This window comes from Micromonospora sp. SH-82, assembly GCF_051132485.1.
Classification (GTDB): Bacteria; Actinomycetota; Actinomycetes; order Mycobacteriales; family Micromonosporaceae; genus Micromonospora.
The window spans coordinates 4818705-4934047 of the sequence record NZ_CP148049.1 but is presented as its reverse complement, the minus strand read 5'-3'; the positions used below and the strand labels follow the sequence as shown (position 1 = coordinate 4934047).

Annotated in this window: 83 protein-coding genes (1 of these 83 only partly in view); 43 read left to right on the top strand and 40 right to left on the bottom strand. The window is 72.9% G+C overall.

The window, feature by feature from the left end; translation table 11 throughout:
• The 5 genes from WHN02_RS21640 to WHN02_RS21620 all read left to right on the top strand — a co-directional run.
• Positions 1–139, top strand: partial view of an HAD family hydrolase gene (locus WHN02_RS21640; protein WP_434740528.1) — the 3' portion only. It extends 584 nt beyond the left edge of the window; 139 of the gene's 723 nt are visible here — the last part of the coding sequence; its start codon lies off the left edge, out of view; it ends in the stop codon at positions 137–139.
• Positions 132–1307, top strand: coding sequence for a hypothetical protein (locus tag WHN02_RS21635; RefSeq protein WP_434740527.1), 1176 nt, complete (start codon positions 132–134; stop codon positions 1305–1307). The genes WHN02_RS21640 and WHN02_RS21635 overlap by 8 nt, the downstream gene beginning before the upstream one ends.
• Complete coding sequence (locus tag WHN02_RS21630; RefSeq protein ID WP_434740526.1) at positions 1304–2305, top strand: NAD-dependent epimerase/dehydratase family protein; 1002 nt, start codon at positions 1304–1306, stop codon at positions 2303–2305. Before WHN02_RS21635 ends, WHN02_RS21630 begins: the two co-directional genes overlap by 4 nt.
• A gap of 109 nt (positions 2306–2414) precedes the next feature.
• Positions 2415–3014 carry a flavin reductase family protein gene (locus WHN02_RS21625; protein WP_434740525.1) on the top strand — a complete coding sequence of 200 codons (600 nt, stop codon included), beginning with the start codon at positions 2415–2417 and terminating at the stop codon, positions 3012–3014.
• A gap of 151 nt (positions 3015–3165) precedes the next feature.
• The gene (locus tag WHN02_RS21620; protein WP_434740524.1) at positions 3166–4356 is read left to right on the top strand and encodes a spore photoproduct lyase family protein; all 1191 of its coding nucleotides are present in this window, start codon (positions 3166–3168) and stop codon (positions 4354–4356) included.
• A 63-nt stretch (positions 4357–4419) separates the two neighbouring features.
• Here WHN02_RS21620 and WHN02_RS21615 read toward each other — a convergent pair whose 3' ends face one another.
• The 6 genes from WHN02_RS21615 to WHN02_RS21590 form a co-directional block, all read right to left on the bottom strand.
• On the bottom strand, positions 4420–5157 hold the full coding sequence (locus tag WHN02_RS21615; RefSeq protein ID WP_434740523.1) for a GOLPH3/VPS74 family protein: 738 nt from the start codon (positions 5155–5157) through the stop codon (positions 4420–4422).
• A 351-nt stretch (positions 5158–5508) separates the two neighbouring features.
• Positions 5509–7038: a non-reducing end alpha-L-arabinofuranosidase family hydrolase gene (locus WHN02_RS21610; protein WP_434740522.1), complete on the bottom strand. Its 1530-nt coding sequence runs from the start codon at positions 7036–7038 to the stop codon at positions 5509–5511.
• Between the two features lie 340 nt (positions 7039–7378).
• Entirely contained in the window at positions 7379–8170 is a 792-nt protein-coding gene (locus WHN02_RS21605) for an ABC transporter ATP-binding protein (protein WP_434740521.1), read from the bottom strand.
• A 2-nt stretch (positions 8171–8172) separates the two neighbouring features.
• Positions 8173–8961 (bottom strand): ABC transporter permease, encoded by a 789-nt coding sequence (locus WHN02_RS21600; RefSeq protein ID WP_434740520.1) that lies wholly within the window; start codon positions 8959–8961, stop codon positions 8173–8175.
• 3 nt (positions 8962–8964) lie between these two features.
• Complete coding sequence (locus WHN02_RS21595; protein ID WP_350899186.1) at positions 8965–9750, bottom strand: ABC transporter permease; 786 nt, start codon at positions 9748–9750, stop codon at positions 8965–8967.
• Positions 9750–10709: an ABC transporter substrate-binding protein gene (locus tag WHN02_RS21590; protein ID WP_434740519.1), complete on the bottom strand. Its 960-nt coding sequence runs from the start codon at positions 10707–10709 to the stop codon at positions 9750–9752. Before WHN02_RS21590 ends, WHN02_RS21595 begins: the two co-directional genes overlap by 1 nt.
• 819 nt (positions 10710–11528) lie before the next feature.
• On the opposite strand from WHN02_RS21590, the gene aceB reads away from it, so the two are divergent.
• The 4 genes from aceB (at position 11529) to WHN02_RS21570 (ending at position 16621) form a co-directional block, all read left to right on the top strand.
• Positions 11529–13130: a malate synthase A gene (gene aceB, locus WHN02_RS21585; RefSeq protein WP_434740518.1), complete on the top strand. Its 1602-nt coding sequence runs from the start codon at positions 11529–11531 to the stop codon at positions 13128–13130.
• Positions 13131–13244: 114 nt separating this feature from the next.
• Positions 13245–14237: a TauD/TfdA family dioxygenase gene (locus tag WHN02_RS21580; RefSeq protein ID WP_434740517.1), complete on the top strand. Its 993-nt coding sequence runs from the start codon at positions 13245–13247 to the stop codon at positions 14235–14237.
• A gap of 270 nt (positions 14238–14507) precedes the next feature.
• Positions 14508–15065 (top strand): TetR/AcrR family transcriptional regulator, encoded by a 558-nt coding sequence (locus WHN02_RS21575; RefSeq protein ID WP_434740516.1) that lies wholly within the window; start codon positions 14508–14510, stop codon positions 15063–15065.
• 44 nt (positions 15066–15109) lie between these two features.
• Complete coding sequence (locus tag WHN02_RS21570; RefSeq protein WP_434744025.1) at positions 15110–16621, top strand: MFS transporter; 1512 nt, start codon at positions 15110–15112, stop codon at positions 16619–16621.
• On the opposite strand, the gene WHN02_RS21565 is transcribed toward WHN02_RS21570, so the two are convergent.
• Positions 16584–17180, bottom strand: a complete 597-nt coding sequence (locus WHN02_RS21565) for a cation transporter (protein ID WP_434740515.1) — start codon at positions 17178–17180, stop codon at positions 16584–16586. The genes WHN02_RS21570 and WHN02_RS21565 overlap by 38 nt on opposite strands.
• 29 nt (positions 17181–17209) lie before the next feature.
• On the opposite strand from WHN02_RS21565, the gene WHN02_RS21560 reads away from it, so the two are divergent.
• From WHN02_RS21560 to WHN02_RS21550, 3 genes are all read left to right on the top strand, one after another.
• Complete coding sequence (locus WHN02_RS21560) at positions 17210–17887, top strand: HEAT repeat domain-containing protein (protein WP_434744024.1); 678 nt, start codon at positions 17210–17212, stop codon at positions 17885–17887.
• Complete coding sequence (locus tag WHN02_RS21555; protein WP_434740514.1) at positions 17881–18912, top strand: MerR family transcriptional regulator; 1032 nt, start codon at positions 17881–17883, stop codon at positions 18910–18912. Before WHN02_RS21560 ends, WHN02_RS21555 begins: the two co-directional genes overlap by 7 nt.
• Before the next feature lie 204 nt (positions 18913–19116).
• Complete coding sequence (locus WHN02_RS21550) at positions 19117–21849, top strand: discoidin domain-containing protein (protein WP_434740513.1); 2733 nt, start codon at positions 19117–19119, stop codon at positions 21847–21849.
• Positions 21850–21915: 66 nt separating this feature from the next.
• Here WHN02_RS21550 and WHN02_RS21545 read toward each other — a convergent pair whose 3' ends face one another.
• Positions 21916–22923 carry a lysylphosphatidylglycerol synthase domain-containing protein gene (locus tag WHN02_RS21545; RefSeq protein WP_434740512.1) on the bottom strand — a complete coding sequence of 336 codons (1008 nt, stop codon included), beginning with the start codon at positions 22921–22923 and terminating at the stop codon, positions 21916–21918.
• Positions 22924–23313: 390 nt separating this feature from the next.
• Between WHN02_RS21545 and WHN02_RS21540 the strand changes: the two genes are divergently transcribed.
• The 6 genes from WHN02_RS21540 (at position 23314) to WHN02_RS21515 (ending at position 34526) form a co-directional block, all read left to right on the top strand.
• Entirely contained in the window at positions 23314–24414 is a 1101-nt protein-coding gene (locus WHN02_RS21540; RefSeq protein WP_434740511.1) for a putative sugar O-methyltransferase, read from the top strand.
• A 282-nt stretch (positions 24415–24696) separates the two neighbouring features.
• Positions 24697–26484 (top strand): hypothetical protein, encoded by a 1788-nt coding sequence (locus WHN02_RS21535; protein WP_434740510.1) that lies wholly within the window; start codon positions 24697–24699, stop codon positions 26482–26484.
• Positions 26481–29843, top strand: coding sequence for an AMP-binding protein (locus tag WHN02_RS21530; RefSeq protein WP_434740509.1), 3363 nt, complete (start codon positions 26481–26483; stop codon positions 29841–29843). The genes WHN02_RS21535 and WHN02_RS21530 overlap by 4 nt, the downstream gene beginning before the upstream one ends.
• A 24-nt stretch (positions 29844–29867) precedes the next feature.
• A complete protein-coding gene (locus tag WHN02_RS21525; RefSeq protein ID WP_434740508.1) occupies positions 29868–30842 on the top strand; it encodes a hypothetical protein in 975 nt (324 codons plus the stop codon).
• 5 nt (positions 30843–30847) lie between these two features.
• A complete protein-coding gene (locus tag WHN02_RS21520; protein ID WP_434740507.1) occupies positions 30848–32734 on the top strand; it encodes an ABC transporter ATP-binding protein in 1887 nt (628 codons plus the stop codon).
• Between the two features lie 7 nt (positions 32735–32741).
• A complete protein-coding gene (locus WHN02_RS21515) occupies positions 32742–34526 on the top strand; it encodes an ABC transporter ATP-binding protein (RefSeq protein WP_434740506.1) in 1785 nt (594 codons plus the stop codon).
• Between the two features lie 57 nt (positions 34527–34583).
• Here the strand turns inward: WHN02_RS21515 and WHN02_RS21510 are convergent, their stop codons facing one another.
• Positions 34584–35432, bottom strand: coding sequence for a hypothetical protein (locus WHN02_RS21510; protein ID WP_434740505.1), 849 nt, complete (start codon positions 35430–35432; stop codon positions 34584–34586).
• Positions 35429–36220 (bottom strand): hypothetical protein, encoded by a 792-nt coding sequence (locus WHN02_RS21505; RefSeq protein ID WP_434740504.1) that lies wholly within the window; start codon positions 36218–36220, stop codon positions 35429–35431. Before WHN02_RS21505 ends, WHN02_RS21510 begins: the two co-directional genes overlap by 4 nt.
• 363 nt (positions 36221–36583) lie before the next feature.
• Here WHN02_RS21505 and rph point away from each other — a divergent pair, with 363 nt between their 5' ends.
• Positions 36584–39208 carry a rifamycin-inactivating phosphotransferase gene (rph, locus tag WHN02_RS21500; RefSeq protein ID WP_434740503.1) on the top strand — a complete coding sequence of 875 codons (2625 nt, stop codon included), beginning with the start codon at positions 36584–36586 and terminating at the stop codon, positions 39206–39208.
• A gap of 203 nt (positions 39209–39411) precedes the next feature.
• Here rph and wecB read toward each other — a convergent pair whose 3' ends face one another.
• From wecB to rfbA, 7 genes are all read right to left on the bottom strand, one after another.
• A complete protein-coding gene (wecB, locus tag WHN02_RS21495; RefSeq protein WP_434740502.1) occupies positions 39412–40713 on the bottom strand; it encodes a non-hydrolyzing UDP-N-acetylglucosamine 2-epimerase in 1302 nt (433 codons plus the stop codon).
• Between the two features lie 3 nt (positions 40714–40716).
• Positions 40717–41580: a choice-of-anchor P family protein gene (locus WHN02_RS21490; protein ID WP_434740501.1), complete on the bottom strand. Its 864-nt coding sequence runs from the start codon at positions 41578–41580 to the stop codon at positions 40717–40719.
• Positions 41568–43196 carry a glycosyltransferase gene (locus WHN02_RS21485; protein WP_434740500.1) on the bottom strand — a complete coding sequence of 543 codons (1629 nt, stop codon included), beginning with the start codon at positions 43194–43196 and terminating at the stop codon, positions 41568–41570. The genes WHN02_RS21490 and WHN02_RS21485 overlap by 13 nt, the downstream gene beginning before the upstream one ends.
• Positions 43186–43725, bottom strand: a complete 540-nt coding sequence (locus tag WHN02_RS21480; RefSeq protein ID WP_434740499.1) for a hypothetical protein — start codon at positions 43723–43725, stop codon at positions 43186–43188. The genes WHN02_RS21485 and WHN02_RS21480 overlap by 11 nt, the downstream gene beginning before the upstream one ends.
• The gene (locus tag WHN02_RS21475; protein WP_350897231.1) at positions 43722–43871 is read right to left on the bottom strand and encodes a hypothetical protein; all 150 of its coding nucleotides are present in this window, start codon (positions 43869–43871) and stop codon (positions 43722–43724) included. Before WHN02_RS21475 ends, WHN02_RS21480 begins: the two co-directional genes overlap by 4 nt.
• Before the next feature lie 173 nt (positions 43872–44044).
• Positions 44045–44665: a dTDP-4-dehydrorhamnose 3,5-epimerase gene (rfbC, locus tag WHN02_RS21470; RefSeq protein WP_434740498.1), complete on the bottom strand. Its 621-nt coding sequence runs from the start codon at positions 44663–44665 to the stop codon at positions 44045–44047.
• Complete coding sequence (gene rfbA / locus WHN02_RS21465) at positions 44662–45561, bottom strand: glucose-1-phosphate thymidylyltransferase RfbA (RefSeq protein ID WP_434740497.1); 900 nt, start codon at positions 45559–45561, stop codon at positions 44662–44664. The genes rfbC and rfbA overlap by 4 nt, the downstream gene beginning before the upstream one ends.
• A 103-nt stretch (positions 45562–45664) precedes the next feature.
• On the opposite strand from rfbA, the gene rfbB reads away from it, so the two are divergent.
• Positions 45665–46711 carry a dTDP-glucose 4,6-dehydratase gene (rfbB, locus tag WHN02_RS21460; RefSeq protein WP_434740496.1) on the top strand — a complete coding sequence of 349 codons (1047 nt, stop codon included), beginning with the start codon at positions 45665–45667 and terminating at the stop codon, positions 46709–46711.
• Complete coding sequence (rfbD, locus tag WHN02_RS21455) at positions 46708–47637, top strand: dTDP-4-dehydrorhamnose reductase (RefSeq protein WP_434740495.1); 930 nt, start codon at positions 46708–46710, stop codon at positions 47635–47637. Before rfbB ends, rfbD begins: the two co-directional genes overlap by 4 nt.
• A gap of 133 nt (positions 47638–47770) precedes the next feature.
• Here rfbD and WHN02_RS21450 read toward each other — a convergent pair whose 3' ends face one another.
• Positions 47771–48823, bottom strand: a complete 1053-nt coding sequence (locus tag WHN02_RS21450; protein ID WP_434740494.1) for an NAD-dependent epimerase/dehydratase family protein — start codon at positions 48821–48823, stop codon at positions 47771–47773.
• Between the two features lie 229 nt (positions 48824–49052).
• On the opposite strand from WHN02_RS21450, the gene WHN02_RS21445 reads away from it, so the two are divergent.
• The 11 genes from WHN02_RS21445 (at position 49053) to WHN02_RS21395 (ending at position 62122) form a co-directional block, all read left to right on the top strand.
• Positions 49053–50093: a sugar transferase gene (locus WHN02_RS21445; protein ID WP_434740493.1), complete on the top strand. Its 1041-nt coding sequence runs from the start codon at positions 49053–49055 to the stop codon at positions 50091–50093.
• Entirely contained in the window at positions 50086–51645 is a 1560-nt protein-coding gene (locus WHN02_RS21440) for a lipopolysaccharide biosynthesis protein (RefSeq protein WP_434740492.1), read from the top strand. The genes WHN02_RS21445 and WHN02_RS21440 overlap by 8 nt, the downstream gene beginning before the upstream one ends.
• Positions 51642–52490 carry a class I SAM-dependent methyltransferase gene (locus WHN02_RS21435; protein WP_434740491.1) on the top strand — a complete coding sequence of 283 codons (849 nt, stop codon included), beginning with the start codon at positions 51642–51644 and terminating at the stop codon, positions 52488–52490. Before WHN02_RS21440 ends, WHN02_RS21435 begins: the two co-directional genes overlap by 4 nt.
• Positions 52490–53344, top strand: a complete 855-nt coding sequence (locus WHN02_RS21430; protein ID WP_434740490.1) for a class I SAM-dependent methyltransferase — start codon at positions 52490–52492, stop codon at positions 53342–53344. The genes WHN02_RS21435 and WHN02_RS21430 overlap by 1 nt, the downstream gene beginning before the upstream one ends.
• A complete protein-coding gene (locus WHN02_RS21425) occupies positions 53341–54660 on the top strand; it encodes a glycosyltransferase family 2 protein (protein WP_434740489.1) in 1320 nt (439 codons plus the stop codon). The genes WHN02_RS21430 and WHN02_RS21425 overlap by 4 nt, the downstream gene beginning before the upstream one ends.
• The gene (locus tag WHN02_RS21420) at positions 54653–55810 is read left to right on the top strand and encodes a glycosyltransferase (protein WP_434740488.1); all 1158 of its coding nucleotides are present in this window, start codon (positions 54653–54655) and stop codon (positions 55808–55810) included. Before WHN02_RS21425 ends, WHN02_RS21420 begins: the two co-directional genes overlap by 8 nt.
• A complete protein-coding gene (locus WHN02_RS21415; protein ID WP_434740487.1) occupies positions 55807–57117 on the top strand; it encodes an O-antigen ligase family protein in 1311 nt (436 codons plus the stop codon). The genes WHN02_RS21420 and WHN02_RS21415 overlap by 4 nt, the downstream gene beginning before the upstream one ends.
• Positions 57108–58055 carry a glycosyltransferase family 2 protein gene (locus WHN02_RS21410; RefSeq protein WP_434740486.1) on the top strand — a complete coding sequence of 316 codons (948 nt, stop codon included), beginning with the start codon at positions 57108–57110 and terminating at the stop codon, positions 58053–58055. Before WHN02_RS21415 ends, WHN02_RS21410 begins: the two co-directional genes overlap by 10 nt.
• Positions 58055–59254: a glycosyltransferase family 4 protein gene (locus tag WHN02_RS21405; protein WP_434740485.1), complete on the top strand. Its 1200-nt coding sequence runs from the start codon at positions 58055–58057 to the stop codon at positions 59252–59254. The genes WHN02_RS21410 and WHN02_RS21405 overlap by 1 nt, the downstream gene beginning before the upstream one ends.
• The gene (locus WHN02_RS21400; protein ID WP_434740484.1) at positions 59254–61173 is read left to right on the top strand and encodes a hypothetical protein; all 1920 of its coding nucleotides are present in this window, start codon (positions 59254–59256) and stop codon (positions 61171–61173) included. The genes WHN02_RS21405 and WHN02_RS21400 overlap by 1 nt, the downstream gene beginning before the upstream one ends.
• A gap of 94 nt (positions 61174–61267) precedes the next feature.
• On the top strand, positions 61268–62122 hold the full coding sequence (locus WHN02_RS21395; protein ID WP_434740483.1) for a TylF/MycF/NovP-related O-methyltransferase: 855 nt from the start codon (positions 61268–61270) through the stop codon (positions 62120–62122).
• Positions 62123–62183: 61 nt separating this feature from the next.
• Here WHN02_RS21395 and WHN02_RS21390 read toward each other — a convergent pair whose 3' ends face one another.
• Positions 62184–63227 (bottom strand): LCP family protein, encoded by a 1044-nt coding sequence (locus WHN02_RS21390; protein ID WP_434740482.1) that lies wholly within the window; start codon positions 63225–63227, stop codon positions 62184–62186.
• The gene (locus WHN02_RS21385; RefSeq protein ID WP_434740481.1) at positions 63224–64456 is read right to left on the bottom strand and encodes an acyltransferase family protein; all 1233 of its coding nucleotides are present in this window, start codon (positions 64454–64456) and stop codon (positions 63224–63226) included. Before WHN02_RS21385 ends, WHN02_RS21390 begins: the two co-directional genes overlap by 4 nt.
• 261 nt (positions 64457–64717) lie before the next feature.
• Between WHN02_RS21385 and WHN02_RS21380 the strand changes: the two genes are divergently transcribed.
• Positions 64718–65269, top strand: a complete 552-nt coding sequence (locus tag WHN02_RS21380) for a GAF domain-containing protein (protein WP_434740480.1) — start codon at positions 64718–64720, stop codon at positions 65267–65269.
• A gap of 22 nt (positions 65270–65291) precedes the next feature.
• Here the strand turns inward: WHN02_RS21380 and WHN02_RS21375 are convergent, their stop codons facing one another.
• The gene (locus tag WHN02_RS21375; protein ID WP_434740479.1) at positions 65292–66020 is read right to left on the bottom strand and encodes a helix-turn-helix domain-containing protein; all 729 of its coding nucleotides are present in this window, start codon (positions 66018–66020) and stop codon (positions 65292–65294) included.
• Positions 66021–66202: 182 nt separating this feature from the next.
• The gene (locus tag WHN02_RS21370) at positions 66203–67021 is read right to left on the bottom strand and encodes an IclR family transcriptional regulator (protein ID WP_434740478.1); all 819 of its coding nucleotides are present in this window, start codon (positions 67019–67021) and stop codon (positions 66203–66205) included.
• A gap of 438 nt (positions 67022–67459) precedes the next feature.
• Between WHN02_RS21370 and WHN02_RS21365 the strand changes: the two genes are divergently transcribed.
• On the top strand, positions 67460–68119 hold the full coding sequence (locus WHN02_RS21365) for a hypothetical protein (protein WP_434740477.1): 660 nt from the start codon (positions 67460–67462) through the stop codon (positions 68117–68119).
• Between the two features lie 48 nt (positions 68120–68167).
• Here the strand turns inward: WHN02_RS21365 and WHN02_RS21360 are convergent, their stop codons facing one another.
• The 10 genes from WHN02_RS21360 to WHN02_RS21315 form a co-directional block, all read right to left on the bottom strand.
• Positions 68168–70009 (bottom strand): hypothetical protein, encoded by a 1842-nt coding sequence (locus tag WHN02_RS21360; protein ID WP_434740476.1) that lies wholly within the window; start codon positions 70007–70009, stop codon positions 68168–68170.
• Complete coding sequence (locus tag WHN02_RS21355; RefSeq protein ID WP_434740475.1) at positions 70002–74465, bottom strand: DUF6603 domain-containing protein; 4464 nt, start codon at positions 74463–74465, stop codon at positions 70002–70004. The genes WHN02_RS21360 and WHN02_RS21355 overlap by 8 nt, the downstream gene beginning before the upstream one ends.
• Positions 74462–75673: a ComEC/Rec2 family competence protein gene (locus WHN02_RS21350; RefSeq protein WP_434740474.1), complete on the bottom strand. Its 1212-nt coding sequence runs from the start codon at positions 75671–75673 to the stop codon at positions 74462–74464. Before WHN02_RS21350 ends, WHN02_RS21355 begins: the two co-directional genes overlap by 4 nt.
• 27 nt (positions 75674–75700) lie before the next feature.
• Positions 75701–78280: a LamG-like jellyroll fold domain-containing protein gene (locus WHN02_RS21345; RefSeq protein WP_434740473.1), complete on the bottom strand. Its 2580-nt coding sequence runs from the start codon at positions 78278–78280 to the stop codon at positions 75701–75703.
• 67 nt (positions 78281–78347) lie between these two features.
• The gene (locus WHN02_RS21340) at positions 78348–78548 is read right to left on the bottom strand and encodes a hypothetical protein (RefSeq protein WP_434740472.1); all 201 of its coding nucleotides are present in this window, start codon (positions 78546–78548) and stop codon (positions 78348–78350) included.
• A 41-nt stretch (positions 78549–78589) separates the two neighbouring features.
• Entirely contained in the window at positions 78590–82111 is a 3522-nt protein-coding gene (locus WHN02_RS21335) for a hypothetical protein (protein WP_434740471.1), read from the bottom strand.
• Positions 82112–82278: 167 nt separating this feature from the next.
• On the bottom strand, positions 82279–86547 hold the full coding sequence (locus WHN02_RS21330; RefSeq protein WP_434740470.1) for an amino acid adenylation domain-containing protein: 4269 nt from the start codon (positions 86545–86547) through the stop codon (positions 82279–82281).
• Positions 86548–86576: 29 nt separating this feature from the next.
• Positions 86577–94094: an SDR family NAD(P)-dependent oxidoreductase gene (locus tag WHN02_RS21325; RefSeq protein WP_434740469.1), complete on the bottom strand. Its 7518-nt coding sequence runs from the start codon at positions 94092–94094 to the stop codon at positions 86577–86579.
• 95 nt (positions 94095–94189) lie between these two features.
• On the bottom strand, positions 94190–95827 hold the full coding sequence (locus WHN02_RS21320) for an ABC-F family ATP-binding cassette domain-containing protein (protein WP_434740468.1): 1638 nt from the start codon (positions 95825–95827) through the stop codon (positions 94190–94192).
• A gap of 254 nt (positions 95828–96081) precedes the next feature.
• The gene (locus tag WHN02_RS21315; RefSeq protein WP_434740467.1) at positions 96082–97971 is read right to left on the bottom strand and encodes a glycoside hydrolase family 15 protein; all 1890 of its coding nucleotides are present in this window, start codon (positions 97969–97971) and stop codon (positions 96082–96084) included.
• A 191-nt stretch (positions 97972–98162) separates the two neighbouring features.
• Between WHN02_RS21315 and WHN02_RS21310 the strand changes: the two genes are divergently transcribed.
• The 3 genes from WHN02_RS21310 (at position 98163) to WHN02_RS21300 (ending at position 100940) form a co-directional block, all read left to right on the top strand.
• Positions 98163–99374, top strand: coding sequence for a D-arabinono-1,4-lactone oxidase (locus WHN02_RS21310; RefSeq protein ID WP_434740466.1), 1212 nt, complete (start codon positions 98163–98165; stop codon positions 99372–99374).
• Positions 99374–99748, top strand: a complete 375-nt coding sequence (locus tag WHN02_RS21305; protein ID WP_434740465.1) for a sensory rhodopsin transducer — start codon at positions 99374–99376, stop codon at positions 99746–99748. Before WHN02_RS21310 ends, WHN02_RS21305 begins: the two co-directional genes overlap by 1 nt.
• Before the next feature lie 61 nt (positions 99749–99809).
• A complete protein-coding gene (locus WHN02_RS21300; RefSeq protein WP_434740464.1) occupies positions 99810–100940 on the top strand; it encodes an FUSC family protein in 1131 nt (376 codons plus the stop codon).
• A gap of 2 nt (positions 100941–100942) precedes the next feature.
• Here the strand turns inward: WHN02_RS21300 and WHN02_RS21295 are convergent, their stop codons facing one another.
• Positions 100943–101563 carry an L-threonylcarbamoyladenylate synthase gene (locus WHN02_RS21295; protein ID WP_434740463.1) on the bottom strand — a complete coding sequence of 207 codons (621 nt, stop codon included), beginning with the start codon at positions 101561–101563 and terminating at the stop codon, positions 100943–100945.
• 136 nt (positions 101564–101699) lie between these two features.
• On the opposite strand from WHN02_RS21295, the gene WHN02_RS21290 reads away from it, so the two are divergent.
• On the top strand, positions 101700–104420 hold the full coding sequence (locus WHN02_RS21290; protein ID WP_434740462.1) for a discoidin domain-containing protein: 2721 nt from the start codon (positions 101700–101702) through the stop codon (positions 104418–104420).
• 103 nt (positions 104421–104523) lie between these two features.
• Here WHN02_RS21290 and WHN02_RS21285 read toward each other — a convergent pair whose 3' ends face one another.
• Positions 104524–105609 carry a glycoside hydrolase family protein gene (locus WHN02_RS21285; protein ID WP_434740461.1) on the bottom strand — a complete coding sequence of 362 codons (1086 nt, stop codon included), beginning with the start codon at positions 105607–105609 and terminating at the stop codon, positions 104524–104526.
• Positions 105610–105768: 159 nt separating this feature from the next.
• Here WHN02_RS21285 and WHN02_RS21280 point away from each other — a divergent pair, with 159 nt between their 5' ends.
• Positions 105769–106335 (top strand): sigma-70 family RNA polymerase sigma factor, encoded by a 567-nt coding sequence (locus WHN02_RS21280; RefSeq protein WP_434740460.1) that lies wholly within the window; start codon positions 105769–105771, stop codon positions 106333–106335.
• Positions 106336–106359: 24 nt separating this feature from the next.
• On the opposite strand, the gene WHN02_RS21275 is transcribed toward WHN02_RS21280, so the two are convergent.
• The 4 genes from WHN02_RS21275 to WHN02_RS21260 form a co-directional block, all read right to left on the bottom strand.
• Positions 106360–106839 carry a hypothetical protein gene (locus WHN02_RS21275; protein ID WP_434740459.1) on the bottom strand — a complete coding sequence of 160 codons (480 nt, stop codon included), beginning with the start codon at positions 106837–106839 and terminating at the stop codon, positions 106360–106362.
• A gap of 142 nt (positions 106840–106981) precedes the next feature.
• Entirely contained in the window at positions 106982–107641 is a 660-nt protein-coding gene (locus WHN02_RS21270) for a response regulator (protein WP_434740458.1), read from the bottom strand.
• Positions 107638–108849: a sensor histidine kinase gene (locus WHN02_RS21265; RefSeq protein WP_434740457.1), complete on the bottom strand. Its 1212-nt coding sequence runs from the start codon at positions 108847–108849 to the stop codon at positions 107638–107640. Before WHN02_RS21265 ends, WHN02_RS21270 begins: the two co-directional genes overlap by 4 nt.
• 10 nt (positions 108850–108859) lie before the next feature.
• Entirely contained in the window at positions 108860–109618 is a 759-nt protein-coding gene (locus WHN02_RS21260) for a hypothetical protein (protein WP_434740456.1), read from the bottom strand.
• A gap of 334 nt (positions 109619–109952) precedes the next feature.
• On the opposite strand from WHN02_RS21260, the gene WHN02_RS21255 reads away from it, so the two are divergent.
• Positions 109953–111539, top strand: a complete 1587-nt coding sequence (locus WHN02_RS21255) for a DUF1996 domain-containing protein (protein ID WP_434740455.1) — start codon at positions 109953–109955, stop codon at positions 111537–111539.
• 147 nt (positions 111540–111686) lie between these two features.
• Complete coding sequence (locus WHN02_RS21250) at positions 111687–112085, top strand: hypothetical protein (RefSeq protein ID WP_434740454.1); 399 nt, start codon at positions 111687–111689, stop codon at positions 112083–112085.
• A 72-nt stretch (positions 112086–112157) separates the two neighbouring features.
• On the opposite strand, the gene WHN02_RS21245 is transcribed toward WHN02_RS21250, so the two are convergent.
• Positions 112158–112448: a DUF1540 domain-containing protein gene (locus WHN02_RS21245; protein ID WP_350896044.1), complete on the bottom strand. Its 291-nt coding sequence runs from the start codon at positions 112446–112448 to the stop codon at positions 112158–112160.
• A 246-nt stretch (positions 112449–112694) separates the two neighbouring features.
• On the opposite strand from WHN02_RS21245, the gene WHN02_RS21240 reads away from it, so the two are divergent.
• Entirely contained in the window at positions 112695–114119 is a 1425-nt protein-coding gene (locus WHN02_RS21240) for a PepSY-associated TM helix domain-containing protein (protein WP_434740453.1), read from the top strand.
• 105 nt (positions 114120–114224) lie between these two features.
• Here the strand turns inward: WHN02_RS21240 and rpsD are convergent, their stop codons facing one another.
• Complete coding sequence (rpsD, locus tag WHN02_RS21235) at positions 114225–114836, bottom strand: 30S ribosomal protein S4 (protein ID WP_434744023.1); 612 nt, start codon at positions 114834–114836, stop codon at positions 114225–114227.
• 39 nt (positions 114837–114875) lie between these two features.
• Here rpsD and WHN02_RS21230 point away from each other — a divergent pair, with 39 nt between their 5' ends.
• Positions 114876–115337, top strand: coding sequence for a hypothetical protein (locus WHN02_RS21230; protein ID WP_434740452.1), 462 nt, complete (start codon positions 114876–114878; stop codon positions 115335–115337).
• Positions 115338–115343: the final 6 nt, after the last annotated feature.

Here is a 115343-nt window from a genome sequence, read left to right as displayed (position 1 = left end):
GATCAGTCCGTACCTGCCGCCCGGCACCGCGGTCGACGGTCTGACCTCCTTCGCGAAGATGGCCGACCTCCCGGCCCTGATCTCGCATGTCCCCAGTCCTCGTGCCGGTACGCGTCAGGAGATCTCACACGATGGTTGACACCCGTAGGGCGATGGTGATCGGCGCCGGTGACCTGGGCAGCCGGGTCCTGCAGGGCCTGGCGTCGAGCGGTTCGGGACGCGAACTCCGGCTGGTCGGGCGGGACGGTGAGGCGACGCTACGCGCGGCGAACCTGGCCGCCCTGAGCTCCCTGCAGACCGGCCACCGCAACGTGGTCTCCCACGCCGTCGGTGACCTGTCCGACGTCGACCGGACCGCCGCGACGATCAGCGCGTTCCAGCCGGACGTCATCTTCCTGACCGCCAGTCTGCAGTCGTGGTGGGTGATCTCCACCCTCCCGCAGCCCGCCTTCGAGCGGCTCTACCAGGCCAACTTCGGTCCCTGGCTGCCGATGCACCTGGTCCCGGTGCTGTGGGCGATGCGCGCCGTCCGGGCCGCCCGCAGCGACGCCGTGGTGGTCAACGCCGCGTTCCCCGACGCGGTTCACCCCGCGCTGGCGGGCGTCGGCCTGTCGCCGCACGTCGGCATCGGCAACGTCGCGAACAACGTGCCGGGGATCCGGAGCGCCGCCGCCGACCTGTTGGGCGTGCAGGTCCGCCGGGTGGAGGTCAGGCTCGTCGCGCACCACTACGTCTCGCACCGGCTGTCCCGTACCGGCGACAGCGGCCCCGCCGGGATGATCCTGCGGGTCCTCCTCGACGGCAGTGACGTCACCGACCGGTTGGACCTGACCGAGGTGCTCGGTGCCCTGCCCGGCCGGTACCGACGCACCGGGGGCCGCGACGGGCAGGTGATGACGGCGGCGTCCGCCCTCAGCGTCCTCGCCCCGCTGCTCGACGGGCGGGAGGCGACAGTGCACGCCCCGGGTCCGCTGGGGCGGGTCGGCGGATATCCGGTGGCGCTGTCGCCCTCCGGCGTCGACGTGGTGCTGCCGCCCGGTGTCGGCGAGGCGGAGGCCGTGGCGGTCAACCTCAGCGGGCAGCGCTGCGACGGCATCACCGGGATCGACGACGCCGGTACCGTCGACTTCGAACCGGAGGCGGCCGACGTCCTCGCCCGGGAACTCGGCTACCACTGCACCCGGATGCGGTTGGCGGAGGCGGAGGGCCGGGCCCGGGAGATCGCCGAACGGTTCGCCGCCTACCGCGAGCGGGTGCTGATCGACCCGGCCTACCAGGCCCGGCCCCGGTCGGCGGTGACGGTGTGACGACGCTGTTGGTGCTCGGCGGGACCCAGTTCCTGGGACGGGCGGTGGCCGAGGAGGGGATCCGTCGGGGTGCCCGGGTGACAGTCGCCCACCGTGGCGACCACGAGCCGCCGCCGGGCGTGACCGCCCTCCGTGGCGACCGGACGGATCCGGGCTCCTGGGCCGAGGTCGAGGAGCTGTTGACCGACCGGCGGTGGGACGTCGTCGTCGACACCTGGTCCGGCGGCCCGGCCGAGGTCCGCCGGTCCGCCGCCGCACTGCGCGACCGGGCCGACAGGTACGTCTACGTGTCAAGCCGTTCGGTCTACGCCTGGCCGGCGGCGGACGGTGCCGACGAGGACGCCCCGGTGGTCGACCTGCCCACCGGCGACGACCCGGAGGACGTCGGCTACGCCGAGAGCAAGCTGCTCTCGGAACTCGCCGTCGAGCAGGCCTTCGGCGCACGGGCGCTGCTCCTGCGCGTCGGGATGCTGGTCGGGCCGCGCGAGAACACCCGCCGCCTGCCCCGGTGGCTGGCCCGGCTGGCCGCCGGGGGCCCCGTACCGGTGCCCGGGCCCGCGGACCTGGACTGGCAGTACGTCGACGCCCGGGACCTGGCGGCGTGGACGTGGCGGGCTGCGGCGGAGGGACTCGGCGGGGTCTTCGACGCCGTCGGCCCACCGGACGGGACGACGACCGGTGAGCTGCTGGGGCTGGGTGTGGAGATCACCGGTGGCCGGAGCACCCTGCAGTGGCGTGAACCGGCGGCCTTCGCCGCAGCGGGGGTAGAACCCTGGACCGACCTGCCCGGTTGGTTCCCGCCCGGCCCGGAGCACGCCGGGGTGCACCGTGGCGCGGCGGCGAAGGCGGCCCGGCACGGGCTCGTGCAGCGCCCGCTGCGCGACACGGTGGCCGACACGTGGGCCTGGATGTGCACCGACGAGGGTGTCGCGGCGTGCCGGGACCTGGATCCGCTCTGGTCCCCGGAGGCCGAACGGCGACTCCTGGACGCGGGCTGAGCAGCATCCGTCCGGTTCCCTGACGGACGCCCCGGCGCCGTCCTGCCCGGCGGGGACCCGTCCGGCGTCGCCGCCCCGTCCGACAGTCGGTTCGACGAAGGGAAGTCATGTGTCCAGCACCGGGCGGTCGCCCCGTCCTCCGGTCCACCTGGCGGCCCCGGAGCCGTCGGGTGCTGTGCCGGCGTCGCTGCGCGAGGTGATGGCTCGGTTCGCCACCGGCGTCGTCGTGCTCACCGTCGGCGGGTCCCACGTGCACGGCATGACGGCGAACGCGTTCAGCGCCGTGTCGCTCGACCCGCCCCAGGTCCTCTGCTGCGTCGCGCACACGGCCGTGATGCACCGGGCGCTCACCGCCGAGGGCCGGTTCGGCGTCTCGATCATGTCGGCCGGTCAGGTGGACACGGCGCGACACTTCGCTGACAAGAACCGGAGGTTGGGTTCCGCCCAGTTCGACGCCGTCGACTGCCGTCCGGGTCCGGCCACCCGCGCCCCGCTGCTCGTCGGCGCGCTGGCCTGGCTGGAGTGCGAGGTGGTCGACGCCTACGTCAGCGGTGACCATTCGATCTTCGTCGGTGAGGTGCTGACGTCGGCGCGTACCGGAGGGGACGCCGCGCTGCTCTTCTTCGACGGCGCCTTCCAGTCCGTGACCAGCACCTCCGGCAGGGTCGGGCGGGAGGTGGCGGGTCGGCTCGGTCCCTCGAACGGGTGACGGTCGGGGCGCGACGGCCGCGAGGCCACCGGACGGACGGACCCCGAGGCCACCGGACGGACGGACGCCGAGGCCATGGAACGGAAGCACGAGGCCACGGGACGGACGGCCGCCGAGGTGCGGTCGGCGTCCCAGCGGGTACCCGGGCCGGGTGAGGCGGGACGACGACGCGGTGGAGGTCGACGAGCCGCTGGCGGTGGACGCGCCTGCTGCGCCACACGACGCCAGCGGCGAGCAGGTGACGATCCGTGACCTGGCCGGACTGGCACCGCCCGCCCGACCGGCGCGGCGGTGGACGCCGCGCAGGGTGGTGGCCGTACCGGCGGCGTTCGACCACCCGCACGGGCGTCGGATCGTGGACCGGGTCGAGGGGCTCGGTTTCGAGGTGGAGCGGCTGCGCGCCAACCGGGTGACCGGCGTCCGGGGTGACACCGACCGGGAGACCTACGCGCGGGCGAAGTCGACCCTGGCGATCGTGGTCAGCCCTGCGTCGCGGCGGGCGTTGCGACCCATCGCGCCGAGCGCGGACTGGCGGGTGGACCTGGCCGAGGGCTGTCCGGCGCACTGCCAGTACTGCTACCTCGCCGGATCCCTCTCCGGCCCGCCGGTGACCCGCGTCTACGCCGACCTCGACGACATCCTCGCGGGGCTGGCCGACTACGTCGGCCGGGGAACGGTGACCAGTCGCAGCGCGGTGCGGGCGGGGGAGGGCACCACCTTCGAGGCCTCCTGTTACACCGACCCGCTCGCCGTCGAGTATCTCACCGGCAGCTGGCTGCGGACCGTCGAACACTTCGGGCAGTGGGACGCGCCGGTGCAGTTGCGGTGGACCACCAAGTACGCCGACGTGGGCTCGTTCGTCGGGGTGCCGCACCGGGGGCGTACGCGGGTGCGGTTCAGCGTCAACGCCGAGGCGGTCAGCGGACGTCTGGAGGGCGGCACCGCACCGGTGGCCGACCGTCTCGAAGCCCTCCGTCGGCTGGCCCTCGACGGATACCCCGTCGGGCTGACCGTCGCCCCGATCATGCCGGTCCCCGACTGGCGGGGGGAGTACGGCGCGCTGCTCGACCGGGTACGGGCTGCCGTCGTCGGGGTCGACGGGCTGGACCTGACCGTCGAGTTGATCACCCACCGGTTCACCCCGGGGAGCAAGGAGGTGCTGCTCGGCTGGTATCCCCGAACCCGCCTGGAGATGGACGAGGAGTCCCGTCGTCGCAAGTTCGGCCGGTTCGGGGCGGTGAAGTACGTCTACCCGCCCGCCCTGACGGCCGAGCTGCGTACCTGGTTCGAGCGGGAGCTGGCGCAGACGGTGCCCGCCGCCCGGGTCCTCTACTGGACCTGACCCGCCGGCGTCGGGGCGCCTGCGGTCTCCCGGGTGGACTGTGGAACGGGCGGCCGGTGTGGGTCAGGGGCGGGGGACGGTGGCGGTCACGACGGTGGTGGCGATGGCGGCAGCCATGGTGAGCGCGACGGCGTCGGCGGCTGCTCCGGCTCCCCAGTTGCCCTGCTCGAACTCCTTGGCGCGGGCGATCACCGGCGAGGTCCAGGGGATCTCCGGGTCGAACTGGGGGAGGGTGCCGCTGCCCGAGAGCAGGGCGGCGAGCGCGGCGACGCGGGGTCGGGCGGGTGCGCCGTCGACGAGGACCGCGCGGACGTCGGCCACGAGGCGGTCCCGGCGTCCGGTGCCGCCGTCTTCGAGGGCCTCGGTCTTGAACAGGCCGAGCATCTTGCGGTGGGTGCGGTGGATGTCGCCGCGTTCGACGAGCCTGTCCAGCAGGGGGCCGCGAAGCTTCGGCCCGATCGTCGCCAGGACGGTCTGGACGGCTCGGGGTTTGGGGGAGAGGTACTCCCAGGCGGATCGGAGGATGGTGTCCGCCGGTGGGCGGTGTGCGACGGCCTCCACCCGCGTCGTCCCCCAACTGGTCTCGGTCTGGACGTGGTCGCCGAGGGTGAGGTCGGCGAGGACGGCTCCCGCGAGGGTGTAGAAGAGGGTGTTCTCGCCCGCGATGGCACCGGTGCCGGAGCGCAGGCCGGCGTCCGGCTGGAAGAGCAGGAGCAGGAGGTTCTCCGCGAGGGTCGGGGACCGGTGCGCCCCGGGCGGGGTCTCGGTGCCGCCAGGCGGGTGGTGGGGGTCCTGGGTCATCGGGTCGTTCCCTTCGGTCGCCGGTCGGTGCCTGTGCTCGATCGGAGTCGCGCCGCCGGCGGAGGGCTGCCTTCGTCGGGGTGGCTGCGGGTTCTGTCCCCCGGTGGGGGACCGGTTCAAACACCGCCGTCGGCGACCTCGGCTCGGACGCCGACGACACGCAGGCAGTAGGGACGGGTGGCGGGCCGGGCGGCGGTGTGCCCGACCCCGCCGGACACCCGTGGCGGCGGTGGGCTCGGTCGTGCACCGAGCCCACCGCCGCCGGGCTGCCACCCGGTCCGACCGGGAGCGGAGGGGAGGTTCACCGGGTCCGGCCCTGGACGGTCGGGGGCTGCCGGACCCGGTCGGGCGTCAGCGGCGCAGGGTCAGCACACCCGGCCGGTACGGCAGGCGGCCGTAGTCGCCGCCGGAGTTGGGGTCACGTCCCTGGTAGAGCAGCTGCAGGTTGCAGGGGTCGACGGTCATGGTCTGGTCGGCGTTGGTGCGGATGAGTTCGCCGTGGCTGATGTCGTTGGTCCAGGTGGCACCGCTGTTGGCCTTGCCGGCGAAGGGGTTGCTCTCGGAGGCGGCCTGCGGGGTCCACGTGCCGCCCAGGCTGGTGGCGGTGAAGGAGCGGAAGTAGCGGCCCTGCGCACCGATGGCCTCGACGAGCATGAGGTACCGGTTCTCGCCCTGGAGCTTGTAGACCTGGACGCCTTCGAACAGGTTGTTCGTGGTGTCGGTCATGATCGTGGTGTAGTTCGACCCGAAGCTGCCCGGGAAGTTGCCGATGGGCATGCTGGCCCGGTAGATCCGGCCGTTGTCCCCGGCGAAGAACAGGTACATGTTCGTGCCGTCACCGATGAGGGCCTGGTCGATCGGCCCGGTGCCGGAGTTGGAGATGCTTCCGGTGAAGAGGGTCTGCGCCGACGACCACGAGTTGACGTTCGTGGGGTCGCTCGACGTCCGGTAGGAGAAGGCGGGACCACCCCACTGGTACGCGAGCACCCACGTGTTCTTCGGGGCGAAGTAGAAGAGGCTGGGCGCGACGGCGGAGAACGGCATCTGGTTCTGGCCGGCCGAGCCCATGTCGGACCAGTTGGTGAAGAGGCCGAAGTTCATCGACCCCCACGTGGTGCCGGTGTCGTGGGTGGTGGCGTAGACCAGGTGCCTGCCGTTGTACGGGGCGTGGGTGAAGTCCTTCAGCGAGACCCATCCGGATCTCGGCTGGGCCAGCGGACCCGTCGAGTTCCACCGGTACGTCGAGGGCAGCCCGCAGGTGCCGCCGGGTGGGGTCGTCGGCGGCGTGGTGGGGGTGGTCCCACCGTCGACCCGGACGAGTTGCCACTGCTGGTTGGTGCCGTCCCAGTCGTCGTACTGCACGACGTTGGCACCGTCGGCGGTGGAGGCGCCCTGGACCTCGACGGCCCTGTTGCTGTTGCGGTTGATCAGCCGGACGTGGCCACCGGCCGAGTCCGCGAGGCGGAACTGCTGGTTGGCCCCGTTGCTGTCGGACCACTGGACGATTCCCGCGCCGTTGGCCGTCGACCAGTTGTAGACGTCGAGCACCTTGCCGGACAGGCGTGACTTCAGCCGGTAGTAGCCGCCCCCGGAGTCGACGAACTGCCACTGCTGCTGGTTGCCGTTGTTGCGGGTCCACTGGGTGATCCGCGCCCCGTCGGAGGTGGCGAGGTTGTACACGTCCAGTGCCTTGCCGCTGTTGCGGTTGACCAGCACGTACCAGGCGCTGGTGTCGACGGTCGCCGCGGAGGCGGGCGTCGACACCACCGCGACGGCGACCCCACCGGTCAGGACCGTCGCTGCGCCGACGGCCAGGACCCGCGGCAGCCACCGCCGCCGCGATCGCGGTGCGAGTGACGAGAACATCCCTGTGACAGGCATATCTCCTCTTTCCCGATCGAGATTCGAGCGGTGCGCCCGATGCGGGGCGTGCCGCGAGGGGAGGGTCGGGCGTGAGGGGGGTTCTGTTACCGATCACACGGCGTACGTTTGCCCCGCCGCACGCCCGACCCGAGGTCCGACGACATCGGCTTGCCCGGAAAGCCGTAGGAATCGACGTCCTTGAGTATCGACTGTGAGCGATAACAATCCGTTCGTCAAGTCGTGACCGCAGCGACATCTGCCCGGAACACATCAGCGCCGTCCCCGTACGCGACGACGCCGAAGGCCGGGCGACACGAGGTGTCACCCGGCCTTCGGCGCGGTGGTGGTGCAGGGTCGGTCACTGACCCATGACGAGGTCCATCACCTCACTGCGGAGCTTGCCGAACAGCGGTTCCTGCTTGGTCAGGATCTGGTCGCGGTCGCGGGGCAGCGCCACGTCGACGTTCGCCTTCACCGTCGACGGCCCCTTGCTGAGCACCACCACCCGGTCCGAGAGGTAGACGGCCTCGTCGATGTCGTGCGTGATGAACAGGACGGACTTGTTCCACTCCCGCCACACCCGGAGGGTGAGGTCCTCCAGGCTGATCCGGGTCTGCGCGTCGACGGAGGCGAACGGCTCGTCCATCAACAGGATCTTCGGCTTGTTGATCAGCGCCCGCGCGATGGCCACCCGCTGCTGCATGCCGCCAGAGAGCTGCCACGGGTACTTGCCGATCACCGACCGGGGCAGCCCGACCGCCTCCAGCAGGCTGTCCACCGCGCTGGCCACACTGGCGCGGCTCGCCCCGGTCCGCCGCATCGGCAGTCCGATGTTCCGTTCGACGGTGAGCCACGGGAACAGCGACCTGCTGTAGTCCTGGAACACGATCGCCATGTCCTCGGACGGGCCGTCACCGATGGGCGTGCCGAACGTGCGGACCTGGCCGCCGCTGGGCCGTAGCAGTCCGGAGATGCAGTTGAGCAGCGTGGTCTTGCCACTGCCCGACGGCCCCACGATGGACACGAACTCACCGGCGTCGACGTGCAGATCCACCTTCTCGATGGCCAGATGGTCGACGCCGTTGGTGGTGTACGTCTTGGTGAGCCCCTCCACGACCAGCGCGGCCGAATCCGTACCCGCGTCGCTCATGTCTATCTCCCTACCGTCGGCCGCCCGCGGAGCGCCCATCGCTCGTACAGGCCGAAGAGTGCGTTGAAAAGGATGCCGATCGCGCACGCCATCACCACGCCGGCGAACATCTTGGGGGTGTCGAACCGGTACTGCTGGAGCAGGATCTGGTAGCCGACCCCGGAGGTGGAGGCGTACAGCTCGGAGCTGACCATCAGGACGACGGCGATGCCCAGGCTGACCCGCGCGCCGGTCAGGATGCGCGGCAGCGCCGCGGGGAGCACGACGAACCGGTACCTGTCCACGCGCCGCAGCCCGATCGCCCGCGCGCTGTTGAGGGCCAGTCGGTCGACCCCGGCCACCCCGTCCATCGCGTTGAAGATGACCGGCCAGATCGAACCGAACGCGATGACGAAGATCGGCATCCGGTCGTTGATCCCGAGCAGCACGATCGCGATCGGGATGAGCACCACCGCCGGTGTGGCGACGCCGAGCCGGACGATCGGTGCGAACAACCACTCCAGGCGTCGACTCCGCCCCAACGCCACCCCGACGACGACACCCACCACCACCGCGAGGGCGTAGCCGATCGCGAGCCGGAACATGCTCGAGCCGACGTCCGCGACGAACTCGTCGGAGGCGAAGAGCCGGTGTGCCGGTCCGCTCCACCACAGGTCGAGGAAGGCGCCCGCGACCCGGCTCGGCGGTGGGGTGAACGAGGAGTCCCGCCACCGCAGCAGCACCTCGGCCACGAGCACCAACGCGACCACGAGCCATACGTAGGAGACAACTCTGACGATGATCCTGCGCACTGTCTACTCCTGTGTCGACGGGCGCCAGCGGATGAGGCGTCGCTCGGTCAGTTGGGCAGCGATGTTGAGCACCATGCCGGTGATGCTCACCGCCAACACCCCTGCGTAGACGGAGTCGGCCCGTTGCGCCTCCTGGTAGCTGACCAGCACCGTGCCGACGCCGGTGGTGGCCCCGAGCAGTTCCGCGCTCAGGGTCACGACGAACGCGATGCCGGTGGCGACCCGGATGCCGGTCACCACGTACGGCAGGGTGGTCGGCAGCAGCACCCGGCGCATCGTCTCCAGGCGGCCGAACTTCAGCGCCTGGGCGACCTTCAGGGCGAGGGGTTCGACGCTGCGTACGCCGTAGATGGTGTTGACCAGGATGATCCAGAAGACCGAGAAGGTCACCACCGAGATCTTCATCTGCGGACCGAGGCCGATGAGCACGATCGCCACCGGGATCAGGGTCACGACGGGCATCGCCCGTCCGATGTCGATCACCAGGGAACTCGCCCGGGCCAACGGCTCGACGTACCCGATCAGGAGTCCCAACGGGATGCTGATGGCGGCCGCGAGACCGAGGCTGACCGCCCAGGTGGCGAGGGTGTCGAGGTATTCACGGACGAAGTCGGCGTCGTTGAGCAGGCCCCAGAACGCCTGGGCGACCGCGGCCGGGCTCGGCAGCCCGGACGCGGGTACCACCTCGGCCCACACGACGGCGGCCCAGCCGGTGACCAGGAGACCGAGGCCTGCCGCTCCCCAGATCACCGGCTGTCCGCGACGAAGCCCGTTGCGGAGGGCGCCCATCACGCTCGCTCGTAGATCAGGCCGGACGTGTCCACCTTCTGGCTGATCGCACCGAACTCGTACGCGATGTCGGCCATGGTCTGCAGCGCCGAGGCGTCCACCTCGCTGGACAGCTCCTCGAACTGGCTGGCCCGGATCGCCTCCACGGTGGTCTTACCGAACTCGGCGGCCATGGTCTGCCACTCCGCCTCGTTGGCCGGGTCCTTGATCTGGCTGATCGACTCGTCCATGGCGGCCCGGAACTTCTCGATCCGGTCGCCGTTCTCGGCGACGAACTTCTCCGACCCGACGTAGTTGGCGTAGTTGATCCGCCCCTGGACGTCGGCGTACGGCTCACCGAGCCAGACGGCCCCACCGTTGCGCACGAGGGTCTGTCCGATCGCCCCGCTGGCGTTGATCGCGTCCACCGCGCCGCCCTCCAGGGAGGTGGCCATCTGGGCGCTCGGGATGTTCACGTACTTGATCTTCGTGTCGTCGCAGCCGGCCTTGCGGACGGCGGCACTGGTGTAGACCTGGCCGGGGCCGTTGAGCTCGGTCACCCCGACGGTCTTGCCCACCAGGTCGCAGTAGGCCTTCGCCCCGCTCTTGGTGGAGGCGAACACCCCTCGGCTGCGCTCCGGGTCCGGCGGCGTGGGGTTGAAGTACGCCCCCATCACGATCTTGACCTTCACGCCCTGCGAGGCGGCCACGATGGCACCCCAGCCGCCGGAGAAGGCCAGGTCGACCTGGCCGGAGTCGGCTGCGGCGACAGCCGAGGCGGCGGAGGCGAGGGTGACCGGCTCGACGGCGATGCCGTGCTTGGCGAAGATCCCCTTGTTCAGCGCCCAGACCAGGGCGATCTCGTTGGGGAAGCCGATCTGGGTGACCTTGAGGGGCGGTCCCAGCGAGTCGTCGGTGGCCCCAGCCGACCCTCCGTCGGAGAAACAGCCGGAGAGCACGAGCACGCTCGCGGTGGCCATGGCGATCGCCAGGCGTCCCCGCCTGATCAGTCCGCCGCCGCGACGGCGGCGGTACGGGGCACGGTCCCGCCTTCGGTGAGTTCCTTCGGCAGCCCGATCTCCCGATGCTGTGTTCGCCTCGGAGTCCACAATGAAAACCATGGGGATGTCCTCCATTGAGTTGACAGGCATCCCGAGCAGGCGGCAGATCCAGCCCGCGCGGAAGTCGTCGACGACGCGGAGGTCGGCCGGGCTACCGGCTGACGGTGATCCGCGTGTGGTGACGAGTCACCTGATGGGTGGTGAGAAGGGTGCGGCGGTGCCCGGTCGGGTCGGCCCGATCGGACCTTCTGGGGGACACGGGTCAGTGGCGCCAGGACATTTCGACGGGCAGGGGGTGCCTGCGCCTCGGTCACGGGCACAAGGGGGATTGGCGGCCGTGCCGACGGTTGATCAACGCTTAACAGGTTGGTCGAAATCCTCTGTGCGAGATGCCATCTTGTCAAGTGATGCAGGGGCGGGGTTCTCGTCGTGCTGACCGGTGGCCGGCGACTCGGCTGACCAGCGCAACACCTGCCTCCGCGCGGTCGGGCGTGGAGCCTCGTCGCGCTGGCGTAGCCAGGCTCCGAACGACACTTCCCGCCGGTCTTCCGGCGTCGAATTTCGTCCCCCGGCGGCTCGCGGCGGAAGGGTTGACAGCACATCAAGGATCGGTAACTCTGTCGCTATCCGAGATGGCGTCTCTCGTGTTGAAACTGGGCGGCTGGGTCGACGACCCGCACGAGCACCACCGCGACCCGGGACGCAGGAGACTGGCGAACGAACAGTGAGGTTCAGCCCGTGACCAACCCGCAGGACGTTGACGTGAAGATCACCGGCGAGTTCGAGCCGGGGTTCGACCAGATCCTCACCCCGGAGGCGGTGGCGTTCGTCGCCGAACTGCACCGCCGTTTCGGTGCTCGCCGCGACGAACTCATGGCGCTGCGCGTCGCCCGGCAGGCCGAGATCGACGCCGGCAACGGTCTCGACTTCCTGCCCGAGACCGCGCACGTGCGTGAGGGTGACTGGCGTGTCGCGCCCCCGGCGCCGGGCCTGGTCGACAGGCGGGCCGAGATCACCGGCCCGACCGACCGGAAGATGACGATCAACGCGCTGAACTCCGGTGCCAAGGTCTGGCTGGCCGACTTCGAGGACGCCATCACGCCGACCTGGAGCAACGTCGTCTCCGGACAGATCAATCTCAGGGACGCACTCGACCGCAACATCGACTTCAGCACCCCCGACGGGAAGTCGTACGCCCTCGGCGAGGAGCTGGCCACCATCGTCGTACGGCCTCGAGGCTGGCACCTGGTCGAGAAGCACTTCCTCGTCGACGGTCAGCCCGTCGCCGGTGCCCTCGTCGACTTCGGGCTCTACTTTTTCCACTGCGCCCAGCGGCAGATCGACGCGGGCAGGGGACCGTACTTCTACCTGCCCAAGCTCGAGAGCCACCTGGAAGCCCGGCTCTGGAACGACATCTTCGTCTGGGCCCAGCAGGAACGCGGCATCCCGCAGGGAACGATCCGGGCCACGGTGCTGATCGAGACCTACCCGGCGGCCTTCGAGATGGAGGAGATCCTTTACGAGCTGCGGGAGCACTCCGCCGGGTTGAACGCAGGCCGGTGGGACTACCTGTTCAGCATCATCAAGAAGTACCGCAACCACGGGGCGGACTTCGTCCTGCCCGACCGCAACTCGGTCACCATGACCGCGCCGTTCATGCAGGCGTACTGCGACCTGCTGGTGCGGACCTGCCACTCGCGCGGTGCCCACGCCATCGGCGGCATGGCGGCCTTCATCCCCAGCCGCCGCGACGAACAGGTCAACGCCACCGCGTTCGCGAAGGTCCGGGAGGACAAGACCCGCGAGGCGACGATCGGGTTCGACGGATCCTGGGTGGCGCACCCGGACCTCGTCCCGCTCTGCCGGGAGGTCTTCGACGGCTTCCTGACCGACAAGCCCAACCAGCTCGACCGCACCCGCGACGACGTCAAGGTCGACGCCGCGGCGCTGCTCGACGTGCGGTCCGCCGGCGGTGAGGTCACCGAGGCGGGGCTGCGCAACAACGTCAGCGCCGCACTCCAGTACCTGGCGGCCTGGACCGGTGGGCTCGGCGCGGTCGCGATCTTCAACCTCATGGAGGACGCCGCCACCGCCGAGATCGCCCGGTCGCAGGTGTGGCAGTGGGTCCACAACGACATCAACCTCGCCGACGGGCGCCGGATCACCCGGGACCTGGTCGAGCAGGTCATCGACGAGGAGATCGACAAGGTCTCGGCGGCCCAGGGGTCGGCGTTCGACGCCGACAGCTACGCCACCGCCAGGGCCCTCTTCGTCGAGGTGAGCCTGGCGGACGAGTTCGTCGAGTTCCTCACCCTGCCCGCGTACGAACGGATGCCGTGACGGTTCGCGGCGCACGACGCCCGGGCTCCCCGGCGTCGGGACGGAGAAGCACCCCAGGAAACGGAAACGTCTTCACCGGACTGTCCTGAACAGTCACCGAGGAAAGGATCTGGCGTGGTCGAGGTTGTGGGTGGCCCAGCGGCATGGCGTGGGCCGGAGATCGTGGACAGTCCGGACTGGAAGATCGAACTGACCGACGCGCACGTGGCCGAGCTGATGGCGGCGCTGGCGGCGGTGGACCGGCCCGAGGTCGGGTTGCGGGACGTCACGAAGGAGAACTTCGTGCTGCCCACGCTCGCCGCCGTCCTGGAGGGGGTCGTCGACGAGCTGGTCGACGGTCGTGGCTTCGTCCTGGTGCGCGGGGTGCCGGTCGAGCGGCTGACCGAGCGGCAGGCCGAGCTGATGTACTGGGGGATCGGGCTCTACGTCGGCATCCCGATCCACCAGAAGAACGAGGACGACCTGCTCATCCACATCCGGGACCAGGGGGTCGACCGCAACGACCCGCTGGTGCGCGGATTCCAGACCAGCGCACGGCTCGACTACCACGCCGACTCCTCGGACGTGGTGGGGTTGCTGTGCATCCGTCCGGCCATGTCCGGCGGGGTGAGCACGATCGTCAGCGCGGTCGCCGTCCACGACGAGATCGTGCGTCGCCGTCCCGACCTCGCCGAGGTGCTGTACGAGGACTGGTGGCACGACCGTAAGACCGGCAACGGCCCGGACAGCTTCTTCCAGTGCCCGATCTTCGGGCGCAACGAGGACGGCAGGATGTTCGCCCACTACGGTCGGGCCTACATCGAGTCGGCACCCCGGGGCGAGGGGGTACCCGACCTCACCCCGGCCCAGGTCGAGGCGATGGACCTGCTCGACGAACTGGACAACTCCGACCAGTTCGTGCTGAACATGAACTTCGCCCCCGGCGACATCCAGTTCCTCAACAACTACACGATCATGCACGCGCGGACCGACTACCAGGACTACCCGGAGCCGGAGCGCAAGCGCGACCTGATCCGGCTGTGGCTGGTCATCGACCGTGACCTCGGCCTTCCGCCGGCCTTCGACGCCGGCGGCATCGTCCCCAGGGCGGTCGCCCTGGCGAAGTGACACCAGGCGCACCACCACCGCAGCAGGGGTAGGGACTTCGAAGAGAGTCCCTACCCCTGCTGCGTGTCGGTAGGTCCGGCCCTCGGCGAGCGGTGGGCGAGGTGTCGCTGACTCCTCGGCGTGACCGATTCCGCACATCGGTGAAGTGATGGGGATCATGGTGCGGGGTCGGGCCACTCTTGTTGTACGTTTGTACTTGTACAGACGTACAGGAGAGGGTGGCGGCATGACGTCACGGACCGACCGGCGACCCGCGAACGGGGACCACCGGTGACCGCCCGGCGAGACCCCGAGGGGCGTCGTCGGGCCATCGTCGAGGTCGCCGCGCGGGAGATGATCGCCAACGGCTACTCGGCGTTGACCCACCGACGGGTGGCCGCAGCGGCGAACGTGCCGCTGGGCGCCACCACCTACTACTTCGACTCCCTGGACGATCTGCGCGCCGCCGCCCTCCAGGTCGTCGCCGAGCAGACCGAGCAGGAACTGCGCGAGCTGGCCCGGGACGTCCACGACCGGGGTGGGCGGCCGGAGGGGATCGCCGCGATGTTCGCCGAGTACCTGAGCGACCGCGAGCGACTCCAGGCCGACAACCTGATCTACTACGCCGGGGTGTACCAGCCCGAGCTGCGCCCGCTCGCCCGACGCTGGGTGCGGGGGGTGGCCGAGATCCTCGGCGCCTACACCTCACCCGAGGCCGCCCTGGCCACGGCCGTCTACATGGACGGCGTCATCCTGCACGCCATGCTCAACGACCAGCCCATCGACGAGCCGGCGTTGCGGATGGCCATCGCCGCGCTGATGGGCGCCTCCCCGAAGGACGACCAGTGAGTACGCCGCACACCTCCGACGCGCCGGGCGCCGTCGCCGCCGGACTGTCCGCCCGCCGCCGGTGGGCCGCCCTGTCCGTCCTGGCGGCGAGCCTGCTGGTGGTGGTCATGGACATGACCATCCTCAACGTCGCCCTGCCCGACATCGCCGCGGCGACGTCGCCGACCGCCGCCCAGCAGCTGTGGATCGTCGACGTCTACTCCCTGGTCCTGGCCGGGCTCCTGGTGACCATGAGCACGCTGGGTGACCGGTGGGGCCGCAAGAGGATGCTCCTGCTCGGGTTCTCGATCTTCGGCGGGGCCTCCCTGCTCATCCTGGTGGCCGAGTCGGCGTCGGCGGTGATCGCCGTACGGGCCCTGCTCGGCGTCGGCGGAGCGATGATCATGCCGGCCACCCTGTCGATGATCCGTAGCCTCTTCACCGACCCCGCCGAACGCGCCAAGGCCCTGGGCATCTGGGCGGCGGTGGCGTCGCTGGGCGCGGCGGTGGGACCCATCGTGGGCGGCGTACTGCTGGAGAACTTCTCCTGGCACGCGGCGTTCCTGCTGAACGTCCCGTTGATGGCCGCCGCCGTCGTGGCGAGCGTCCTCCTGCTGCCCGAGGCGCGCAACCCGTTCCCCGGCCGATGGGACGCACCGGCCACGGTGCTGTCGATCGCCGGGATGGCCGCCCTGGTGTGGAGCATCAAACGGATCACCAAGGAGGGGCCGACCGACGTCCTGGGGCTGGTGGCGTTGGCGGCGGGCCTGGTCCTGCTGGTCTGGTTCGTGCGACGGTGCCTGCGCAGCGACTCGCCGCTGCTGCGGGTACGCCTGTTCACCGTGCCCTCGTTCACCGCCGGGACGCTGGCGGCGCTGTTCACCATGCTGGCCATGGGGTCGGCCCTGCTCCTCGCGGCGCAGTGGCTCCAACTGGTGCAGGGGATGTCGCCCCTGCGCGCCGGGATCGGGTTGCTGCCGCTGGCCGTCGCCGCTGCCGTGGTCTCCCCGTTGGCGCCGGTGCTGGCGCAGCGGATCGGTGCCCGTACCGTCCTGGTCGGCGGGCTGGCGCTCGCGGCCCTGGGGTTCGCGGTCCTGATCATCGCCCCGGAGCCGCTCACCTATCTGCCGGTCGCGATCTTCCTGGCCCTGCTCGGCGCGGGCATGGGCTCCCTGGCCATCGCCTCGGCGATCATCATGTCCGGGACACCGGCCGAGCACGCGGGAAGCGCCGCCGCGATCGAGGAGACCGCCTACGAGTTGGGTGCCGTCCTGGGGGTGGCGGTCCTGGGCAGCGCGGCGGCGGCCCTCTACCGTGCCGAACTTCCGGCCGCCGACCTCGCCGCCGCCGGTCTGGGTCCCGGCGAGGTGGTGACCGCGCAGGACTCGCTGGGCGGGGCGCTGCACGTCCTGGCCGACCTGGGTCCGGCAGGTGCGGCCGCCGCCGCCCAGGCCCAGGCGGCCTTCACCGACGGTCTGGTGCTGGTCGGTGCGCTGGGCGCGGCGATCATGTCGGTCTCGGTGGTCGTGGTCTTCGCCCTCACCCCGAGGAACCTGGACGTGACGAAGGGCCACTGATGCCGCAGCAGCCGTCGGTGCAGCCCGGGGCCGAGCCGCCGTCACCCCGGGTGGCGGTCAGGGCGACGTTCGGGGCGCAGCACTGCTCGCCACGCCATGCGTCGCGGCCCTCCCGGACCGCGACGGCGGCGATGACCAGGGCGGCGAGCGGATCCGCCCACGACCAGCCGAACAGGCTGTTGATCGCCAGGCCGAGGAGCAGCACCGCCGACAGGTAGGCACGGAGCAGGGTCTGCTTGGACTCGACCACCGCCGACCGGGAGCCGAGTTCCCGGCCGGTGCGACGCTGGGCGTACGACAGTCCCGGCATGACGGCGAGGGAGAGTGCGGCCAGGGCCAGTCCGACTGTGGAGTGGGTGGCCTCGACGCCGCCGGCCAGCGCCCGCACCGACTCGACGGTGACGTACCCGGCGAGGGCGAAGAACGAGACGGCGATGACCCGCAGGGCGGTCTTCTCCCGGGCAGCGGGGACGACCCGCGAGGTTGACGCCGAACCGTCGACGCGCCCGGTGTCGTCGCCTCCGGGCCACCGAGCCGTTTGACATTGACACCGTGACAAGGTCTTCACTGGGTGCGGAGGTGGTTCCCATCGACACGGCCCCTGGCGACCCGCCAGACCCCCGACTCGTCCAGGCGTTGCGCGCCGACGAGTCCTCGACGCGACTGAAAGCCGCCCTGGCAGCCGGTACGCACCCACACCCCGACCTGCTGGAGGCGCTCGTTGCGCGGTGTGCGGTGGAGCCGGACTTCTTCGTCCGCGACATGCTCACCTGGGCGTTGACCCGCCTCCCGGCGGCGCTCACCGTGCCCCGGCTGCGGGCCGAACTCGACCGCGAGCCCGCCCAGGCCCGTAGTCAGGCGTTGCACACCCTGTCCAAGATCAGGGACGGGAGCGCGTACCCGGCGATCACCCGTGCCCTGTTGCGCGACCCCGACGACGAGGTGGCCCGGGCCGCCTGGCGGGCCGCCGTCACCCTCGTCCCGGACGGGGAACGGGAGCGGCTGGCGGTCGAGCTGGCCTCGCAGCTCGGTCGGGGCGGGCGTGCCGTGCAGCTGAGCCTGAGCAGGGCCCTCGTCGACCTCGGGGAGGTGATCGAGCCGGTCCTGCGGGGACGACTCGACGCCGGTGACCCGACGGTGCGTGCCCACGCTCGCGCCACGGAGCTGCTGCTCGGTGACCCGGAGGTCGGGTTCGACGCAGCCGTGGCGGAGGCGACGCGGATCGTCGCGCTCGGGCCGGGTCGGGGTGGGGCGCAGGCGTGCTGATCGGTGAGGTGGCGCGACGGTCGGGGGTGAGCACCCGGATGCTGCGGCACTACGACGCGCTCGGGCTGGTGCGCCCGACCGGGCGTACGACGGGTGGTTACCGGGAGTACTCCACCGAGGACATCCGCCGGATCTTCCACGTGGAGAGTCTGCGGTCCCTGGGGCTGTCGCTGCGTCAGATCGGGCGTGCCCTCGCCGATCCCGGGTTCACCCCGTCGGACCTGCTGGGTGACCTCATCCGGTGGGCCGAGGACCGGCTGGAGCGGGAGCGGGAGCTGCTCGACCGGCTCCGGACCGTCGACGCCTCGGCCCCCTCGGGCTGGCAGGACGTCCTGCGCATCGTCGAACTGATGCACGGGCTCACCGCACCCAGTGCCGGGTCCCGCCAGCGCAGCGTCCTGACCTCGGCCGAGGAGGGGGTTCCCGCCGGACTGCTGGCCGGGCAGGTCCTCGCCGAGTCCGACCCGCACGTCGCCGGGGCGCTGCGGTGGGCCCTGGCCCGGGCGGGGGACGAGGCGGTGGCGATCGTGGCGTCCGGTGTGTACGCCGAGGACGTCGAGGTCCGTCGTCGTGCCGTGCTGGCGGTCGCCGAGGTGCCCGGCGACGGGGTGACCCCGGCGCTGGTGGACGCCCTCGACGACGCGGACCCGACGGTGCGCCGGTACGCCGCCGTCGCGGTGGGCGCCCGGGGCGGGGCCGCCGCCGTGCCGATTCTCGTCGCCATGGTGGTCGAGGGTACGAACGACGTGGAGGCGGCCGAGACCCTCGGGACGTTGGCGTGGGAATCCCATGATGCGGACCTGGTGATGACCGCGTTGGTCGACGCGCTCGAAGCCCACGCCACCGACGTCGAGGTCCGCAGACGGCTGACCCAGGCGCTCGTCGAGATGCCGGGCACCGTCGCCCGGGACGTCCTGCTCAGATCGGCCGACGACGATGACCGGGTGGTCGCCCTCATCGCGTCGACCCAGGTGGCGACGCTCGACGACCGGTCCCACCGAGACCCCGGTGACGCGGTCCTGTGAGCGTTCCCACCCGCCCGGGCGTCGGCACCGCGAGGTTGCCGACCGACCGCAGCCCGCCGGGCGGGACCCGCACCGGTCAGCCATCGGTCGGTCACTCGGACACGTCTGTCCACCTTGTGGTGGACCGGCCTGTCATGTCCTGGCCGACAGGAGATACCTTTCCATCCTGCGCCCCACGGCAGCGGTCTCCACGGAAGGAATCCGATGGCTCCTGATCATCGACGCCCGGCCCGCGCCGACGAGGACCAGACGGGTGAGCCGGTCCGGTCCACGCCATCGCGTCCCCGGCTTCGGCACGCCGACCCCGCCTGGCATCGTCGGCTCGGCTCCGCCCTGAACTGGGTGGGGGACCGGGTCGCCGTCGTCGGTGCGGATCCGGCCGGTGCGGTGGCCGCCGGTGCGGCCGGACTGCCGGCCGAGCCGGGCGTCGTCACGGTGGTCAGCCCTCTCACCCGTGACGACGACTGGTCGGTGGTGGAGATGGTCCTGCCGATCGCGGTGCCCCCGGGCAGTCGGGCCCGTCTCGCGGTGGCCGACGCGGCGGGGAGGAAGCTCGCCGGCCGGCTCGCGCGGGAGTTGACGGCCACCGTCGACGCCCCGCAGGGGGATCTGCTGCTGGTGCCCGGCGGGTCGCTGTTCGCAGTGGACGGGTGGTGGCGACACACTGTCGACGGTGCGACGGCCGAGGTCGGCCGCCGGTGCCCACTACCGGACTGGGAGGGTGACCTCGACGCGCTCTGCGCCGACCCGGGCGACTCCCCGGAACTGACCCTCGTCCCGCTGCCGGCGGGGATCTGGGCCTACCCCTCGCAGGGTGAGGCGTCGGCTCCGGCGTTGGACGATCCGGCGTACGACATCCCGATGGACGTCACCGGCCCGGTGCTGGTGGTCGGTCGGCCCGGTCACCCCGAACCGACGGTGGCGGCGGTCACCGCGCTGTTGGACCGGATCCCGCCGTCGGTGCGTCAGCGTCTGGTCCTGGTGCCGTACGGCGCCGCCACCGCGATGGTGGAGGCGGGGGCGGCGCTGGCCCGGGAGGCGGGGCACGAGGTGCACCTGCGTACCGGGCTGCCCGCGCTCACCCCCGACGGGCGGGCGGCCAGCCGGGTGGTCGACGGCACCGGGGTGGGGGCGGGTCTCGGGACCGGTCTGGTCCTGCCGCCGGTCGGACCGGCCAGCCCGACCGGACCGGTACGCGGCCTGGACGGGTATCCCGTCGTCGAGGAGTACGTCTTCCGGCTCTCCGAGCACTGGGTCGCCGAGGTGACGCAGTCCGGGCTGTGGGTGCGCCGGGCCGGACAGGAGACCGGGGCGCGGGTGGTACGCGGACACCGGTGGACCTTCGGTCGGGTGCGGATCTTCGTCGGCGTACCCGGGCAGCCCCCCGGCCACGACGTGCTGCCGGTCCTCGGGGCGCTGCTGGCCCGGATGCCGGCCGAGACCCGGCGGCTGGTCGACCTCGTACCCGACGAGGTGGCAGTCGCCGCTCCGACGGGTGACGACGCGTCGTCGGGGTCGACGGCGGACGAGGCGGGGCCGGTGGTCCAGCTGTCGACGGTGCTGGGTCGGGTCTCCGCCGGTGCGGCGCGGACCCGGTCGGTCCCGAGTTCGCTGCTGTCGCAGCCGGTGTCGGCGCCCTCCGACGACGCACCGGTGGTGCACCGGCCGGCACGCGTGGCCGCACCCGTCGTGGCGACCGTACCTGCGGTCCAGACCGACGAACCCGGGGTGGCGGCACAGGGTGCGCTTCCGGAGGACGCCCACGACCCGCAGCCGACCGGCGCCGAGTCCACCGGGGCCACGCTCCCGGACGACGCCACGGCACCGCTGCAGACCATCACCGCCGTCCCCGGCGTTGCGATCCCGCCCGCTCCGGCACCGGCCCCCGCTGCGGCGTCGACGTCCCCGTCCGTCGCCCCGACTCCGGTGCCTGCGAAGCGTCCGCGCCGGGAGCTTGCCGAGGCGCCCGCCGCGCGCCGCGCGGGGCGTCGCCGGGCTGCTCCGGCCCTGGCCGCCACCGCCGTCCTGGCGGTCGCCACCGCCAGCGGGTACGGCCTGAGTTCGGTGGTGCCCCGGTCGGGCGCGGAGACTCCGGCACAGCAGTCGCCCCAGCCCGTCGAAGCGGGGGGACCTGCGCCGCACGTGCTGCCGGAGGTGCCCGACTCGCCCGTCGGCCCGAACGGCGAGACGCCCGTCCTGGCCGCCGCCACCCCGGAGGCCGACCCCGCCGTCAGCCCCGGTGCCACCCTCGGCACCGACCCCCTGGCCGTCCCCGGTGCTCCTGTGGGAGTCGGTCCGGTCGTCGGCCCCGCGCCCCAGGCCGGTCCCGGTGGCGGCGTGGTCGCCGCTCCCCAGGCGCCCCCCGCACCCGGTGCCACCCGTAGCACCGCCGCCCGTCCTCCGGCGGCGGCACCGACGACCAAGTCCAGCCCGGCGGCGGGCGGCGGCACCGTCCGCCCCACCACCCGTCCGCCGGCCGACACGGCCACCCAGAAGCCGGCACCGCCGAAGCCGTCGGTGATGCCCGGTCTAGTGAACAGCTCGGGCCGGAACCTGGCGCTCAACGGCACCGCGAGTGCCTCCAGCGTCGAGGTCAACGCCGTGTGGGACGCCCGGTACGCCATCGACGGCGACTCGGACAGCCGGTGGAGCAGCAGCTTCAACTCGGATCCGCAGTGGCTCTCCGTCGACCTGGGTGCGGTCTGGCAGGTCACCGAGGTCCGGCTGATGTGGGAGCGGGCGTACGCGACGGCGTACCGGGTCGAGGTGTCCACCGACGGGCGTAACTGGAAGGTCGTCTACCGGACCACTGTCGGTTCCGGCGGTACGGTCACGATCGACGTGCCCCGGACGCCGGCCCGGTACGTGCGGATGGTCGGCACGGCCCGGGTGATGCAGGGCTACGGGTACTCGCTGCACGAGGTCGAGATCCGCTGACGGGGTGGGGCGGGGCCGTCCGGTGGTGACCGGCACCGGCTCCGCCGCCCGGTCGGGGCGGGTCCGTCACGACCGGGCGAGGTGGTCGGCGGGGTCGACCCCGGGCTCCACCGGGGTCACGTCCCGTCCGGAGCGGCGGCGGTGCAGGAACTCCGCCGTCCCGAGCGCGACCACACCGAACACCGCGTCGGCGAAGGTGACCACCAACCTGCTGGCCACCGCCACCGCCACCGCCGACGGGACCGGCAGGACCAGCGCCAGCGCGCCGGTCAGTGCGACCTCCCGTACTCCGAGTCCGTCGGGTGTGACGACGGTCAGCACGCCGATCACCGAGGCGAGGGTGAACGCGCCGAGGCACAGCGGCAGCGCGGCGGCGGCGTCGGCTCCCATCAGGACCGCGAGCAGCCACACGTGGAGGGCGCCGACGAGCCAGGAGCTGATCTGCCAGAGCACCGCGACGCGGACCGCCCGTCGGGACAACGACCGGATCTGTTGCGGTCGGCGCAGCACCCGCAGGGCCAGGGTGGCGGCGCGGTCCAGCAGGCTCGGCCAGATCAGCACCGCCGCCACGAGCAGTGCCGGTGGCACCAGCCAGAGGGCCTGACCACCGAGGATCCGTACGCCGGTGAGCAGCCCGATCGTCAGCCCGGTGAGGTGGATGACGACCATGTGCAGGGTCCCGGACACCAGCATCCGGGGCATCGGCACGTCGTTGGCGCTCGCCACCTTCACCGTGGCGATCAGGCCCGGCACCTTGCCCGGCACGTACTTGGCGAGGAACCCGACGTAGTAGATCCGGACGATGCCGACCAACGGCACCGGGGGGCCGAGTTCGGCCAGGATGCCGCGCCAGGAGAACATCCCGAGCAGCGGCCCCGCCATCGCCGTCAGGACGGCGACAGTCATCAGCGCGACGGTCTCCTCCGGGTCACGCCGGCGGAGCACCTCGGTGAGCACCGACCAGTCCTGGTCCAGCAGGGTACGGCCGACAGCGACCACCACGACCAGGCCGAACACCAGGGCGGCGAGGCGCCACAGCGTACGGGAACGGGATGTCGTCGGCCGTCTGGTCATCGTCGATGTGGGCCTTCCTGCTCAGGCCGCGCTGGTGCTGCCGGTCGTCGTCGGGTCCGAACTCCTCGGGGCACCGCCCGTGCGGCAGGTCCGGCCCGAGCAGGGGCGACAGAACTGCTCTGCATTGATCGGCGCACATATCCTGGCCGATCGTCGTGGGTCCGTCAAGGATGTGTCGTATCGCCGGTGGGGCGCTTTCTCCCGGCTGGTTTCCTTGCCTGTGATTGGACCATCAATTGTCCTGTTTTCGGGCGGGGTGGGCGATCCGTCAGACGGGGCCGGCGGTGGCTGTCGCATTTTGGGTCGAATTCGGAATGGGTGGCCTGCGCGCATTCGGGCAGATCTGGGATCTGATAGACGTGCGTCGCTGGAGTCTGTAAGAATGCGGGCATGACGCAGTCTGTTCGCGGTGGTTCCCTGCTGCTCTCGTCCGCGCGCCACGCGCTCCGGGCGCTCGACCTCACCGTCGCTCGTAGCTCGTCCTCGATAACCGGTTACCGCCTGCAAAAATGGACGGGAACCCATGACGACTCCCGGCCGGTGCCCGCCGAGATGGCGCGTGTTCTGCGGGACGACAACGTCGAGTTGGCGGACCTGCGTCGGCGCTACGCGGCGGCCCGGTCCCCGATGCGACCCGGCCGGTTCTGGCGGAACAACACCCGGCAGCGCGATTTCAATCTGCGATACTTCCGGGGCGACAACGCCTATGTCTGGCAACTGCGGCAGCTCGGTGAGAATCCGAAACTGAAGGCGTACCTCTACGCGCGCTACGTCGCCGAGATGGACGAGCGTGACCTGCTCGGCCGGCTGACCGAGGACGGCGCCTTCGGTTGCTGGACCTTCGGCTTCCGCAACCTGCCCCTGGTGAGCCGGGACCTGCTCGACTCCGTCAACGAGATCTACTTCCTCGACCGGCACTGGGATCTGCTCGCCCGGGAGGGCCACACCGTCCTCGACGTGGGGGCCGGTTACGGTCGGCTGGCCCACCGGACGGTCACGGCCTGCCCCGGGCTGGGCAGGTACCTCTGCCTCGACGCCCTTCCCGAGTCGACGTTCCTGAGCCGGCAGTACCTCCGCTTCCGCCGGGTCGACCACAAGGCGGTCGTGGTCGACCTCGACACCATGCAGGAGGACCTGGCCTCGGTGCGGCCCGACCTCGCGGTCAACGTCCACTCCTTCTCGGAGATGCCGTTGAGCGCGATCGACGCCTGGATCGGGATGCTCGCCCGCATGGAGGTCCCCGCGCTGATGATCGTGCCCAACGACGGGGCCGAGCTGCTCAGCCACGAGGACGACTTCCGGCGGCTGGACTTCGCACCGGTGCTCGCCAGGTACGGGTACACCCTGACCGCGAGCGAACCGGTCATCCGGGACGAGGACGTCAGGGAGCTGACGGGGGTCCGGGACCACTTCATGTTCTTCCGTCGGGAGGGGGTGGGCCGGGAGGGTTCTACTATGGATGGACGGGGTGGTGTGTCCCCGGTCCGGTAGGGGATTCTCAGGCCCCTGGGCAGTATCGATCGTCCATACAGGCAGATCGTTGTTAACGATATTGACACATCTATCGGTGTCGGTGAGACTTCCGAGTCGGGAGCGCTCCCACACCGGTGTGGACGTCGTCTCCCACCACACCGTGGCACCGCCACGGCCCCCTCCCTCTCCAGGTCGGCTACCGGTCGCTGCGTCACCTGTCGATCACCGCGTGGCGGTGGCCGGGGTCGGAGCCGTGGCCCGCGTACGCCGAAGCCTGCCCGGTTCACGAAAGGCGGGAACGTGCGACGGACGAAGGTCGACAGGTGGGGCCAGGAACTGCGGGACGTGCGCGACCCCGTCGCACTGTTCGGCGACAGCGCCCAGACGGCGATGCTGCGGCTGCTCACCATGGCGGGGAAGGTGCCCTTCCGCTCCGCCTTCGACGGGCTGACAGTGCGCGAGCAGGCGATCGTCCGACACGTCCTCGGTCGGCAGGAGTTGAGGCTGACCGAGCCGGGGGTCGACGCCCCGCCCGCCCGGTTCGTGCTCTGCCACTCCGCTCAGGGCAAGCTGACGGTCCACGAACCGGCCCGTGGGGACCTGCCCACCGAACAGGTGGTGGCGGAACTCGCGCTCCCCGAGTGGATGATCGAGATGATCGACGAGGAGTGCCTGCCGGCCGAGGTCGAGGAGGAGCACCAGCGCCACGAACTCGACCAGCTGCTGCACACCTGGCACGCCGAGGGCACCCTCCCCGACCGTCTGGAAGAGGTCGTCGACTGGGTCGAACGCGTCGAGACCGTCCTGATCCACGTCCAGCGGCGGGTCTTCTCCCGCTCCGACTCCGGCTCCAGCACCCTCATCCGTGACGGGGTGCTCCCGGCGCTGCGGGACCGGCCCCCGGCCGACTGGAGCCCGGAGGAGCGACTCTTCGTCGCCACGATCCAGCTGCTGTTCCGTACCGGCCGAGCGGTCCGGTTCGAGGAGTTCAACGGTCGTCAACTCACCGCCGTCGGTCTGCGCCGGGTGCTGACCGCCCGGTGCGCGACGTACCTGCACGCCCTCGGTGAACCGGCCACCGGACGCCTGAGCACCGCCACCCTGACCGACCTGGCCGCGCTCGCCGGTGACCTCGTCGAACGCGTCGACGGCAGCGGGCAGATCCGGTACCGGCGCATCAACGGCCTGACCTACGCCAAGGACGAGTACCTCCTGTCGTGGGAGCGGGGCGGACGCCGCCCCGTCGAACTGCCCCCGACGCTGCGGACGCTCACCGGTGTCCTGCCCGGCCCGGTCGACGGCGCGGACGCCGCCGCGTGGGTACGCGGTGCCACCACCGCCGCCCTGCGTACCGCACAGACCGACGGCGACGAGCGCGACCTGGTCCGGATCCTGGAGGGGATCGTCCTCGGCGCGGTGGTCGAGGCCCGAGCCGACTACGGCATGTCCAGCGGTGTCCGGGACCTGTCCCGGCTCGACGGCCCGGCCGGACGGTACGGCGACGACGTGGCGGGGCTGAAGAAGCCGGACTTCTTCTGCTGCGTTCTGCCCAGCCCCCGGATGGCCGCCGACCTGGCCCCCGCCGCCGTCACCGACGTCCTGTGGCAGGTCGCCCAGCGGATGATGTACAACCGGTGGCACTTCGTCCCCGGCAACTTCGACCGCGCCGAGGTCCCCCGACAGCGGCACTACTTCTTCCCGCCGCTGGTGCCCGACATCGGCGAGTGGGGCGACCTGCGCCACGGGGGTCACAGCACCTCCCGGGTCCGCTACACCCTGCGGGCACCCGGGGCGGCGATGTGGCAGCCCCCGTTCACCGTCGGCGGGCGGCAGTACCGGGGCGCGTACGACATCCGGCTGGTCCGGATGGACGGACCGCCCTTCACCCTGGACGACCTGCGCGTCGCCTGCCGGTACTCGGCCCTGGTGGACGTCCTCTGGCGGGAGGTGGCAGCCTACGCCGACGCCCACGACGGGTGGAGCCCGACGATCACCTCGTTCACCGGAGACTGGTACGCCACCAAGGCCTGGCACGAGCCCGTCGAGCGGTTGGCCGCCGCTGCGGAGACCGTCGGTGGGCTCGCGTGAGTCCGGACCCGCGTCTCGTCGTCGTCAACGACGAGGAGCAGTACTCCCTCTGGCCGGCCGACCGGCCCGTACCGGATGGTTGGACGACGGTGTTCACCGGAGCGGTGGAGGCGTGTCTGGAACACGTCGCCGAGCACTGGACCGACCTGCGGCCCGCGTCCCTGCGTACCCCCGGGGGTGCCCCTGACGACCGGGACGTGGCGGCCGGACCCGCCACGGTGGACCCGGTGTGGTCGGTCGCCACCGGAGCACGACGCCCGATCGACCGGGCGCCGCTGCACGTCCTCGTCGACAGGGCGTTGGCGGCCGACCCCGACCGGGTCGCCCTGCGCTGTGCGGGCGTCGAGGTCACGGCGGGGGACCTGCGGACCCGGGTCCGGCACACCGCCCGGGTGCTGCGGGCGTACGGCGCCGGACCGGAGACACCCGTCGCGGTGCTGCTGCCCCGGTCGGTGGACGCGGTGGTGGCGATCCTGGCGGTGCTGACGGCCGGATCGGCGTACCTGCCGCTGTCGGTCCACGACCCGGCGCACCGGCGGGGCCGGATCCTGGCCGACGCGGGTGACCCGGTGCTGGTGACCGGGCCGGGTCAGCGCGGGCTCGTGCCCGAGGGCTACCCGGCGGCCGTGCTCGACGTGACCGACCTGCCGGACACCCTCGGCGACGACGGCGACGGCGGGTGCCGGGGGGAGAACCTGGCGTTCGTCATGTACACCTCCGGCACCAGCGGCGAACCCAAGGGGGTGCTCGGCACCCACCGGCAGTTGGTCAACTACGTGCGGTGGTGCGCCGAGGAGTTCGCGTTCCAGCCGGGGGAGCGGGCCGTCCTGCACGCCCCGCTGTATTTCGTCGGGTCGGTGATGACGCTGTTCACCGCGTTGGTCGCCGACTGGGAACTGGAGGTAGCCCCGGAGCCGGTGGCGTTCGACGACCTGATCGCGGTGACCGCCGCCGCGCCGTGCGGGTTCCTGAAACTCACCCCGTCGCACGTGCGGGCGATGACCGCCCTCGGGGGCGTCGAGGACGCCGCCCGCCAGGTGATGATCGGCAGTGAGCCGCTCCACCTGACCCCCGAGTTCGACGCGTGGATCACCGGTAGTCCGAAGTCCGGCTTCGGCAACCACTACGGGATGAGCGAGACCGTCGGCGCGACCTGGTACTGGATCGGGGCGGACCGCACTGTCGGGTGCCGGCTGCCGGTCGGCGCCCCCATCCCCAACGCCGAGGTGCACGTCCTCGACGAGGAGGGTCGGCCCGTGGAGCTGGGCCGGACCGGGGAGATCTGCCTCGGCGGGGCCGTCGTCGGCCGGGGCTACCACGGTCAGCCGGGGCTGACCGCCCAGCGGTGGATCCCGCACCCGGCGGGCGGGGGAGACCGCCTCCTGCGCACCGGTGACCTCGGCCGGATGGGACCCGACGGGGTCCTGGACGTCCTCGGTCGGGCCGACCGGCAGGTGAAGATCCGGGGCCAACGCGTCGAGCCGCCCGCCGTCGAGGACGCGCTGCGCCGGTGCCCCGGCGTCGCCGAGGCGGTGGTGATCGCCGAACCCGACGGCCACGACCTGCACCTCGTCGCGTACCTGCGCTCCGAGGCGGACCCGCGACCGACCGAGGCGCAGCTGCGCGCCCACCTCGCCGCCGTGCTGCCGGAGGCGTCCATCCCGAGCCGGTTACGGTACGTGGCGCAGTATCCCCTCACCCCCAACGGCAAGGTCGACACCCGCCGCCTGCCAGCCACCCCGACGGAACGACCCGCACTGAGCACCGGCTACGCCGCGCCCAGCGGTGACCTGGAGACGGCTGTGGCGACGGTGGTCGCCGAGGTGCTGCGGGTGGACCGCCTCGGCGTCGACGACGACTTCTTCGAACTCGGTGGCGACTCCATGCAGGTGGTCGAGGTGGTCACCCGGCTCGACGAGGAGCTGGGCCTACCGGTGGGGATCGCCGACGTGTTCGACGGGCGGACCGTCCGCGCCGTGGCCGCCGCGATGAGCGGCCACCAGCCGCGCCCCGGCCAGGCCCAGTCCCGCGGCGCCACCGCCGTCTCCGCGCCGTTGACCTGGGGGCAGACGGCCATGTACCAGCCGATGCGGTGGTTCGGCGAGGCCAGCCGGGACTTCAACATCAGGCGGGTGGTGTGGCTGACCGCCCCGGTCCCGGTCGAACGGGTCACCGGGGCCTGGTCGGAGCTGGTGGCCCGCCACCAGGTGTTGCGGACAGTGATCAGCGACGGCGTCGACGGACCCCGACAGACGTCGTACGCCGACGGGGCGTACACGCCGCTGTTGCGCGACACCACCGCCGCCGCACTGCCCGAGGAGGCCGCCGCCGTCGCCGCCGAGCTGGCCGCCGACGCGTTCCGGCTGGACCGGGAGTGGCCGCTGCGGTTGGCGCTGCTGCGCGTCGACGGACTCGTCGAGGCGGTGGCCCTGGCGGCCTCGCACGTGTCGCTGGACGGCTGGTCGTTGGAACTGCTGTCGGCACAGTTGCGCACCCTCGTCGAGGGCGACCGGACCCTGCCCCCGCCGGGGTGGCAGCCGGTGGACCAGGCCGCCTACGAGTCCTCACCGGCCGGGCAGCGTCGGGGTCGCCGGTCACTGGCGTACTGGCGGGAACGGCTGCCGGCGGTCCCACACCGGATCTTCGACGGGCCGGAGCACGACGGCGGCCCGCTGCCCGTGGTCACGTGGCGGATGGAGTCGACCGCCGTGGCCGTGGCCGCCGCCGTGCTGGCCCGGCGCACCCGGGCGTCGTCGTCGACTGTGGTGCTGACCGCAGCCCTGCTGGTCCAGGCCGCGCTGACCGGTCGGGACCGGGCCGTGGTGAAGCTGATCGCGGGCAACCGCAACACCCCCCGCCAGCGGGAGCTGGCCACCGGCATCGCCCAGAACGCGCTGTTGGTCTTCGACGTCGGCGACGGCGACGTCGAGGACGCCGTCCGGCGCTGCTACCGCGACTCCACCGAGTCCTACTTCCACGCCACCTATCCGCCGGAGGCACTCGACGAGCTGATCGCGGCCGAGGGGACCCACGCCGACCTGTCGGTGTACTTCAACGACTCCCGGATGGGACGCGACTTCGACCCCCCGACCGGGGAGCCCGACCGGGCCACCCTGACCGACCTGGCCGCCCGGACCACGGTCCGGCAGGTCGCCGCCGTCGCCCGCCACGACATGACCTTCTTCCTGTCCATGCCCCACCTGGTCGGCGGCGGCGCGCTGCACCTGCTGGCCGACACCCGGCGGGTGCCCGCCGACACCTGTCTGCGGTCCCTGCGGGGCGTCGAGACGCTGCTGTGCGAGGCGGCGCTGCGGCCGGTGCCCCTCACTGACGTCGCCGCCCTGCTCGACCTCGGCTGAATCCCCGACCCGCCAGGAGCCGTCATGACCGACCCCTACCCGCTGCTGCACCGGCTGGCCGCCGGCGACGACGACGCGCTCACCGGCGTCGCCCTGCCGCCCGACGGGCGCTACCAGGTGGTCACCACCACCGTCGACGAGGTCACCGCCCGGATCGTACGGACCCTCCGGGACGGTTTCGCCGGTCGACGCCCGGCCGACCATCCGCTGCTGGTGCTCGGCTGGGGGCGGTGTCGGGTCGGGTCGACGGCGGTGACGAACCTGTTCGGGATGGCCGGGGCCGCCGCCTACTACCAGCCCGTCAAGACCATCGGTCGGTTCGTCCTCACCGGCGGCGAGGGCTCGCCGTGGAAGCTGCCCGATGGGGAGCCGGTGCTGTTCGCCAAGGAGATGGCCGGGCCGTACGTGCCGTTCGAGGCGTTGTTCAACCCCGTCCGCTGCCTCGTGGAAGCCGGGTGGCCGGTCGACCGGCTGCGGCTGCTGGTGCTGGACCGGCACCCCCGTGCCTCGCTGGACTCGTGGATGGCCAAGTGGGAGGGGCGCATCGGTCGTACCCGGGTGGTGGAGAACTTCGTCCTCAGCACTGTGAACTACGCCCGGATGCGGGCGTACGCGGCAGCCGAGGGGGTGGCGGTGACCCACTTCCCGTACGAATGCAGCCGCCGCCCGGAGGAGACGGTGTCCCGGCTCTTCGACCGCCTCGGCGTCGGGCACCTGTACCGGCCGCAGATGCTGACCGGTTGGGGTGCCGCCGGTGACCTCAACTCCGACCAGTCGAAGATCCACTATCCGGTGGAGCCGGAGCCGTACGTCGTGCCCGGCCTGCACGGCGACGCCGACGAGTACCGGTTCCGGGACCGGCCGGTGACCGTGTTGACGGATCCGGAGCTGGCGGTCGCCGACAGCCCCGAGGTCGTCGAGTCCTACCGGGTCTCGGTGCGCTCCTGCGCGCAGGAACTGGACCTGCCGGTGTTCCTGCGAGACGAGATCTTCGGCTGACCTCGATGGCCGTGTCCACAGCGGGAGCCGGATCCCTGCGCGAGGCCGCCGCCGCCAGGCTGCGGATCGCCAGTCTGTGGCCCGCCGCCGGAGTCGGCCCGAGTGCCGTCGCCCTGGCCCTGAGCGGGGTGCGTGGCCTGCTGCCTGTGGTCTTCGCGATCGCCGTCGCCACCACCGTCGGCCGCATCGGGCCGGTGCTGCGCGACGGCGCACCACAGGCACAGGTGTGGTGGCCACTGGCCGCCGCCGGGGCGGCGCTGGTCGCGTTGCAGTTGGCCGAGGCGGCGCAGAAGGCGGTCGGTGAGCGGCTCGGTCGCAACGTCGACGGGCACATGTACCGGCGGCTCATCCAGGCGTCCCTGTCGACCCGGGAGATCACGCCCCTGGAGGACCCGGCGGTCCTCGACGAGCTGGGTGAGGCCGGACACGAGCTCCGGTTCGCGTTCCGCACCCCCGGGGCGGCGTACGCCGGGCTGATAGCGCTGGTCGGACCGTACACCCAGGTCGCCGGCTTCACCGCGGTCGTCGCGGTGGTGCTGGACCCCTGGGCGGCGGTGGCGATGCTGGCGGTGGTCCTGCTGTTCCGCCACGGCCAGCGCGGCGGGCTGCGACGCTACGCCCGGGTCATCCGCGACGTCGCCCCGCTGCGCCGGGAGAGCCGCTACCTGCGGAGGCTGGCGATGGGTCCGACGGCGGCCAAGGAACTGCGCGTCTTCGACCTGACCGGCTGGCTGACCGGACGCTACCGGGACGTCTACCGCCGGAGCCTGGACCCGGTGTGGGCCGAGCGCCGCCGGATCTACCTGCGGCCCTACCTGGTGTACACCACAGTCGGGCTGGTCGGTGTGGCAGCCGTGCTGGCCCTGTCCGGGGTCCGCGCCGCCGACGACGTCCTCGACCTGGCGGCGCTGGCGCTGGTGTTGCAGGCGGTGACGGCGCTGATCCGGCTGGGGGAGTTCTACCCCGACTCGGACACCCAGACCCAGTACGGCATGAACGCCGAGACCGCCGTGACGGCGTTCGAGCGGGCCATGGCGGGTCACCCCGAGCCCGCCGACACCGGCCGGGCCGGACCGGCCGCCACCACCGCCCCGGCGATCGACGTCACCGGGGTGCGGTTCGGGTATCCCGGGGCGGCCGAGCCGGTCTTCGACGGACTGGACCTGCACATCCCCGCCGGGCGGTGCACCGCCCTGGTCGGGGTGAACGGGGCGGGCAAGACCACCCTGGTGAAACTCCTGGCCCGGCTCTACTCGCCGGACGCCGGTGCGGTCCGGGTCGACGGGACGGACGTCGCCGACCTGCCCGCCCGGGACTGGCAGCGGCGCATCGCCGTGGTGTTCCAGGACTTCGTACGCTACGAGCTGTCGGCGGCGGCCAACATCGGCTTCGGCGCGGTGGAGCACCTCGACGACCGCCCCGGGATCCGCCGTGCGGCGCAGGCGGTGGGGCTGCTCGACACCCTCGACGCGCTTCCCGACGGGCTGGACACCCTGCTGTCGCGGGCCTACGACGGTGGGGTGGACCTCTCCGGCGGGCAGTGGCAGCGCATCGCCATCGCGCGTGCCCTCTTCGCGCTCTACCACGGCAGTACGGTGCTGGTGTTGGACGAGCCCACGGCGGCGTTGGACGTCCGTGCCGAGGCGGAGTTCTTCGCCCGGTTCGCGGAGTTGACCCGGGGCCGGACGACGATCCTCATCTCGCACCGGCTCTCCAGTGTCCGGCTGGCCGACCGGATCGTCCTGCTGGACCGGGGCCGGGTGGTCGAGGAGGGCAGCCACGACCAGTTGATGGCCGTCGGCGGCCGGTACGCCGCGATGTTCACGTTGCAGGCGGAGCGCTTCGTCGACGACGAGCCCGGCCGTGATCCGGCAGCGCAGAGGGTGGGGTGAGGCGACGGTGACGGCGATCATGACGTTGCTGCGGCTGGCGTGGCGGCAGGACCGGCGCAAGATGTCGGTGGCGGTGGCGCTGATGGCGGGCAACGCGGTGGCGGTGCCGTTCGGGGCGGTGGCGCTGCGGAACCTCACCGACGCGGCGGCCGCCGGGCGCGCCGAGGCTGCGGCCGGGTGGGGTCTGGCCGTCGCGGTGGCCGCGATCGCGGCGTTGACCTGCGCACACTTCGCCCACATCGCGTACTTCGAGGTCGCCGAACTGGTGGTGCTCACCACCGACGAGCAGCTCATCGAGGTCAGCAACGGCACGCCGTACCTCGACCACCACGAGCGACCGGACCACGCCGACCGGATGGCGTTGGTCCAGGACGAGCTCCAGCGCATCGGGGAGGGGTTGCAGGCGCTGCTGACCGGGGGGTCCCTGGCGGTGGGGCTGTTGCTGACGACCGCGCTGCTGACCATGGCCCACCCGGCGTTGGTGGCGTTGCCGTTGCTCGCCGCGTTGCCGTTGCTCGCCGGTCGGCGGGCCCAGGCCGCCCTCGACCGGGCCCGCGAGGACAGCACCGTCGACACCCGACAGGCCCGGCACCTGTTCGACCTGACCACGGACGCGGCCTCGGCCAAGGAACTGCGCCTGCTGGGGCTGGTCGAGCACCTGCAGGAGCGCTACGCGCTGCACTGGCGCAGGGCCACCGCCCGCCTGTGGCGGGGCGAGCTGACCGCCGGGCTGTGGCGGGCCGCCGGTCAGGCCGTCTTCGCCCTCGGGTACGTCGTCGCGCTGGTCCTGGTGGTGCGCGACGCGGTACGCGGTGACGTCGGCGTGGGCACCGTGGTCCTGGCGATCGTGCTCGCCTCCCAGCTCAACCACCAGGTCGCCGCCGCGGCCACGATCACGCAGCAGTTGGTGCGCAGCGGCCGGTCCCTGCGCCGGCTGGACGAGGTACGCGACCTGGTGTCGGCCCCGGTCACCCCACCCGACGCGCCTGTCACACCGGTGAGCCCACCGGTCCGGCTGCGGGAGGGCATCCGCCTGCGGCATGTCACCTTCACCTACCCGGGGGCGGCCGAGCCGGTGCTGCGCGACGTCGACCTGGTGCTGCCGGCGGGCAGCACCGTGGCGATCGTGGGGGAGAACGGGGCGGGCAAGACCACGCTGGTCAAGCTGCTCAACCGGTTCTACGAGCCCGACCGGGGGGCGATCCTGGTCGACGGGGTCGACCTGCGCCACCTCGACCTGGCCGCCTGGCGGGCGCGGACCACCGCGGCGTTCCAGGACTACGCCCGCCCGGAGTTGACGGCCCGGCTGGCCGTCGGCGTCGGTGACCTGCCTCGCGCCACCGACGACGACGCCGTACGCAACGCCCTGGCCCGGGCGCAGAGCGCCGTCGCCGACCGGCTGCCGTACGGGCTGGACACCCGGCTGGGTCGCAGTCACGCCGACGGTGGGGTGGACGCCTCCGGCGGGCAGTGGCAGCAGCTGGCGCTCGGCCGGGCGATGATGCGGGACGCCCCGCTGCTGATGGTGCTCGACGAACCGGCGTCGGCGCTGGACGCCGAGGCCGAACACCGGTTGTTCGAGCGGTACGTCGACGGGGCGGCGAGGGTCGCCGCCGACAGCGGTGGGGTGACGGTGTTCGTGTCGCACCGGTTCTCGACGGTCCGCGCCGCCGACCTGATCATCGTGGTCGGCGACGGGGGAGTCCGTGAGGTGGGCACCCACGACGACCTGGTCCGCCTGGACGGGCTCTACGCCGCCCTCTACGGCACCCAGGCCGCCGCGTACCGGTGAGGTGCCCCCCGGGTTCCGGCCCCGGTCAGGTGAGGTGCCCCCGGGTGCCGGCCCCGGTCACCGGGCGGCGGGCAGGACCGCGGGGCAGTTCTGCTTCAGGATCTGCTCGGTGTTGGCCCGGTGCCCGGGTAGCGAGGACGCCGGGGGGTCCAGGGCCCCGGTGAGCACCACCGCCCGGTCGTACTGCTCCTCGGCCCTGTCGCAGTTGCGGTAGGCGGCCTCGGCGTACGCCCACACGTACCGGGTCCGTGCCTCGTCCACGGCCCCGAGGTTGGCGTACCCGTTGCCCTCGGCGCGGCGTCGGTGCAGCCGGTCGGTGTAGAGGTGGACGACCTCACCCGCTACCGCCCGTAACCGGGTCAGGTCCCCGGTCTGGTAGTACACCGAGATCGCACTGTTGAGCAGGACCACCCTGACGTCCTCGCCGGTCTGTCGGCGCAGTGCCCACCCCATCGCCGCCTCGGCGTCGGCGGCCATCCCGGAGGTGGCCAGGGCCTGCGCGGTGAGGGCGAGGTCCACCGGGGAGACCCGGTCGGCTCCCAGCGCGTTGATGATCTCCCAGGCGTCGACGGCCCGGACCCCGAGTTGCAGGGACGCCGCCTGGCGGGCCGCCTCGTCCCCGCGCATCTTGGCCTCCAACTCGCCGAGGACCGCCATGTCGTCGCGGAGCCGGGCCCGCAGGTCGTCGTCGCGGGAGCGGTCGGCGCGCACGTTGCTCCCGGAGGCCGTCCAGACCGAGACGACCAGGGCGAGGCAGGCCGCGACGACGGTCACCACCTCTCCGATCCGGGGCCACGGGCGGGTCCGTAGGACGGTACGCAGGCGGACCGACCCGGCCCGGACGCGTCCCAGTGCGGCCCGGGCGCGGGCGAGTCCGGCGCGCACCAGGGCGGCGGCGAGCCTCACGTGCCCCGCCCCAGACGGGCGGCGGCCCGGTCCATCTGCCGTCGGGTCACCTCGACGGCGAGCTGGTCCATGAGCTGGTCCCGGCGGGCGGGGGCCACGACGTTCGCCGCCCCCACCACGTCACCGAGGCGGAAGGTCACCCCCACCCCTTCGGCCACCGGCTGTCCGTGCCGGGTCTGGCGCACCGCCACCGACAGCACCTCGGCGTCGGCGGCGGCCTCGGCGGGGCGGACCAACTCGATCTCGGTGAACGACACCGCCGTGCCGTCGCCGTCGGGGAACTCCACCGGTACGTCGCCGCAGGAGCGCACGTTCTCGCGCAGCTCGGCGAGGTGTCCGGTGGCCTCGTCGGGGTCGGCGAAGGCGTACAGGACGACGGTGGCCTGCAGCGGTGGGGTGCCCTGGTGGTAGAGCGACCGGACGGCGGTGGCGTGCGGGGTGCTGTCGGGTCTGCGGTCGCAGGGCCACGCCCCGGAGTCCGGTGATCCCGCGTCGACCCGCCGCCACCGGTCGCCGAGGGCGTCGGTGTCGATCAACGCCGCTTCGAGGTCGTCCTCGTCGAGCCGGTCGGGTGTCGGCTCGGCGGGCGGGGTGGTGGTCGGTGGCGGCGCGGTCGTCTCGGTGAAGGTGGCCGGAGGTGTGGGGAGGGTGGGTGTCGGGTCGGGGTCGGCGGGGGTCTCCTCGACCGACGGCACCGGATCCGGGGCGGCGGTGGGTTCCTCGCCGCACCCGGCCAGGAGTCCGAGTATCAGCACAGTGGACAGACAGGCACTGGCGCTTCGAGCCATGCCGGCTCCTTCAGCTGGTGACTCAGCGGATCGGTACCGGGATCGTACGGTCACCGTGGGCCGGGTCGCCGTACCGCGAACGGCCCCACCGGCCGGGCATGATCGGTTGTTCACGGCAGCCGACAGGGCATCGTCGGCGAGCCGGTCACCTCAAGGAAACCCCGTGAACAGGGAGAAGGCAGGGAGTCGACTCCCTGCCACTCTTACCGTATATCACAGTGGGGGGCTTGTGGCAAGACCCTGGTCCGGGCGCAGAATCGTCGGCCTGACCGGGTGTCGGCGGAAGTCGGAGGGGGCGACGTGGGTGGTTCGAGGTCGACGGACGGGGCGAGCGGTGGGGGCGTACCTCCGGGTGGTGTCCCGGTGACCGGGCCGTACGTCCTGGGGCTGGACGAGGTCGACCGGACGCGGGCCGCGGCGGTCGGCGGCAAGGGCGCGTCCCTCGGGGAGCTGGCGCGGGTCGACGGCGTGCGGGTCCCGGCGGGCTTCTGCGTGACGACCGCCGCGTTCCGGCGGATCGTGGCGCGGACGCCCCAGGTGGGCGACCTGCTCGACCGGCTCTCCCACCTCCACCCGGACGACGGGGAGTCGGCCCGGGCGCTGAGCGCGCAGCTGCGCGCGGCCGTGGCGGGGGCGTTCGTCCCGGACGACGTGGTGGCGGCGATCACCGACGCCCATGCCCGGCTCGGCGTGGACGGGGCCTACGCGGTCCGGTCCAGCGCGACGGCCGAGGACTCACCGACCGCCTCGTTCGCCGGCCAGCACGACACCCACCTGGACGTGGTGGGCCCGGAAGCGATCCTGGGAGACGTCCGCCGGTGCTGGGCCTCGCTCTTCACCGACCGGGCGGTGGCCTACCGGCGGCGCAACGGCATCGACCACCGGTCGGTGCAGATGGCGGTGGTGGTGCAACGGATGGTCCCCGCCGAGGCATCCGGCGTCCTGTTCACCGCCGACCCCGTCACGGGAGACCGGCGGGTCGCCACCGTGGAGGCGGTCTTCGGCCTCGGCGAGGCGCTGGTCGGCGGGCAGGTGGACGCGGACGTCCTCCGGGTCCGCGACGGCGGGGTCGTCACCAGGACCCCGGCCGCCGGGCACCGGTCCGACACCGCCCGGCCCGCCGCCGCATCCGGTGGGGCGCAGGTCGAGGAGGTTCGACCAGCAACACCGACGTTGACCGACGAGCAGGTCGTACGGCTGGTGCGGCTCGGCCGCCGGATCGAGGCCCGGCTCGGCCGACCCCAGGACGTCGAGTGGTGCCGGGTCGACGAGGACCTCCACGTCGTCCAGAGTCGGCCGATCACGACGCTGTTCCCCGTACCGGCCACCGACGACGAGGCGTACCACGTCTACGTCTCCGTCGGTCACCAGCAGATGATGACCGACCCGATGAAGCCCCTGGGGCTGTCGCTGTGGCGGCTGACCGCGATGGCCCCGATGCACGAGGCCGGTGGGCGGCTGTTCGTGGACGTCACCGGGCACCTGGCAGTGGCGTCGAGCCGTACCCGCCTCCTGGAGGTGATGGAGAGATCCGATCCGTTGATCGCCGACGCGCTGCGGACCGTCCTCGACCGGGGCGACGTCGTCGCCCCGTCACCGGACGAGGCCACCGCAGGACGACCGCCCGTCGGTGGTTCCGGTGGACGTCCGCCCGTCGGGGGAGGCGTCCCGGTCGAGGTCGGGGCGGAGGTCGTCCCGGAGCTGATCCGGCGCGACGAGGGGTCGGTCGCCGCCCTGCGGCGGGAGATCCGTACCCGGCGGGGGCCGGAGCTGTTCGACTTCCTGCTGGAGGCCTTCGAGGAGCACAGACGGGTCCTCGGCGATCCGGTGAGCATGCGGGCGATCATGGCGGGGATGGAGGCCAGGTGGTGGCTCGACGACCGGCTCGGGGAGTGGCTCGGCGAGCGGAACGCCGTCGACACGCTCACCCTCTCCGCTCCCGGCAACGTCACGTCGGAGATGGGGTTGGCGCTCCTCGACGTCGCCGACGTGATCCGCCCCCATCCGGAGGTGGTGGCGTACCTCGAACGGGTCGAGGGTGGGGACTTCCTCGCCGACCTGCCGAGACTCCCGGGCGGGACCGAGGCGCGCGCCGCCGTCGAGGCGTTCCTCGACCGGTACGGGATGCGCTGCGTGGGTGAGATCGACGTGACCCGGCCCCGGTGGAGCGAGCACCCGGCCACGCTGCTGCCCCTGATCCTCGACAACGTCCGCAACTTCGAGCCGGGGGCCGCCGGACGCCGATTCGAGCAGGGGCGGCGCACGGCCGAGGCGAAGGCACGGGAGGTGGTGGAGCGTCTGCGGGTCCTACCGGACGGGGAGCGCAGGGCCGACGAGGCCGGTCGGATGATCGAACGGGTCCGGGCCTTCGTCGGCTACCGGGAGTACCCGAAGTACGGCATCGTCAGCCGCTACCTCGTCTACCGGCAGGCCCTGCTCGCAGAGGCCGACCGGCTGGTGCGGGCGGGTGTCCTCGCCGAGCGGGAGGACGCCTACTTCCTCACCTTCGAGGAGTTCCGCGACGCCGTGGGCACCCACCGGGTGGACCCGGCCCTGATCCGCAGTCGCCGGGAGGACTTCCGGTCGTACCTGTCGCTCACCCCGCCCCGGGTGCTCACCTCGCACGGGGAGTCGGTCTCCGGGTCGTACCGTCGCACCGACGTGCCGGCCGGTGCCCTGGTCGGCCTGTCGGTCTCCGCCGGGACCGTCGAGGGCCGGGCCCGGGTCGTCCTCGACCTGGCCGAGGCCGACCTCACGCGGGGGGACATCCTGGTCACGCCCTACACCGACCCCAGTTGGACGCCGGTGTTCGTCACCGTCGCGGGCCTGGTGACGGAGGTGGGCGGCCTGATGACCCACGGCGCGGTGATCGCCCGGGAGTACGGACTGCCGGCCGTCGTGGGGGTGGAGGGGGCCACCCGGCGGATCCGCGACGGGCAGCGGATCCGCCTGCACGCCTGCGACGGGTACGTCGAACTCCTCGCCTGAGGCGGCAGCGAACCGGGTCGGAGCAGGTGGGGGCGGTACGGGGAGCGGGCCGCCGCAGCGTCGGTGTGGCATGTTTGGAGGCGGACAGGGTGTCGACGTCGCGAGGAGGAGAGACGATGAACGCCAAGTTGCTGGGGTGGATCCTGCTACCGATCGCCGGTCTGCTGCTCGTCGGGATGGTGGCGGTGTGGCTGCTGCAGCAGCTACTGGGCGTCGTGGTCTACCTGCTCGTCGGAGCCGTGGTGGTGGGCGGCGGGTTCTACCTCTACCAGCGGGTACGCCGGGAGGTCGGGCCGGGGACGCGGACCGGTAACCGGATCGAGGCGGCGTCGCGGACGTACCGCAACCGGGGCTGACGGCGGGGTACGCGGGGCGAGGACCCGGTCGGCGGAGGTCGGCACCAGCAGGTCGGCGATGGCCTGTACGCACCGTCGCCCGGCCTGCCCGTCCCCGAAGGGGAGGCCGCCGGGGTGCCGGTCCGGCCGGTCCAGTCGATCGGCGACCGCCTCGACGATCCGATCGGGATCGGTGCCGACCAGGTCACCGAGGCGGTGCTGGACGATCTCCGGGCGTTCGGTGGTCTCCCTGGTCACCACCACCGGTACGCCGAGGCTGGCCGCCTCCTCCTGGAGTCCACCGGAGTCGGTGACGACCACTGTGGCCGCGCGGAGCAGGCCGATCATCTCCGGGTAGGGCAGCGGCGGGACGAGCCGGACGTGGGGGACGTGCCCGAGACCGGCGCGTACCTGCTCGGCGAGGTGCGGGTTCGGGTGGGTGACCAGGGTCAGGTCGAGGTCGGAGTGCTCGACGGCGATGCGGGCCAGGGCACTGAGGACCTCGGCCATGCCGGTGCCCCAGTTCTCCCGACGGTGGACTGTGGCCACCACGAGGCGGCGTCGCGGGTCGACCCAGGACGGTGGTCGGGCCTGACCCTCGCGCAGCAGGGTGTGCAGCGCGTCGACGACGGTGTTGCCGGTGACCACGATCCGGTGCGCGGGCACTCCCTCGGCGAGCAGGTTGCGCCGGGCCGTCGGGGTCGGGGCGAGGTGCAGGTCGGCGCAGCGGGCCACCATCGCCCGGTTGGCCTCCTCCGGGAACGGCTGTGCCACGTCGTGACTGCGCAGTCCGGCTTCGAGGTGGATCACGGGGATCCGGTTCCAGAAGGCCACCAGGGCGCCGACGAGGGCGGTCGTGGTGTCGCCGTGCACCACCACCGCGTCCGGTCGGTGTCGTACGAGCACGCTCTCGACTCCGGTGGTGAGTTCGGCGGCGAGTTCGGCGAGGAGCCCGCTGCGTCGCCGGAGGGTGAGGGCGAGGTCCGCCTTGAGCCCGAACGGGGCCAGGGCCTCGTCGACCCGGTCGGGCTGCTGTCCGGTGTCGAGCACCGTCGTGGTGAATCGCGGGTCGCGGCAGAGCAGGCGGACCAGTGGAGCGATCTTGACACCCTCGGGTCGGGTGCCCGCCAGAACCATGATGTCGGGTACGCCCGCCCTGCCGCGTCCCATCGGTCAGCTCCGGGCGGCGGCGCGGCGGCGCCGGTGCAGGAGGATGCCGCCACCGGTGCCGGCGGCCAGGGCGCTCAGGCCCAGGGCGATCGGCGCTCCGGCGAGCGGGATCACCGGGATCGGCGGGGCGATCGCGTTCGGGCCGCAGCCGGCGCTGCCGACTGTGACGCCGGCGAGGCTACCGCCGAGGGCGGTGAGGTTCAGCGCGGTCACTGTCAGCTGTCCGGTGCCGGAGCTGGTCTGCCCGTTGAGGGTGAGGTCCAGCAGACCCGGGATGCTCAGCCCGGTGTTGGGCGCCGGGTTGGCCGGCAGGGAGAGCAGGGTCGTCGGGATCCCGAGGACCGTCGACACGATGCGCGCGTTGACCAGGCTGGCGCTGCCGGTGGCCGACGGGCTGCTGGTCGCCGTGCAGGAGGAGTAGAGCGCGTCGGCGACGAGCGTGATGGTGGCCAGGCCGTTGGTGCCGAGGACCAGGTTGACGGCGGCGCCGGGCGTCGCGGTGCACGCGCCTCCGGCGCCGATGGTGATGGAGCCACCGGCGCCCAGGACCCCGGCGCAGGCGGCGGAGGTGCCGTCGTTGAACGCCCGGACGGCCTGCCCCAACACCCCGGCGGTGATGACCGTCTGGGTGCCGAGCACCGTCAGCGGCGGGTTGACGTTGCCGGAGATCGACTCGGTGGTGCCGTCGTTGGTGGCGCTCGCCGACCCGGAGCTGGCCAGGCCACCGCCGAGCAGGCTGATCTGGAGGGCGGAGGCCGTCGACTGTGAGGTGTCGGCCATCGCCGGTGACGCGGCCAACACGGCCATCGCCAGTCCACCGACCAGTGCGGTCGCCACCCGGGTGAGACCCGGTCCTACCTTGCGCATGTGAGAGCTCGCTTCCTGTCGCTGTCGCTGTTGGTGGTGGGGTGGGGGCGGTTCATCGGGGTGTTCTGGGTGGGTGGCTGGGTGACCGGGACGCTCGCGCGGATCACCAGGGGACCGGCGGGCCGGACGGCCCGCCGGGGCAGCACGGACCCGGTGACGGCCGGCCTGGTGGCGGCCTGGCCGGTGGCGGCCGGACCCGTGTTGGCCTGGCCGGTGGGGGCCGGGCTGGTGGCGGTCACCCGGGCGGGAGCGACGCCGGTGGTCGCCGGGTCGGTGGTGCGGGCGGTGGCGGTCGCCGGGTCGGTGGCGCGGGCGGTCTTGTGCCATTCCGATCGGGCGGTGAGCATCCGGCCGAGGGCGATCCAGACGGCCACCGACTGCACGTAGCTGTAGAGCCAGTGACCCACGCCCAGGCCGAGTGCCGCGGTGACGGACAGGTGTGGCTCGCACCGGTTGCGGTAGACGAGCCCCCAGACCGCGAACGGGCCGACGCCGAAGAGCGCCACCAGGGGGAGCAGCCCCCACCCGCCGGAGGTCCACCAGCCGGCGACGCCGCCGGCGGTCTGGCTGACGTACCAACCGAGTACGCCCAGGCAGCCGAGGTAGACGGGGGTGCCCACGAGTTGGCACCAGGGCGCGGCGAGGAAGTGGGAGATCTCCATGATGGCGGAGTTGCTGATCCGCCGGGAGTTCAGCACCGAGGCCAGGTACCGGCCGCACTGCATGGATCCCTGGGCCCAGCGGGCGCGTTGCCGGATCAGCGGTCTGACCCGGGTGAGGGCCTCCTGGGCCACCCAGCTCTCGGAGCAGTACTCGGTACCGCCACCCTGCAACAGGATGTGCAGGCCCAGTTCGAAGTCCTCCAGCAGCGCCCCGTGCCAGGGGGTGCCGTGTTCCGCGCCGAGTCGGTCGAGCAGGGAGAGCCGGGTGAACTGGCCGTTGCCGCCCATGGCGACGCTGCGGGTGTGCCGACGCAGCGACTGCATCGCCGCGATCGGGGCGCGGAACTCCATGTCCTGCAACCGGACCAGCAGCCGACCCCACCGGCCCAGGCCGGGAGTGGGGCGGGCGCACTGGATCATGCGGACCTCGATCTGCACGGCGGCGACGGTGTCGCTGCCGAAGTACCGGGGGCCGGCGAGGGCGGAGCGACACCGGGGGTCCAGGTAGCTGTCGGCGTCGAGGACGCCGACGATGGTCCGGTCGAGGTCGGCGTCGGGCGGGAGGTGGTCCTGGATTGCCCGCCAGGCGGCGTTGAGTGCCGCTCCCTTGCCCTGGACGGCGTCGGGTCGGCGTCGGGTGATCACCCGGACCCGGGGGTCGGCGACGAAGGAGTGCAGGACCGTGCCGGTGCCGTCCTCGGAGGCGTCGTCGACGCACCACACGGTGACGTCCGGCATGTCGTGCAGGAGCCGGCGCAAAGTCGTGGCGACGACTGTGGCCTCGTTGCGGCACGGCACGATGACGTGCCAGTCGAAGCGGGTGTGGTCGCCGCCGGGTGACCGGGTGGTGCGCAGGTGGAGTACGAGGATGCTCAGCACGTAGGCGCAGAAGTAGACGCAGAGCAGGAAGGCGACGGTGTTCAGCACGGCCAGGGACTGGATCTCAACGGGCACTGCGGAGCCTCCCCGGTCTGCGCCCGCTGCCGACCAGGAGCAGGAAGACGATGGCGACCGCGATGAGCCCGACGGTGCTGATGGCCGAGCCGATCAGGACGTGGCTGCGCTGGTAGCCCAGCTCGAAACCCCACAGCTGCATCGCCGCGACGACGGCGGCGAGGCGGACCTGGTTGACGGCGACCAGCAGGGCGACGGCGAGGGAGACCGCGATCGCGGCGCGGGGCAGGGTGAGGCGTCGGAAGCCGACCAGCAGGGACGCCAGGACGAACGGTGGGATCAGCAGCATGGCCACCGAACAGCCTGTGGAGACCAGGAAACCGACCCAGCGTTGGTCCAGCGGGAAGGTCACCGCCGCCCCGACCGAGGTGGTGTCGGCCAGCCCGACGGCCGCGACCAGGCGGGCGTTGAGCCACGCCTCGGCCACTGCCACGTCGTGCCACCGCTCGAACAACGTGATCCCCAGCGCGATCCCGCAGGCCGCTCCGAGGAGGGCACGTCCCCAGTGGAGCAGCGTGGTACGACTCACCGAGACCGGCCGGCGTACGTGGCGAGCCAGAGCGACGCGCCGAGCACCACCAGTCCGATCCCCACGAGCAGCCAGGACTGGACCGCCGCGCCGGTGGTGGCCAGACCGCCGCCGATCGACGGACCCTTCGTCGGAACCCCGTACATGTGTCTCCACCCCTCCGGTAGGGCACGTTCGTCATCTACCGACGGAAACATACCGGGAGGATTCGGACATTAGGGGCGAGATGGTGAAGGTGAGGCGGGGTCGCTTCGTCCTGGTCGGGACCCGCCGACCGGGAGGTGCCGAACCGGCGTACGCATCGCCTCAGGGGGTTGGGTCAGCCCGCCGGGACGCCGGGGGGCGGGACGGAGGACTCGGCGTCCAGGCGTCGGCAGGCGTCGTGATCGGGCAGGCGACCCTGGGCGAGCAGCTCGTCGAGACCGGGGGCGGCCCGGTCCCGGTCGGAGAGGATCGGATCGGCGACCGGCCAGGCCACGCCCAGTCGCGGGTCGAGCGGGTGTACGGCGTGCTCCCGCTCCGGCTGGTACGTCGTCGAGCACAGGTACGACACCACCGCCTCGTCGGACAGGGCGCAGAACCCGTGCCCGAGCCCTTCGGCGAGGAAGACGGCACGCCTGTCGACGTCGTCGAGCACCACCGACTCCCAGCGGCCGAAGGTCGGCGAGCCGACCCGCAGGTCGACCACGACGTCCCAGATCCGTCCCCGGACGCAGGAGACGTACTTCGCCTGACCGGGCGGCACGTCGGCGAAGTGCAGCCCGCGGACCACCCCCTGGCCGGAGGTGCTCAGGTTGCCCTGCCGGAACCGGGTCGACCGACCGGTGGCCGCCGCCAGGTGGTCGACCCGGAGCCACTCCAGGAAACTGCCCCGGGCGTCGCGGTGCTGTGGCGGGGAGACCTCCCACGCCCCGTCGACGGACAACGGCCGGATCTTCATGCCGACTCCCCGACGGTGGTGGTCGCGGGTCGGGGCTCGGCGAGCAGTCGTAGGAGGTAGTCGCCGTATCCGCTGGCCCGCAGCGGTGCGGCGAGCGCCCGCAGCTGGTCGTCGTCGATGAAGCCGCAGCGCCAGGCCGCCTCCTCGACGCAGCCGATCTTCTGGCCCTGTCGGTCCTCGACGACCCGTACGTACTCCGAGGCCTGGACGAGGTCGTCGAAGGTGCCGGTGTCGAGCCAGGCGGTGCCCCGACCGAGCACCGACACCCGCAATTCCCCCCGGCGGAGGTACTCCTGGTTCACCGCCGTTATCTCCAGTTCTCCACGAGTACTCGGGCGAAGTTCGCGGGCAATTTTCACGGCCGATGAATCATAGAAGTAGAAGCCCGGAACGGCGTACGAGGAACGGGGGTGTGACGGTTTTTCTTCAATGGACAGCGCCCGGCCCGACGAGTCGAAAGTGATCACTCCGTACGCCGTGGGATCCGCCACCGCGTACGCGAAGATGTGGGCGCCCGACACCGGGTGCAGGGTCCGCAGGTGCCGACCGAGACCCGCCCCGTGCAGGAGGTTGTCGCCGAGGGCCAGCGCCACCGACTCGCCGGCCAGGAACTCCTCGGCGATCAGCAGGGCCTGCGCGATGCCGCCCGGGTGCGGCTGGGGTGCGTACCGTAGCCGGATGCCCCACTGGGTGCCGTCGCCGAGGAGCCGACGGAACTGCTCCTCGCTGTCCGGGGTGGTGACGACGAGGGTCTCCCGGACGCCCGCCATCATCAGTGTGGTCAGCGGATAGTAGATCATCGGTTTGTCGAACACCGGCATCAGTTGCTTCGACATGGCGCGGGTCAACGGCCACAGACGTGAACCGTTTCCGCCCGCCAGGAGTACGCCCCGCATAACGGCCATGGTAGGGGCGGTCAAGTATTTTTTCGGCCATTGCCCTCCGCGTGTCGAAAGTGAGACGACGTCTATTCCGTACGGTCTGACATAGCCTGTGGGAGTGCGAATCCTGGTCACCGGCGGAGCCGGATTCATCGGCTCACACTTCGTCCGTGGTGTCCTGTCGGGCGGTCTCACCGACCTGGCCGACGTCACCGTCACCGTCCTGGACCTGTTCACCTACTGCGGCAACCCGGCGAACCTGGCACCCGTGACCGGCGACCCCCGGCTGCGGGTGGTGCCCGGCGACATCCGGGACACCGGTCTGCTCGACCGGGTCGTCCCAGGACACGACGCCGTCGTCCACTGCGCCGCCGAGTCCCACGTCGACAGGTCGATCGCCGGTGCCGGGATATTCGCCGGCACCAACGTCCTCGGCACCGCCGAACTGCTCGAAGCCGCCCTCCGCCACCGGGTCGGCCGGTTCGTGCACGTCTCCACCGACGAGGTGTACGGCAGCATCGACCACGGCTCGTGGCGGGAGGACGCCCCCCTCGCCCCGAACTCCCCGTACGCGGCCAGCAAGGCCGGTGCCGACCTGATGGCGCTGGCCTTCCACCGCACCCACGGGCTGCCGGTCGTGGTGACCCGGGGCTCCAACACCTACGGGCCGTACCAGTACCCGGAGAAGCTCGTCCCCCGCTTCGTCACCAACCTGCTCGACGGGCGGCCGGTGCCGCTCTACGGCGACGGCGGCAACGTCCGGGACTGGATGCACGTCGACGACCACGCCCGGGGGCTGGCGCTGGCCCTGCGGCGTGGGCGGGCGGGCCGGGTCTACCACCTGGGCGGCGGCACGGAGCTGACGAACCGGGAGCTGACCGAGCGGCTGGTCGACGCCTGCGGGGCGACCTGGGACAGCGTCCGGTACGTCCCGGACCGACAGGGACACGACCGCCGCTACTCCCTGGACACCTCCGTCTCCCGCGAGGAGCTGGGGTTCGTCCCCGCGACACCGTTCGACACCGGGCTCGCCGAGACCGTCCTGTGGTACCGGGAACACCGGTCGTGGTGGAGCGGGGCTGACCCGGAGGTGCCGGTGGCCCGGGTGGGGCTGGACTCGGCCACCCCGTCGGCCACCCCGTTCGCCGACGGGGACCGGCAGTGACCCGCTGGCTGGTCACCGGTGCCGCCGGGATGCTCGGGCGGGACCTGGTGGCGACGCTGACCGAGACCGGCGCGGTGGTGACGGCGGCGGACCGGGGCATCCTCGACGTGACCGACGCCGGGGCGGTGGCCGACGCGGTGCCCGGCCACGACGTGGTGGTCAACGCCGCCGCGTGGACCGACGTCGACGGCGCCGAGCCCGCCGAGGCCGAGGCCACCGAGGTCAACGGGGTGGCGGTGGGACACCTCGCCCGGACCTGCGCGACGACGGGGGCTGTCCTGCTCCAGGTCTCCACCGACTACGTCTTCGGCGGAACCGTCGGTGCGCCGTACGCCGAGGACGCCCCGACCGGACCGGTCAACGCGTACGGGCGGAGCAAGCTGGTGGGGGAGGAGGCGGTCCGGCGGTGGCTGCCCCGACGCGGCTACGTGGTCCGTACCGCCTGGCTGTACGGCGCCCACGGTCCCAGCTTCGTGGCCACCATGCTCGACCGGGCCGCCCGACAGTCGCACGTCGACGTGGTCGACGACGTCACCGGTCAGCCGACCTGGACGACGGCGCTGGCCGGTCAGCTGGTGGCGTTGGGGCGGGCCGCGCACGCAGGACTCGCGCCCCCGGGCACCTACCACGGGACCGGTGCGGGGCGGACCACCTGGTACGGGCTGGCCAGAGCCGTCTTCGACCTGGCCGGGCTCGACGCCGACCGGGTCCGGCCGGTGTCGCGGAGCCGGTTCCCCCGTCCGGCGGTCCGCCCGGTCCGGACCGACCTCGGGCACGCCCGGTGGGGCGACAGCGGGGTGCCACCGCAGCCACACTGGCGGGATCAGGTCCGGTCGGCGTTGGCCGGGGCGGTCTTCGCCGACCTCGGCCGGGCGGCGCGGTCGGCGGAGCCGACAGTGGTCGGCACCCCGGCGCTGCCGGGTTGAGCCCCCGCCCGCATGGGCGTCGGTGACGGTGCCACGGTGCAGGTCGGCGGGTTCCCGGGACGGCCCCTCCGGCGGGGATGTCGGACCGGTCGGTCGCCTGCGCCGCCGGTGACCCGGTCGGCGCAGGCCGGGGTCACCGTCCGACGGGGACCGGCTGCTCCGTCAGGGGCCGGTAGGTCCGCTGGGCGCCGGTGCGGCGTCGGCGGGTCTCCCGGACGGTGAGCTGCACCCCTTCGGCGAGCCCGATGGTGGGCCGCCAGCCGAGGCGTTGCAGGGCCTTGCCGCTGTCCAGCGCCATCCGACGGATCTCGCCCCCCTCGGGGTGCGTCTCGTACCGGGGGGCGAGGTCCGACCCGACGGTCGCCGCGACCGTCCGGTACAGGTCGTTGATGCTGGTCTGCCGGGCCGTGGCGATGTTGACCAGCCCCGCCCCCGGGTGGTGACAGGCGCGGGCGACAGCGTCGACGACGTCGCTGATGTGCACGAAGTCGCGGGTCTGCTCGCCGTCGCCGTAGATGGTGGGCCGGTCGCCGTCGAGCAGCGTCTCGGTCAGCACCGACACGACGCCCGGGTTGCCGTCGACGCGTCCGGGGCCGTAGACGTTGCCCAGGGCCAGGGCGGTGAAGGCGAGGCCGTGTTCGCGGCGGTACCAGTCGAGGTAGCAGACCCCGACGGCCTTGCTGATGCCGTACGGGCTGGTCGCGGCCAGGGCGCGGTCCTCGCGTACCGGTAGGGCCTCCGGGGGGACCATCCCGTAGACGGCGCTGCTGGCGGCGTAGACGAACAGCTTCACGCCGCTGTGGGCGCAGGCGTCGAGGACGTTGATGGTGCCGAAGATGTTGACGTCGGCGTCGAAGAGCGGTGCCTCCTGGGCGGCCGGGACGCTGCTCTGCGCGGCGAGGTGGACGACCACCTCCGGTTCCCACTCGTGGATGACGTCGACCGCCTCGGCGGTCCGGATGTCGCCTTCGAGGACGTCGGACTCCTTGAGACCGCCGTACGCGGCGTCGGCGAGGTTCTCGATGTGGCCGGTGGAGAAGTCGTCGACCACCCTGACGTGGCTGCCCATCAGCATCAGCCGGGCGACGACGCTGCTACCGATGAACCCGGCCCCGCCGGTGACCAACACTCGGCTCGGCACCGAGTTGCCCGGTAGGGACGGCTTCGCCATCGACGGTACTTCCATCGTGAGACTCCTTGGCGGCGGTCTGGCCGGTTCTGGCATCGGCCCGGATGGGCCGGACTGAACCGTGATGTGGTGATTCTGGCACATTAAAAACCCATGTGTCCGGATTTGCGGATCTGAATAACCTTTGTTTTGTCACTAATCGAGTTCTTATTCCGGTAAATGGACGATAGTGCCCTTCGGGTGCCTTTCGGCGTTAAGCAGTTGCAGCGGTCAGGAGGTGCGCGACGTGGATCAGCCCCCGGTCACCACACCCAGGGGAAACGGGACGAGCGGAACGGCCACCGAGCCGGTCTGCCGCAACACCGCAGCGTCCCTGCTCGACGGCGACCGCCGCAGCCCCCGGGTGCCGGGAGTGCGGGCTCCCGGTCAGCGCCGGACCCGGGTCATGGTCGTGGAGCCGTACGACGGCACCGCCCCACCCGACCGACTCGACGACGAGTTCGACGTGGTCCTGCGGATCCCCGCACCGGTGCCGGGGGAGGGGCTGACGGCGGTCCTGGGTCGGGTCCGCCCCCAGGTGCTGCTGCTCAAGCACTCGTTGGAGAACATCGACGCACCCACTGTGGCGGTCTGCCGGGAACTCGGCGTGGAGATCCTCGTGCTGGCCCGCCCGGTCTACGGGCTGCTGCACACGCCCAGCCTGCGCCGCTTCGGCGGGCTGCCCTGGATCCGACTCCGCTCCGGGCCACCCCGGGGCACCGGCGAGGGCCTCAAACGCTGCTTCGACCTGACAGCGATCGCCGTCGGCGCCGTACTGGCCCTGCCCGTCATGCTCGCCATCACCCTGGTCATCTCGTTCACCGGGCCGCCCTTCTACCGCCAGCAGCGGGTCGGCGCCGGTGGCCGGCTCTTCCACGTGATCAAGTTCCGGACCATGCGGACCGGCGCCGAACGGGACACCGGCCCGGTGCTCGCCCAGCCGGACGACGTCCGCGTCACCCGGATCGGCCGGTTCCTGCGCCGCTCCCGCCTCGACGAGCTGCCCCAGCTGTGGAACGTCCTGCGCGGCGACATGAGCCTGGTCGGCCCGCGCCCGGAGCGACCGGAGTTCATCGCCGAGTTCCGCCGGATGCCCCACTACGACCTGCGGCACCTGGTCCGGCCCGGCCTGACCGGCATCGCGCAGCTCACCGGCGGCTACGCGGCCACAGTGGAGGACAAGCTCCGGTGCGACCTGCTCTACCTGAACTGCCGGTCGCTGCGGGTGGACCTCACCCTGTTGGCGTTGACCGCCCTGGAGCTGCTGCGGGGGTTCCCGCGTGGCTGAACCGAGCGGGGGCGCGGGAGGCCGCCTGACCCGCAACACCCTCAGCATGCTGGGCGCCCGCGTCGTCACGGCGGTGGCCGGCCTGGTCACCCTGCCCGTCGTCTACGGCCATCTCGGCCCCGCCGAGTTCGGTGTCTGGGTGCTGCTGTCCGGGCTGCTCGCCATGGCCGCCGTCCTCGACCTCGGTCTCGGGTCGGCCCTGGTCCGGGAGGTCGCCGGTACGGACCGCGACCCGGTCACCGTCCGTCGGCTGCTCGGCCTGGGACTGGGCTGGGGCCTCCTGCTCGGACTGCTCCTGCTCGGCGTCCTGGCCACCGGGTGGCCATGGCTCAGCGGGCTCCTGCGGCTGGGCGACATCACCAGGGAGGCCTGGCACGCCACCCTCTGGCTGCTGCTCGGGGTGGTCGCTGGGGGCGTCGAGGTGCCCTGGCGGGCGGTCCTGGAGGGAGTCCAACGGTACGGCGCCCTCGCGGCGGTCACCGCGGTCACCGCCGTGCTCGGGGCGACGGTGACCGTCGTCGTGCTCCGCCTCGGCGGCGGACTGGTGGAACTGGCCGCCTGCGCCGCCGGCACCGGGATCCTGCGGACCGTCCTGCTCGCCGTCGCGGCCGAGCGCGGCCACCGGCACCTGGCCCCCCGCTGGGGTCGACTGCCCCACCGGGACGTGCGCCGGGTCACCGGGTACGGGCTGCGGGTCCAGGTGACCAGCGGCACCGGGGCGATGAACGTCGAACTCGACAAGCTGATCCTCGGGGCAGCCTTCGGCCCGACGGTGGCCGGCTCGGCCGACCTCGGCGTCCGCCTGCTCAACCTGTTGCGCCTGCCGCCGAGCCTCGCCCTCCTGGTGATCTTCCCCGAGGCGGTCCGGCGTACCGCCGTCGAGGGGCGGGCCTGGCTGGACCGTTTCTACCTGACCACGGTGCGCTACCTGGCGATGGTGCTCGCCCCGGCGGCTGCCGCCCTGACGGTCGCGGCGGACCCGTTGGTCCGTCTCTGGCTCGGTCACCCGGTGCCCTGGGCCGGGGCGACCATCGCGATCCTCGCCCCGGCGTACGCGCTGAACCTGATCACCGGCGCGGCGACGGTCACCGCCCGGGTGGAGAACCGCCCCGGTCTGGAGACCCGCTACGTCGTCCTGTCGGTGGCGATCAACCTCGCCCTGACGGTGCCGCTGCTGGTCCTGCTGGGGCCGCTGGGCGTACCCCTGGCCACCTCGCTCGGGGTGGCCCTGGCCACCGGGTACTTCCTGACCCACTTCCACCGGGCCACCGCCCGCCCCCTCGGGCCGGTGCTGCGGGTGCTCTGGCCCCCGGCCGCGGCGGCGACGGTCGCGGGGCTGGTCACCGCCGCCCTGACCGACCTGCTGCCCGACGGGCCGGGCCGGGCCGGGGCGTTGGCGGCCCTGACCAGCCGGGCCGCCGTGGTCCTCGCCCTCGCCGCGGCACTGCTGCTGCTCTGCGGCTACCTGCGCGCCGACGAGCGGACCCGGCTGCGGTCGGTTGCCGACGCCGCCCGATCCGTCGTCGTACCGGCCGGGGGAGGACGCCGGTGACCATCGACGTGACCGCCCGCGCCTGCCTGACCTGCGGAACCGACCAACCCCACCGGCCGTCCCTCGGCGGACGCCTGCGCCGGTGCCTGGGCTGCGGCCTCGGCTGGACGGTCCCCGACCCGGCCGAACCCTCGGCCCGCTACGACCTGGACTACTTCACCGGCGGCGGTTACGAGGACTACTTCCTGGCCGCGCCCCGCCGGTTCGAGGCGGGTCGGCGGTTGCGGTGGTTGTCGTCGGTGGTGGGGCCGTCGGTGTTGGTGGAGGCGGGGTGTGCGGGTGGGTATTTCCTGGAGGCGGCGCAGGGTGCCGGTTTCACGGTGACGGGTGTGGAGGTGTCGCGGGCGGCGGCGGGGTTCGCTGTGGACCGGTTGGGGATGCCGGTGCGGCAGGGGTACTTCGAGCAGGTGGCGCCGTCGTTGCGGGCGGATGTGGTGTGTGCGTTCCACGTGTTGGAGCACGTCGATGATCCTCGGGTGTTCCTGCGGGCGGCGCGGGGGGTGTTGGCGCCGGGTGGGTGGTTGGCGTTGGAGGTGCCGAACATCGCGTCGGCGGCGGCCAGCCGACTCGGCCACGACTGGCCCGGCCTGCAACCGCAGTACCACCCCTGGCACTTCACCCCGCAGTCGTTGACCCGGCTGCTCGCCGCCACCGGGTTCGAGGTGGTCCGCATGGACACCGCCGTCTTCCGCTACTACATGCCCCTGGGATACCGGCTGCGGCACGCCCGCAGGCTGCTGCCCGGCGACCTGCTCGACCTGCGTTCACCCCGCCTGACCCATCCCCGACGAGGGGACCTGCTACGGGCGATCGCCCGTAGACCGCGAGACACCCGGAGCGGCTGATGAAGCTGAAGGACGAGGAACTGGTCGCCTGCCTGCTGTGCGAGCGCACCGGTGGGCACGAATCCGCACTCGACGGTGTGCTGCGCCGCTGCACGGACTGCGGGTTCGTGTGGACCGCCGGCCCCGCCGTACCCCCCGACGAGCTGTACGACGAGGCGTACTACCTGACCGACGGCTACCAGGACTACTTCGCCTCGGCCGGGCAGCGCCGGTTCGAGGCGGGTCGGCGGTTGCGGTGGTTGTCGTCGGTGGTGGGGCCGTCGGTGTTGGTGGAGGCGGGGTGTGCGGGTGGGTATTTCCTGGAGGCGGCGCAGGGTGCCGGTTTCACGGTGACGGGTGTGGAGGTGTCGCGGGCGGCGGCGGGGTTCGCTGTGGACCGGTTGGGGATGCCGGTGCGGCAGGGGTACTTCGAGCAGGTGGCGCCGTCGTTGCGGGCGGATGTGGTGTGTGCGTTCCACGTGTTGGAGCACGTCGATGATCCTCGGGTGTTCCTGCGGGCGGCGCGGGGGGTGTTGGCGCCGGGTGGGTGGTTGGCGTTGGAGGTGCCGAACATCGCGTCGGCGGCGGCCAGCCGACTCGGCTGTGACTGGCCGGCCGTCGCACCCGAGTACCACCGCTGGCACTTCACCCCCGAGACCCTGACCCGGATGCTGCTCGACACCGGCTTCCAGGTGGTCTCCCACGACACCGTGTTCAGCCGGTTCTACTGGAAGCCCCTGCCCCGGCTGCGTCAGGCCCGCAACCTGCTGGTCGCCGACTGGGTGGCCTGCGGGTCACCCCGGATGCGGCACCCGCACCTCGGCGACCTCCTGCGGGTCTTCGCCCGCCGCGCGGACGGCAGGACACCCCGATGAGCGCCGCCGACCGGCCCACCCTGTCCATCCTGCTGACCAGCTGGAACACCAGGGAACAGACCCGGCTGTGTCTGGAGTCGCTGGCCGAGACGGTCGACCCGGACCTCGACTACGAGGTGGTGGCCGTCGACAACGCCTCCCGCGACGGGTCGGCCGAGATGCTGGCCGACTGGCCCCGGGTACAGCTCATCCGCAACGACCGGAACCGGGGCTTCGCCGCCGCCGTCAACCAGGCGTACCGGCGCTCCCGGGGGGAGCTGGTCCTGCTCCTCAACAGCGACATCCACTTCCACCCCGACGCCCTGTCCCGGATGCTCGGGTTCCTGCGCGACAACCCCGACGCCGCCGGGGTGAGCCCGCTCTACCTCAACCCCGACGGCAGCTTCCAGCAGCACTACGTGCAGCTGCCCAGCTTCCCCGCGACCCTGGCCCTGGTCACGGTCCTGCGCCGGGTGCCCGGGTTCCGGCAGGCCCTGCACACCTTCCAGATGCGGGGCCAGGACTTCAGCCGACCCCGCCGCCTCGCCTCCGGCAGCTGCATGATGCTGCGCCGCAGGGTCCTGGAGCCCGACGACGTCTTCGACGAACGGTTCCCCGTCTACTGGAACGACGCCCTGCTCGCCCGTCGCCTCGACGAGGCCGGACACCAGGTGTGGATGATCCCCGACGCGGTGGTCAGCCACGTCCGGGGCGCCTCCTGCCGGTTGCTGGGCCCCGCCATCCGCTACCGTCACCTGCTCGGCAGCCTGGTCGGTTACCTCGGGCTGACCCAGCCCCGACACCGGGTGGCCCTGTTCCGGCAGGTGGTGCTCGCCGACCACCTGCTGAAGGTGGTGTGCGGGCGACAGGTGCAGCTCGGCCTGCCCGACCTGCGGGCCGCCCTGCGCGGCGACGTCGGACCGCTGCCCGACGGGGACACCCGGGACTGGCTGATCGTGTTCACCAGGGACGCCTGGCCGGCCCCGAACGCCCGGGCGGCGGCCGAGCAGGCCCACCTCGGTGGTCGGCTGCTCCTGGTCGACCCCCCGGCCGACCGACCCCGGTGGCGCAGCGACGTCGTCGCCCTCGACGAGGCCCGGTGGCGGCTCACCCCGCCGACCGTACTGCCCTTCGGTGACCGGCTGCCCGTCGCCGACCGGGTCAACCGGCGGGTCGCTGCCGGGGCCGTACGCCGGTGGCTCGACCGGCAGGCCGGAGCCCGACTCCTGCGCCTTGACGATCACCGGGCCCGCCCCGTCCTCGGCCGGGTAGGTGAGGACGAGGTCCTGACGGCCCCGGCCCGGATACCGGTGGGGCAGCGGGTGGGCCATGACTGAGCTGACCACCCGCCCGGACCCCACGGCCTCCGGGGCCGAGCCGGGTCGGGTCGCCCCGTGGGTGGTGCTGTTCAGCGCCACCCCCTGGCGCGGCGGCGCCCACCGACAGCACGCCCTGGCCCGGGAACTCGCCGCCGACCACCGGGTGCTCTTCGTCGACCCGCCCGGCCGACCCCGGTGGCGGACGACGGTGGCCCGGGTCGACAGGGCGCTCTGGCACGTCGTACCGCCGACCGCCGTGCCCCTGGGCCGTCACCTCCCGGTCGGCAACCTCGTCAACCGGTGGGTGGCCGTCGCGGCGCTGCGCCGATGGCTGCACCGCGACGGTGGCCCCGTACGCCTGCTCTGGCTGGACGAGGACCTGGCCGCGCCCTGCGCCACCCGGCTCGCCGCTGCCGCCGTCGTCTACGACGCCACCGACCTGGACTGGACCTTCACCAGGTGGTGGAACCGTGGGCACCTGCGCCGCAACCTCGCCCGGGCGGTGGCCTCCGCCGACCTGGTGCTCGCCTCCTCGACAGCCCTCCCGGAGCGGATGCCCCCGCTCGGCCCGACCCCCGTGGTGCTGCCCAACGGCTGCGACCCGACCCACTTCGCCCCCGACGGCCCCACCGCGCCCGAGGTGGACGGACTCCGCGGTCCGGTCGTCGGCTACTGCGGGGCGGTGGACACCCGGGCCTTCGACGCCGACCTCGTCGCCGCCGTGGCCCGGTCCCGACCCGAGTGGACGTTCCTGCTGGTCGGGCCGAGCACCCGGGCCGGGCGGGCGCCGCTGCGCGGGTTGCCCAACGTGGTGCTCACCGGCCCCGCCGGGTACGGCGACGTGCCGGCGCTGCTGCGCGGCTGCGACGTGACAGTCATCCCGTACCGGGTCGGGGGGCGGATCGACTACGTGCACCCGAAGAAGTGCTACGAGTACCTCGCCCTGGGCAAGCCGGTGGTGGCGACCCCACTGCCGGCGTTGCGGGACCTGACCGACGTCGTCCGGCTCGCCGCCGGGCCGGAGGCGTTCACCGAGGCGATCACTGCCGCCCTCGACGTCGCCGACGTGCCGCAGGAGGTGGCCCGACGGCGGGCGGTGGCGCTGGAGAACAGGTGGGCCGTACGGGGCCGACACCTGCGGGGCCTGCTGGAAGGGCTGCCCCGGTGAGGCGGGCCGTCGCCCTGGCCGGTGTGGTGCTCACCGGCTTCGTCCTCGGTGCCGTCGTGTCGGTGCTGCTGATGCTGCCCGGGGTGGGTGCGCTGGTGGGAGCGGGTGCGGTGGTGATCCTCTTCGTGTTCCTGCTGTGGCCGTGGACGGTGCTGCCGGTCGGGATCCTCGGCGGGGCGACAGTCGGTGGGATCGTCGGTGGGGGAGACGTCAGGGTGTACGTCGCCACCCACCTGCTGCTCCTGGCGGCGGGGGTGGTGGCCCTGGTCGTGCGGCGCTGGCTGGGCGTCGACCCGAAGGGGCGGCGGACCGTCGCCGACGTCGGGATGCTGGCCCTGGTCGGACTGACCATCGTGGCCGCCGGGTACGGGCTGGCCGTCGGCAACCTGCCCACCGAGGTCCTGGTCGCCGGTTACCAGATCGCCATCCTGCCCCTCTACTTCTTCCTCGCCACCCACACCCTCACCACCACCCGACGGCTCGTCGCGGCCGGGGCGCTGTACGCGGTCGTGGCGACCGGGTTGACCGCCCTGTCGATGACGCAGCCGGGACGGCACGGCGGGCTGCTCACCCTCCTGGCGATCCCCCCACTGGTGTGGGTCGCCGGTCGGGTGCAGGGCTGGCGGCGGATCGTCGCGGTGTCGCTGGCCGGGTTCTTCGCCGCCGACGTGCTGCTGGCCTCGTACCGGGGGATCTGGCTGGCCGCCCTGGTGACCATCGCGGTGATGCTGGTCTTCGGCGGTCGGGCGGTCCGCACCGGGCTGGCCGCGACGGCGGTGGCCGGGATCGTGGTCGGCGGTCTGCTCGCCCTGCAACCCGGCGTGCAGGAACGCTCCCAGGAGATCGGCACCGGGCTGCAGCAGTCCGCCGGGTACCGGGGGCCGGAGTCCGACGTGGGCCTGGACGTCTTCGCCCAGCGTCCGGTGCTCGGTGCCGGGCTCGGCCAGTCCACCACCGACGTCTACCTCGCCGACTTCGCCTTCACCGACGTCGGCCCGGTCTACCACGCCTACTACGTGACCCTGCTGGCCAACGTGGGGCTGGTCGGGCTGGCCCTGGTGCTCTGGCCGATCCTGCGCAGCGTCCGGGCCGGACTCGCCGCCCGGGACTCGCTCTCCGTGCCCTGCGCCGCCCTGTGCTGCGGGTTCCTCTGCGCCGCCCTGTTCGCCGCGCCGACCGACGGGCACTGGGAGTTGGGCCTGTTGCCCGCCCTGACCCTGCTCACCCTGCCGGTACGCGATCCCGGGCCGGTCGCGACGGCGGCGATCCCCGCCGCCCGGCGACCCGAGGAGGTGGTGTGGCAGTGACCCGCCCCGACGCCACCGCCGTCGTGGTCACCCACAACTCGGCACGGCAGATCGTCGCCGCCCTGACCGCACTGCGCGAGGCCGACCTGCCGGTACGGCTCGTCGACAACGCCTCCCGCGACGACACGGTCGACCTGGTCCGGCGGCACTTCCCCGAGGTGACGGTGCTGCCCAGCGCCGAGAACCTGGGGTTCGCCGTGGCGGTGAACCGGGCTGCGGCAGGGGTCGACACCGCGGTCCTGCTGCTCGTCAACCCGGACTGCGTCGTCCCCCCCGGGACGGTGTCGGAACTGGTCCGCGCGGTGGCCGACCGGCCGGGGGTGGCCGGTCCCCGGCTGGTCGACGCGGCGGGTCGGGTCGCCGTCAGCGCCCACCCCTTCGAGACCCTGACCACTGTGGTGGCGAGCCGGTTCGGGGGGCTGCTGGTGCCGGTCCCGCTGCGCCGGTGGCTGTCGGGTCGGCAGCGCCGCGAGGCGTACGACGCCTGTCTGCGGGGTGCCCGGCCGACACCGGTGGACTGGGTGTCCGGGGCCTGCCTCGCCGTGCACACCGGCCTGTTCACCGCCGTCGGCGGCCTGGACGAGGCGTACTTCATGTACTACGAGGACGAGGAGTTCTGTCTGCAGGCCCGACGGCGGGGCGCCGAGGTGCTGTACCTGCCGGGTGTGAGCGCCTGCCACACCGGTGGGGCCAGCAGCAGCGACCCGGTGTGGATCTGGCCCCACCTCTACCGCAGCATGCTGCTGTTCTTCAGCCGGCACCGGCCCCGGACCCGACACGCCGTACGCGCCGTCGTCCTGCTCCGGGCGCTGGTCGGCATCGCTCTGGCCGGCGTACGGCTGTCCCTGCAACCACGGGCCGGGGTGGCCCGGATGCGGGCCTGGACCCGGGTGGGCCGCATCGCGGTCACCCGACTCCCCAGCGGAGGAAAGTTGTGATGCACGTTCTGACCACCGTCGTCGGCTCGCGGACCGAGCACTGGTGCGACCTGTTCGACGTCCTCTGCCGACGGCCCGGGCTGCGCCTCACCGTCCTCGCCGCGGACGTCTCCCCGGCCACCCGACGCGACTTCGACAGGTTGTCGCGCCGACATCCCCACTTCCACCCGAGGGTCGTGGCGCACCGCATCGGCGAGGGGCGCAGCGGACACATGGCCTCGGTGATGTTCCGTCGGCTGGGCTCGGCCGAACTGCCCGGTGAACCGCCCGACGTGGTGCACCTGATCGGTGAGGCCGCCTACCTGTCGACGTGGCAGGTCCTGCGGCGGTGTCGACGCCGGTGGCCGGGGGTGCCGACCACCCTCTACGCCGCGCAGAACGTGGTGACCCGGTTCCCGATGCCGTTTCCGCTGCTGGAGCAGGCCGCGTACCGGGCGGTCGACGTGATCCTCCCGATCACCCCGACCGCCCGGGACGTGCTGCGCGCCAAGGGATACCGGGGGGCCACCCGGATCGTTCCGCTGGGTGTGGACACCAGCAGGTTCCGCCCACCGACCGACGCCGGCCGCCCCGGCCGGTTCACAGTCGGGTTCGTGGGCCGGTTCGAGCAGCACAAGGGGGTGCTGGAGCTGCTGCGGGCCGCCGAGATCGCCGACTGCGACGTGCTGCTGGTCGGGGACGGCAGCCTCACGCCCGACGTCGACCGGGCCTCCCGTCGGCGTCCCGGCCGCGTCCGGCGGCACGCCTGGGTCGGCCACGACGACCTGCCCGCCCTGCTCGGCGGGATGAACGCCCTCGCGCTGCCCTCGGTGGAGGTGGTCCAGCGCAACGTCCTGCCCTGGGTCGGCGTACCGCTGCGCGAGCAGTTCGGCCGGGTCCTCGTCGAGGCGATGGCCTGCGGGGTGCCGGTGGTCGCCAGCGACGTCGGTGAGATCCCGTACGTCGTCGGCGACGCCGGTCTGATCTTCGGGGCCGGGGACGTGGCCGCCCTGGCCGACCGGCTCGTGCGGTTGCGCGACGAACCGGGGCTGGCCGACGACCTGTCGGCCCGGGGGCTGCACCGGGTCGGCACCGAGTTCACCTGGGAGCGGGTCGCCGACCAGCTCTGCGAGGTCTGGGGTGCGCTGTCGACGCACGGTGCCCCGACCGGTCCGTCGGCGGACGACGTCCCCGCGGCGATGTGGAAGGCGAGGGCCTGATGGGAAGCTCGATAGACCTCAACGACCTGGTCAACGTCTCCTGGCGGCGGGTGGTCCTGCCCCTGCTCGGGCTCTGCGCCGGGCTGGCCGCCGCCCAGGCGGTGACCCCGGCGTTGCCGGCCCGATACGAGGCGCAGGCCTCGATCCTGGTGGTGGCGAACCCGCCCGACGGCGACCGGCCGGCCGAGATGAGCCTCGCGCTGGCCCAGAACCTCGCCCCGACGGTGGCGAAGCTCGTCGGTTCGCGGGAGGTGGCGGTGGACGCGGCAAAGGCCCTGTCCCTGCCGGAGAAGGCTGTCGACGGCCACGTCCGGGGCACCTTCGAACCGGGCCTGCAGATCATCACGGTACGGGCCGACGCCGACTCGGCGCAGCGGGCCGCCGCGATCGCCAACGCCGCCAGCCGGGCCGTACGGGGACAGCTGACCCGCCTGGAACTCGGCGGGGACACCTCGGTCACCACCCGGGTGGTCGACACGGCCAGCCCGCCGGCGCTGCCCTCGTTCCCGAAGCCGCTGCTCAACAACGCGTTGGGGGCCCTGATCGGGTTGTTGGTGGGGTGGGGGGCGACACTGCTGCGGGACCGGTTCGACGGGTGCGTACGCGACGTCGGGCAGGTGGAGTCGCGGTTGGCCCTGCCTGTCGTCGGTGTCCTCCCGCCGCTGCCCCGGCGCTTCGCCCGGCACCACGCCGGGGCGCTGTTCGCCCGCCCGGAGGTCGCCGACCGGACCCGGGCCACGGTCTCGGCGTTGAGCATGCTGAGCGCCCCGCTGAAGCGTCGACGGTTGCTGGTCACCAGCGTGCACGACGACGACGGGGCGGCGCTGGTGACCGCGTTGGTGGGCCTCGGGATGGCCGCCGAGCGGCGTCGGGTGACCCTGGTCGACGGCACCGTACGGGATCCGGTGCTGTCCGGGCACTTTCCCGACGCGTCGTTCACCTGGCAGCAGGTCCTCGGTGACCACCGGACCCCGGTGGCGCTGGCCGGGCATCCGACCCTCACCGTCCTGCCCACCGAGCCGCAGGAGAGCCTGACGGCTGACGGCACCGGGGATCTCGGTGAGCTGCTCGACCTGCTCGACGACACCGAGGACTCGGTGGTGGTGCACGCGCCACCGGTGCTGGCCAGCTGCGACACCGCGACCCTGGCCCGGCACGTCGACGGGGTGTTGCTGGTCGTGGTGGCCGGTCGGACCCAGTTGACCGAGGCGGTCCGGGCGGCCCGGTTGCTGCGCCGGCTGAACCTGCCGTTGGCGGGGTTGATCGCCGTCGGCGCGGTGGACCACACCGGCCGTCGTCCCGCCGAGACGTCGGTGGTCGACACCGGCCGTCGTCCCGCCGAGACGTCGGTGGTCGACACCGGCCGTCGTTCCGTCGAGACGTCGGTGGTCGACACCGTCGCGCCACCGGCCCCGGCCGGACTGACCTCCGAGGTCAGCCCCGTGGTGCCGGGGGGCCGGCGGGCGGCCCGGAACCGTCCCGCCGCGCCGTGCGTCACGACCGCCGTCGAGCAGGCCCCGCCCTCGGTCGAGCCCGACCACGGCGACCCGGTCGAGGTGTCCCTGGTGGAGCATCCGGTCGAGCCGCCGGTGGCTCCGGTGGCGGAGCGTCCGCTGGTGCCGGCGGCGGGACAGCACCGGGCCTCCGCGCGGGTCCCCGGGGACGGCCCGCTCGTCGCGCCCGTCCCCGCCGACCCCCGGGGAGGTCTCGGGTCGGTACGCGGTCGTCCGCTGGTCCGGGCGGACGCGGGCGGCCGCTCCTACCGGGTGGCGACGGGCCGGGTTCCGATCGATTCGGTGCCGACCCGCCGCACCCCGGACCCCGAGGCCACCCGGTACGTCCCGCACGGGGTGCTCACCGACGGCGACACCCCCGACCGGACCACCCCCACCGAACCCCGTCGGTGGTCACGTCGGTGACCACCGGACGAACCGGGTCGACGGGGGTCGACGGCCGCACCGGCCGGACCTCCCGTCGCACCCCGTACGAACCGACCGTGAGAGGAGACAACCGATGAGTGACACGCTCACCACCGAGCGGACCGAGCTGACCGATCCGCGTGCGATGTACTGCGACCTGCTCAAGCAGGCGTTGACCCGGTACGTGTTCCAGGAGAGCTGGATGCCGTACCACCCTCGCCAGAGGTCCCTGCACGGCCGGATCTACCGCCGGTACAAGCACCTGTTGCAGCGCCGGGGTCTGGAGTTGGTGCTGAGGTTCCCGTTCGACGCCGACGCCCGGGCCAACGGCCGTGACTGGCCGCCGGAGGCGGACACCATGATCGGTCTGCGGCGGCTGGACAACCTGGAGCGGTGCATCGCCGACGTGCTGGCCGACGACGTACCGGGTGACCTGATCGAGACCGGGGTGTGGCGCGGGGGCGCGGTGATCTTCATGCGGGGGATGCTGCGTGCCTACGGCGACCAGGACCGGTCGGTGTGGGTGGCGGACTCGTTCCGGGGGTTGCCGAAGGCCGAACCGGGCCGGATCGAGGACATGGAGGACGCACTCTGGACGAAGTCGATCCTGGCGGTGCCGCAGGAGCAGGTCAAGGCGAACTTCCGGCGGTACGGACTACTCGACGACCGGGTCCGGTTCCTGCCGGGCTGGTTCCAGGACACCCTCCCCACCGCTCCGGTCCAGCGGCTGTCGGTGATCCGCCTCGACGGCGACATGTACGACTCGACGATGGTGGCGCTGCGCAGTCTTTACCCGAAGCTGTCGGTGGGCGGGTACGTCATCGCCGACGACTACCACGCGGTACGCGGCTGCAAGCAGGCGGTGGACGACTTCCGTGCCGAGCACGGGATCACCGACGAGCTGCACCAGGTGGACTGGACCTGCCGGTACTGGCGTCGCTCCCGCTGACCGGGGGCCGACCGACGACGGGGACCGGCCGACCGGCCGGTCCCCGTTCGCGTCGCCGGGTTCAGTCGACGGTGACGGCCTGCGGGTTGGCAGCGAGCCACCGGTCCACGGTGTCGTCCCGGACGGCGGTGAACAGGTCGGCGGCGAGCCGGTCGTCGAGCTTCACCGCCGAACCGGCCGGGGTGTGGAGGGCGGGGTCGGCGACCGGGACGGTGACGAACCGGAGGGACTCCGGCCGGATCCGGCGCACCGCCAGGGCCAGTTCGGTGAGGTCGAGGTCCCGGTCGACGGTGAGCGCCTCGGCCGCGGTGGTCAGCAGCCGGTCCAGCTTGGCCGGGTTCGCGAGCAGGTTCCCGCTGGTGACCTGCTCGGCGACGGCCCGTACGACGAGTTGCTGGTCGAGGATCCGCCCGAAGTCGCCCCCGGGGACGTCGTGTCGCTGTCGGACCAGGTCGTCGGCGGCCGGTCCGTCCAACCTGTGGCAGCCGACCGGCCACCGCGCGCCGGTGGTGACGGAGACGACCTCGTGCGGCAGGCAGACGGTGATCCCACCGACCGCGTCCACCATCGACCGGACGGCGGCGAAGTTCGCCACCAGCACCCCGTCGACGGGTACGCGGGTGAGTCGGTGCACGGTCTCGGCGGCGAGGGCGGCGCCGCCGAAGGCGAACGCGGCGTTGATCTTGTTGGGGCCGCCGTTCCAGCTGCCCTCCCGGGCCGGGACGTCGACGTAGCTGTCCCGGGGGATCGACACCACGGTGGCGGTGTCCCGGGCCGCGTTGAGGTGCACCACCATGATGGCGTCGGAGCGCTGGCCCGGGTACGTCCCCTGGTCGGGCTCGCCGTCGCGGGAGTCGGAGCCGAGCAGCAGAAGGTTCAGCGGCCCCTCGGCCCACCGCCGTTCGTCGCGTCCGGGGGCACCGTCGCCGAGGATGTCCTCGCGCTGCACCCGGCTCTCGTAGCGGTGGCGGGCGCCCAGGCCGAGCGTCACGAGCGTGGCGCAGAGCACCGCGAAGACCGCGACGAGGGCGAGCGTCACCTTCTGCCAGCGGGCCAGGCCGGCCAGACGGCTCAGCCGGGATCCTCTGGTCGAACCGATCGTCATCTCGACCTGACCTCTCCGCCCGACACCCGGTCGTGCGTCGGGGGCGTCGACGTGGTGGCCACAGGTGGGGCGACCGGCGTGGCGAGCCAGGTCCTGCACCGCAGCGCCGGTCTCTCCACCAGGTGCCAGCTGGGTACGGCGAGCAGCAGCGTGCCGGCGACGGAGAGCAGGGTGTAGACCAGCAGGCCGCCTGCGGCGCCGCCGACCAGGGCGACGACCTGCTGCACCGGGAAGGCGTAGATGTAGATGCCGTAGGAGTAGTCCCGTTCCCGGCCGATCCGGCGTAGCACCCGGGGCAGGGCCACGGCGAGGTAGAGCATCAGGTAGGCGAAGGCGGGCAGCCCGATGGCGAAGAACCCGCCGAGGCGCATCGAGGCGATCATGACGACGGCGGCCGCCAGGGCGTGACCACCTGTCATCGGCAGCCGGTGGGCGTAGCGGCGGGCGCAGGCCCCGAGCAGGAACAGGAAGGTGAGGTAGAGCGTCCAGTCGGCGGCGAAGCTGCCCAGCAGCGGCAGCCCGACGGCACCCCGCTGCGGTGGCCGGTCGGTGACGGCGGCGACGGTCAGCAGGTCGTTGAGGACGAGCAGGTACGCCCCGACGGTGAGGGCCAGCACGAAGCGGAACGCCCGGTGCAGGACGGCGGTCGCGGCCAGGACACCGATAAGCAGGTAGCAGCCGAACTCGTACTTCAGGCTCCACAGCGACCCGTCGAAGGCGCTGGGACCACCGACGACCCGGCCGTACGGGGTGTCCGACAGCAGCCCGGCGATCGGGTACTGGTCCATCGCGCCGAACCAGTTGACGACGAGGTACCGCAGGGGTCCCTCGGGGTGGGTGAGGAACCCGGTCAGGGTGCCGTTCTCGATCACGTACACCGCCGGCGCGATCACCAGGGCGGTCACCACCAGGCAGACCCAGAGGCCGGGGAGGATCCGCAGTGCCCGGTGCCAGGCGAAACGGCCGGGGGAGAGCCGTAGTGCGCTCCCGGCGACGAGGAAGCCGGAGATGACGAAAAACCCCTGCACCGAGAGGGTGCCGAGGTCGCTCTGCCCGAAGGTGAGCGAGGCGCCGAAGCTGGGTCGGGCCAGGCCCAGCGGCCACGAGTGGGCGACCAGGACCCCGAGGGCCAGGGCGAGCCGCAGGAATCCGAACGCGTTGTCGCGTGGGTCGTAGCGGTCGGCGAGGCTCCTCCGAAGCCCGCGCTCGGTGTCGAGCCGTCGTTCCACAGGGTTCCTCCGTCGACTGCGTCCGCTGGAATCGGCGGGAAGTGGCCGCTCCATCGGCGTCAGTATCTATCAGCAAAAACGGCGATATGGGGCATTTGTGGTATTGGTGGTCCCTGTTCGGTGCCGTCGACGCCGGGACGCGACAGTGGAGACTCCCCGAGACGTCGAGGATGTACTGCGCGGCGGGTTGCGCAGGGATGACGGACGGTCGTCGGCGGTACCGTGAACGTCGCAGGCTCCACCAGTGGTCCGGAGGTCGAGATGACGGGACCGGGACAGGTAGCGGCCGATCTGGCCGTGTTCGCCGAGTCGGACCGACTGGCGGCGATCGACCGCGCCGGTCTGGGCGCGCGACCGGACCCCTGGTTCGACTCGATGGCGCGGATCGTGACCCGGGTGCTCCAGACGCCGGTCGCCCTGGTGACGATGGTGCTGCCGGACCGGCAGGTCTTCCCGGGGCTGGCCGGGTTGCCCGAACCCTGGGCCGTCACCAGGCAGACGTCCCTTGAGGAGTCCTTCTGCAAGGACGTCGTGCTCGACGGCGCTCTGGTGGTGGCCGACGCCCGGATCTACGCGAAGGTGCGGGACAGTCGGGCGATAGCCGACCTCGGGGTCGTCGCGTACGCCGGGCTGCCCCTGACCGACCTGGACGGGCGTACCCTGGGCGCGCTCTGCGCGATCGACACCTCCGCCCGGGCCTGGTCCCGGGGCGAGCTGCGTGACCTCGGGGATCTCGCGGTGGCGTGCACCGCCGAGTTGAGGCTGCGGATCCTGCTGGCCGTCGACGGTGACCCGCTCCGGCCGGGTGGCTGACGGGTAGGGGTGAGCGTCGGTCTCACGCCCGGCGGTGGTCTCCGGCGAGCAGGCGGGTGGCGTCGAAGGCGGCCCGCTGGGCGGCGATGGTGAGGAAGGGTCGGGAGAAGTGCGCCGGGTATCCGGCCAGTTCGATGACCGCCACCGGCCGGCCATCCGGCCCGACGACGGGCACCTCGACGCGGTCCAGGTGCTCCCGGGTCGGGTCCACCGGCCCGACGTCGACCCGCCGCAGCGGCCGCTCGCCGCGCAGACCCGTCCGGGCGTGCGGGGCGACCGGCTCGTGCTGCGGCGGGGCGAGCAGGAGTCGGCCGGCGGTGGTGAGTCGGGCCGGGACGCGGTCCGGGTGCGTCTGCATGGCCCGGGCGTACCGGTGCCCGAACAGTCGTTCCACCGCCACGACCTCGTCACCCCGGAGCACGAGCAGGCGGACGATCAGGTCGTGGTGGCGGGCGAGCTCGAACAGCACCGGCATGACGATCCGCCGCAGGTCCCGTTCGTGACGGGTGGCACCGGAGACGAGACGCTCGAACCTGTTCCCCAGGACGTACCGGGCGTCGAGCCGGTCGACCATGTCGAGGCCCTGCAGCATGCGCAGCAGGCGGTAGGTGGTGGTCCGAGGCAGCATCGCCCGGCGGGCCAGGCCGGCGAGGCTGTGCGGGTCACCCGTCGCGACCAACTCCAGCAGGGTGATCAGACGCCGGGCGATCGCGGCCCGGGACTCGGGTGGTCGGGCTGGTGTCCCGTGCATGGTCCCTCCAGGAGACGTCGGTGGTGGCCGTCGTGCCGTACCCGGTCGTCACCGGCCGGGTGGGCGGCCACGGTGGCCCAACCGTGCCTGATCGGCGCAGGTCGGGGTCGGCTGTCGTTCCGGGCTCCGGAACCATTCACCTTCCCCACCCGGTCAACCCGACAAATCGGACAATGGCCAGCTCAGGAGGGGTGGCCGAGCTCCCCGGCCAGGGCCCGGCGCAGGGCCAGGGAGGCCGCGAAGGCCGCCTGCCGCAGGGCCTGCAACAGGTTCGGGTCGTGGCCGGGGGTGCTGTCCCTCCAGAGCAGCGCCAGTCCGGCCAGCGGGCGGGTCGTCGGACCGAAGACCGGAGCCGCCGCCTCCCGGATGCCGAGCCGCCACTCCTGGTCCGCCCAGGCCGTACCGGTGGCCCTGATCCGCAGGAGTTCCTGACGCAGGATCCGACCGTCGGAGACGCTGTACGGGGTGGAGGCCGGCAGCTCCGGCAGCTCCTCGAAGCGCTCCACCAGTCGGGCGTCGTACGCCAGCAGGATCTTGCCGACCGCTGTGCAGTGCGCGGGGAGCCGCCCTCCCCGCAACGGGGCCACGGTCTCCTGTCCGAGGGTGTAGACCGCGTCGCAGACGGCCACCGCGTCCAGGTCGAGCACTCCCAGGTAGGACACCAGTCCGGTGGCGTGGTGCAGTTTGACCAGGTGGGGGAGGAGGACGTGGCGGACCTGGGGTGCCAGGGGCTCGGTGACCACGGGGCGCAGGCCGGTCAACCGCTCGCCGACCCCGTACGCGTCACCGAAGCGGACCATCAGTTCGGCCTCGATGAGCGCGCCGAGCAGACGGTGCAGGGTGCTCTTCGGGATCCGGGTCGCCCGGGCGATGGACGAGAAGCGCGGCGGGGTGGCCGCAGCCGTGACGAACTCGATGATCGCCAGGGACCGGACGAGGAGATTCCTCGCGACGTTGCCGGATTTTCCGTCACTTCCATCGACGATTCTGCGGTCAGTCACCTGAGGCCCCGGCCGGGCACCGACTAAGGAAACAGGAGAATCGGCCGCGCAATTCGCCTCGACGTGGAAGTTGCATTTCCGCCGTACCCTTCCACGATTCTCACCAGGGAAGACCATCCTCAGTGAATGGGTCGGCCGGAATCAACAGTCGTGCCGTGGTGCAAAGTCGGATTCCCGACCCACCTGTTCGGCGGTTCCATAGGGATCGCACAGGATACCGCTTGCCCGGCTTTCCGGCTCCCCGGGAACCCGGCCGAGACGGCGGTTTCTGTGGACGGAGACGCTCCGACATTTTCTGCGTACCCGGCGTCGAGAATCGTCTTCGGACCGGGCCGGGAGGCTTACCCGCCGATCGAGGGGGGTACCCGACAGATGAGCGACAAGCGATCAGACGATGTCGAAGCGGAACGGCGACGACGGAGGGAACAGGTGATGGCGATGCGGAAACTGTTCGCGGGAGCGGGGGCGCTGGTGTTGACCGCAGCGATGGGTGCGTGCGGAAACGGTGAGCCGATCGCCGACGAGGTGTCGGCCTCGACGCCCGCCCCGACCACGGAGACCACCCCGGCCACCCCGGCCGCGACCTCCGCCACCCCCACCCCCACCGGGTCGAGTACGGCCGCCCCCGACGACGAACTGCTCTCCGGCACGCGTCAGGTCACCATCGTCCGGGTCGAGGGATTCGAGGCGGGCCTGTCGCTGCTCGACGACGGCCGACTCGGCGAGGCCGACGACGACAGTGGGCGGCAGTTGTTCGTCCCGACCCCGCTGGCGGGCGACAGGTTCCAGGTCAAGTCGTACAAGGGCGGCGGTGGGGGACCGGGCACCGGTGACCCGGTCTGCTGGCAGGTGCTCAACCCGGGCAACACCCAGCCGCTGCGGGTCGAGGGTGCCGACTGCGCGCCGGACGAGCCGAAGCAGCAGTTCGAGATCACCAAGGTCGACGGTGCCGAGGGGATCTACCACATCAGCAACAACTCGGCGCTGTTGCAGCACTCCCCGACCAACGGTCTGATCCTGGAGGAACCCGGCGACGGGAACCTAAAGAACATCACCTTCCGGTTCAACGACAACGGGGCCGCTCCCGCGCAGCGGTGAACCCCGGGCCGGTTCCGGTGACCCGGGACCGGCCCGCCCCACCGGCGGTCACCTCGACCCGCCGACGGGTCGGCGGAGGAAGGTGACGCGTTCGGCGGTCTCGGTCAGTTGCAGGGCCAGGTCGCCCGAACCGACGTCGCCCGCAGCGACCCCCGACGCCTGCGCCACGGCCACCGCCACGGCGGCCACCGGGACCGTCCCCCGGGGACCCAACGGCAGACCCTCGATGGGCTCCGGTCGGCGGTCCGTGCCGCCCGGTGTGCGCAGGACCCGCCCGAACGTGCCGCCCGGGGTCGGTTCGACGGCCAGGTGCCGGGCCTGCGGCGGCTGGTGCAGGTCCAACCGGGCGAGGTTCCCGACGAAGAGGCAGAGCAGCAGGTCGGGAGTGAGACGACGGGTCCGCCAGTGCGGCAGCGGCTGCTCGCCCTCCGGGTCGGCGTACCCGTCGACGAGCAGGTCCGGGTAGCCCGAGACCACGTCGGAACGGATGAGCGCCCCGGTGAGGGTGGGGAAGTCCACAGGCGCCGGGGCGTCCGCGTCGCGTCGCTCGTCGGCCGGACCGAGGCGGCCGATGCTCGTCGCCCCGTCGACGAGGTGCCGGACCCAGGTCTGGTCCACCCCGAGGAACCTGATCGTCTCGACCGGCACCAACCGCTCGTCGGGGACCAGGTAGGTCAGTGGGATCCCGTCCAGCCGGGTCAGACCGGTCAGCCAGTCGAGCACCCCGGCGGGTGGGGCGTCGTCGATGGCGGTCACGGCCAGCGGATACCCCCCGTCCACGCTCCGCTTGGTCAGTTGATCCCGGCGGCGACGCCACCCGTACAGACCGGCGGCGACGTCGCCGCTGCTCAACGCCAGCAGCCGGCCGAGTTGCCAGGCGGCGGCGTACCCGACGTCGAACATGCCCAGGCCGGGGTCGAAGCGCAGCAGCGCGTCGCCGGTCCGGGCGGGGGCCACCGGTCCACCGTCGGTCGGACCCGTCACCAGGGGGCCTCGGTACCAGCCGATGCTGCGTCCGCCCTGGCGCAGGTGGTGACGCAGGGGCACGAACCCCTGCGCCAGGCGACGCTCGGCGGCCTCGTGGCCCGTCGGGGGCAGCCGGAGGGTGCCGCCGTCGTCGGCCAGGTCCCGGACCAGCGCGGCGAAGGTGTGGTCGGCGCTGACCGACGCGAACCGCCAACTGGTCAGACTGACCAGGCGGACGGTGTGCACCTCGGAGCCGCCCGGGGCCGGGCCGGGGTCGAGGAGCACCCGCCCGTCGCCCGTCGCCCGGAACCGGTGCTCCAGGGAGACCAGGTGCACGGTGCAGGTGGCACCGGCCGGTGGGAGCCGGGTGCCGACCACCACCGCAGCCTCGCCCGAGTCGGTGTCACCGACGCGCACGTGCGCCAGCAGGGGCAGCTCGGCGTGGTCGGGCAGCAGGTCGGTCAGCAGATCGAGCGGTACGTCGACGACGGTGACCGGGTCGTCCGTCGACTCGTGCCGCTCCGGGGTGGCCGCCGCCGTCGGCAGTCGACCCCCCGCCCCGAGCTGCCCCAGCGGTACGGTCTGCGGCGTCGGCCGTTCGTCCTCGGTGAACAGCAGCAACGCCAGCCAGGGCGCTGTCGTCGGGTCGTCTGCGACAGGACGGCGCTCCCAGGGCAGGGTGGCCCGGTCGAGCACCACGTGCGGCAGGACCCCGGTGTGGTCACCGACGCTGCCGTGCGGTGGGAACACCGTCCGGACCAGGGACGGGGCGAGCCCGAACCGGTCACCCGCGACGGTGAACCGGCGGGTCGTGGAGAAGTCCTCCGGCTCCAGGCTGACCTGCTGTGCCACGGTGACCTGGTAGTCGCCGGCGGCCAGCACGGGGCGGTGGTGGTCACGGAACTCCAGGCGGGACTCAGGCATCGGCGGCCACCTCCGGGATCGCGTGGAACTGGCTGGTGTCGAACCCGGTGAGGTCGATCTCCGTCGAGGGCAGCAGCGCGGCGAGCACCCCGGCCCGTGCGGCGGCGACGGTGGGTGCGGCGATCGCCTGCTCGATGATCGCCGCCCGGGCGGCCGGTTCGGCTGCCACCACCGGACTGCTCGCCGGTGGGTCGAGGGTGATGGTCTCCCGGACGTACAACGGGGTGCCGGCGCGCAGCCGCGCACTGTCGATCCAGACCGGGTCCTCGGGGGTCTCCGCCGGTCGGGGGCGGATCTCGTACCCGGTGACCAGGTCGGTCAGCAGCGCCGGGTCGGTGACGGCCGCCCGGAGGCTACCGCCCCACAGCGCGTACGGCAGGGCGGTGCAGACCGGGGTGAACTCGAACCGGTCCTCGACCGGGGTGCCCTGGTGGGTGATGACGATCCGGTGTACGGCCACGACGGCGCCCACCGCGACGTCGACCGGTCCGACGCCGAACCGGGTCCGCCCGGCCCCGGTCGGCAGGGGGGTCCGCTCGTCGCCCCGCACCGCGCTGCTGGCCGGGATGGCGCTGTTGCTGACCAGGACCAGCGCCTGCGGGTCGGCGACCCCCAGGTCGTCGTCGGCGTCGGTGGCGCTGCGGTGCGAGTCGGCGCGCAGTGACACCCCGACCACCCGCTCCCGGGGTGGCAGCAGCGTGTCGCGGAACCGGCCCCACGACAACGCCTCAGGGACGGCCCGGGGTTCGGCGCCGAAGGGGATGTCGATGCTGGTGACGTCGAGGTCGATGCGGGCGGTGCCGCCGAAGTCCGGACCCCAGAGCCGGACGTCGGTGCCGACGTGCACGTTGATCGTGTGGGTGCCGAAGGCCTGGAACGTGTACGACACGTCGACCCCGACGTGCAGGGCCGCCTCGTAGTGGTACGGCTGCCAGGACAGTACGAAGTCCATCGAGGCGTCGAAGGCGGCGCGCAGCGAGTCGTCCCGCCACACCGCGCTGACCCGGCCACCGGCCATCAGGTTGCTCGGGGTCAGGGCGAAGTACGCCCCGCCGGAGATGCTGAGCTGTTCGCAGACCTGCCAGCTGAAGCCGAGGCGGGGCGCGGTCGGGTAGTGCGCCGGCACCGGGAACTGCGGGTGGTAGCCGCCCGCGGTGAGGGCGAAGTCACCGGCGTGCTCCCCGGCGAACCAGGTGGAGAAGGCGACACCCCCGGTCAGGTGGCAGTCCGGGGAGAGCACGTACGACGCCCTGGTGAGTTGGGCGGCCACCGTCAGGTAACCGTCCTCGGGGACCAGGCTGGCCCGCAGGGCGAGCTGCACCTGCGCCAGCGGGGCGACCGGGGCGGCGGCCGGCTCCGGGGCCGGCAGCACCACCGTGGACAACCCGAGGACGTCCAGCTCGAACCGGTGCCCGAAGGCGGCGGCGACCAGGACGAACGAGTCGACCATCTCGAACGAGTTGATCCGGACACCGAGGGCGAGGAAGTAGTCCCCGACCGACGGCGGCAGGTAGTCGTCGAGGATCCGCAGCTCGTCGGCGAGGGTGGTGCCCGGTGGTGGTCCGCTGACCGCGTCGACGACCAGCGGGAACGTCGCCACGTCGGCGATGTCGGGGGCGACGAACCGACGGTTGTACCCGAACCCGGCGGCGAGTCCGCGTACCGACAGGTAGGGCGGGCCGCCCTGGATGCCGTTGAGGAAGGCGTACGCGAACAGCGACGGCCCGGCGGGCAGCTGCACGTACGCGCCGAGCGCCCCGAGGGAGAACCGGAGGGTACGCAGTTGCAGCCCACCGCTGTACGCGGGATAGCTGTAGCCCTCGTACTCGATGGTGGTCTTGCGGAACGCCCCGTCGATGCGCAGTGGCCCGCTGGCGTACGACAGGCCGACTCCGGCCAGGTCGAAGGTGGGCGGGCCGATCGGGGTGGAGGCGGGGACCTCGACGGTGAGGCCGGTCAGGGACAGGGTCAGTCCGGCCACCGTCACCGACGCGTCGAGCAGCAGCGCGATCCGGGCTCCCCCGCCCGGGGAGCTGCGGAAGGCCAGCCCGACCCGGGCGACGTGCAGCGGCCCGAACGACCGTTGCACGCTGATCCAGGAGGCGTCGTCGCCGGTGCGTACCGGCGGGGTGCCCGAGGTCGAGGCCACCACGCCCGACGGGCCGCCGACCGGCACGGTGATCGCCTGGGTCAACGGCCCGAGGCGGACCACGGCGTCGACTGTGAACCCGGCGGCGAGGTTCCCGGCGGGCAGCCGGGGTGCGGTGTCGGGGAGCAGGGCGGCGATCGCCTCGGCCTCGGCCGCGACGAGCGCCGCGGTGGCGGCGATCACCCGCAGCGGGTCGACGCCCATGGTGGTCGCCCCGGTGAGGTGGTCGCCGACCACCGGCAGTTTCGCCAGGTCGAGGGTGGCGGCGACCTCCACCCCGAACACGTACGTGTTCGACGCGCCGCCGGTGGGGGCGGTCAGCGCGAACAGCGCCCGCCGCAGGTCGACGCGGACCCCGTCGGGGACGTGCGCGGCGGCCGACGGGGACAACGCCGCCACCAGGGAACGCAGCGGCGGCACCGGGTCGGTCGCGGCGTGCGAGTACGACGCGGCCAGCCGGCGGGCGGTCGGGTCCTGGGCGAAGTGCACGTCGAGTCGGGGGCGGAAGGTGCCGCCGTCGACCGGGACGGCCAGGGCGATCGACCCGGCGACCGACCGGGCGGCGGTGTCCACGGCGAGGGTCAACGCCACGTCGGTGCCGTCGACGGGGAACCGGACCTGCCCGGTGACCGCCAACCGTCTCGCCCCGGTGGAGACCGCCATCGCGAGGTTCTCCACGGTCGCCCCGGCCAGCGGGGCGGGCAGCGGGGGGCCGCCGAGGCGGTGCGTCAGGTCGTCGAAGAACCCACCGACGGGGATCTGCTGACCCGGCCCGGTCTCCCCGGAGAACTCCCACTGCCGCTGCGGTGACGAGTCGTACCCGGCCCGGACCCGCAGGCTGACCTGATGCAGGTCGAACAGGGCCTCGGCCAGGAAGGTGGTCGAGCCCGGCGCGTGGTCCAGGGCGAACGTGACGGCGCGCAGCTCGATCCCGTCGGTGATCACCCAGACCCCGTCGACCTCGATCAGACCGGTGAAGGCGGTGCCCTCGGTACCGGATCCGGGGAGGGTGACCTCGGCCATGAACGCGTCCACGGCGAGGTCGGGCAGGTGGGTCGCGTCCGCGCCGGTGAAGTGGGCGTACACCTCCCGCAGGTGCAGGGGCGGGTCGCCCTCGCGGAGGTGTCCGGCGAGCTGCCGGGTGCCCGGGTCGGCGACGAGTTCGAGGGTGCCGTCCGCACCGATCCCGACCAGCCCGTCCACTGTGACGCCGAGTCTGGGGGCGCCGAACGGGTCGCCGACCCGGACTGTGACGTCGATCTGCTCCACGGTCAGGAGGTCGGCGACGACCACCCACTCCGCCTCGGTGTGCACCGTCGCGGTCACCCGGTCGACCGGGCGGGACGACCCGGGGGTGACGGTCAGGGCGACCTCCCCGAGGGTGATCCCGGCGCCGGGGTCGATGTCGAACGGGACGGTGAGGCTGGACTGTCCGAGCAGGCCGGCGACGTCGGCCAGGGTGACCGGGCCGAGCTGCCCGAAGTTCGCCGCGAGTCGGATCGGGTGACCCCACCCGCCGACCATGGCCTCGACGGTGACCGACCGGGTCCGGGTGGTCCCGCCGGGGCCGTCGGCGGTGCGGACCGGGAGGGCACCACCGACCCTGACGTACGCCGCCACCTCCTGGTCGATGGTGGAGACGTTGAGTCGGGGGAGACCGACCAGGTCGTACCGCAGGTCGGTGAGGGTGACCGGACCCAGGTCCAGATCGTGGCCCCGGTAGCCGACCAGGTGCACCTCGGGGACCCACCGTGTCGCCACGGGCAGCTCGGCGGGGGCGACCCGGCGCATGACGAGGGTCCCGGTCACCGGGTGCTCGGAGCCGGGGAAGAGCAGGGTCAGCAGGGTCATCGCCGCGGTGACCCGAAGGTCGCCGGTGAAGGTCATCGGCACGTCGGCGACCGCTGACGCGGGGTCGGCCCCGTCGAGCAGGGCCGAGTCGAGGGTCAGGGTGGGTCGGTCGAAGCGCGGGTCGGCGAGGATCCCGCCCCGCAGCACCGGGAAGGCGTCGGCGAGGGACCAGTCCGGGCCGCCGACGGCGGTCACGACGATCCCGGTGACCTCGTCGGCGACCAGTGTGAACCGGATCGTCACGGACATCGCGGTGAACGGGGCGGTGTGGCCGGTGCCGGTGACGGCGGTGTCGTCGCCCGGGGTCGGTCGGGTGGCGGCGGTGAGCGAGATCCGACCGGTGGGCAGGAATCCGCCCAGCCACTCGGCGACCCTGGCGGGGAGGACCTCCACCGGGAGGTCGAAGGTGCCGCCGTCGACGGCGGCCACCAGTACGGCGAGTTCCCGGCGGTTCATGCGGGCTTCGTCCAGGTGATGTCCAGCTGGGTCGCGGTGAGCGGTTGGGGGACGATCGATCCGGTGGAGTAGACGGGGGTCGTGAGGGACTGCGCCGACGACGGTGTGATGATCCCGTTCGGCCACGACCAGACGTCGTGGGCCGGTGCCGTCACGCCGTCGCTCTGGAACTGGGTGTGGTACCGCTGCACGACCGACCGCGACGGCAGTCCGTACGCCGGGTCGCCGACCTTTCCGGCGCTGATCAACGCGCGGTCCTTGGGGGCGAGGAGCTTCACGAACGCGTCCGAGGAGGAGGTGTTGCCGCTGCCGTGGTGGGCGACGTGGACGACGTCGACACCGCTCAGTCGGGTCTCGTACTTGTCCGCCGAGGTGCTCTTCGTCATGAGGTACTCCTCGGTCGACCGGGTGGCGTCCCCGCAGAGCAGCAGCTTCTTGCCGAAGACCTCGACGAGGGTGACCACGCTGGCCCGGTTGTTGCCGTCCCCGGTGTCGCCGTCGACGGCGTAGTCCTCGTCGACCCCGCTGGCCAGGATGGTGATGGTGCAGTCGGCCTCGGTGTGGATCCGGATCCCGCCGTCGGGGTCCAGGTGGGGTAGGACGTCGACGACGATGGTGTACGGCTGGTAGTCCCGGTCGTTCGGCGTACGACAGCGCAGTGTGGTCGACCCCCTCCCGTCGGAGTCCTCGTTGCAGACGACCCACCACTCCGTGCCGGTCTGGTTGTTCTGGATCCAGTCGCGGGCACCCTTGCCGTACTTGTGCAGCTCCCGGCTGTGGTAGATGTCGACGACGGATACGTCCTCGTCGTGCAGCTTCATCACCGAGTCGAGCTTGTTGAAGTGGTCCTTGTCGCAGTGGGTGAGGATCAGGATGTCGACCTGCGGATAGTCGGTGCTGAGGAACCGGTCGGCGAAGAGGTTGTGGTAGGCGAAGAGCTTCAGGTAGTCGTCGGAGAGGCCGTCGTCGGTCCGCGACGAGCCACAGTCGACGACCACCGTCTTCCCGGCGGGGGTGGCCAGGACGATGCAGTCGCCCTGCCCCATGTTCACGAACCGGGCGTAGAAGTTCCCGTCGCCACGGGTGCCGGTCAGGGTTCCGTCCCCGCCCCGATCCAACCGTTCCTTCAGGGCGGTGACGTCGGCCGGTTCGAGCTTGATCTTCTTACGGGTCGTGGGATCGTCGTAGGCTTTGCGTTTGCGGCCCATGGCTCCGGTTCTCGCTGTCCTCGTCGTTCAGCTCGGGAAGGCGATCCGCCAGCGGCCCTGGCTGACCTGCTGACCCTTGCGACGCCAGGTGAAGACGTGTCGCCGGTCGCCGTCGAAGGGGCTGAAGTCCGCGGCGTAGGCGTACTCGTCCTGGTAGACGTTGTAGAGGTCGAACTCCAACTGCCCGGCGGCCAGGCGCAACAGGGCGCGTAGCTCGTGCGCGCCGATGGAGACCCCGTCCACAGTCAGCGCCTGGAAGTTTCCGCGCGCGGCGTGCACGTCGACGAGCCCGTCGGAGGCGCCCTCCTTGAACGTGAACCCCTCGGGGCGGCCCTCGATGCGGTGCCAGAACCGGTGGGAGTGGTGGAACCGGATGCTGGGGTGGACGTCGACGCCGTCGGGTGTCTGGGCCTGGAACAGCTCCAGGAACAGCACCCCACCGCCGGTCTGCTCCTCCCGGCGCAGCTGGAGGTGGTCGGAGCCGGCGGTGGCCACGAACTGGGTGGCCCGAACCCGGGTCGCGCGCACCTCGGTGGCGTGCGCCACCGCAGCGTGCACGTCGATGAGACTCGCCGACCCGTCGTCGGTGAACGCGATGCCCTCGGGGCGGGCCTCGATCCGGTGGCAGAACCTGCCGGAGTGGTGGAACCGGATGCCGGGGTGGACGCCGACGTCCGCCGCCGTCGCCGCCTGGAACAGCTCCAGGAACACCGGCCGGCCCCCGGTCTGCGCCTCCCGCCGCAGCTGGAGGTGGTCGGTGACGGCCTGGACGGTCAACCGGGACCCCGCGATTGTGGTCCCGACCCCGACGTTGTTGCCGACCGGGTTGATCGCCAGGGGGGCGCTGCCGTGCGACTGCACCCACGCGTACGTGCTGTCGTACCCGAGGCGCAGGTTCGGCTGGTGGGTCGGCCCGACGATCACACTGCCGCCGTTACCGTCGCCGTCGTGGTCCACGACGTGGAGCCGGGCCTCGGGCGTCACGGTGCCCAGCCCCGCCGCGCGACCGGCGAAGACCAACGGCGCGCGCTCCACCTCGACGGCGAGGACCCCGTCGAGGAAGCCGGGAACGTTGCGGTACGCCAACCGCACCGGTGCCCGTCCCGGGCCGACCAGACCGTGCACCTCGGTGAGGGTCAGCTCCAACCAGCCGCCCGGGGACAGAGCTGTGTCGGTGTCCGGGACCAGGATCCACTCCGCGCGCTGCCCGAGCGGCTCACGTCGGACCTGCCAACCGCCACCGGCCGGGTCGTTCACGGCCAGGCCCACCGCCCCGGCCGTACCGGCGTCGGTCAACGCCCAGTCCCGGGACTCCCCGGATCCCTGCACCTCGAAGGAGAGCACCAGCTCCGTCGGGGCCGTCCCGTCCGCCCCGCAGAGCGGTACGGCGACGTCCCGGGACAGGTTCGCCACCCGCAGCCGCAGGGTGCCGGCGGCGCTGCCGTCGCTGAGCACCCGGTCGCCACCGACCAGCCCCAGATGCAGGGGTACGTCGGGACGACCCCGGTGGTTGACGATCTCCAGCACCTGGTGCCGGGAACCGGTCAGCTCGGTCGGCTCACCGACGTACCCGAGGCGTCGGTAGCCCAACTCCACCCGGCTGCCCCGGGTGCCGCCGGCCGCGTCGGCGCGCATCCCGGTCAACGGCAGTTCGATGCTCCGCCCGGCGGCGATGGTGGTGGCCTCCGGCGCGCGCAGGAAGCAGGTGGTCAGGTCGGCGTCGGTGGCCAGGGTCCAGCCCGGGACCGACAGGGCCGGGGTGGACCCGGCGGCCAGCACCCCGGCCCGGAACCGCAACGCCAGGTGGTGGTCCTGCGCCGAGACCGGCCCGACCCCGGGGGACAGGACCAGGTCGTGCCGGGACGAGTTGGTCAGCCGGAGGGTGAGGGTCTGCCCTGCCGGGGCGTCGTCGATCCGGAGCACCGGTTGCTCGTCGGCGTCGACGAGCGCGAAGGCGAGGGGGTGGGTACGGACGAACGACGGCCGGACCGCCTGCCCCGCCGCCATGTCCCGGCGGATCTCCTCCGCCGAGCGGGTGCCGTCGTGGACCCGGAGCTGGGCCGCCGACAGGGCCAGATGCCCACCTGAGGTGTCCGGGTCCCGGCCGAGCGTGAACGGGGCCGGCACGGGACGGACCGGACCGGGCAGCGGGGTCTCGGCCACCACCACCCCGTCGACCAGGACCCGGGCTGCCGTGTCGTCGCTGGTCACCGCCACGTGATGCCACTCGCCGAACGGCAGCGTCCCCGGTGGGGCGTCGTGCTTGACGTGCCCGTCGGTGGTGGTGAGCTGGTGGACGAGACGACCGTCGCCGAGCAGCCACAACGTGAAGCCGTCGGCCTGCCCGAACAGGACCCCCGCCGTGTCGGCGGGCATCGGGGCGACCCGTACCCAGACCTGGGCGGTGACCGCCGCGGACAGCGCCGTCTCGCTGACGACAGCGTCCGGGTCGCCACCCAACTCCAGGCAGCTGCCGAACCGCTCGTCGGGCCGGACCACCGGCGACCCCTCCACCCGACCGGTGGTCCGGGTGGTGGGGGTGCCGACCACAGTCCGTCCCCCCGCCAGGTCGTCGAGCCACCAGTGCAGCAACATTCGCTCGCTCACGCCGTCACCTCGCTTCGCTCGGCGTCGGCGTGAGTACCGACAACGATGGTTCGCTCGCCCCGCTCGCTCACGCCGTCACCTCGGTGGGGGTCGTTCCGGGCGGGGACTGCGGCACGTCGGGGGTGGTGCCGGGCTGGTGCAGCTGAGCGCCGGCCTGCTGGCCGATCGTCTCGATCAGACCGAACACCCGCACGTACGGCAGTTGCCCGAGCGCCTCCAGGACGGTGTTCGTCTGTTCCAGCGAGAGGTGCAGGGTGATCTGCGGCATCGGTGTCTTCCTCGATCCGGCGGTAGGGCCCGGGTGGTGGTTCATCGGGTGGGTGCGGGTGGGGTGCGCAGGGCGAGCCAACCCTCACGGGCTGTCAGGTCGGTGGGGAACCCGGCCTGCGGGCCGGGCGGGTCCTCGGTCTCGGTCCAGCCTGTGGCGTCGCGTTCCCGCCAGGTCCAGCGCCGCCCCGACTCGCTGGGCAGGGCGAGACCGATCCCGGCGGCGTCGGTCAGCACCGGGGCGACCAGGAAACCGGTCTCCAGGCGGGCCAGCGCGTCGTGGTGGTGGGCGGTGTCGAGACGGACCGAGACGGTGGGCAGGACCCCGGTGGTGGCGTGGATCGCCCCGGCGGGTTCGAGCAGGACCGTCAGGGTCTCGTCGGGCAGCCCGAAGGCCAGCCGCAGCGGCGGGTCGTCGGCCGTCGCCGGGACGTCGTGGTAGTCGGCGTCCAGGGTCCCGTCCGGCAGGTGCCGCCAGAATCCCAGCACTCCGTCGCCGAGCCGGCCGTGTTCCCCGATGCGGACCGGGAACCGGACCAGGGGAAGGTCGTTCGTCTCCCGACCGGCCCGGTCGAGGTCCTCGCGGAACACGTTCCAGTCCTGGTGGATCGGGGGCGGGCCGAGCAGGTCCAACCCGACGGTAAGTCGCACCACCGCGACGGGGCGGCCGGTCAGTCGGGCCCGGAGCAGGTGGGTGTCGGCCCCTTCGGGCTCCACCACGTCCAACGCGTCGTCGAGGCCGCCGAGGAGGTCACCGAAGCGGGTGGGACCGTACCGGCGCAGTCGGGAGACGACGGCCCGCAGCCGTGGGTTGTCGATCTCTTCGACGGCGGGCACCCCGGTGCTCGGGGCCGCCTGCCACAGCGCCAGCTCCGGCCGGTGCGGGTCGGACGTCGGATAGAGGGTGCCGAGCCACTGCCCGGAGGCGGCGTGGACCCGTAGCCCGTCGTCGAGGACGTCGGGGAGCAGCCAGCCGCAGACCGGGGAGGACTCCACCAGCCCGCTGCACGGCCGGTCGTTCTCGGCGTCGAGCAACCGCAGCCGCAGGCGGGCCGGGGCGGCCAGCCGGGGTGGCATCGCCACCCGTCCCGGCCGTTCGTCGTCGCGCAGCGGGGTCGCGGTGGCGAGCCGGTCGACGGGTACGTCGTGTCCGACGCCGAAGTTGTCGACGATGCGGAGTCGGTTCAGGTGCAGCAGACCGGCCCGGATCGGGTTGAAGTCCGCCAGCGGCACCGGTGCCTGCCGGTTCTGGTCCCCGACCCGGTCCCGGACCTGCGCGGCCAGCTCCTGGTCGGCGGGGAACCCGAGCGGGTCGGCGATCGGCAGTTGGCGGGTCAGTCGACGCATGACCAGGGCGTCGTTGAACCCGCCGAGGCTCTGCGCGAGGTTGCTGCTCTCGTACGTCGCCAGGTGGGCGTACGCGGCGGCGAGGGTGCGTACCCGTGGGTCGTCGGTCTGGTCGGCACACCAGCGCAGCAGCGGGTCGGGGTCGAGCCGGGCCTGCTCGGGGCTGACCGGGTCGGCTCCGGCGGCCCGGCGTGCCTCGTTGTAGCGGCGCAACGGCTCACCCGCCAGGTACCGCAGGATCCGGGTGGAGAGCACCGGACGGGCGGCCGAGGAGAGCACCGTCGTCCCGGTGTAGCTGGTGGCCGCCGTGTCGGTGACCGCCCGGCCGGGGCGGGGGGTCAACTCCACCTCGTCGGGGTGCAGCCGGTAGTTGGCCTCCACGAAGCCGGGGTCGTAGTCGCGCCCGTGTGGACCGAGGTTCGTGCCGGCGCTGACCGGGAGGAACTCCACCTCCCAGTGCAGCAGGACCGGGTGCCACGGCTGGCCGGTCCAGCGGCGCAGCGCCGGATGCGGTTCGGCGAGGGTGTCCAGGTGGGCCTCGATCCGGTCGCCGGCCTCGGCCAGGGTCGCCGGGTCGGTGGGCTCCGGCAGCTCCAGCGCGGTGGTCGGCAGGACCCCGCCGGGGTGCTCGTCGTCGCGGCCGTACCGGTCCGACGGGGTGGCCGCCGCCCCGGTGACCAGCACCACCGGCTCGTTCGGCAGGAAGTACGGTGCCTCGGGCAGGTGCTGCAACCGGTATCCGAGCCCGGCCGGGACCGTGGCGTTGACCGCGTCCACCACCTGTTCCACGGCGCGTCGGGCGGCCAGGAGCCGGTGGGCCAGGGTGTCGCCCGGTCCGGTGGGCGGGAACTCGCCGGTCTCGGCGACCGACCCGTCGAGGTCGGCCATCTGCCGCCGCAGGTACTGCGCGACCAGGTCCGGATCGGGGTAGTCGTGCGTCTCCTCCGGCGGGGGGTACGCACAGATCAGGTAGCGGTGCCAGTCGGCGAAGAGACGTCGACGCGCCCCGTCGACGTCGGCCCGCGCCCGGTCGTGGTCGGCCTGCGCCTCGTTCAGCGCGACCAGCAGGTCACCCAGCTCGGCGGGAAGGTCGGCGCGTTCCCGGGCGGCGACGGTGGCACCCCGTTCGGGGGCGGCGGCGACCAGCGCGGCGGCGTCGGTGTCCGGGGGTGCGTCCTGGGGGCGGACCGTCCAGCGCAGACCGGCGGGGACCGGGGTGAACGCCGTGGTGTGTCGGGCCTCGGCGAGCCGGATCGGTAGGTCCAGGGCGGCGGCTTCCAGTTCGTCGGCGTGGTCGAGCGCCTCCAGGAGCCGTTCCATCTCGTCGGCGGTGACACCGGGCAGTACCGCGCCGAGGTGACCGGCGAGGGCCTCGGTGGCGGTGTCGGCGAGCCGGACCCCGGTCCCCTCGTTCCCGGGCGGCGCCGTGGTGACGCCCTGCTCGTCGAAGGTCAACCGGCCGACGCAGACCATCCGCTGCGGGGGCGCGCCGTCGACCGGGGGCGTCGCCCAGCCGAGCCGGTCGGTGATCCGGTCGGACCAGGGGGCGACGTCGTCGGCGCGCAGGACCCTGGCCAGCTCGTCGAAGTCCGTACGGGAGTAGAACCCGAGCAGGTCGTAGCGGGTTCCGGCCGGGGGGCGGGTCGGGTGGTCGGGGTCGAAGAACCCGAAGACGCTGTACGAGTCGGGGTAGCCGGCGGCGAAGGTCGGTTCCCCGTAGCCGAGCGCGGTCAGTCGGGCCACCCGGTCGGTGTCGGGGCCGGGCCACTCGACGAGGGGCAGGGTGCGTCCCAGCCGTCGGTAGGGGCGACCGGTCGGGCCGGGGGGATCGTCGGGCGACAGCGGGTACCCGACAGCGTCGCCGGTGTCGGCGAGGGCGTCGCTCTCCACCACCCACCGGGTCCGGCCACCGTCCGGGTCGGTACGGGTGACCAGCCACCGGTCGGGGACCCGGGGTGGCTCCTCGCCGTGGACCACCCGGGTCAGGGCGTCCGGAAGCGACCAGTGGAGATGGACGCCGGCCGGGAGCGTGAACCCCTCCTCGAAGGGGGTCCGGAGCAAAGCGTCGCTCAGGTACGGCTGATCCGGGTTGACGTCGCGTCCGGTGGTGGCGTCCACGTACGGGAGGCGGCTGAAGTCGACGGCGGGGCCGGTGACGTTCCGTTCGGTGGGAAGCCACAACGCGTCGATCTGAACAGGTACGGCGAGCACACGCATGGGGGCATTCCTCGAAAGACGGGCGTCGAGCGCTCGCCCACGATAGCGGTGTGGATGACCATGATGGACAGCCGACCGGAGGCACTGTCCTGTTCGGATGATCACGATCGGCGACGACCGGACACATCCAGGCCGGACGATCGCCGTACCGGGGATGGACGAACGGCCTACCCGGGTAGCGCCCCGGGCAGGTCCGGCTCGATCACGTGGTGCACCAGGTGCAGCGGCGCGGCGGTGACGCCGGCCCCGGCCAGCGCCGTCGCGTACGCCGTCGCCGCCTCCTCGGCGACCAGACCGTGCACCAGCGGCAGCCCCGGGGTGGCCGCCCACAGCAGCGACTCCAGTCGGCAGGAGGCGATGGTGCCGGGCAGTCCGAGGGCGCTCGCGTGTCCGGCGACCGCCGCCGGGGGCAGGTCCGTCGGCACGTGGCTGTGGGTGTCCCCGACGTGCAGCAGCCCGCCGCCGACCACCAGGACGTCGCGTCGCCGCCGCATCCGGTCCCACGCCCGACCGGTGTCCAGCGCGGCGGGGAACGAGTCGTCCACCACCACCGTCCCGGGGCGCAGCCTGTCGACGTCGATCGGCTCGGTGGCGGCGCTGGTCGCCGCCACGATCAGATCCGCCTGGTAACCGGCGGCGGCGATCCCCGGTGCGGAGGGGCAGACCTCGATCGTCGCGGCGAACCCGTCGGCGCGCAGCCGGGCGGCGTGCGCCGCCAGCCGGGGTGCGGCACCGGGCACGTCGCAGAGCACCAGCCGTGCCGGTGGACCCTGGGTGCGGGCCAGCAGCAGCCGCAGTGCGGAGAAACCGATCGACCCGAGGCCGACCACCGCGACGGTGCGCCCGGCGAGTCCCCGCCCGGTCGCGGCCACCGCTGCCTCCACGGCCAGGGCCACCGAGACGACCGTGGCGGCGTGGCCGGTGGTCACCGCGACCCCGCTGCGGGTACGCCGGAGCACCCCGAGTCCGTAGCCGGTGCGGGCGGGAATCATCCCGGCCAGGGACACGCAGTCCGCGCCGAGCCCGGCGGCCAGGTCGACGGCGGCGGCGGCCTCGGCGGCCAGCAGTTCCCCGGCGGCGGTCAGCTCGTCGGCGAACCGGGGCAGGCAGACGAAGCCGGAGCCGCCCAGCGGGGTGTCCAGCTCCTCCAGCAGTCGGGGGCGGCCGTCGGGGAAGAGCAGGGCGCGCAGGTGTTCCCGGGGCAGCCCGTCGGCGGGCAGTCCGGCGATCGCGGCCAGCTGCGCCGGTGGGGGCAGGTATCCGACGATGGCTGCGGCGAGCCGGGTTCCGGGTCGACGGTCGCCCGGTGTCCGTCGGCCGTCGGCTGTCCGTCGGTCGCCCGCCGTCCGTCGGTCGTCTGCCGGGTCGGCTGCCGTGGTGAGGTCGGCGCGGAGCCGGTCGGCGATCCGACCCAACTCGGCCGGGGTGACGGCGCCGGGGGACCCGCGTAGGACGACCCGGAGCCCGTCCGGTCCGGGTCGGGCGGTGAGGAACAGGTCGGTGCCCAGCGGCGGCGGGGCCAGCTCCGACTCGTCGTCCCCGTCGAGGTCGAGTCGGGGATGGTCGTCCTGTCCCGGGCCGCCGTCGGCCGGTGGTGCGGCGACGCCGAGCGCGTCGAAGTCCAGGAAGCTGAAGAAGAACTGGGTGCCCAGTGGCACACCGGTGGCGGCGGTGGGGACGGCCGCCGCGATCGACGGCGGGTCGTCGTACCGGCGGGCGGCGGTGACCTCGGCGGTGACCCCGGCGAGGTGCTCGACGAACCCGCCGGTGCCGCCCAGCCGCAGCGGCAGCATCGTCGCGCAGGGTCCGAAGACCCGGTGCAGGTCCGGCAGGGCGTGGTCGCGACCCGTCAGGGCCAGGCCCACGACCAGGTCGTCCTGGCCGGTCAGGTGGGTCAGCGCCCGGTGGTACGCGGTCAGGACCGGGGCGTGCAGTGTGGTTCCCGCCTCGGCGGCCAGCCGACGCAGGTCGGTGACCACACCGGTGTCGAGGGTGAAGCCGACAGTCGGGGCGGTCTGTTGTCGGCCCGGCGTGCCGCCGCTGCCGGGCGCGGGTTCCGGCCGGCCACCGGTGTCGTCCGCCGCCGTGCCGTCGGCCCGGTGCTCCCCGGCCCGCAGCACCGGTGCCCGGTACGGGGTGCCGAACCGCTCCGACCACCAGGTGTGGGCGGCCGGATCGGGCGGATCGGCGGCGCGGCGGGCCAGGAGCGCCACGTACTCCCGGAAGTGGGTACGCAGCGGCGGCGGTTCGTCGTCGCGACCGCCGCTGAGCCGGTGGTAGGTGGTGAGGAGTTCCCGGCCGAGCAGGGCCGCGCTGTATCCGTCGCCGACGAGGTGGTGGGCGTGGACCAGGAGCACGTGCTCGTCGGGGGAGACGGCCAGCAGGCGCAGCCGCAGCAGCGGCCAGGCCCACGGTTCGAACGCCCGGTCGCGTTCCTGGGCGACCCGGGCGGCCAGGGCGTCGGGGTGGGGGAGGACCTCGTACCCGACCGGGAGCCGCAGTGAGGCGGGCAGCTCCTGCTGGACCGGGGGACGGACCCCGGCGGGGAAGACGGTACGCAGCATCGGGTGCCGGGCGACGAGGAGGTCGACGGCGCGTTGGAAGACGTCGCGCCGGAGGCGGCCCCGCAGCCGCAGCCGGGCCAGCCAGGCGGTTCCCGCCCCGGGGTCGATGGCGTCGGCGAGGAGGAACCCCCGTTGGGTGGGGGTCACCGGGCACGGCGGACCCGGGTCCCCCGCGTCGCCGCCACCGGGACCCGGAGCCGGATCGGAGCGGCCCGTCGACGGTCCGACGGCGGCCTCGGCGGCGGCGGCGTCGATGGCGGCGGCCAGGGTGCGTAGGGTTCGGTGCCGGTAGAGGACTGCCGGACCCGGGGCGTGCGGGAACAGCTCCCGCACCCGGGCGGAGACCTCCAGGACCAGGATGGAGTCTCCGCCGAGGGCGAAGAAGTCCTCGTCCCTGCCGATGCCCGGCAGGCCGAGCAGGTCGCCCCAGATCCGGGCCACCGCCGTCTCGGTGTCGGTGCCGGTGTCGGTCTCGCCGGTGGCGTTCTGTCCGGTGGGGGCGGCGGTCGGACCGAACCCGGCGTACGCCCGGAGGCGGTCCCGGTCGACCTTGCCGGTGGGGGTCGTCGGCAGGTCGTCGACCAGGTGCAGTCGGGCCGGGACCAACTGCTCCGGCAGCCTGTCGCCCAGGTACGCCCGCAGCCCGGCCACCGTCGGGGCGGTCTGCGGGGCGGGCAGGACGAAGGCGTGCAGCCGGGGGTGCGGCTCGGCCTGGTGCAGCACCACCGCCCCGGCCACCTCCGGGTGGGTCCGCAGGGTCGCCTCGATCTCGCCCGGTTCCAGCCGGTACCCGTGGATCTTCACCTGGTCGTCGAGGCGGCCGAGGAACTCCAGGACCCCGTCGGGGGTGACCCGTCCCCGGTCACCACTGCGGTAGAACCGTTCCCCGTCGAGGTCGACGAAGGCGGCCCGGGTCAGCTCCGGTTCGTCCAGGTAGCCGGGGGTCAGACCGACCCCGCCGAGGTAGAGCTCACCGGCGACGCCGGGCGGGCAGACCGCCCCGTCCGGGTCGACGACGTGCACCTGCGCCCCGCCGACCGGGCTGCCGATCGGGAGCCGACGCACCGCGTCGTCGGGTCGGCTGTCGATCAGGTGCCAGGTGGCGTTGACGGTGGCCTCGGTGGGGCCGTACAGGTTGGTGATCCGGCAGCCGTCGCCGAACAGGTCGAACCAGCGGCGTACCGGGACCGGGGAGAGCTCCTCGCCGCCGACGTGGACCCAGCGCAGCCCGCCCAGGTCGGGGGGTGTCCCGTCGCGGGCGGTCCGCTCCTCGGCGGCCCGCAGGATCCGCTCCCACAGGGTCGGCACCGAACTCCACACCGTGACCCGGCCGCGTTCCAGTCGGGTCAGCAGCGCCTCGGGGTCCCGACGCAGGGACCACCCGACGGTGACCACCGTCGCGCCGACCAGCAGCGGGGCCAGGAGCTGTCGTACCGACGCGTCGAAGCAGATCGACGAGGTCTGGGCCAGCCGGTCCCCGGGGCGGTAGCCGAAGGTGGTGACCGCCCAGTCGAGGTAGTTGCGCATCGACCTGTGGGTGACGGGTACGCCCTTCGGCCGTCCCGTCGAACCGGACGTGAAGATCACGTACGCGGTCTCCTCCGGGTCGGGCGGAGGCACCCCGACCCCGACCGGCACGCTGCCGTCGTCCCCGGCCGGACCGGTCTCCCCGTCGAACCGGACCTGACGGGTTCCCCCGTCGAACCCGACCGGACGGGTCGCCGCGTCGAGGCGGGCCGCGACGGGGGCGGACTCGTCGTCGTGCAGCACCACCCGGGCACCGGCCCGGAGGAGGTGGTCGTCGAGGCGGGCCGGGGGGTGTCCGGCGTCCAGCGGCACCCAGGCCGCCCCGGTACGCAGGATCCCGACCACCCCGACCACGGTCGCCGGTCCGGGGGCTGTCAGCAGGCGACCCGGTCTCGGGGACGTACCCCGTTGGTGGTGAGGTGCGCGGCCACCCGGTCGGCGGCGGCGTCGAGGTCCCGGTAGGTCAGCGTCGCACCGTCGTGGTCCACCGCCACCGCGTCCGGGGTGCGTCGACAGACGGTACGGATCCGGGCCGTGACGTCCCCGCCGTCGGACCCGGACGTCCCGGCGTGGTCGACCGTTCGCGGCCGGGGAAGGTCCGCCACGGGGCCGTCGGTGGCCAGGTCGACGAGGACCCGGTGGTGGTCGGCGGCGAGGCGGGCCACCGTCTCCCGGCGGAACAGCCGGACCGGGAAGTTCCAGGACAGCCGCAGGGTCGACCCGGACTCCCAGCACAGGAGACTGAGCCGGGTGGCGGCCGACGCCGACCCGGCCGCCGTCGGGGCGACGGTGACCGGACAGTCGGGGTCGGTGGTGACCGGGAACCGGGCGAAGCTGAACCCGGCGGGACTCGCGGTACGGGGGCCGTCCCCGCCGCCGTGGCCGAGCAGTCGGGCCAGGTCGAGGCTGGACACGGTGCCCCGGCGCTGCGCGGCCGACCACGCCTCGCGGATCCGGTCGGCGAGGTGCCCGCCCGGTTCCGCCGGGTCCACGTCGACCAGGAGGGGAAGGGCGTCGGCGAAGGGGCCGACGATCCGTTCGATCCCGGGCAGTCGGGCGTCCCGACCGGCCCGCGCCACGTTGACCGGCACGGTCCGCTGTCCGCTCCACCGGGCCAGGCACCGGACGTACCCGGCGAGGAGCAGGTGGAACAGGGAGACCCCGGCGTCGGCGGCCCGGTCACGCAACCGGGCCACCAGGTCCGCGTCCAGCTCACCGAGGTGCGACGCGTACGGCGGTGCGGGCAGCGCCCCCGGGTCCCCGTCGTACGGCAGCCGCAGCGTCCACCCCGGGCCGGTGAGGGTGTCCCGCCAGTACGCCAGGTCCTCCTCGGTGGGGGGCGGGACGCGGTGGGCGTACTCGCCGAAGTCGGCGGTGGACGGCGGCGACGGTCGGTGGCGGCCCCGGGTCAGGGCGGTGTACCCGGCCCACAGCTCCTCGCCGAGCAGGTTGAGGCTGAACCCGTCCCCGGCGGCGTGGTGCAGGACCAGCAGCAGGTGGGACCGGTTCGGGCCGTCGGGGACGAGCACCGCCCGCAGCGGTGGTTCCCGGGTCGGGTCGATCGGGGTGTTGCAGAGCTGTTCCTCGATGGCGGCAGGCGGGCCGGGGTGGGGGTGGACCCGGAACCAGTCCGGGGGCTCGGTCGGGTCGGCGGGTGGGGGCGTCACCACCTGGCAGGGGCTCCCGGTGGACGGGTCGGGGACGAACCGGACCCGGAGCATGGGATGGTCGACGGCGAGCCGGGCCAGGGCCCGACCGAGCAGGTCCGGGTCGAGGGGCCCGGTGACCGTCTGCCTGACGAAGGCGTAGCTGGCGACGTCCGGGTGCAGCCGCTCGTTGACGTGGAACGCCCGTTGGACGGAGGTCAACGGGAACGGTGCACCGGCCGCCACCGGTACGGGTCGCGCGACCGCAGGTGACCCGGTCGGGGTGGGCGTCGGTCTCCCGGTGCCGGGGTCCGCCGCGAGGTGGGCGGCCAGTCCGGCGACTGTGGTGTACTCGAAGAAGAGGGTGACCGGCAGGTCCCGGCCGAGTTCGTCCTCAAGCCGTTTGACCAGGTCGACGGCGGCCAGGGAGTCCAACCCGAGGGCCAGGAACGAGACGTCGTCGGCGATCTGGTCGGGCCTGCGGTGCAGCGGTTCGGCGAGGAGCCGGCGCAGCAGGTCCGCCAGCTCCCCGACGTCCGGGGCAACCCCGGTCGCCCGGGCGACGATGCCCGCCGAAGCCGAAGCCGAAGCCGAAGCCGAAGCCGAAGCCGAAGCCGACGCCGGGGCCGGGGCCGGGGCCGGGGTCTGGGGCGTCCCGGCCGGTCCCGGTCGGGACGTCCCGCCGCCTTTCGAGGCGGTCCGGGACGGTCCGGGGCGGAGGTCCGCGACGACCAGGTGGGCGGCGTCGACCCGGCGGGCCGCGTCGAGGGCCCGTAGCGCCGTCTGGACGTCCATCGGGGCGGGACCGGCCGTCCCGGCACCGGCCCGCGCCGCCATCCCCGTCCCGCCGACCGCTGCGAGACCGACCGCCTGGAAGGGCCGACCGGCGGCCCGGTGCGCGGCGGCGAAGGCGTCGAGGAAGGCGTTGGCCGCCGCGTAGTCGCCCATCGCACCGGCCAGGCCGGGCAGGACCGCGCTGACCGAGGAGAACCCGACGAGGGCCGCCCGGTGGTGTCCGTACCGGTGCAACGCCTCGGCCAGCAGGTGGCTGCCCCGGACCTTCGGGGCCAGGACGGCGAGGACGTCCTTGGCGGACTTGCCCGCCAGGGTGCCGAGCCGGACGACCCCGGCGGCCTGGAAGACGGTGTCCACCCGGGGCAGGGCACGCAGGAGCCGGTCGACGTCGTCCGGGACCGTCACGTCACACCTGTGGTACGACGCCGTCGCCCCCGACGCCGTCAACTCGGCCACCAGGCCCTCCGGGGCCCCGTCCGACCGTCCGACCAGGACCAGTGTGGGCGCGCCCCGACCGGCGAGGGTACGGGCCAGCTCGGCTCCGATCCCGCCTCCGCCCCCGACGATCACGTGGACCCCCGCCCCGGCGGCCGGTGCGGCGTCGCGGTCGCCGTCGTCCGGGGCCGGGACCAGGTGCCGGACCAGTCGACGTCCGGCCCGCCAGGCCACTCCGATCCCCGCGACCGGGCCGGTGGTGGCGTCGACCCCGTCGACAGTGAGGTCGGACAGTTCCCGGCACAGGGACCGGACCCGGACCGTCACGTCGTCCCGGCCGGCCAGGTCGACGGTCCGGGTGAGCAGGTCGGGACGTTCGTCGCCCAGGGCGGCGGTCAACCCGGTCAGCACCGCCTGGATCGGTCGGGGTCGGTCCGTCGCCCCGGTGACCTGCGCGTCCTCGGTGACCACCAGGACCCGACCGGGTGGGGCGTCGAGCAGGTCACGGAAGGCGTCCACCTGGTCGGCCACGGCGGCGTCGAAACCGGCCAGGTCCGGCGGGTCCACCGCCGCCCCGGTGAGCAGGACCGTCACCTGTGGAGGATCCGCGTCGTCGACGGGTCCCGACCCCGCCGGGGCGACCTGCACCTCGACGCCGTGGGCGGTGAGGGCGTCGGCGAGCCCGGTGGCGACGGCACCGCCGACCCCGGGACCCCGGAGCCGGACCCGGGTCGGTAGACCCCCGGTGCTCTCCGGGGCGTCCTCCCAGACCACCACGTGCAGGGGTACGGCAGTCCCGGGTGGCCCGTACGACCGACGCTGGAACGGGTACGTGGGGACGGGGACCCGCCGCCGGGGGCCGTACAGGGCGGCCCGGTCCAGGGGGCCTCCCGCCACCCAGAGCCGCCCGACGGCCGCCAACAGCCGGCGGGTGCCGGGGTGACCGGTCGAGCCGGTGTCCGACCCGGTCGGGGCGAGCACCGTCACCACCCGCACCGGGCCGGCGGGGGCCACCGACCCGTCCAGCAGATCGCCGAGGCGGCCCACCGTCCAGAGCGGCACCAGGGTGTCGTGCCCGTCGGTGAGGTGCCGGTGCAGCGCCGACCGGAACCCCGCCTCGTCGGGTGCCTCACCGGACCGGGCCACCGCGTGCCGGACCGCCTCGGCGGGGGTCAGGTCCCCACCCGTGGCTTCGGCGGCCAGCGCCCCCGGGCCGTACCCGAGGACCGCGTCGGGCCGGACCCCCCAGGCGGCGAGCTGACCGGCCAGGGCGAGTCCGACGGCGACGGCGACCGGCCCGGCCACCCGCAGGTCGTGGTCCGCCCCGGACGGGGTGGTCCCCAGGCACCAGGAGAGCAGCGGGTGCCCCGCTACCGGACCGGCGGCCGCGTCGGCGGCGACCAGGAGGTCCCGGAAGACGGGCAGGCTGTCGTGCAGGTCCCGGACGAGGGTCGCCGGGATCGCGGTGCCGTCGTCAGGGAAGAGCAGCACGATCCGGGGTCGGCGGCCGACCGCCGTCCCGACCACCGTCGACGCGGCGTCGTCCAGCCGGTCGGCCAGGTCCCCGGCGGCGACCACCGACAGCCGGTACGGGGCGTCGTCGCGGGCCGTGCCGGCGGCGGCGCAGACGTCGGCCTCGGTGAGGTCGGGGTGGGCGCGCAGGTGCCCGGCGAGGTCCCGGGCCGCCCGCCGCAGCGCGGACGCCGAGTGGGCGCTGACGGTGGCCAGGTGGCATCCCGCCCCACCGGCGTCGGGGACCGGTGGGGTGGCCGGTGCCTCCTGGAGGATGGCGTGGGCGTTGGTGCCGCCGAACCCGAACCCGTTCACCCCGGCGACCAGCGGGCCGGGTGCGGTCCACCGGTGGGCCTCGGTGACCACTGTGAGACCGGCCGCGTCGAGGTCGAACCGGGACGAGGGCCGGGTGTGGTGCAGCGACGGTGGCAGGTGCCGGTGTCGCAGGGCGAGGACCACCTTCACCAGGGCCGGCATCCCGGCCGCGTTGAGCAGGTGTCCGAGGTTGGTCTTGACCGATCCCAACCGGCGCGGTGTCCCGTCCGTGGGCGGGGGGAACGCCGCCGCCAGGGACCGCACCTCGACCGGGTCGCCGATGCCGGTGCCGGTGCCGTGGGCCTCCACGTAGGAGACCGACGCGGGGTCGACCCCGGCGTCCCGGTACGCCCGCGCGATCACCTCCCACTGCCGGTGCGGGTTCGGCGCGAGCAGGCTCAGCGACCGACCGTCGTTGCCGACGGCGGTGCCTGCCACCAGGGCCAGGACCGGATCCCCGGCGGCCCGCGCGTCGGCGGCCCGGCGCAGTACCAGGGCGGCACCGCCCTCACCGGGGACGAACCCGTCGGCGGCGGCGTCGAAGGCCCGGCACCGTCCGGTGGGGGAGAGCGCCTCGGCGGCGTCGAGGAGCCGGTATCCGGTCTCGGTGAGGTTGAGGTTGACCCCGCCGACCACCGCGACGTCGCACTCGCCGTCGGCCAGGCTCCGGATGGCCAGGTGCAGGGCGACCAGGGCCGAGGAGCAGGCGGTGTCCACCGCCACCGCCGGTCCGGTCAGGTCCAGGGCCTGCGCCAACCGGGCCGGTACGAGGTTGCGGAGGTTCCCCGTCAACGCGCCCGCCCCGGTGACCGGTCCCTGCCCGGCCAGGAGCTCCGGGTACGCGCTCTCGCCGACGGCGGCGAAGACGCCGACCCGACGGCCGTGGCGTCGGGGACCGGCGTACCCGGCGCGTTCCAGGGCCTCGTACCCGACCTCCAGGAACAGCCGGGCGTGCGGGTCGGTGAGGCGGGCCTCGGTGTCGGTGAGACCGAAGAACCCGGCGTCGAAGAGCATCGGATCGTCGAGGAAGGACCCCCACCGGTCGACGTCCCCCTGCGGGGTCCACCGGTGGCGGGGCACCGGACCGACGTCGTCGACACCGTCGACCAGGCGCCGCCAGAACTCCTCCGGGGTGTCGGCGCCGGGGAACCGGCAGGCCATCCCGATCACCGCCACGGATGTGTCCCGGCGGTCACCGGCGACGACCGGCACCGACCGGGTGGGGTGGGTGGCCGGCCCGGCGGCGAGCCGGTCGGCCAGCGCCGGGACGGTGGGGCAGTCCCGCAGGTCCGCCGGGTCCACCGTGGCGCCCAGGGCGTCCTCCAACCCGGCGAGGACCTCCATCGCCTTCAACGACGATCCGCCGATGGCCGGGAACCTGTCGTCCGGGCCGATGGCGGCGGCGGGCCGTCCCAGGACCCGGGCCCACACCCCCCTGATGACGTCCTCGAGTTCCCGGCGGGGCATCCGGGTGGGGTCGCCGACGGACGGTCGGGCACCGTCGGCTCCGGCGGTGGGGACGGTCCGGGGTGGGCACCACCGTCGCTCCCGGTCGGCGAAGTCCCCGGCCAGGTACCGGTCCCGCATCCGCCGTCGCCGCAGCTTCCCGCTGGTCGTCCGGGCGAAGGCACCCGGGGGCAGCGGCAACACCCGTACCTCGTCGTGCCCGGAGGCCTCCGCGACCCGGGCCCGGACGGCGTCGAGGGCGGCGACCACCCCGGCCGGTGGTCGGGCCCACGGGACGAACACCACGATCCGTTCCCCACCGGTGTCCGGGTCGGTGCAGCCGACCACCACCGTCACCTCTCCCGGCAGCCCGGGGGTGGCGGCGGCCACCCGCTCCAGGTCGGAGGCGTGGAAGGTCCGGCCGTTGACGAAGACGACGTCCTTGGCCCGCCCGGTGACGCAGAGCCTTCCGTGGCGCAGGAAACCCAGGTCACCGGTGCGCAGCCAGCCGTCGGAGAAGGTGTCCCGGCTGGCCTGGGGTGCCAGGTGGTAGCCCCGGGCCACGTTCGGGCCGCGTACCTCGATCTGGCCCACCCGGTGCTCGCCCACCGGTCGCCCGTCGTCGTCGACGATCCGGACGGTGCAGCCGGGCACCGGGTGTCCCACGTCCATCAGCTCGACGGCGTGCGGCCCGGGGTCGGTCGGTTCGGCCCGTCCCCGGCTGAGGGCGTCCCGGTCCAGGACCAGCGGGACGGCCACCTCACCCGGCGGGGGGAAGGTCACCGCGAGGGTCGCCTCGGCCAGTCCGTAGACCGGGCGCAGGGCGGCCGGGTCGAGCCCCGCCGGTCGGGTGTGCGCCACGAACGACCGCCACACCGTCGGTGAGATCGGTTCGGCCCCGACGACGGCACACCGCACGGAGCTCAGGTCGAGCCCGGCCAGGGTCGCCGACGGCACCCGTCGTACCGCCATGGCCAGGGCGAAGTTCGCCGCCGACAGCATCGTCGCCCGGTGCCTGTCGGCGGTGGTGAACCACAGCGCGGGGCGCTTGGCGAAGGCCAGCGGGGGGATGCGGACCTGTTTGAACCCGACAGCGAGCGGGGTGAGGTGGGTGCCGATCAACCCCATGTCGTGGAAGAACGGCATCCAGGTGACGATCACGTCGTCCGGGCCGCACCCGCTGGCCACCCGGGCCTGCTCCAGGTTGGCCAGGACGTTGGCGTGGGTCAGCTCCACTCCCCGGGGCGTTCCGGTGCTTCCCGAGGAGAACTGGAGGAACGCCACCTCGTCGGGGGCGGGGTCGGGCAGGTCGTCCAGGGGGGTGCCGGCCCGCAGCGCGGACAGGCGCAGCACCGGACCGGGAACCCCCTCGACGGCGGTGGTGGTGGCGTCGTCGGTCAGCACCACCGCGTCGGTCAGGAGGTCCCGGACCGCCCGGACCCGGTGTGGCTCGGGCGGCATCGGGACCGGGATCAGCCCGGCGGCGAGAGCACCCCAGAACAGCGGCTGGAAGTCGTCCCCGGCGTCGGCGAGGATCAGCGCCGGGGTCCCCGGGGCGGTCCCGGCCGCCCGCAGCCCACCCGCCACCCGCAACGACTCGTCGCGCAGTTCCCGGAATCCGACGGTACGTTCGGTGCCGTCCTCCCGGACGTGGACGATCACCTGGTCGGGGGTGCGGTCGGCGGCGTCGAGGAGGACGTCGAGCAGGTTCCGCCGGCCGTCCGGCCCGATCGCTGTCGGCACGCGAGGATGGTAGCGGCCATGATCGCCTGGTCGGCGTCGGGTCGTCGACCGCCCACCCCCGCCGCGGTGGGCCGGTCGGCGGGGGCGGGCGGGGGTCAGTCCTGTCCGGGTGGCGGGATCTCCCTGAGCCCGGCGTCGTCGAGCCGGAGCCACCGCCGGACCCCGATGTCGGCGAGGAACCGCCGGTCGTGGCTGACCACCACGAACGCCCCCCGGTACGCGTCGAGCGCGCCGACCAGTTGGCCCACGCTGGTCAGGTCGAGGTTGTTCGTCGGCTCGTCGAGCAGCAGCAGGTGCGGGGCCGGTCGGGCGTACAGGACACAGGCGAGGGTGGCGCGTAGCAGTTCACCACCGGAGAGGGCGTCGACCGGCAGGTGGGCCCGGGCACCCCGGAACAGGAACCGGGCCAGCAGGGTCAACCGTTCGGCCTGGGGCCGGTCCGGGGCGTACCCGGCGAGGTTCTCGGCGACGGTCCGCTCCGGGTCGAGCAGGTCCAGCCGCTGCGACAGGTACGCCACCCGTCCGTCGGCCCGGCGTACCCGCCCGTCGTCGGGGGTGAGGTCCCCGTGCAACAGGCGCAGGAGGGTGGACTTGCCCGCCCCGTTGGGGCCGACGAGGGCGATCCGCTCCGGCCCCCGTACGTCGAGGTCGACATCTCCGCCGGCGAAGACCGCCCGGTCGCCGTGGTGGACCTGCACTCGTTCGGCGGTCACGACTGTCCGCCCGGCGGGGACCAGGGTGTCCGGCAGCTCCAGGCTCAACGTCTGGTCCTCCCGCAGCGCCCGGCTCGCCTCGTCCAGGCGGGACCGGGCGTCCCCGACCCGGTCGGCGTGTGCCTGCTGGGCCCGACCGGCCGACTCCTGGGCTCTGCGTTTGAGGCCACCGGCGACGATCCGGGCCAGCCCGGCGTCGCCGAGGTTGCGGGCGGCGTTGCCCGCCCGCCGGTCGGCCCGTTCCCGGGCCTGCTGCATCTCCCGCTTCTCCCGCCGGACCTCCTGCTCGGCGCTGCGCACCGACCGCAGCGCCGCCTCCTGGGCCAGGTGGGTGGCCTCCTGGTAGGCGGTGAAGTTGCCGCCGAAGAGTCGGACCTCACCCCTGTCGAGTTCGGCGATCCGGTCCATCCGGTCCAACAGTTCCCGGTCGTGGCTGACCAGCAGCAGGCAGCCGGGCCACTCCGTCAGCACCGCGTGGAGGCGTTGCCGGGCGTCGGCGTCGAGGTTGTTGGTGGGCTCGTCGAGCAGCAGCACGTCGGGTCGGGCGAGGAACTGCGCGGCCAGCCCGAGGGAGACGACCTGCCCGCCGCTGAGGGTGTGCAGGCGTCGGTCCAGTGTGACGTCGCCCAGGCCGAGCCGGTCGAGTTCGGCGCGGCTGCGCTCCTCGACGTTCCAGTCGTCGCCGACGGCGGTGAAGTGTTCCTCGGCCGGGTCACCGGCCTCGATGGCCCGTAGGGCGGTGAGGGTCGCGTCGATCCCGAGCACCCGGGCGACGGTCAGGTCACCGGTGAGCGGCAGGTTCTGGGGCAGGTAGGCGAGCACCCCGTCGACCGTCACCGCCCCGGCGGTCGGGGTGAGTTCACCGGCGATCAGCCGGAGCAGTGTGGTCTTGCCGGCCCCGTTCGGGGCGACCAGACCGGTACGCCCGGCGGGCACTGTGAAGGACAGGTCGGTGAGCACCGCAGTGCCGTCCGGCCAGGAGAAGGACAGGTTCGTACAGACGATGCAGTTCTCGGACATCGGGAGACACTTTCCGGACAGGATCCGGGGCACGGACCGGTGCCCCGGTCAGGTGGCGGACTCATGACGAGACAGGCCGCCCCGGCACGGGCCGGGCGGCGGGGCGGCTCACCCCGAGATGTCGTCGTCCCCCGGCACCATCGTGCTCTCCCTCGTTCCCGTGCTGTCGCGCAGGTCTGCGCCGGCGACGATCCTAACCGACCGTCCGGTGCCGCGACCGACCTCGTCCGGGTGGGTCGCGGCACCGACCCGGTTCACTGCCGGGGTGCCTCCGAGCGCTCGGCCCAGTCGTGCAGGGCGTCCCGGTCACCTGCCACGTCCAGATTCAGGGCGGCCTCGATCAGCGCCAGGTGGGTGAAGGCCTGCGGGTAGTTGCCCAGCGCCGTCCCGTCCGGGGCCATCTCCTCGGAGTACAGGCCCAGCGGGCCGGACAGCTCGGTGAGCTGGTCGAAGAGCTTGCCGGCCTCCTCCCGCCGACCGGCCAGGGCGAGCGCGGAGACCAACTCGAAGGAGCAGAGCAGGAACGCCCCCTCCTCACCGGGCAGCCCGTCGTCGGCGGTGTAGCGACGGATCAGGGCCGGGGCGACGGACAGTTCCCGCTGGATGAACTCGATGGTGGACAGCATCCGGGGGTCGTCGGCGGGCAGGAACCCGACGAGCGGCATCCGCAGCAGGGAGGCGTCCGGCTCGGGCAGGTCGTAGGCGATGACGAAGCCGCCCACCTCCGGGTCGTAGCCGCGGTCGAGGACCTCGGCGTGCAGCTCGTCGCGGGCCTCGCGCCACTGCTGCACCGGGGCGGTGTCGTCGCCGAGGAGTTCGGCGAGGCGGATGCCCCGGTCCAGGCACACCCAGCTCATCACCTTCGAGTTGACGTGGTGCCGGACCGGGCCCCGGATCTCCCAGATCCCGTGGTCGGGCTCCTGCCACCGGGCGGCCAGGATCTCCACGTGCCGCCGCAGCAACCGCCACTGGTCGCCGGTCAGCTCCCCGGTGAGCTGGTGGTAGGCCAGGGCCGCGTCCAGGATGTGCCCGTACGTGTCGAACTGGATCTGCCCGGCGGCCCCGTTGCCGACGCGTACGGGTCGGGAGCCCGCGTACCCGCCGAGGTGCTCCAGTTCCGTCTCCTCGTCGGTGGTGCCGTCGATGCCGATCAGCGGGGCCAGCAGCTCCTGCTGACCGGAGCAGATCTCGAGCAGGAAGCGGAGGTACCGGCGGCCCTCCTCGGCGTGGCCGAGCCGGAACAGCGACAGCAGCAGCAGCGCCGAGTCCCGGTGCCAGGTGTAGCGGTAGTCCCAGTTGCGGACCCCACCGATCTCCTCCGGCAGGGAGGTGGTGGGCGCGGCGATCAACGCCCCGGTCTCGTCGAAGGACAACCCCCGCAGGACTAGGGCGCTGCGCCGGACCGCCTCGGCGGCGAACCCGGTGTAGTCGCTGCGGTCCGACCACTCCCGCCAGGTCGCACAGGTCTGGTCGAACAGCCGTCGCGTGTCCTCGGTCGTCGGGTCGGCCCCGGCCTCCCCGGCCTGCGCCGGCTCGTCGCGGTAGCCGAGCAGGAACGTGGCCGTCTGCCCCTCGGTGAGTTCGACCTCGGCGTGCAACGATCCGCCGTCGACGTCGAACGGGACGTCCCCGGTGAGCCACAGCGGCGCGTCGGTGGCGTACCAGCGTCCGTCGGCCTGCCGCCACCCGGTCGACCGGGCCCCGTAGGCGGGGCGGGGGGTGAGTCGGGCGGCCAGCCGCACCGAACCCCGCTCCACCCGGACCTCACGGACGAGGACCTTGCCGGCGTGGATCGGCTGTTCCGCGTCACCGGGGGAGACGGCGAGGAAGTCCCGGACCAGGGCGGTACCGTCCGGCCCGGGGTACCGGCTCTCCAGGACGAGGGTGTCGGGCAGGTACCGCCGTTGCGGCGGCGGCGACCCGGTGACAGTCAGCGAGAAGTACCCACCGACGTCGCGGTCGAGCAGCCGGGCGAAGACCGCGTCCCCGTCGAAGCGGGGTACGCAGAACCACTCGACCGCGCCGTCCGGTGCGACGAGGGCGGCGGTGTGGGTGTCGGAGAGGAAGGCGTACGAGTCGATGGGTGGGAAGCCGGCCTCGGGCGCGGTCACCGGGGCGGGCGGGGCAACGTCGTGGTTCGGCATGAACTCCCCTGCTCGTCGGATCCCCTGTCCGCCCAGGTCAACGGCGGTCCGGGGCCATACCACCCTTCCCCACCCGGGGAAGCCGGAAACCGGGTGGACACGCGCTGCGGTGGTGACGACGACCTCCCGGGCGCATACCGGGGGTCTGCCGGGGTAGACCGCCGCAGCCCCCGGGCGAGGGAGGACACGAGGTGACCCGACCGTTCGTGAACTGGTCCCGCAGCCTGTCGTTCACCCCGGCCGAGTACGTCGAGGCGGCCGACGAGGACGAGGTCCGTGCCCTGGTGTCACGGGCCCGGGAGTCGGGCCGGACCATCCGGCCGGTCGGGTCGGGGCACTCGTCGAGCCCGCTGGTGCGTACCGACGGGATCCTGCTCAACCTGGACCGGATGGCCGGGGTGATCTCCGACGACGGGGACCTCGCCACCGCCTGGGCCGGTACGAAGTTGAAGGCGCTGGGGGAGGGGCTCTACGACGCGGGCCTGGCGATGGACAACCTCGGTGACGTCGACTACCAGTCGATCGCCGGGGCGACAGCCACCGGTACCCACGGCACCGGTGTCCGGTTCGGTAACCTCGCCACCCAACTGGTCGGACTTCGACTGGTCACCGGCACCGGGCAGACGTTGGACATCGGGCGCGACGTCAACGCCGACCTGCTGCCGGCGGCCCGGCTCTCGCTCGGCGCGTTGGGCGTGATCACCCAGGTCACCCTGGACGTCCAACCCCGGTACGAGCTGCGTCGCCGGGCCTGGTGCGCGCCGCTGGCCTGGACCCTCGACCACCTGGCCGAACTTCAGCACACCAACCGGAACATGGACTTCTACTGGTATCCGCGCAGCGACCAGACGCAGGTCCGGACCATGAACCGGGCCGACGAGGAGGGGGCGGACCGGCAGGGCTGGTACGTGACGCAGAGCCAGGCCGACGGCCGGCTGCGCGACGTCGAGGTGGGACCGACCCACCACACCATCCCCCGCAGCCGGGACCTGCGGTTCGAGGAGATCGAGTACATGCTGCCCGTCGAGGCCTTCGCGGCCTGTTTCGCCGAGGTCCGTCGACGGATCATGCAACGGCACCGGCGGGTGGTCGGCTGGCGGGTCCTGGTCCGGACGATCGCCGCCGACGACATCTGGCTGAGCAACGCCTACGGCCGGGCCACCATGACGATCGCCTGCCTGCAGAACGTCGACCTGCCGTACGAGGACTACTTCCGGGACATGGAGGCGGTCTTCAGGCAGTACGGCGGCCGACCGCACTGGGGCAAGAAGCACTGGCTGACCGCCCGGGAGCTGCGTCCGCTCTATCCCCGGTGGGACGACTTCCAACGACTGCGTCGGCGGCTCGACCCGGACGGGGTGTTCCTCAGCGCCGACCTGGCCACCCTGCTGGAGGAGGCGTGATGGCCGATCTCGGCGCGCGGACCTGGGTGGTGCCCGGCGGTCACCTCCCGTGCCCCAGCAACGGGCCCGAACCCCAGTTCACCGGCTTCGACCAGGTCTGCCTGCTCAACGCGGCCGACGCCGAGGCCGAGGTGAGCCTGGAGATCTACTACGAGGACGCCGAGCCGGTCGGCCCGTACCGGATCCGGGTGGGTGCCCGGCGGATCCGGCACGTACGGATCAACGACCTGATCGACCCGGAGGCGGTCCGGCTCGACCGGCCGTACGGCTGCGTCCTGCGCTCGTCGGTGCCCCTGGTGGTGCAGTTCCTGCGGCAGGACACCAGGCTGCCCGGGACGGTCGCGCTGGCCACCGCCATGGCCCACCCCGTCTGAGCCGGTCGGCCCAGCCGTCGGGTGCCGGGTTCCCCGGCCTGCCCGGCGGGTATCCCCGCCCATGGCGACCAGGGCGGAGACGGTGACGGCGACGGACCGGTGGGGCGGCCGGGTCCGGTCCGTCGGTCGGGACGGCTACCGGCGGTTGCAGACGTACCTCATCGTGGCCGTCCAGGCCGGTGCCGCCGCCACCCTGGCCTGGGTGGTCGCCGCGCAGGTGTTGGACAACCCGGAGCCGACGTTCGCCCCGGCGGCCGCCGTCGGTGTCATCGCCGCCGCCCTGGGAAACCGGACCCGCCGGACCGTGGAGCTGGTCGTCGGCGTGGTGCTCGGCATCGCCGTGGGGGACCTGCTGGTCTTCCTCGTGGGCACCGGGCCGTGGCAGCTCGGGGTGATCGTCTTCACCGCCATCGCGCTGGCCACCCTGGTCCGGGGCACCGGGGCGTTGACCACCCAGGCCGGCGGTACCGCCGTGCTGATCGCCACGCTCACCCCGGCCGCACCCGGCCCGGAACTTCCCCGGACGATAAACGCCCTGGTCGGTGGGGGGATCGGACTCTTCGTGGTGCTGGTCCTGGTGCCCCTGAACCCGTTGCGGACGGTACGCCGGGTCGCCGACCACGCGCTCGACCTGTTCGCCCGGGAGATGACCGCCTCGGCCGAGGCCCTGGCCCGTGCCGACGCGACGATGGTCGAGCAGGTGTTGACGCGGATGCGGGCCAGTGAACCGGAACTGCGTCGGCTCGCCGAGGTGGTCAACGCCGCCGAGGAGGTGGTGCGCCTGTCGCCGGTGCGCTGGCGTCGCCGCCGGACCCTGGCCGCGTACCGGGAGGGGGTGGGCCACATGGACCGGGCGTTCCGCAACAGTCGCACGCTGGTCCGCCGGATCCAGACCACCCTGCGCGACGACGAACCGGTGCCGCCCGACCTGCCGGCGGCGGTCGAACACTTCGGGGAGGCCGTCCGGCTGCTGCACCGGGAGTTCCTCGCCGGGAAGGAGCCGGTGGGTGCCCGCGAGCGGGTGCTGCGGGCGGTGCGGGAGGCCGGGGCGGCGTGCCGACAGGAGATCGGCTTCTCCGGCACCATCGTGGTGTCCCAGCTGCGCACCATCGCCAACGACCTGCTCCGGGCCACCGGTACACCGGCCGGGGAGGCCCGCCGTCTGGTCCGGCACGCCGCGGCGGGCCGTTGACGTCAGGCGAAGCGCTCCGGGTCGCCGGCGCCGACCCGCAGGACCTGCGGCTCGTCGTCGGAGAAGTCCACCACGGTGGTCGGTTCGGTGCCGCAGTCCCCGGCGTCGACCACCGCGTCCACCGCGTGGTCGAGGCGTTCCTTGATCTCCCACCCCTGCGTCATCGGCTCCTCGTCGCCGGGCAGGAGCAGGGTGCTCGACAGCAGCGGTTCGCCCAGTTCGTCCAGGAGCGCCTGCACCACCGGGTGCGCCGGGATGCGGACCCCGACGGTCTTCTTCTTGGGGTGCAGCAGACGGCGCGGCACCTCCCTGGTCGCGGGGAGGATGAAGGTGTAGCTGCCGGGGGTGGCCGCCTTCACCGCCCGGAACACCGCGTTGCCCAGGTGGACGAACTGCCCGAGCTGGGCGAAGTCACGACAGACGAGGGTGAAGTGGTGGCTGCTGTCGAGGTGGCGGATCTCCCGGATCCGGTCCAGGCCGTCCTTGTTGCCCAACCGGCAGCCGAGCGCGAAGCACGAGTCGGTCGGGTAGACGACCAACCCGTCGCGCCGGATCAGGTCGGCGACCTGACCGATGGTCCGGGCCTGCGGATTGTCCGGGTGTACGTCGTAGTACTTCGCCACGGCCGGAAGCTTAGGCCAGACCCGCCGCAGCACCCACGGTGACCGGTCGATCGCGTGTTCCCGGACCCCGTGAAAATGATCATTCTTGGGCGACGGAACGGTGAACGCGGCTCGGATCGTGGCCGTTGTACGGGGTATGACTCGTGAGCACCGACGCCGGGCCCGTAACGACAACGCCCCGGCGGGCGAGCCGGTAGGACCGGGGGCAGGCACGACCCCGGGCTGGCAAGCCGACACCGGTCGGTTCCGTCGGCTCGGTTCCGCGCTGAACTGGCTGGGCGACCACATCGCCGTCGTCGGCGACGACCCGAGCGGTGCCGTCGCCGAGATGGCGGCGACCCTGCCGGTCGAGCCGCAGGTCGTGACGGTTCTGAGCCCCATCGACGCCCGCGACGACTGGTCGGTCGTGGAGACGGTCCTGCCCATCGCGGTGCCGCCGGGCAGCCGGGCCCGCGTCGCCGTGCCCCACGCGGCCGGACGGGACCTGACCGGTCGGCTCGCCCGGGAGCTGACCGCGACCCTCGACGCCCCCCGCGCGGACCTGATGCTGATCCCCGGCGGCTCGATGTTCGCCGTGGACGGCTGGCTGCGCCACACCCCCGACGGCGAGACGACCGAGGTCGGGCGCCGCTCACCGCAGCCGGCCTGGGAGAGCGACCTGGACGGGCTCTGCGCCGCCGGTCGGTCCGGGGCCGACGAGATGGTCCTGGTCCCCGTACCGGCCGGGATCTGGGCCTTCCCGGCCCGCCCCGGCGCGTCCCTGCCGGACCTCGACGACCCGGCCTACGGCATCCCGATGGACGTCGACCGGCCGGTGCTGGTGATCGGTCGACCGGGTCACCCGGAGCCGACCGAGGACGCCCTCAGCGCGCTGCTGCGTCGGCTCCCGGAGCGGCTGCGTCGGGACCTGGTGCTGGCCCCGTACGGGTCGGCCACCGCGATGGTCGCCGCCGCCTCGGTGCTGGCCCGGGAGGCCGGGCAGCCGGTGCAGGTCCGGACCGGTCTGCCCGCGCTGACGCCCGACGGGCGGGAGACCAGCCTGGTGATCGACCACTCGGGTGCCGTCTGGGAGCCCCTCGGGACCGCCCTGACCGTCGCGCCGACCGGTCCGGCCCGACCGGCCGGACCGGTGCGCGGACTCGACACCTACTCCGCGCTGGACGACTACGTGTTCCGGCTCAACGAGCAGTGGGTGGCCGAGGTGACCGCGTCGGGTCTGTGGGTGCGCTCCCCGCGACAGGAGACCGGCGCGCACGTCGTCCGGGCGCACCGGTGGATGTTCGGTCGGGTGCGGATCTTCGTCGGCGTACCCGGTGAGCCGCCCGGCCACGACGTCCTGCCGGTCCTCGGTGCCCTGCTGGCCCGGATGCCCGTCGAGACCCGCCGCCGGGCGGAACTCGCACCGGCCCGGTTCGCCGTGGCCGCCGGCGACGACGGCGCTCCCGATCCGACGACCGGTGCGTTCCCGGTGCCGGTGACCCAGCGGGCGCTCCTGCTGGGTCAGGCGTCGTCCACCGGCGGCCGGGCGGCGGACCGGGACCGGACGGCCGCCGTCCCGGTCGCGGTGCGCCCGCCCGCCCCGGTGCGGCGGCCCGCACCGGAGGAGAAGACCCTGGTCCGGCCGACGGCGGCCGGTCCGGGCGCGCCGACGTCGGGACGGACCGTCCCGGCCGACGGTCGGCCCGGGACGTCGAAGACCCGGCCCGCCCAGCCGACGGTCGTGTCGACGACGCGGCAGCCCGTCCCGGTCGAGGGGGTCCGCCAGGCCGCCCCGCAGGTCGTGGCGGCTCCCCAGAGCCCGAAGACGCCCCCGGTCGCGGTCACCGGCGCACGGTCGGGAGGCGTCACCCGGGCGTCGGACACCGCCGGACCGTCGACCCCCGCGAACGTGGCGGCGACGGAGCGAGCCGCCGCCCCCACCGGGGGGACCGAGACGCCGTCGGAGGTGACCAAGCCGCCGGTCGGGTCGATCGCCACGCCGGGCAGCGAGTCCCGCCGGCCCATCGTCGGGCACCGCAAGCGGTCCCGGCGACGGGCCACCCCGGTCCTGGCGGCCACGGCGGTGTTGGCGGTCGCCACCGCCAGTGGGTACGTCCTCAACCAGAACCCGGGACAGTCGGGCGGCCCGACGGCCCCGGCGGCCGAGGTGGCGTTGCCGCCCGAGTCGTCGATCGACCCCGCCCTGCCCCCGCTGCCGGACCCCTTCCCGGTCGACCCGGCCAGCGCCGACCCGGACGCCGACCCGGGCAGCCCCGCCCCGAGCCCCAGCGGGACGGTCCCGGCGGCGTCCACCGTGGAGGCCAGCGGCACCCCCGGATCGACCGGGTCCCCGGCGAGCCCGGCCACCGACGACAACGGTCGACCCGTGGCACCTCCGCCGGTCAGCCGGACCAGCGACCGGCCCGCCGCGCAGACGCCGCCGCCCCCGGCGGCCACGACGATGCCCGGTCGGGTCAACAGCTCCGGCCGGAACCTGGCCCTCGGCGGCGTCGCCAACGCCTCCAGTGTCGAGGTCAACGCCGTCTGGGACGCCCGCTACGCCATCGACGGGAACACGGAGAGCCGCTGGAGCAGCGCCTTCGGCTCCGACCCCCAGTGGATCGCCGTGGACCTCGGTGACGTGTGGCAGGTGACCCAGGTGCGGCTGCTGTGGGAGCGGGCGTACGCGACGGCGTACCGGGTCGAGGTGTCGACCGACGGCAGGAACTGGCGGACCGTCTACCGGACCAACACCGGGGCCGGTGGAAGTGTGACGGTCGCCGTGCCCCGCTCTCCGGTGCGTTACGTGCGGGTGGTCGGCACGGCCCGGGTGATGGAGGGCTACGGGTACTCGCTGCACGAGATCGAGGTGCGCTGACCGGGCGGAAAGCCCGGAGCCGGCCGGACGGGAAACGCCCGGGGCCGGGTCGAAAGACCCGGCCCCGGGCGTCCGTTGTCGCCGGAGGTGGACGGGGCCGGCGTCAGCCGGCGGCCTGGAACGCCCGACCCACCACTGTCGCCTCGGTGCCGCTGCGGAACAGCCCGGTCCGGTCCCGGTCGGTCGCCGGCAACCCGAACCAGGCGTACCGGTGCACGTACGAGGTGTCGCCGAGCATCTTCGTCGCGCCGGTGAGGAAGGCGGCCTGCTGCTGCTGGGTGGGGAAGCGGACCGACCCGCCGGAGAAGTCCATCAGCGCGAACTCGGTCAACCAGATCGGCAGCCGGTACCGGGCGTACACGTCGGCGAGGTAGCGCTGGAGCTGCCCGACCGCCCGCTCCGAGTCGAAGTCCCCGCCGTACCAGTGCAGGGCGATGAAGTCGACCCGGTAGCCGCGCTCCTTCGCACCCGACATGAACCGGTCCAACCAACCGCCCGGGTCGGCCCCGCCGTACGCGACGGCCGGACTGCCCAGCCGACTACCCGTCGACATCAGCCTCGGCCACAACCGCAGCGCCTCCTCCACGCTCATGTTGGACTGCTCGGCGAGGTCCGGCTCGTTGAACCCGAGCAGGTACGGTCCGGCCGCCCGCGCCTCGGCGAGGGCCTGGTCGGTGACGCTGCCCGGACCCCAGATCATCGGTACGAACTGGACACCCCTCGGGGTCTCGATGCCCTCACGTCGGGTGCTCCACGTGTAGTACCAACTCGCCGTCGACGCCTCCAACGCCTGACTGACCCCGTCGAACCGCCAGGCGCCGACGCCCTTCTTGGCGGACGTGACCGCAGCCTGCGGTGCCGGTGCGGTACGGCGGGGCGCCCGGCTCGACTCGACGGCTTCGGGCGCGGCGGCGACCCGGCTCGGCGAGGGCGACGGGACGGTGCTGGGGGTGGGGGTGGCAGAGGCGCTCGGGGACACGCTCGGCGACCCGGCCACGCCGGGGGTGAGCACGACCCCCGGACCGTCGAGGACCTCGATCGGCGGGGCCGCGCCGAGGGTCGTCGGGGTCGGTGCGGGCGGGGAGACCCGGGCGGCGGCCAGTAGCCCACTGCCCAGGAGCACCGAGGCGACCGCGAACGCGGTCAGCGCCAGTCGGCCACCCGGCCGGTTGACGAGGCTATTCTTCATACCTCCATGACGGACGCGAGGGGGCAGGCGTTCACTCCGGGATTCTGGGACCGGGCCTAGGCCTATGTGAGTCCTTCGCCTCAGGACCGCCCGAGCGACGCTTCACTAGCGTCCGTCACGAGCGCGTGGGGATCAGCAAGGTCAGGGGAGGCGGCAGCGGTGAGCAGCGACGTGTGCACGAAGGTCCGGGAGACCGACACCGACATCGACACCGACGCGGACCGGGAACGCCGGATGCAGGCGGTCTTCTCGGCGAACGCCCAACCGCTGTACTACTTCCTCCTGCGGCTGACCCGGGGGCAGCGTGAGGTCGCCGAGGACCTGCTCCAGGAGACGATGCTGCGGGCCTGGCGTCGGCTGCCGGACCTGCCCGACGAGGCGGAGATGGTCCGCCGGTGGCTCTTCATCGCCGCCCGCTACCTCGCCATCGACGCGGCCCGGGCCAAGTCCTCCCGCCCGACCGAGGTCTACGGGGTGGACGTCAGCTGGGCGCCGGCCCCCGACGGGGCCTACGACGACCTGTTGAACCGGTTCACCCTCGCCGACGCGTTGCGCAAGCTCAGCCCCGAGCACCGGACGGTGCTGGTGGAGCTGTACTACGGCGACGCGTCGGCGGCCGAGGCCGCAGCGCGGATCGGCATCCCGGAGGGCACCGTACGGTCGCGCTCGTTCTACGCGCTGCGGGCCGCACGCGGCATCCTCAGCGGCGTCGACGAGATGGTCTAGCGACCCCACGGGTGTCATCTCCGTTCACCCCGCGGCGACCACGCCGGCCGGGTTGCGCAGTGACCAGCTCGCCGCCGCCACCGCCACCGGGGACAGCCAACCCAGTCCACCGGCTACCGCGCTGACCGCTCTGAGCAGGTCGGACGGCTCGAAGTGGTCGTACACCAGGCATCCCCGGACCGGGGTGCGCAGCTTCGCCGTGATGGCGTCCCGGTCGGTCGCCCGGGTCAGCAGCAGCACCCGGGACCGTCGCGCCAGTGCGCGTACCAGGTCGGTGCCGTCGGGGCTGGTCACCCGGTCGTCCAACAGGGTCACGTTCGGGCGGAGGCGGTGTGCCAGCCGTACCGCCTCCGCGCCGTCACCGGTGAGCCCGACGATCCGTATCCGCTCGCCGGTGTCGAGTACCCCACGCATGGTGGCCTGCTCGAACCCGCCCGGGTGCACGATCAGGGCACTGACCGTACCGGCCCGGCGGGAGGCGAGGTCGCCGACGTCGCCCATCACCTGGCCGTCGATCCGTCGTTCATTCGTCTGCCATCCGCTCGGCGTCCACTCCGGCGGAAAATGCCCCGCCGCCCATACAACGCGCCGAGGGGCGGTCCCGTTCAATCCACGCGCGACTTTCGCCAGAACTTCGGGTGCGGACCTACTCCCGACCCGTCCACCTGACGACCGCCTCGGTGCGGTTGGTGGCGTGGAGCTTGGTGAAGATGTGGTTGAGGTGGTTCTTCACCGTCTTCTCGGTCAGCAGGAGCCGCCGCGCGATGGCCGCGTTCGAGTGTCCGGCGCAGAGCAGTTTCATCACGTCCTGCTCGCGGGGGGTCAGGCCGAAGCCCTGCCGGGTCCGGCGCAGCTGCTCGTCCCGGTCGACCCCCTCCCGTTCCCGGTCGGCCTGTTCGCGCAGCAGCGCGATGGTGACCGAGGCGCTGCGGGGCGACAGCCACCCCTGGCCGGAGGCGACCGACCGGACCGCCCGCAGCAGCTCCGCGGGGTCGAACTCCCCGTGGACCAGGTAGCCCCGGGCCCCGCCGCGCAGCATGGCGGCGATCAGGTCGTCGGCGGAGTCGCTGGTCAGCACGAGGACGGCGGAGCGTTCGGCGAGCGTGCTGACGACGCTGAGCCCGTCGGCGATGGGCATCCGGTAGTCCAGCAGGATCACGTCGGGGACCAGCCGTTGGGCCATCGTGACAGCGGTCCGCCCGTCGGGTGCCTCGCCGACGATGTGCAGGTCCTCGGCGCTGGCGAGATATCCGCGCAGCGCCATCCGCACGATGGGGTTGTCGTCGACGATCATGACCTCGATCACCAGTGCACCGCTCTCCGGGAGGACCCCTGCTCGACAGGGGCGGCCCCCGAGAGGGGGATCCGCGCCTGCACCGTGGTACCGGTTCCGGGACCCGAGTCGACGCGCAGGGTACCGCCGACGGCGTGGGCCCGTTCGGTCATCCCGACGATTCCGAAGTTGCCGGAGGCGGAGAGTCCGGTCAGCTCCGCAGGTGTGGCGAAGCCGGCGCCGTTGTCCCGGATGGTCAGCACGAGGTTCCCGTCGTACTGGTCCAGGTCGACCCGGACCACCGTAGCCCTGGCGTGCCGGGCCACGTTCTCCAGCGCCTCGGTGAGGATCTGGTTCAGTTCGTACCGGGCCGCCACCGGGGGTTCGACGGCGGTGGTGGCGACCCGCACCGGCACCCGCGTCCGGTCGGACCAGTCCTCACACACCCGCCGTACCTGGTCGGGGAAGGGGCGGTCCAGCACGTCGCTGCGGAGCCCGGACAGCAGGTTGCGGGCCTCCCGGATCGCGGTGTCGGCCCCCACGGAGACGGTGCTGGCGAGCTGCTCGGCCAGGTCGGGTTGGCGGCGGAGCAGGTTGGGCAGCGCCACTGCGGCGAACGACACCCCGCGCAGGGTCTTGGCCACCGAGTCGTGCAGTTCCCGGGCCAGCCGGGCGCGTTCCGAGGCGGCCGCCGAGTGGTGGGCGCCGGCGACCGCCGTGACGGAGGCGTCGATGTACCGGGCCAGGGTGGCGGTCACGACGGCGGCGCCGATCCCGCAGACGATGAAGATCATCGGGAAGGCGAGGACGAACGGGGCGACGATGGAGGTGGCGGCCTCGGTCCCGGCGGTCTTGAGCAGTTGGGTCGCCACGGCCAGGCCCAGCCCCGCGTTGACGATCCACAGCAGCAGTCCGTGGTTGCCCAGCAGGGCACCGCTGAGCGCCGCGTACCCGGCCGCGTAGCAGAAGTAGGCGAGCCCACCCTCGGTGAGGACCAGGACGCCGATCATCAGGGCGGCGTCGACGGCCAGGACGCACAGCCGCCATCGGATGACTGTGGGCCACCGACCCAGCACGCTGACCTGCACCATCGTGATCACGGTGATGACGGCGAGGGTGCCGGCGGCCCGCCACGGGTCGTCGATCAATCGCAGACCGATGCCGACAGCGGCGAAGGTGAGGACGAGCCGACCCAGGAGCATGGCCCGGCACAGGGCGGCGTACGCGACGAAGCGGCTCATCGTGCGCCGGTCAGCTGATGGTGATCTTGTCGATGTCCGGTGGTGGCCCGGTGTCGTTGAAGAAGCGCAGGCTGACCCGGCCGGCGGGCAGGGAGGCGGTGTACTGGAAGGTGTGCTGCTTGTCCCAGCTGGTGCCGTTGACGACGTGGGTGGTGGGGGTCCGGTCGTTGACGGAGATCTTGATCTCCCGCTGACCCTCCACCTGGTAGGTGACGGTGATGGTGCGCCGACCGGCGGTGGGGTTGGTCAGGTAGGCGGTGAGCGTCCCCAGGTAGCGGACGCGGGCCCCACCGTCGCAGGCGGAGCAGGCGGCGACCTTGGCACCGCCGCCGAGGTCGTTGCCGGGGTCCTCGGCCTGCACGGTGATCGGCTTGAACGACGACGAACCGGAGTCACGCGTCGGCGTCGGGGTGGCAGTGGCGGTGCGTCCGCCCTGCTCCGACTGCCCGGAACGGCTCGGGGTGGGGGTGGGTCCGGCGTCGCTCGGGCTGGGGCTCGGCCGGGAGGGGGTGTCGGTCGGGGTCGGGGTGGCGACCGGCGGGGCTGCCGGGCCGCCGTCCGGCGTGGACGCGACCTCCGGGGGTGCGCTCGAGGTGGCAGCGACCCCGCCCATGGACCGGTCCGGCAGTTGGTCGTCGGTGGGGGCCAGCTGCGGGGGGATCACGACGGCGGCCAACACGATCCCACCGGCCAGAGCGCTGATGCCGACCCAGTGCGGCATGCGGATCGAACGGATGGGATCCGGTGGGGCGGCCAGCAGGCGCGGCATGGAATCGGCGATATCGAAAGCCGCTTTGGTGGGCACCACTCGACTCCCCGCGGTATGAGCCATGAACCGGAAGCGCGATTCGTCTAACGGTACACCGGATGTCGCGCCTTGCCGACGTCTACCCGACGGCCTGACGTGCTGCTATCCGTCCTGCGCGGAGCGTGAGAAGCGTCCGGGCGGGCGAGGTGACGGTAGGTGTCGACTCCGCTTCGCCCTGCGCGGACCTGGGCCTCGACTGCTCCCGCCTGGGTCCTTCGCCTCATTCGTCCCGGCCTCGGGTCTGGTTAGCGTACGCCGTCGTCCAGACTCGATTCGTTGCATTCTCGGAGGCTTCATGGGAACCCCGATCTCGCCGTCGTCCGGCCCACGCCGGTTGCGTCTGCGTTATGCCCTGGTGGCGGCCGCCCTCGCCACGACCGTCGGCGTGGCGTCCTGGACGGCGGTCGGTCCGCTGCAGCTCACCGGTGCCGAGAAGGCCCCGGCGCCGCAGGGCCAGCCGGTGCCCGCCGTGGCACCGGAGCACGAGCACTCCTCGGAGCCGGCCGAGGAGGCCAAGCCGGCCCCGGCCGCGTCCGAGTCCAGTGAGACGAAGCGGCCCCGTCCGCAGTCGTCGACCGGGGGCCCCCACCAGGCTCACCGGGCCCCCGCGCCCGGCGAGTACGTCCTGGCCGAGAACCCGGTGACCGGGGTGGTCCCCTCCACGAAGACCCCGCCGCGCAAGGCGCACCGCGAGTTCCAGGCGAACTGCTCGGTGAGCCACCGCCTGGACGACGACCCGATCGTCTTCTTCAACCAGCCGGGCGCCTCGCACAACCACACCTTCATGGGCAACACCACCACGAAGGCGTCGAGCACCACCGAGTCGCTGCTGCGCGGTTCGACCCTGTGCCGGGTCCCCGGTGACCGGTCCGCCTACTGGATGCCCACCGTGCTCAACGGTGACCAGCCCATCCAGCCGGTCGGCCCGCAGGTCATCTACTACAAGAGCGGTGTGCGCGACTACACCAGCGTCCGGCCGTTCCCGGTCGGCCTGCGGTACCTGGTGGGCAGCCCGATGACGACCGCGCAGCAGTTCGCTGCGGCCCCCGGTTACCAGAAGGGCTGGGAGTGCGGCGACAGCTACGACAACGTCGACTTCCCCGCCAACTGCCCGTCCGGAACCCAGCTCAACATCCGGATGCAGGCGCCGAGCTGCTGGGACGGCAAGCACCTGGACTCCCCGGACCACGTCAGCCACATCGTGTACCCGCGGGACGGCGTCTGCCCGACGAGCCACCCGGTCGCCGTGCCGATGCTCGAGTTCAAGATGGCCTTCCCGGTCAGCGGGGACATGTCCCGGGTGAAGCTCGCCAGCGGTCGGGGTTTCACGTTCCACTACGACTTCTACAACGCCTGGGACGCCCCGACGCTGAGCGCGTTGGTCAAGCACTGCATCAACGCTGGTCGGCAGTGTGACGCCCGTGGGTACTCGCAGTTCGACCCGCAGGCCGGTGCGGCCCTGGACGAGCACTACCAGGTCCCGGGCAGCCGTACGGTCCTGGACCGCAGCGGGTGGACCGCCACCGCGTCCGGTGCCGGGCGGGGCAGCGAGCCGGCGAAGATGCTCGACGGTGACCCGCGCAGCCGGTTCACCACCGGCAACCCGATGGTGAACGGCCAGTCGGTCACCGTGGACATGCGCTCGTCGCGTTCGGTCAGCGGGATCTCCCTGGTCAGCAACGGTGCCGACTACGCCCGCGGCTACCAGGTGTTCCTCTCCACGGACGGGTCGAACTGGGGTTCCCCGGTCGCCAGCGGACCGGGGGCGGAGACGATCGCGGCGGACTTCTCGCCGCGTAACGCCCGCTACATCCGGGTGGTCCAGACCGGGTCGGCCAGCAACTGGTGGTCGATCTCCGAGTTCGTCGCCTTCTCCCGGTGACCGTTCGATAAGACCCTTCCACCCACCGGCGCCGAACCGCAGGGAGCGAACCCGGATCGGTGTCGGCCGGGGGAAGTCCAACCGACCACTGTCAGCTTGCTGACAGTGGTCGGTTGTCGTTCACTGTAGAAGTCCATCGTGGGAGGCATGGTCTTGCGTTCTCCCGTCGGCGGGTGGGGGGATCTGCTCCGGCACCCTCCGATGCCCGCGCCGGTTCGGGTAACAGTGCTGCTGTTCGGGTTGCTGGCCCTGCTGTTCGCCCTGGCCACCGTGCACCGACTGGTGTCCGACTCCGGGTCGATCGGTGCCGCCGCGTTCTTCGCCGTCATGGCGGTGGCCAGCGTCGGCGTGGCGGCCGCACTGGTCACCCGGCGACGCTGGGCGGCCTACCCGGCGTTCGCCCTGTCGGCCCTGCTGGCCGTGGCCTCGTTGGGCATGTTCGGGGCGATCACCGTCGTCGGGATCGGCCTCCTGGCCTGGGTACTGGTCGCGCTCAACGGCACCGCCGCCCGCGTCTGGCTCAGCGGACGTCGCCGACTGCGGTGACCGGTGGGTGGGATCCGGAGCGACCGGGGTCCCCCACCGGGTGCGGGACCCCCGGTCGTGGTGCGCCTCGGATCACCGGGGTTCGTACGTCTGGCAGTCGGCGATGTCCTGACCGGGGCCGACCCGGATCGACGGGGCGTTGCACTCCAACTGTTCGTTGAACCGACAGTCCGCGCGCTGGCAGGCGCCGACCTGGGCGATCACCCGGTCCAGCCCGCCCTTGGCCGAGGTGTCGATGAAGGTGGTGCAGGCGGCACTCTCCTCGCCGATGGTGATGGCGAAGGCGTGGCAGCCGTCGTGGTTGTACCCGCAGTCGGTCACTGTGCACTCGTGGACCCGGGGCATCTCCAGCATGTCGGTCATGATCAACCTCTTCTCGCAGGTGGCGTCCGGTCTCGGGGTTACCCGCTGACGACCCGCTGACGCCCCGGGAAAATGACCCTCTTCGGGGTGTTTCGGGCCCGTCGGCCTCACCTGACGGGGTCTGCCGGGTGGCCGGTGCGGGATCCGGGCGGCGATCGCCGGGAACCAGCCTGGGCGGACAGCCGACTACTGCCTCGACGCATCTCCCCGAGCGGCGTCGCCGCTGCCAGTCAGGAAGGCCCGCCCATGTCACTCGCACCGGAGCTGCCGAAGACGGCCCCGTCGACACCTCCACCCGCCGGACCGCCCGGGCGGCGGAACCCGACCTCCGGCGCCGGTGCACTGCTGTTGCGGTTGCACTTCTACGCCGGGGTGCTGGTCGCCCCCTTCATCGTGGTGGCGGCGTTGACCGGGCTGCTGTACACGGTCGTACCGCAGCTGGACGCGGTGGTCTACCGCCAGGAGCTGTTCGTGGACGCCGTCGGTGACCAGCCCCGACCGCTCGCCGAGCAGATCGCCGCCGCCCGCGCCGCCCACCCGGACGGCGCGCTGACCTCGGTCACCACCCCGGCGGAGCCGGACCGCACCACGGAGGTGGTGTTCTCCCTGCCGGAACTGGGAGAGAAGTCGCACACCGTGTACGTCGACCCGTACACCGGTGCGGTGAAGGGCCAGCTGGTCACCTGGTTCGGGTCGACCCCGGTGACCACCTGGATCGACGACCTGCACCGCAACCTGCACCTCGGCGACCTCGGTCGGCACTACTCGGAGCTGGCGGCGAGCTGGCTCTGGGTCGTCGCGCTCGGCGGGGTGGTCCTGTGGTGGCGCCGCAGCCGTGGGCGGCGGTTCCTGGTCCCCGACCTCAAGGCCCGCAAGGGGGTACGCCGTACCCGGGGCTGGCACGCCGCCGTCGGGGTGTGGCTGCTGGCCGGGTTGCTCGTCCTGTCCGCCACCGGGTTGACCTGGTCGCGGTATGCGGGAGCGAACTTCGGGTCGGCGTTGGACGTCCTGGACGCCCGTACCCCACAGGTGTCGACCTCGCTCACCGGTGCCCCGGCGGTCTCCGGTGGACACCACGGTGCCGCGCCCGTCGCCGCCGAGGTGGACCCGGCCGACGCCGACACGGTCCTGGGGGTCGCCCGGGACGCGGGCCTGTCCGGGCCGGTGACGGTGACCCCGCCGGCCGAGGCGACCTCGGCCTGGCGGGTCGGTCAGGTCGACCAGGTCTGGCCGACCCGCGCCGACGTGGTCGCCGTCGACCCGTCCACCGGCACCGTCACCGACCGGGTCGACCACGCCGACTGGCCGGTGCTCGCGAAGCTGACCTCCTGGGGCATCCTCGTGCACATGGGCGTCCTGTTCGGGGCGGCCAACCAGATCGTCCTGGCCGCGCTCGCCGTCGGTCTGCTCTGCGTCACGTTCTGGGGGTACCGGATGTGGTGGCAGCGTCGCCCCACCCGGGACGGTCGCCGGGCGCTCGTCGGTGCCGCGCCGGCCCGGGGTGCCTGGGACGCCGCTCCCACCTGGCTGATCCTCGTCGGGGTGCCGGTGAGCATCGCTGTCGGCCTGGCTCTGCCCCTGCTCGGGGTGAGCCTGCTCGGGTTCCTCGTGGTCGACGTGGTCGTCGGTCTCCTCAGGTCCCGCCGGGCGGGGGCGCCCACGGCGTCCTGATCCCCGCTGCGCCGGACGACCCCGCCCCTTCCAAGGGGCGGGGTCGTCCGGCGTGGTCGCCTCGGTCGGGGGACCGGCGCGAGTGGTGCTCGATCGGGGGTCCGGTCAGCGCGAGTAGTGCTCGACGACGAGCTGCTCGTCGCAGATCACCGGCACCTCGGCGCGTTGCGGGAGCCGGATCAGCCGGGCGGTGAGCCCGGACAGGTCGACGTCCAGGTACGGGGCGGTCCGTTGCGGAGCGTGCGCCCCGGCGGCGGCGACGAGGAACGGGGCCTTGGTCCGGCTGGACTCCACCACCCCGATCCGGTCCTCCGGCTGCAGCCGGGCCGAGGGGCGGTCGACCCGTCGACCGTTGACGGTGACGTGACGGTGGGTGACGAGCTGTCGGGCCGCGTAGATGGTCCGGGCGAAGCCGGCCCGCAGGACGAGGGCGTCGAGGCGGCACTCCAGGTCGACCACCAGCTCCTCGCCGGTCTTGCCGGGGCGGCGTACCGCCCTGTCGAACGCCCGCCGCAGTTGCCCCTCGCGCAGGTCGTACTGGGCCCGCAGGCGCTGCTTCTCGAGCAGCCGGACCTTGTAGTTGCTCTCTGTCCTGCGGGCGGTCCGGCCGTGCACTCCGGGCGGGTACGGGCGGCGTTCGAAGTACTGCACGCACTTGGGGGTCAGCGGGATACCGAGTCGGCGGGACCGCTTGATCTTCGGGCGGGACTGGTTCATCATCACCTCTCAACTAAGGTAAGCCTAACCTAAACGGAGGTGGTCGAGTTGGGCAAGATCCAGCAATCCCCGGCGATCGTCGACACCCCGGCAGCGCGGCTGCACGCGCTGCTGGCCCGCGCCGATTCGCTGACCCTGCACACCCCGCACCACCGGGCCGAGCTGTTCGCCCGACACGCCGTGACGGAGGCCGGTGGGCTCCGGCTCACCCTCCCGGCGGCGGCCGGTCTGGCCCGACACCTCGTCGACGTCGGGGAGGTCCCGGCCCGGGTGGAGTTCGCCGAGCTGGGCACCGGCCGGACCGGCGACCGGGTGCGAGCCCGCGCCGCCCTGCTCGGGTGGCTCACCCCCGACGCCCTCCACGACGACGACCTGGTCGCGTACCTCGACCTCGCCTCCGCCGACCTCGTCGACCCGGACGGGACGGAGGAGGTCGACCCGGACGAGTTCCGCGCCGCAGCAGTCTGTCCGCCCGACCCCTCGGGCCACTGCTGCACATAGGTTGCA

Excerpts from the sequence above, each read along its gene's own strand:
- WHN02_RS21635 (WP_434740527.1), top strand. The coding sequence starts at position 132 with ATGGTTGACACCCGTAGGGCGATGGTGATCGGCGCCGGTGACCTGGGC.
- WHN02_RS21615 (WP_434740523.1), bottom strand. The coding sequence starts at position 5,157 with ATGACCCAGGACCCCCACCACCCGCCTGGCGGCACCGAGACCCCGCCC.
- WHN02_RS21610 (WP_434740522.1), bottom strand. The coding sequence starts at position 7,038 with ATGCCTGTCACAGGGATGTTCTCGTCACTCGCACCGCGATCGCGGCGG.
- WHN02_RS21605 (WP_434740521.1), bottom strand. The coding sequence starts at position 8,170 with ATGAGCGACGCGGGTACGGATTCGGCCGCGCTGGTCGTGGAGGGGCTC.
- WHN02_RS21595 (WP_350899186.1), bottom strand. The coding sequence starts at position 9,750 with ATGGGCGCCCTCCGCAACGGGCTTCGTCGCGGACAGCCGGTGATCTGG.
- WHN02_RS21590 (WP_434740519.1), bottom strand. The coding sequence starts at position 10,709 with ATGGCCACCGCGAGCGTGCTCGTGCTCTCCGGCTGTTTCTCCGACGGA.
- WHN02_RS21550 (WP_434740513.1), top strand. The coding sequence starts at position 19,117 with ATGGCTCCTGATCATCGACGCCCGGCCCGCGCCGACGAGGACCAGACG.
- WHN02_RS21545 (WP_434740512.1), bottom strand. The coding sequence starts at position 22,923 with ATGACCAGACGGCCGACGACATCCCGTTCCCGTACGCTGTGGCGCCTC.
- WHN02_RS21540 (WP_434740511.1), top strand. The coding sequence starts at position 23,314 with ATGACGCAGTCTGTTCGCGGTGGTTCCCTGCTGCTCTCGTCCGCGCGC.
- WHN02_RS21525 (WP_434740508.1), top strand. The coding sequence starts at position 29,868 with ATGACCGACCCCTACCCGCTGCTGCACCGGCTGGCCGCCGGCGACGAC.
- WHN02_RS21520 (WP_434740507.1), top strand. The coding sequence starts at position 30,848 with ATGGCCGTGTCCACAGCGGGAGCCGGATCCCTGCGCGAGGCCGCCGCC.
- WHN02_RS21505 (WP_434740504.1), bottom strand. The coding sequence starts at position 36,220 with ATGGCTCGAAGCGCCAGTGCCTGTCTGTCCACTGTGCTGATACTCGGA.
- wecB (WP_434740502.1), bottom strand. The coding sequence starts at position 40,713 with ATGGGACGCGGCAGGGCGGGCGTACCCGACATCATGGTTCTGGCGGGC.
- WHN02_RS21490 (WP_434740501.1), bottom strand. The coding sequence starts at position 41,580 with ATGCGCAAGGTAGGACCGGGTCTCACCCGGGTGGCGACCGCACTGGTC.
- WHN02_RS21475 (WP_350897231.1), bottom strand. The coding sequence starts at position 43,871 with ATGTACGGGGTTCCGACGAAGGGTCCGTCGATCGGCGGCGGTCTGGCC.
- rfbC (WP_434740498.1), bottom strand. The coding sequence starts at position 44,665 with ATGAAGATCCGGCCGTTGTCCGTCGACGGGGCGTGGGAGGTCTCCCCG.
- rfbA (WP_434740497.1), bottom strand. The coding sequence starts at position 45,561 with ATGCGGGGCGTACTCCTGGCGGGCGGAAACGGTTCACGTCTGTGGCCG.
- WHN02_RS21450 (WP_434740494.1), bottom strand. The coding sequence starts at position 48,823 with ATGGAAGTACCGTCGATGGCGAAGCCGTCCCTACCGGGCAACTCGGTG.
- WHN02_RS21430 (WP_434740490.1), top strand. The coding sequence starts at position 52,490 with ATGAAGCTGAAGGACGAGGAACTGGTCGCCTGCCTGCTGTGCGAGCGC.
- WHN02_RS21425 (WP_434740489.1), top strand. The coding sequence starts at position 53,341 with ATGAGCGCCGCCGACCGGCCCACCCTGTCCATCCTGCTGACCAGCTGG.
- WHN02_RS21420 (WP_434740488.1), top strand. The coding sequence starts at position 54,653 with ATGACTGAGCTGACCACCCGCCCGGACCCCACGGCCTCCGGGGCCGAG.
- WHN02_RS21405 (WP_434740485.1), top strand. The coding sequence starts at position 58,055 with ATGCACGTTCTGACCACCGTCGTCGGCTCGCGGACCGAGCACTGGTGC.
- WHN02_RS21400 (WP_434740484.1), top strand. The coding sequence starts at position 59,254 with ATGGGAAGCTCGATAGACCTCAACGACCTGGTCAACGTCTCCTGGCGG.
- WHN02_RS21395 (WP_434740483.1), top strand. The coding sequence starts at position 61,268 with ATGAGTGACACGCTCACCACCGAGCGGACCGAGCTGACCGATCCGCGT.
- WHN02_RS21390 (WP_434740482.1), bottom strand. The coding sequence starts at position 63,227 with ATGACGATCGGTTCGACCAGAGGATCCCGGCTGAGCCGTCTGGCCGGC.
- WHN02_RS21380 (WP_434740480.1), top strand. The coding sequence starts at position 64,718 with ATGACGGGACCGGGACAGGTAGCGGCCGATCTGGCCGTGTTCGCCGAG.
- WHN02_RS21375 (WP_434740479.1), bottom strand. The coding sequence starts at position 66,020 with ATGCACGGGACACCAGCCCGACCACCCGAGTCCCGGGCCGCGATCGCC.
- WHN02_RS21365 (WP_434740477.1), top strand. The coding sequence starts at position 67,460 with ATGCGGAAACTGTTCGCGGGAGCGGGGGCGCTGGTGTTGACCGCAGCG.
- WHN02_RS21360 (WP_434740476.1), bottom strand. The coding sequence starts at position 70,009 with ATGCCTGAGTCCCGCCTGGAGTTCCGTGACCACCACCGCCCCGTGCTG.
- WHN02_RS21355 (WP_434740475.1), bottom strand. The coding sequence starts at position 74,465 with ATGAACCGCCGGGAACTCGCCGTACTGGTGGCCGCCGTCGACGGCGGC.
- WHN02_RS21350 (WP_434740474.1), bottom strand. The coding sequence starts at position 75,673 with ATGGGCCGCAAACGCAAAGCCTACGACGATCCCACGACCCGTAAGAAG.
- WHN02_RS21340 (WP_434740472.1), bottom strand. The coding sequence starts at position 78,548 with ATGCCGCAGATCACCCTGCACCTCTCGCTGGAACAGACGAACACCGTC.
- WHN02_RS21335 (WP_434740471.1), bottom strand. The coding sequence starts at position 82,111 with ATGCGTGTGCTCGCCGTACCTGTTCAGATCGACGCGTTGTGGCTTCCC.
- WHN02_RS21320 (WP_434740468.1), bottom strand. The coding sequence starts at position 95,827 with ATGTCCGAGAACTGCATCGTCTGTACGAACCTGTCCTTCTCCTGGCCG.
- WHN02_RS21315 (WP_434740467.1), bottom strand. The coding sequence starts at position 97,971 with ATGCCGAACCACGACGTTGCCCCGCCCGCCCCGGTGACCGCGCCCGAG.
- WHN02_RS21305 (WP_434740465.1), top strand. The coding sequence starts at position 99,374 with ATGGCCGATCTCGGCGCGCGGACCTGGGTGGTGCCCGGCGGTCACCTC.
- WHN02_RS21300 (WP_434740464.1), top strand. The coding sequence starts at position 99,810 with ATGGCGACCAGGGCGGAGACGGTGACGGCGACGGACCGGTGGGGCGGC.
- WHN02_RS21290 (WP_434740462.1), top strand. The coding sequence starts at position 101,700 with ATGACTCGTGAGCACCGACGCCGGGCCCGTAACGACAACGCCCCGGCG.
- WHN02_RS21285 (WP_434740461.1), bottom strand. The coding sequence starts at position 105,609 with ATGAAGAATAGCCTCGTCAACCGGCCGGGTGGCCGACTGGCGCTGACC.
- WHN02_RS21265 (WP_434740457.1), bottom strand. The coding sequence starts at position 108,849 with ATGAGCCGCTTCGTCGCGTACGCCGCCCTGTGCCGGGCCATGCTCCTG.
- WHN02_RS21260 (WP_434740456.1), bottom strand. The coding sequence starts at position 109,618 with ATGCCGCGCCTGCTGGCCGCCCCACCGGATCCCATCCGTTCGATCCGC.
- WHN02_RS21255 (WP_434740455.1), top strand. The coding sequence starts at position 109,953 with ATGGGAACCCCGATCTCGCCGTCGTCCGGCCCACGCCGGTTGCGTCTG.
- WHN02_RS21250 (WP_434740454.1), top strand. The coding sequence starts at position 111,687 with ATGGTCTTGCGTTCTCCCGTCGGCGGGTGGGGGGATCTGCTCCGGCAC.
- WHN02_RS21245 (WP_350896044.1), bottom strand. The coding sequence starts at position 112,448 with ATGACCGACATGCTGGAGATGCCCCGGGTCCACGAGTGCACAGTGACC.
- WHN02_RS21240 (WP_434740453.1), top strand. The coding sequence starts at position 112,695 with ATGTCACTCGCACCGGAGCTGCCGAAGACGGCCCCGTCGACACCTCCA.
- rpsD (WP_434744023.1), bottom strand. The coding sequence starts at position 114,836 with ATGAACCAGTCCCGCCCGAAGATCAAGCGGTCCCGCCGACTCGGTATC.